The following is a 115,343-nucleotide window of genomic DNA, read 5'->3' as shown; positions in this document are numbered from 1 at the left end:
GGTTTGGATATTTCTAATATCACTCATGTCGTGAATTTTGAAATGCCAGAAATGCCAGAATTATACATGCACCGTATTGGTAGAACGGGCCGTGCTGATGCCACTGGAACGGCAATCAGTCTTATTGCTCCTCGTGAAGAAGAGTTCAAAGTAGAAGTAGAAGTGCTTATGAATATGGAATTATCGATTGAGTCTTTTCCAGAAACAGTGGAAGTTTCATCAAAACTAATCGAACCTGAAAAAGACAGACAACCTATTAAGTTTTTGATGAAAAAACAAAAACTAGAGGGAGATGGTGCTTTTCAAGAAAAAAGTAAAAAGAATAAAAAAGTCAATTTGGGTGGGCCTGGAGTTACCAAGAAAAAAACGCATGGCTCCGTAAATCGAAATATGCTTAAAACACGAGACAAAAAGAGAAAAGACAAAAATAAATAAGACTTTCAAAACTTGAAAATCTCAAATAATAAAAGGGCTAAAATGATATTCATTTTAGCCCTTTTATAGTAAATCCTGCAACAATTACTTTTTTGTAAAAACCAAACAAACAGGTGCACACAAAGCAATTTTTTTACCAGTAGCAATGAGTGCTCCGATAGTTTTATTTCTTTTAAAAATTACTACTTCATTCGTGAATTGATTTGCTATTAAAAGAAAATTTCCTGTTGGGTCAATCGCAAAATTTCTAGGTCCTTTTCCTAAAGTACTGGTTTGACCTTGCAGGTATAATTTTCCGTTATTTAGAATTTTAAAAATCGTGATGTTATTTGCCTCGCCTCTATTGGTGGCATATAAAAATTTACCGTCAGGCGAAATATGAATATCTGCAGCACTAAAAGTTCCTTTGAACTCTTTTGATAAAACAGTAGTTTCCTCTACTTTTTTCAACAATCCATTTGCATTTCTAAATACCGATAACGCTCCATCTAGTTCATGCAATAGATAAACAAATTTTCCGTCTTTGCTAAACGTTAAATGTCTGGGTCCACTCCCTGATTGTACTGAAATACTATCTTTTAATTTTAAAACTGTATTCGCTTCATCAGGAAAATAGGCATACACATACATTTTATCATTCCCTAAATCAGTAGCGAAAACAAACTTTTTATCAGGAGAAAAATGAACCAAGTGTACATGCGGACTTTCTTGTCTTTGGGTATTATTTCCTTTACCATAATGCTGCACGACTTGCTTTGCCTCAGCCAAACTTCCATCTTTGTTTTTTTCGAAAACTGAAATGCTTCCCCCAGAGTAATTTGCGACAATGACATTTTTATGGTCATTGATGATGTAACACGGATCAGCACCTTTTGAATTTTGCTTGTTTATTTGATCTAATTTTCCGGTAATTGAATTGAAACCAAAAGAACTAACGGTACTTGCTGCTCCAAACTCATTAACAGAATACACAAAAGTATTGTCTTTAGAGACCGTTAAAAAACTTGGATTCACCACATTTTCGGTAGAATTTTTAAAACTAAAATCTCCCGTTTTAGTATTAAAATCATAGGTGTAAATTCCTTTATTTTCACATTTTTGCGTGTAAGTACCAATGAGTAAATTGTAGTTACTTTTTTGTGCACAAACGTTCGAAAAAATGAAAATTAATAAAACTATTGCAAAGTGATTTTTCATGTTTATAAATAGTATTTACAGCTAAAATAGACATAATATTGATTGTACCTGTAAATTGTTCATTCCTCAGAAAAATTATAACAACATCACCTAAAACTGTCAACAAATTTGTATTTTTGACTGTCAAAATTCAATGAACTTCATTGAAAAAATAATCTAGTGAAGTAAACTCAACCTCAGAATGCATTTTAAACATCCCGAAATTTTATACTTTCTGTTCTTATTGATTGTTCCAATTTTGGTTCACTTATTTCAATTACGCCGTTTCAAAAAAGAATACTTTACCAATGTTCGTTTTTTAAAAGCGCTTTCTATTCAAACCAGAAAGAGCTCACAAATAAAGAAATGGTTGCTCCTCACCTGCCGTTTACTCCTATTATTGTTTATTATTTTAGCCTTTGCACAGCCTTTTTTTGAGTCCAAAGACAGTAAAAATGCCAATAACGAATTGTATATTGTATTGGATAATTCCTTTAGTATGCAAGCAAAAGGAAAAAAAGGCGAATTGCTAAAAAGAGCCGTTCAAGAATTATTGGAAGAAACACCAGAGAATTTAAATTTTTCATTGTTGACCAATTCAGAAAATTACTGGAACACAGATATAAAATCGGTTCGCTCTGCTTTACAAAATTTAAAATACAGCGCCACTCCTTTTCAATTAGATAATATAATCGCCAAAATAAAAGCTCATAAATCGGCTTTTAAGAAAGATATTGTTGTTATTACTGATGCGGTTGGTCTTAATCAAAAACAACTAAAAAATAGTGATGCGATTACGGCTCCTTTATTTGTTATTCCTAAAGCAGAGCAGAAGAACAATGTATCAATAGACAGTGTTTTCATTAATAAAACACTTGAGGATTTTTATGAAATTACTGTTCAAATATCTGGTTATGGTGATGATTTTAAACCGATTCCTATTTCATTATTCAATGAAAATAAACTCATTGCCAAAACAATAGCAACTTTAGACACCAAAAAGAAAAACCTCAATTTTACAATTCCGAAACAATCCTTTCATGGTTATTTTTCGATAGTTGATGCTGGTTTGAGCTATGACAATACCTTGTATTTTAGTATTTCAAAAACGAAGAAAACCAATATTATAAGTATTGGAGAACCTGCGAAAAGCAATTTCCTTTCCCGAATTTACACCAATGAAGAATTCAATTTTACTAACTATAATTTAAGTGCTTTAGATTACAATAAATTAGAAGAACAGGATGCGATTGTTGTAAATGAACTGGATGAAATTCCGCAAGCTTTGGCAACCACTTTAAAATCATTTGTAGAAAAAGGTGGGGATTTAATTATTATTCCGTCAGAAAAGAGCTCCGTTCCTAACTTGAACACTTTCTTGTTCAATTTTGGAAACATCACCTTCAATACTTTAGAAAACAGAGAAAAACTAATTACCAAAATCAACTTTAATCATCCCATATTCGATAATGTGTTTGAAAATAAAGTAACTAATTTTCAATATCCAAAAACAAATAAATCCTTTACAATATCAAGCACTAGCCCTGCTGCTTTGTCGTATCAAGACCAAAGTGTTTTTTTGACTGCAATTGTGAATTCAGTTGCTACAGTTTCCGTTTTTGCAGCGCCTATTAATAGCGAGAATTCAAATTTCCAGCAATCACCGCTTATTGTACCTACTTTTTATAAAATGGCAACAAACAATCAAAATACGGGAATAAATGCCATAACAATAGGAGACAACAGCCCGCATATAGCAGAAGCTTCATTAGATAAAGATGCCATTTTAACAATTAAAGGTGCAGACGAACAGTTTATTCCCATCCAACAAATTTTGAATAACAAAGTCAAAATGAACTTTCAAGACAACCCAATACAATCCGGAAATTTTAGGGTTTACAACAAAAAAGAATGGATTGAAAACATCAGTTTTAATTACGATAGAACCGAAAGTGATTTGGCTGCAGCCAATGAAAATGTAGTGTCAGATTACAAAACAATTGAATCAATTGCGTCACTCTTTGATACTTTACAAACTGACAGGACGGACAATCAAATTTGGAAATGGTTTGTTATCTTTGCACTGTCATTTTTACTAATCGAAATGGCAATTATACGGTTTGTCAAGTAACAATGAAGACTCAATAATTAAAAAATCAACATGAACTTAATCATCAGAAACGCCAAAATTATCGATTCGAAAAGTCCTTTTCACAATAAGACCGTAGATATTTTAATTGTTGATGGGTTAATACAAAAAATTGGCACTTCCTTACCAAGTTTAGAACATACAGACGAAATACAATTAGATAATTTACACGTATCACAAGGCTGGTTTGACAGTAGCGTTTCACTGGGAGAACCTGGTTTTGAAGATCGAGAAACTATTGCAAACGGACTTCAGGTTGCTGCTAAAAGCGGTTTTACGGCGATCGCATTGCAACCCAATTCATTCCCAGTAATTGACAATCAATCTCAAGTAAATTTTGTTTTGAATAAAGCACTTGGATTTGCAACCCAACTTTACCCTATTGGCGCATTGACGAAGGAGAGTGCTGGAAAAGATATGGCAGAGTTGTTTGATATGAAAAAAGCAGGAGCAATAGCTTTTGGAGATTATAATAAAAGTTTAGACAATGCAAATTTGCTAAAAATCGCTTTGCAATACGTTCAAGATTTTGATGGATTAATACTCGCTTTTTCACAAGATGAAAATATAAAAGGAAACGGTGTGGCAAATGAAGGAATCGTTTCAACTAGATTAGGATTGAAGGGCATACCAAATCTTGCCGAAGAATTACAAATTGCAAGAAATTTATTTCTGTTGGAATATACTGGAGGAAAATTACACTTTCCGACCATTTCAACCAAAAAATCAGTACAGCTAATCAAAGAGGCTAAAGCCAATGGTCTACGCGTTTCATGCAGTGTTGCCGTACATCATTTGGTTTTTACAGATGAAAAACTAGAAGGTTTTGACAGTCGTTATAAAATTTCGCCTCCATTAAGAGCTGAAATAGATAGAAAAGCATTGTTGAAGGGAATAGAAGATGGTACTATTGATATGATTACATCCGACCATAATCCGATAGATATTGAACACAAAAAAATGGAATTTGATGGTGCTAAAAATGGAACAATTGGCATGGAAAGCGCCTTTGGTGCTTTGATGACCGTTTTACCATTAGAAACTGTAATAGATAAATTGACTGCTGGGAAAACAACATTCGGTATTGCAATAGAACCAATTAATGAAGGCTCAAAAGCAAATATTACCTTATTTAATCCGGAACCAAAAAGTACTTTTACGAAAACATCTATTTTATCCAAATCAAAAAACTCAGCGTTCTTGGAATCAGAAATGAAAGGAAAAGTACATGGAATTATCAATCAAGGAAAATTAATTTTAGCATAAAAAATGAATAATAATCATAATAATAATTCTGAGTCGGGAAAAACTGCCGCTATTACAAGCTATATTTTAGGAATTGGCGTGTTTATAGCGATGTCCATAAACTCAGAGGACAAAAATGCGTTTGCGTCGTTTCACATTCGTCAAGGGCTTGGACTTACACTAACTTTTATATCCTTGGGATTAATTATCAGCAATTTTGACAGCTTAATGATTTCGGCTCCCATGTGGATTTTCGTTTTTGTTTTATGGTCTTATGGCATTACTAGCGCAATAAAGGGCGAAACAAAACCGGTTCCTTTATTGGGTTCCTACTACCAAAAATGGCTTTCAAACATATCCTAATTGATAGAAGATTGCTACATACCGATTTTTGATTGCAAAATTAGAAAACCAAAACTGAGACTTTTTTTTTGAATGCAGCATTTTTTAAAATAGAAAACTGCGACTAAAAACTTATTACTACGAACTGATCACACTACCTATGAATTTATCTTTAGAATACAAAATACAAGAACCTAAAATTAAATTAGATAAAAACCCGCTTTTACTTTTATTACACGGTTACGGTAGTAATGAAGCCGATTTATTTTCATTTGCAACAGAACTTCCAGAAGAATACTTCATAATCTCAGCTCGCGCGCCTTATGATATGCAATACGGAAGTTATGCTTGGTACGCCATCAACTTTGATGCAGATGAAAATAAATTTTCAGATCATGAACAAGCTAAAGTTTCTCGCGATTTAATAGCCACATTTATTGATGAGTTGATTGAAGCATATCCTATTGATGCAAATCAAGTTTCACTTATTGGCTTTAGCCAAGGCGCAATATTAAGTTACGCTGTAGCACTATCTTATCCAGAAAAGGTTCACAAAGTAGTGGCAATGAGTGGCTATTTGAATCTAGAAATCATAGCCGAAGATTACCTAAAAAACGACTTTAGTAAACTAAAAATATTTGCTTCACACGGTACGGTTGATCAAGTTATTCCTGTTGATTGGGCTAGAAGAACTCCAGCAATTGTGGAGAAATTAGGAATCAATACCACCTATAAAGAATATCCTGTAGGCCATGGAGTAGCTCCACAGAACTTTTATGACTTTAAAAATTGGCTTCAGGAAAAATAGTTTTCAGTAATCAATCGCAGTTTTCAAGATACAATTTCTGAAAACTGCGATTGTTTATTTATTTCTGATACAACAAGGATTGATTTACTTCGAATGAAATACTATCATCTGTATTGACAAAATATTTCAATAAAACTTCTCCCCAAACTTCACCATCGCTAAAATCAGCAATTATCCATCTGTGGTTTAAGATTCGTACTTTATTGATAATGAATTTATTCATTCCGATTTGGTCTTGACCAGTGTAGGGATTCCCTTTTGGATTGGAATTGTAATCCAATAATTTTTCAGTAACAACTGGGATTAATTTTTCGTATTGAATTATTTTCTCTGAACTTCCAGAATCAAAATAATTTTGTGCATTCTCATTTTTTGCCAATGAAAAATAATTGGCATCCACCAACTGATTGGATACTAAAGCGATGCTGTCTCTTAATTTTTTTGTTGTTTTTGCATACCTATTTTGCTCGAAATCAACTTGCTTACTCAAAAACATATAAGTAAAAATAGAAGAAAGAACGGCTAAAATAGTAAGGTAAAGTAAAAGAGATTGTTTCATTTTAAATAGAATTATAATGTGATTTCTAAATTATCATACGCTAGAAAAACATTTTCTGGAAGTTCTTTTTGAACCTCTTCATGGTATCCTAGAATATGACTAATGTGTGTTAAATATGTTTTTCTGGGTTTGACCAAAGTTACAAAATCTAATGCTTCTTTCAAATTGAAATGCGTATCGTGCGGTTCTTGACGTAAGGCATTTATAACCAATACGTCTAGGTTTTTAAGCTTATTTATTTCGGTTTTTTCGATAGTTTTTACATCTGTCAAATAAGCAAAATCATCAATTCTATACCCAAAAACTTGAAGATTACCGTGCATTGCATTGATAGGAATAATTATTTTACCACCAATAGAAAAGGATTCATTATTTACTACTTCATGAGTAGCTACAGAAGGTGCGCCGGGATACTTATTTACAGTTTCAAAAACGTATTCAAAGCGACTTTTCAAGTTATCAATCACTCTTTGATGGGCGTAGATAGGAATTTCCCCTTGTTTAAAGTTAAACGGTCGAATATCATCGATACCCGCAGTATGATCTGCATGTTCGTGCGTAAACAAAATAGCATCCACTTTTTGGCAATTTGAAGCAAGCATTTGCTGTCTAAAATCGGGTCCACAATCAATGATTAAAGATTGATTTTCCCATGAAATCCAAACGGAAACTCGTAATCTTTTATCTTTAGAATTACTACTCAAACAGACGGGATGGTTGCTCCCAATAACTGGAATCCCTTGTGATGTACCAGTTCCTAAAAAATATACCTTCAATGTTATCGTTTTTATTTACAAAAATAGGGTTAATTATCTTTCATTAGAAACGTATTTCACTAACTTTGCTAATTATTAGCCATATTAAAAGAAAATGGATACAGAAATAAAATTAAAAGGTGACAAAGTCATCGAACAAATCCCTTCGATTAAAGACAAAGCACTGCGTATCAATTTAAATGAAAATATTTACGGGACTTTTGCAGAAATTGGGGCTGGTCAAGAAACTGTAAGACATTTTTTTAGATCTGGTGGTTCTTCAGGGACTATTGCGAAAGCAATGTCAGCCTATGATAAAGACTTTAGTGATGCGGTTTATGGAGTTGAAGAAGACGGTCGTTATGTAACAGAAAGCCGACTCAAAAAGATGCTCTCTCATGAAGTAAATTTGATTGAGAAAAGATTGAGTCGAGAAAAACATCCCAATAAAATGTTTTTTAGTTATGCCAATACAGTTGCAACTATCGATTTTGCCAAACAATTTAAAGGTCACGGTTGGGTTGGAATTAGTTACCAAATCGAGCCTGATGAAGATTATAACGAAATTATTATTCACATCCGATTCAAAGAAACAGATGTCCGCTTGCAACAAGAAACACTTGGTATTCTTGGTGTAAATTTAATTTACGGAGCCTATTACAAATACAATGATCCCAAACGCTTGTTGCGTTATTTATACGACCATTTAGACAAAGATCAATTAGAAATAGATACTATAAATTTTTCAGGACCTCGTTTTGCTGATGTAGACAATCGTTTGATGAGTTTACAATTAGTGAAAAACGGAATGACTGATGCAGTAATGTTTAATCCCGATGGAAAAAACATTCTTCCTGCAGCTATTTTATACAAGAAAAACATCCTTGCTTTTAGAGGAAGTTTTCGTCCCGTTACAAAAGTTAACATGGACATGTACGAGAAATCTTTAAAAATGTTCTTGAACGAAAACAAAGTTGAAAAAGAAAACACGTTAGTTGTATTCGAAATTACGCTGTCTAACCTTCGTTCTGATGGAGAAATTGATGAACGCGATTTCATGGATCGAGCAGAATTATTGTGTTCTTTAGGACAAACAGTAATGATTTCAAACTTTCAAGAATATTACAAAGTAGTAGAATATTTTTCTAATTATACCAAGGCCAGAATGGGATTAGCGATGGGTGTAAATAACCTTGTCGATATTTTTGATGAGAAATATTACCGCCATTTAAGCGGTGGAATTTTAGAAGCTTTTGGTAAATTATTTTACCGTGATATGAAAGTTTTCTTGTATCCAATGATTGGAGAAAATGGCGAAATCATCAATTCTGATAATTTAAAAGTACATCCTAGAATGAAAGAATTGTATAAGTTCTTTAAATTTAACGGAAAAGTGGTTGATATAAATGATTACGATCCTTCAATTTTAGAGGTATTTTCTCGTGAAGTCCTTAATATGATCAACCACGGAAAACCAGGTTGGGAAATCATGCTTCCGTCTGGAATTGCAGAAATTATAAAGGAGCACCAACTTTTTGGCTACGATCCCAATAAGGTTTTGAAAGAAATTAACTAAATCGTTTCCTAAGTATTTGCATACTAAATCCTTGATTGAACAAACAATCAAGGATTTTTTTTATCTTTAAACATATTCAATTTTCTTAAATACAACAACTGAAAAAAAATTTTGCGTGCTAGAAAGTAACCTAGAGGACTTCCAGAATTACAATGGATTCCTTTTTCAATGATTTATTTGCACTAATATTATGAATAAATGCCGATAGTAAACATATCTTAAAGCTACATTACCAACAAGCGAAATAATTGGTACGATTGGCGTAAGTGGAAGTTCAGTAGAAAATGATCATACAGTTGAAGAAACTAAAGCGTTAGCCGTGTAAAAAATATTTCCTAATCAAAGAGCCATGTTTAAAGTAATTTAAAACATGGCTTTTTAGATTAAAGGAGAATTTTACTTTAAAATTTGCGCAGTATGCGCCTTTGTTTTAACATCTGAAATGACTTCTTCAATAATTCCGTTTTCATCAATTACAAATGTGGTTCTGTGAATGCCATCATATTCTTTTCCCATAAATTTTTTAGGTCCCCAAACGCCAAAAGCTTGAATTACAGACTTATCTTCATCTGCGAGTAGCGGAAAAGGAAATTCGTATTTATCTTTGAACTTGGCTTGAGCCTTTGCTGGATCTGCACTTACACCTAAAAGTTCATAATTATTGGCCTGAAAACGATCAAAATTATCTCTTAAATCACACGCTTCGGCAGTGCACCCCGGTGTATTCGCTTTTGGATAAAAGAAAACCACCAGTTTTTTACCGGCATAATCTGCTAATTGATGTAATTTTCCATCTTGATCTAATGCTGAAAAAGCGGGCGCTTTATCTCCTTTTTTTAATGTTGTCATAGGTTTTTATTAAAATGTTTTACAAGATATTTGTCTGTTTTTATGAAACGCTTTGCCCCAGATGGAAATGAAAAGCCCGGACTGAAAAAGCTACTTTTTTCTTGATTATAAAGAGCGACCAGCAGGAAGCTCCTTTATAAACTTAGAAAAAAAGGCATTTGAAGGAGGACTTGTAATGAACAGCTGGATTAGGCGTAAACTAAAATTTGTACTATTTTTACAAATATAAAATTACAAAAATGAATAAGCAAGAGCGTGTAACGTTTGTTATAAATACGTTAAAAGAGTTTTATCCATCAATTCCTGTTCCGCTAGATCACAAGGATCCTTATACTTTGTTGATTGCAGTTTTACTTTCGGCCCAATGTACGGATGTTCGTGTGAACCAAATTACGCCACTACTTTTTGCTAAGGCAAATAATCCTTATGACATGATAAAAATGTCTGTGGAAGAAATAAAGGAAATTATTCGCCCTTGTGGCTTATCGCCAATGAAATCTAAAGGAATTCATAGTTTGTCCCATATTTTAATTGACAAACATGATGGAAAAGTTCCTCATAGTTTTGAATTTCTGGAAGAATTACCAGCTGTAGGACACAAAACAGCTAGTGTAGTGATGTCGCAAGCATTTGGAGTTCCAGCTTTTCCAGTGGATACGCATATTCATAGATTAATGTACCGCTGGAATTTGACGAATGGAAAAAATGTGGTACAAACAGAAAAAGATGCCAAACGCATTTTTCCAGAAGAACTGTGGAATGACTTACACTTGCAAATTATTTGGTACGGAAGACAATATTCACCAGCTCGTGGTTGGGATTTAGACCAAGATATTATTACCAAAACAATTGGCCGAAAAACAGTTGTCAACAACTATTTGAAGAAAAAGATGCACAAATAAAAAACTCCCGAAAAATGGGAGTTTATTATACTAGTTAGAAATTATTTCGAAACTTTTGTTATCTATTTTTATGATGCTCAGCGCTTTGGAATAGCTTAATAAGAAAGAAATTGTTTCTTTTGTAGGTTTCCTATCTTTAGAAACCAATGTTTTTTTATAGTAAATTTTTGCCATAGAGTTATAAATTTTCTTTTTTATAACAACGCAGCAAGTTTAAACATATTGTTAATTGGTCAAAACAATTTGATGTTTGTCAATTACTTTTCTCAAATTCATTAAAGCATAACGCATTCGACCTAAAGCAGTGTTGATGCTAACTCCTGTAGATTCTGAAATTTCCTTAAAACTCATATCTTGATACATTCGCATCACCAAAACTTCTTTTTGATCTGCAGGTAGACCTTCGATTAGCTTTTTTAAATCCATTTCTACTTGTTCCGAAATTATTTTATTTTCGATTGTTTGACTGTCATCTGACATTATAGAAAAAATAGAAAACTCTTCGGTTTCCCTAAACATGGGCATTTTTTTTGTTTTTCTGAAATGATCGATAACTAGATTATGCGAAATTCGCATGACCCAAGGCAGAAACTTACCTTCTTCATTATAGGAGTTGGATTTTAAAGTTTTGATTACTTTAATAAAGGTGTCTTGGAAAATATCGTTGGTGATATCCCTATCTGGAATTTTAGAGTAAATAAAACCATAAATTTTTGATTCGTGCCTTTTGATTAATTTAGCTAAGGCATCCTCATTACCTGCAACATAATCTTTCACCAATAACGCATCTGGAAGTTGTATATTAACCATAATTATACTTTTTAGTTTTAAAATAAATAAGAGATGTCTCTAAAAAGTAGTTTTAAATTATAGGCTAATTTTTTTAGGTTTATTGAATTCCAAATTAACTAATTATTGTTTTATTACACAAGTAAAATTAGTAAAAATTAACATAAGAATACTTAAATATGTTAAAATTTTTCTACTTTGTTTACAATTACTCTCCAAATACTATGCCGATGCATACAATAGAACAATTCATTATGAATTATTCATTAAAAAACATCAAAAAGCCTGACTATTAACAATTTCAAATCAGGATTTTTGATGCTTAAAGTGCTTTTATTTGTTTTTTAATTTTTATTGATACACTCTAATGTAATCGATAATAAAGTTTTGAGGGAGTATTGTATCATCAACTTCTGGGCCTCCAAAATTTCCTCCAATTGCCATATTTACAATAATATAAAAAGGCTGATTGTATGGCCAGATTGCTACTGTTTTGTTTTCAGGCTGAAACGTGTATACTAAGGTATCATCTACAAAAAAATCAATTTTGTCCTTTGTCCATTCCATTGCGTAGACATGGAAACCTTCTTCGATGTTATCAAATCTAGTTTTCTTAGTATTAATAGTATTTCCATGACTGTCTTGGGTGTGCAAAGAGGTGAAAACCATGTTTGGTTCTTTTCCTATATATTCAAGAATATCAATTTCACCACATTTTGGCCAACCTACCTCACTTATATTGGAGCCCAACATCCAGAAAGCTGGCCATACACCTTGACCAACAGGCAGCTTTGCTCTGGCCTCAAAACGACCGTATTGAAATTCTTTTTTACCCTTGGTAGTGATCCGTGTAGACGTGTATATATCCCCTTCCTTTTTTGCAGTAATGGTCAATTGATTTTTAGAAATGTTGTGATTTTGCTTGGTGTACAATTGACGTTCATTGTTCCCCCAACCACAGTTAGGACATCCATTTCCAAGTTCAAAATTCCAACTCTTTTCATTTAATGTTGCCCCTTTGAAATTTTCCTCCCAGACCAGTTTGCGCTTGCTTTGCTGTGCATAAGAAAAATTGATTACAAGCAATACTAGTATTATTTTTTTCATTTTCGTTTAATTAGCAAATTGAAAATTACCTTCTAATTTTGTTATTGAACTTCCCCCTACAAATACTTTAAAATCTCCTGCTTCAGCTTCCCATTTTCTATTGGCGGTAAAGTATTCAATGGTTTTTTCATCAATTGTAAATACTACTTTTTTAGTTTCATTAGGTTGTATCTCCGTTATTTCAAAACCTTTCAATTCCTTCACAGGTCGCGTAACACTTCCTATTAAATCTCTGATATATAATTGCACGACCTCTTTCCCTGCAACACTTCCGGTATTTTTTATAGTAACAGAAACCTCAATTTTACCACTTTTAGCAAATGAATTCGACGATAGTTGCAAGTTTGAATATTCAAATTTAGAATAACTTAGACCGTGACCAAAAGGGTATAATGGAGTGTTTTTTTCATCGATATAATGCGACCAAAATACGCTTTCTGGTTCATTCATAATTGGTCTTCCTGTATTTTTATAATTGTAGTATAGAGGAAGTTGTCCCACATTTCTAGGGAAAGTCATTGGCAATTTCCCACTTGGATTGTAGTCACCATACAAAACTTGAGCAATTGCATTGCCACTTTGAGTCCCTAAATGCCACCCTTCGACAATTGCGGGAATATTTTCAGCAGCCCAAGGAATAGCTAATGGACGACCGTTATTTAAAACTAAAACTATATTTGGATTGACTTTGTAAATGGCCTCCAATAATTCTTGCTGAACTCCTGGTAAACCAATATCCGACCTGCTTCTCCCTTCGCCAGACTGTAAACCATGTTCTCCTAAAACCATCACCACGACATCCGCTTGTTTTGCGACCGCTATAGCTTCTGCAAATTTGCTTTTATCCGTAGTATTAATTTTTGTTTCCCAAATAAATTGGGTTCTACCCACCGCTACATCAGCACCTTTTGCATAGCTAAGCTGATTGCCCGTATACTTTTGCATCCCTTCTAGAACCGAAATTGCTGTATTATCATCTGCAGCAATTCTCCAACTTCCTAAGGGACTTGTTTTATCATTTGCCAAAGCACCTATTAATGCTATTTTTTGTCCTGTTTTTTTAAGTGGAAGCAAATCCTTGTCGTTTTTAAGGAGAACAATCGATTTTTTTGCCATGTCTAAAACTACTTCTTGAAATTCTGGTTTACCAACAGTTGTTAGTTCGCGATTTTCATCACAATATTTGTAAGGATCATCAAACAAGCCGAGTTCAAACTTTACTTTCAAAATACGTCTAGCAGCATCATCAACTAGACTCTCTTTTACTTTTCCTTCCTGTACTAAAGCCACTAAATGATCTACGTATGCACTCGATTCCATATCCATATCGCTACCCGCATTAATCGCTATTTCAGCAGCATGTTTATTGTCTTTGGCAAATCCGTGAGCCATCATTTCGCTTATAGAACCCCAATCAGAGACTACAAAACCATCAAAATTCCAATCCCGTTTTAATACTTCCCTTTGCAAATAAGCGTTTCCAGTTGCTGGAATACCATTCAACTCATTGAAAGAATTCATAAATGTTCGAACACCTGCATCAGCAGCTGCTTTGAATGGTGGGAAAATGGTATTTTGCAATTCTGATTCGCTAATATCAACCGTATTGTAATCCCTTCCAGATTCTGCAAACGCATATCCCGCAAAATGTTTAGCACACGCAAGAATAGTATTAGTTGCTGCTAAATCCTCACCTTGAAAACCTTGTACACGTGCTACAGCAATTTTACTTCCTAAAAAAGGATCCTCACCGGCGCCTTCCATGACACGACCCCAGCGTGCATCTCGAGCCACATCAACCATCGGTGCAAAAGTCCAATTCAATCCTACCGCTGCAGCTTCTTCTGCGGCTATTGCTGCCGATTTTTTTATGGCAATTAAATCCCAACTTGCTGCTTCTGCTAAAGGAATAGGACTAATGGTTTTGTATCCGTGAATTACATCAAAACCAAAAAGTAATGGGATACCCAGACGGGTTTGCTCTACCGCGATTTTCTGTAATGCTTTAACGTCTTTAACGCCTTTTACATTTAACATCGATCCTACTAAACCTTTTTTTAGGTCTTCGTATTTTTTAGCAGCTTGACCCTCTTTTGGTGTAGGTCCTGTTATATCCCAAAATCCATTATACTGATTGAGTTGGCCTACTTTTTCTTCTAAAGTCATCAATCTCAGAACAGAATCTATCCTTTTGTCTAACAAATTATTTTTTGAGAGAGAAGTAGATGGTTGAATGGTTTTTTTACTACAAGCAACTAGAATAAATAGACTGCTTAATATTACTAGAAATGATTGCTTCATTTGTATTTTTTATTAAAGCAAAAGGCAGGCCTAAAAACCTACCTTTTACTAATGATACTTTTTCAAATGTGTTTATTGATATACTCTAACATAATCAATTTCCATAGACGATTGACTAAAGGCAGGATCAATAGCTCCACCAAAAGTTCCTCCCATGGCAACATTTAAGATTAAGAAAAAATCTTTATTAAATGGTAATGTACCCGTATTAGCTACAGTATGGAAAAGCACATCGTCTACATAAATTTTTACTGAAGCAGGAGTCCAGATGGTTTTGTAAATGTGAAATTGAGAAGCAACGTTTGCCACTGTTGTAGAACCACTATTTGCATTACCACCAGAATTACCTGGATAGTGTAAAGTACCGTAAATAGTAGTAGGTTGACTTCCTTTGAATTCCATGATATCAATTTCACCGCAACTTGGCCAAGTATTAGTAGCGTAATTTTCGCCTAACATCCATATGGCAGGCCAAGTTCCTGCTCCGGTTGTTAACTTAGCTCTAACCTCTACTTTACCGTAGGTAAATTCAAATTTATTTTCAGATTTTAATCGTGCTGATGTGTAACTTGAACCTATTTTTTTTGCAGTAATTTTTAAATTACCTCCGGCAACAATTACGTTATCAGCTGCATTTGTATAGGACTGAGCTTCGGCATTACCCCAGCCTCCAGCACCTAAATCATAACCCCATTTTGCGGGATCTGGAGCGCCATCGGTATTAAATTCATCAGAAAATTTTAAGGTAGTATAATCTGTTGGAGATGTAGCAGCTCCTGGAGCTGTTGTCGTAAAAATATGATACCAAGCCAAAAATGGATTTCCTGGCTGTACCACTCTAACTTTCATACGATTATCTGTAATTGATAAAATCTCATAAGAACTTCCGCCAACGAAATACCCCATAAAGCCCCCATCAGAAAAGTTCATGACAGTTCCTCTAGTTTGGGTTGCAGCATCAGGATTTTTAGATACAAAAGAATCCGATTTACTTAAAGTTACTGTTTTTGTACCACCTGTATTTAAGTCGTAGCAAGCATCGTCTCCACCTTTGATAGCGCCATTGTAATAGGTTTGACCTTTGTTATCTAATAAAAATTTCATTGTTTGACCCTCTAAAGAAAAGGTCATCACACTGTTGTACAAACAAGTGGTCGATTTTTCATTAGGCTTAGCTCCGTAAAAAGATGGGTAATAATTTTGTTTTCCAAAAGTAGCATCTGCCCAAGCCACATTAGGACCTACACCTAAATGATCTGGTTCACTTTGTGACCAATACCATTTTTTGCTAGAACCACCTGTTAAAAATTGAACAGCTTTTTCATCTTTGAAACTACTAAATACGGTCACTTCTATAGTAGTGGTTGTAGAAACACCTCCCGGACCTGATGCAATTACTGTAACGGTATAGGTAATAGTTCCAGATGTTGCAAAACTCTTTTCTAAAATACCACTTGCTGAATTATCGGATAAACCATCACTATAAATATATTTATAGGAAATAGCGTTTTGAGCCGTACTGTTAAATTTTACTTTTCCTGAGCCATCTCCATTAGGAAAAGCAACTGATTTTCCAACTATTTCGGCGGTAACTGTTAATGCAGTTGGCGAATCCAATTCTCCAAAACCTAAATTGTCCTCTTGGCAATTGACCATTAAAAGAAGGACGAAAATGGATACTATGTTTTTTATAATTTTTTTCATTTTTTCTATTTTTTTAAGTGCAGTTGAAGCACATACATCATATCAACTTCTAAATACTTTATAATTAACAGATTATATCTACCGTATTAATTATGAAAGTATACATTATCAACATAAACAGTGTTATTACCAGATGGCGCTCCTACATAGATTAACTGTGCAATATGAGCTCGCGTCGTTAATCCTGTAAAATCACTCAAGGGGATATCTAAACTAACCCAAGATCCTTTCGCAGGAGCTGTAATTGTTACTTCATGTTCTTTGTCATCACCACCACCAAAGGCTCCATTAGCGCCAAAATCGACTAATTTTACTTTGAAAACGGTAAAATCAGCGGACCAAACATCTGTATGAAAATGTGTCATTGCTGTTGCATCGATAGGAGTTGTTGTTGCTTCAATACCAACAAAATCAAGTGCACTGTATTTTTTTGTTGCATTCCCATTAATCGATAGGTCTGTTAAAGTAGCACTTGACCATGATGTTCTCCAAGTATTAACAGGGACATTGGTATATGCATCGCTAAACATAGAAATCACTTTTGAGGCTGCTACTGTTGGAGTTGGTGCTGCTGTTACAGATGCGGCTTGATTGTAAAAGAAAACATTATCAACATAAACAGTTGTATTACCAAAAGGAGCTCCTACAAAAATTAACTGTGCAATATGACTGCGTGTCGTAAGTCCCGTGAAATCGCTTAACGGAATATCTAAACTCACCCATTTTTCTTTAGCTGGATTAGCAATAGTTATTTCATGCTCTTTGTCATCACCGCCCCCAAAAACACCATTTGCACCAAAATCGACTAGCTTAACTTTAAACTCTGTGAAATCAGCAGACCAAATATCAGTGTGAAAGAAAGTCATTGCCGAAGCATTTATTGGTGTTGTAGTAGCTTCGATACCTACAAATCCCAGTGCACTATATTTTTTTGTTTTGTTACCACTAATGTCAATATCTTCTAAAGTTGCTTGTGACCAAGAAGTTCGCCACGTGTCTACTACGACATTTGTATAGGTATCGCTAAACATAGAAATTACATTAGCAGAAGGAATTGTTGGTACTGGTGCTGCAAAAAGATTGGTCACAGTTACTGCCTCAATTTTTTGACTTGTAGCAACTCCACCGCTTAATGCGACAACTTTAACCTGATAAGTTCCAGCTCTAGCGTAGGTGTGTGTTACCACTTCGCCTTCCATAAAATTTACGGGAACTTCATTTGCAACATCACCAAAATATACTTGAAAAAAAGTCTCCAATTCCGCTTTTGCCGTTACGTTGATGGCAAGATTACTGCCAATAGTTATTGTAGTTTGTAAATTTTTAGGTGCCAAAAAAGAAACCATTACCTCTTGCATGGTCTCTGTTTTTTTACCATTGATCGTGGTACCTACAATTTTTGCTTGAAATTTACCTTCTTTGTATTTATGAGATACTTTCCCTCCCGGATTTACAAACCCCGGCGCAACAGTTCCATCACCGTAATAAATTTCAAATTGCGTAACTCCCTCTCCTTTTGGCAAAAAAGTAACATTCCCTGAATTATCTTGTGTAATAGTGGTAAGAGCAGATATATTTGATGGTGCATCTATTCCATCTAAATCCACATCATTATTCTCTTCTGAACAGCCAAAAAATAGGACTATTAAAGAAATGCTTAGTATTAATTTTAACTTTTTCATATATAAATAATATTAGTTTTTAATATCCAGGATTTTGTGTCCAATTACCGCCTGCAAATTGCATTTCCTCAATAGGAAGAGGAAATAATTCATTCTTTGCTGCTTTAAAACCAGTAATTTCTTGTGCCGCCTTCCCAGTACGAACTAGGTCAAAGAAACGATGTCCTTCGCCTGCTAATTCTACTCTACGTTCGGCTAAAATAAAATCAGTTAAAGCAGCACCAGAAACTGAAATATCATGATTCAAATCTCCAAAAGCTCGTCGACGCACTTGATTTAAGTAGCCTCTTGCTTTTGCATCGTCAATTCCGCCGCGATTATTTGCTTCGGCAGCCATCAATAGTACATCAGCGTAGCGAATCGCTCGATAGTTATTGGGATTGGTCAAGTTTAAATCTCCTTGCGCTTCGGTACGCCTTTTTCTCGGAATGTACTTTCGATTAAAATAACCTGTATGTTCGTATCCCTTGCCAAAAGTTGCTCCAGATGAAGTAGCCCATGCCTCTATGTCTAAAATCGCTACTGCTTTTCTTCGATCTCCTGCTTCAAAAGCATTAACAATTTTTAGAGTTGGTACGTTAAAACTAAAACCCGAGGTAAAAAGATCTCCAGAATAGTTCCTTGGTCCGCTAAAACCAACAGCTACATTACCTTCACTACATTGAAGACAAGTAAAACCTGCTCCTTCTACATCAGTATATTGCACTTCAAACACTGATTCTACTCCATTTTCACCTTCATTTTCAAAAATAGAATTGTAATCTGTTACTAAAGAGTAAGGAGATGCCGCAAATAAACGGTCAAAAGTTGTTGCCGCTGGTGCAAATTTATTTTGGTATAAATAAGCCTTTCCAAGTAAGGCTAGCGCAGCGCCTTTTGTAGCTCTACCTTTTTGTGCAGCTGTAGCTGCTAAATTGTCTGCAGCAAAAATTAAGTCTGCTTCAATAGAAGCGTATACTCCTGCAACCGAGGATCGTGGAATTTTTTTCTCATCACCAGGACTAAACCTTGCATCGCCTTTCATAGGAATGCCACCAAACCATTTCACTAATTCAAAATGATAATATGCTCTAAGAAAACGCGCCTCCGCTATAACCTGATTTTTTCCTTGAAAGTCAGTCTTATCTTTAAATTCTAGTATGTAATTTGCTCTTTGAACACCAGCAAACATCCAGTCCCATAAATTTTTTAAATTACTGTTTACAGGAGTATGAATCATTTTATCAACTTGTTGAAAACCGGGCACATCTGATTGGCTTTCACCACCTGCCAAAGTATTATCTGAGGCAATTTCTCCTAATAATGAATTAAGATATGTAGTTTGTAATAAATCATACGCTGCAATTAAAGCATTGTCATAATCTGATTTTGAATTAAAATAATTCTCAGAGTCAATAGAATATTCTATTGGTCGATCAACAAAATCATCACTGCATGAAACTGCTACTGTAGAGAAAATTGTTGTTACTATCAGGATAATAAATATATATTTTTTCATTTTAAATCGAATTAAAAATTAATGTTTAAACCCAATAAGTAGGTTCTAGGAATTGGATAAAAACCATAATCTATTCCACCTCCAATTGGGGCTCCGTTAGAGACACCTGGATCGAAACCTTTGTATTTTGTGAACGTGTATAAGTTGTTTACACCCGCATATAAACGTATTTTGGTAATACCAACCTTTTCTGAATATTTAGGATTAAGTGCATAGCCTAATTGCATGTTTTGAATGCGTAAATAAGAAGCATCTTCAACAAAATAACCGGAGAAAGTAGAATTTCCTGAAGCACTTGTTGTAACTCTTGGGGTACTATTCGTGCTGCCTTCACCCGTCCATCGATCTAACACATAATTTAGTCGGTTAACGTCAGTAAGGTTTCGTTCATAATTTCGAACCATATCATTGCCTACAGAAGCAAATGTGTAAATTGCAAAATCAAAGTTTTTATAATTCATTTGTAAATTGAAACCCATTGTAGCTTCAGGGATTGGATCTCCGATGTTAGTTCTATCACTTGAATTAATAAGACCATCTCCATTTACGTCTACAAAACGAAGATCACCAGGATTTGCCTCTGCACCCAAAGACAACTGTGAAGGATGTGCTGCCACTTCAGCTTGATTTTGGAAAATTCCATTAGTTTTTAAACCGTAAAAATATCCCATTGGATGTCCTACTTCCATCCTTGCAGGAGCTTGCTGGCCAACACTAAATGCACCACCTTCAATGTATCCAGTTCCGTTATTAACTTCTAAAACTTCATTTTTAAGAAAAGTAACATTGTACCCTACGCTCAGGGAAAAATTATCTGAAAATTTATTTTTATAATCGATTGCAAATTCCAGTCCTGAATTTCTGACAGTTCCTGCATTGATTGTTGGAGCACCAGCGCCAGGAGCTGCAGTCCCATTGATACCTGAAACAGGTATATTGGAGATTAATAAGTCCGCACGTGTATCGATGAAATAATCGGCTACTATCGAAACTTTATTTTGACATAATTTCAAATCCAATCCTACATCAAACTTACGAGCTTCTTCCCATTTTAAATTAGCATTAGGAATTTGCCCCGTTGCTAATCCGTTGACTAAAGCCCCATCAAACACATAAGTAGCTTCGCCATTAAGCTGCGAACGGAAACCATTAGGTGGAATTTGATCATTCCCTAGCGTTCCATAACTACCTCTTAATTTCATAAAGTTTATCACTTTATCTGAGCCAAAAAATCCTTCATCTGACACAACCCAACCCGCGGTGAAGGATGGAAAATAACCCACTTTGTTACCGGGTCCAAATCTTGTCGAAGCATCACGGCGAATCATGGCAGAAAAAAGATACTTCCCTTTATAATCATATTGACCTCTTGCGAAGTAGGACAATCTTCGATCATCATAATTGTAAGAACCTGTTGGTGCCGTTTCAGAAATACCTCGTGTTAATGCAATATCTGCAAATTCCCAAGAATTATAGGGAACATCAAATCCAGTTGCAAATAATCCATTTCCGAATGTTTTAAATATCGTATTACCAATTGTAGCTACAACATTATGATTTTCAGCAATCTTCTTAGTATATGTTCCAAACAAATCAAAAGAGTAGTCATTATCATTGATAGCGCTTTGGGAAACTGAACTTCTCAAGACATCAAATACTTTATCGGAAGGATTTATCCAATACAAAATTTGCTTGGCAAACGATTTCGACTCGCTGTTTGAAGTATTAAAACCAATAGAACTTGAAATCGTAAAATCTTTGAAAACTTTGTAATCTAATCCAAAATTACCATTGATTTTCTTAAAGTTATAGTCATTATAAGTATTAGCGATTTGTGCCAATGGATTTATAATTTCAATTCCTAAACCAGTATTTGTAGGCACTTTTGTAAAATCACCATTCGCATCATAAGGAGTTAATGTTGCAGGCGTATTCAAAGCATTGAACAAAACAGAACCTAAACCACTTTCGTTTAATGATTTTCTATTAAAATACGTATAAATTACGTTTGTTTTTAATTTAAGTCTTTCAGTAACATCAGCACCAAGTGAAACCCTTGCCGTATTTCTCAAAAATCCAGATTTATCACGTCCAATAATTCCTTCTTGATCTAAATGCGAACCACTTACCGCGTAGGTAATTTTATCAGATCCACCAGAAAAAGAAATGTCATGATTGATAATAGGAACACTGGTACTAAAAACTTCATTTTGCCAATTTGTTCCTTTACCTAAACCAGAAACATTAGGAAATGGTATAGCATTGCCACCATTTGCATAACTTTCATTTAACAATAAGGCGTATTCAGTAGCATTAAGCATTGGTAAAGTTCTTGACGTTTCCTGAAAACCGGAATATGTATTGTAACTTATTTTTGATTTGGAGTTTTTCTTTCCTGATTTAGTTGTGATAAGGATAATTCCGTTTGCACCAATTGTACCATATATAGCAGCTTGTGCATCTTTCAAAACAGTGATGGACTCAACATCATTTGGATTCAGTAATCCAAGTTCTCCAATATAGCCATCAATAATCGTTGTAGGTCTGTTTTCACCGTTAGTTGCAATACCTCTGATGCGAATATCCAAAGCGGCACCCGGAGCACCTGAAGTAGTTGTAACATTTACTCCGGAAACCGTTCCTTGAAGTGCCTGTTCAATTCTTACCGGTTTTAAAGCTTCAATTGTTTTGCTATCTACTACGGACACAGCACCAGTTACTTCCCGTTTTCTTTGAGTTCCGTAACCAATAACAACTACTTCGTCCAATACTTTCGAATCTTCAACTAACATAATAGAAAGTGCACTATTACTGGAGATTACTTTATACTCTAAATTTTTATATCCTAGGTACGTAAATACTAATGTTGCGCCAGAGGAAACCCCTTTAAGAGAAAAACGACCATCGTAATCGGTTGCGGTTCCATTAGTTGTATTTTTAACTTGAATATTTACTCCAGGTATTGGTAAACCTGAACCCGTTTCTTTGACAACTCCTCCTACATCAAATCCTTGGGCAAAACCAAAAGAGGATAGAAATAGAAAAAGGATTAGTAGATAGTTTGACTTCATAATTTATTTTTTTTGTGAATTATAAAATTAAACGGAACAACTAACAATAAATCAAAAAGAACCTCAACAAAAAACATACAATGCAAAAAATTAAGCATTTAATTTACAATAGTTAAAAAAGTATTGTATAATAAGACTAAAACAAACATTCCTAATCTTTACAAAAAATAAAAAAACCACAACAATAACGTTAATGTTGTGGCAATGTATAGTTAATTAGTGTAAAAACAGGAATACCTATACAGCTAAAATGTACTCAACAAGTCCTTGTTCGTGTGATAATTCCATTTTTTTACGCAAACGATATCTTTTTATTTCAACGCTTCTAACAGAGATATTGAGCAAAGGTGCTACTTCCTTCGACGAAAGGTTCAGTCTAAGGTAGGCGCATAATCTCAAATCATTTGGTGTTAAAGAAGGATGCGCTGCTTTAATTTTTTTAAGAAAATCTTTATCGGCATTGTCAAAAGCTTCTTTGAAAACGCTCCAACTGTCTCCTTCAGTTATGTTTTTGTTAATGGTCGAAATTACAGATTTGATACTTCTATTACCATCATCCGGATTTTTCTTTAAATCAGCTTTGATGAATGCCAGTAGCTCATTTTTACTATTTAAACTCATTGTAGAAACAGCTAATTCTCTATTTTTGGTATCCACATCAAGTGAAAGTTGTTCGTTTCGAATACGCATTAATTCTTGCTCGTTTTCAAGCTCCTTAATTTCTAATAAAAGGTTATTCTCTTCAATCAATTTTTCTTCTTGCTTTTGGTAATACCGCTTGTAGGCCTTGTGAATGAATCGAGCCATTATTACTAATAAAATAAGATAAATAAGCAATGCAAAATAAGTTAGATACCATGGTTTTTCTACAGTAAAGAAATACACTGCTGTATCCTCCAATGTTGAATTTGCAAATTTAGCTCTTACTTTAAACGTGTAGTTTCCAGGCGGTAAATTCTTGAAGCTTACTGAATTTTTAGCGTTCCATTCACTCCAATCGTCCTGAAATCCCTCTAGCAGATATTGAAATTCAGCATTGATATATTTATTAAATTCTGGAACTGTATACGTAATAGTAATATTATTTTCATCGTATTCAAAACTTCCTTCTTCCGTCATGGAACGGTTTTTTAAACTTTCATTTAGTTTATTTGTAGTAATCCCCGTAATAGAAATATTTTGATTTTTAAAACTCAGTTCGTTAAGATTTAAAATATAATATCCATCAGTAGTACCTATTAGATAATTGGAATTTGAAATTTGTGTTATATTTTCGTACCCTAACATCGAGTTGGTCAAGGACGCTGGAATAGGAATAACATTTTGCTTTAATTGATTACTCAATTTACTTAAGGAAAAGTAATGAATGTAATTTTTTGAAAACAACCATATTTTATTCGAATTATCGACAATTAACTTCCCTGATGTATATTCATCTTTTTCAAATACAGCACTTAAAATGACATCTTTACTGAATTGTTTTGATTTTTCATTTAGCTTAAAAATACCTTCTTTATTCGCGTAATAAATGGTATTATTAAATTTTGTTAAACTCGCATTTTTACCTTTTTTTGGAATATTGTATGTAATAAAAGGCTTTGTCTTAGTTAATTTATTGTCTAACTCAAGTCTATAAACCCCTTTGTATTCATGACTTACAAAAACATTTAAATTATTCATGATTTCAAAATATTTTGAAGAATAATCAAATCCAGCAATTTTGTTTCTAAAAGTCCATTGATTATTTATTTTTGAAAGCACTGAAAGTCCATAATAATTCCCCTGAAGTAGTAATCCTCTTTGATTGGGAACGGTCTCAAATTTCCAAGTTCCTGAAGCAGAAAATATATTTTTTGCAACGGCGTTTTCAATTACAAAAGTCCCCGAATCATGACCGCAAAAAAGCGTTCCTTCCTGTTCAAACAAAGACCAAACCTGACCTTTGGTTCCACTTATAAACTTAAATTCATCAGAAGTTTGGTGTTTCTTATAAAATAAACCTTGATTAGTTCCTACGTACAAATTGCCGTTGTAGAGTTTTGAGGTGTAAACAGTCCCCAAAATTCCCGTATCGTCAACAAAATTTTGAATGGGAGATTGTAAATTGATGCAGTTTATGCCATTGTCTAATCCTACCCATAAGTTTTTATCAACATCTTCGTATAAGGAGAGCGCTGTATTATTGCTCAATCCTTTGTTTTGTGTAATATGATATTTAATTTTTCCACTATTGCTCAAAATAAAAATCCCATCAGAAACTGTTCCTAATGCAAAACTACCATCTAAAAGTAATTGACTGCTATACACACTACTTGACGCTAATTCAGTGTCAATTTCGGTACTGAATTTAGTCAAAACAGTTCCAATCAATTTGTAAAAACCATTTAGTTGCGTTTGAATTAAAAGTCCTTCATCGATACTAAAAATATTTACAATCCTATTGTTTTGTAAAACAGGGTTGTTGGATACCAATCGTCCTTTGCCACTTTCAATTTCAAAAAGTCCTTCATTAATACTCTGAAAATAAATTGAATTTTTAGTTCGGAATGACTTTGTAATATTATTTTTAGAAGTAATAATTTGAAAACCTCCCGTTTTAGTGTCATAAATATAAATGCGACTCAAGGATTGAAAAACAACCCATTGATCGTAATTCAATATGTTCCAAAATTGCTCATCATCAAGAATTTTATTTTTAATAGTCTGACTCAGTGATGTATACTTTAATTTACCATTTGACTGTCGGATCCAAAAACCAAATTCCATATAGCAACCTGTAAAAATTTTATTTCCTATAACTTTAACAGAGCGAACAATGGTTTCATTAGGGGACGGATACAATTCCCAATTAGACCCATTAAACTCTAATAATCCTTCATTATTGGCAAAGAAAACATACTGATTTGCATCTTGGGAAATCATCCAGTTCTGGTTGCCTGCTCCATAAGTTGTAGAAGCATATTTGACAATGGGCGGTAACTCTTGAGAAAAAGCACAGTAGGAAAATAAAAATAGTAAAAGATGTAGTTTTGCTTTCAAAGGAATCTTGATGTTAATTATTTCAAAAATAAACTTAAAAATAGCATTTATTTATGGGATAGAAAACATAAAAACTATACATATCCCAAAATCACTATTATTTGCAGTATTTAAAGATTATTTGTGACTTGTTGAATTCTTTTAGTCGGTTGAAAATTGATTACTTTTGTGAAAATTATTGTTTTATGCAAGTTGACCTTTCTACATTAGATCCTAAGAAAAATATCATCATAAAAGGCGCACAAGTACATAACCTAAAAAATGTAGATGTTGCTATACCCAGAAATAAATTAGTAGTGATTACAGGACTATCAGGTTCTGGAAAATCTAGTTTAGCTTTTGATACTTTGTATGCCGAAGGGCAACGCCGATATGTAGAAAGCTTGTCCTCCTATGCCCGACAATTTTTAGGACGTTTAGACAAACCGAAAGTAGAATACATTAAAGGAATTGCTCCAGCAATTGCTATTGAACAAAAAGTAAATACAACAAACGCGCGTTCTACAGTAGGAACATCGACCGAAATCTACGATTATATAAAGTTGCTTTTTGCTAGAATTGGACGTACCTATTCTCCCATATCAGATCGTGAAGTCAAAAAAAATACGGTTACAGATGTCATCAATGATGTAAAAAAGTTTGAACCAGAAAGCAAATGGTTACTACTCGCTCCTATTCATCTAGAAGAAGGACGAAAACTGGAAGACAAACTAAAAGTGCTTTTGCAACAAGGTTTTGCTCGAATATTAGTCAATAATGAAATGGTTCGTCTTGATGATTTACCGGATTCATTAGATACTAAAAATATTTATTTAATCGTAGACCGAATCGTTGTTAATCCATCAACTTCAGGAGAAGATGAATTTTATAATCGGTTGGCCGATGCCGTACAAACTGCATTTTTTGAAGGTAAAGGCATTTGTCATTTGCAAGAACTAAACTCCGACAAAAAGTATTCGTATTCTAATAATTTCGAGTTAGATGGAATTGCATTTTTGGAACCCAACGTGCATTTATTCAGCTTTAATAATCCGTACGGTGCCTGCCCTGTTTGCGAGGGCTATGGAAATATAATAGGAATTGATGCAGAATTAGTAGTCCCAAATACCACTTTATCCGTTTTTGAAAATGCTATTTTCCCTTGGAGAGGTGAGAGTATGAGCTGGTTTAGAGATGAGTTGGTCAACAAGGCGTACAAATTTGATTTCCCAATTCACAAGCCTTATTTTCAATTATCTGAGGATCAAAAAGAACTAATTTGGACTGGAAACAGTTATTTTCAAGGATTGAATGATTTCTTTAAAGAGCTAGAAGAAAAGAATTATAAAATACAAAACAGAGTAATGCTTTCTCGCTACAGAGGGAAAACTAAATGTTATTCTTGTAAAGGCAAACGCCTAAGAATTGAAGCCTCGTATGTAAAAATCAATGCTAAGACGGTTTCTGATTTAGTTGATTTACCAATTAAACATTTGGTTACTTTTTTCGAAAATATTGAACTAGATGTTTATGAAAAACAAATAGCAAAACGATTGTTAGTCGAAATTAACAACCGCCTATCCTTTTTAACCGAAGTAGGGCTCGATTATTTGACCTTAAACAGAAATTCGGCAACACTTTCTGGAGGGGAATCACAGCGTATCAATTTAGCGACTTCGCTAGGCAGTAGTTTGGTGGGATCTATGTATATTTTAGATGAACCTAGCATTGGTTTACACCCAAAAGATACAGAACGATTGATCAAAGTATTGCTCTCCCTGCGAGATTTAGGAAATACCGTTATTGTGGTCGAACATGATGAAGATATCATGAAAGCAGCCGATATGATTATTGATATTGGTCCTGAGGCAGGTACTCTAGGAGGGAATTTAGTCGCGCAAGGAACTTATGACCAAATACTGAAATCTACTTCCCTTACGGCTAAATATCTCAACGGAGATTTAGAAATTTCTGTACCAAAAAAACGAAGAGCTTTCAAGAATTTCATCGAAATAAAAGGCGCTAGGGAAAATAATCTACAAAATATAGATGTAACCTTTCCTTTGGAAGTATTAACAGTAATCACGGGAGTTTCCGGAAGCGGAAAAAGTACGCTCGTTAAAAAGATACTTTTTCCAGCGATGCAAAAAAAGCTGGAGAATGTAGGAGAAAAAGCAGGGCAATTTAGCGAACTATCTGGTTCTTTTTTGCAAATAAAACATATTGAATACGTTGATCAAAATCCAATAGGAAGAAGTTCGCGTTCCAATCCGGTTACGTATATCAAAGCATACGATGACATTCGAGAATTGTATGCTAAAGAAAAACTATCAAAAATAAGAGGCTATCAAGCCAAGCATTTTTCTTTTAATGTTGATGGTGGACGATGTGAAACTTGTAAAGGAGAGGGCTCCATAAATGTAGAAATGGTTTTTATGGCCGATGTACAATTGCCGTGTGAAACCTGTAGTGGAAAACGATTTAAGAAAGAAGTACTGGAAGTCGCTTTTGAAGGCAAGAACATTCACGATATACTCACGATGACTATAGATGATGCAATTGCATTTTTTATAGCTCATAAACAAGCTAAAATCACTCAAAAACTACAACCATTACAAGATGTAGGTTTGGGATATGTGCAATTAGGACAATCCTCCTCTACACTTTCAGGTGGAGAAGCGCAACGTATAAAACTCGCTTCATTCCTAGTAAAAGGCGCAACAAAGGACAAGGCTTTATTTGTTTTTGATGAGCCTACAACAGGATTGCATTTTCATGATATCAAGAAATTATTAGCCTCATTTGACGCGTTGATAGAAAAAGGACATTCAATTTTAGTTATTGAACATAACCTTGATTTGATCAAATGTGCAGACTGGGTAATTGACTTAGGCCCAGAAGGTGGCGAAAACGGTGGTAAATTATTGGCAGTAGGAACGCCTGAACAAATTGTAAAAATAAAAGATTCGGTAACCGGGAAATATTTAAAAGATAAATTATGAGATTTCTAATCGGTATAGCATTTTTCTTCAAACGTATTACCATCTTCATCAATGGCAATTACAATGTTTTTTTCTTTGGAAGAAACGTAAGTTACATAAATCCAGCCAACTGACCACACTCCTAAAGTCATGCAACAAAGTAAAAAATTTAATCCATGATCGACCTCTTTCCTGCTTTTAGATAAAACTGCAAAAGGTAACGAATCATTTTTTTCTATAATTGTAAATCCATGATGAATTTTACTTGCAAGAATTGAGGTAAATTGTTGCAGACTTTCTTCGTTAACATAGGTATTGCTTGTCATAATTATTAGAATAAATTACCTTAGCTATTATTTTTCTAAAAAATAGTTTGATAAAATTATATAATGCAAAAGTAAACGCTATATATAATTTTCACAATACCCACTTTTAGTGATTTTTAATCTATTTAAAAAATTAAACAGCTAATCAGTATTACTATTAAAGTTCCATACAAATTTATTTTAAAGGACCTATTTACAGTTATACAATAATTAATTAAACTTACATTATTCACAGATAAGCAAGGCTAGTATCAAACTTTTTAGAATAGAAAACAGTATTTTTTTCAAATAAATTCTTCAAATCCCTCTTTGATATAGACGGGAAAAAGTTCCTTTTAAAAATTAGATTTAAGAAGTACTTAAAGTAAAGATCAAAAATTATAGTTTGAGCTTCAATTTTTTCAAAACAACATCTAAAACTTGATTGATTTCGATTGAGATTACAAATTTGTAATTGATGTAAACATATAAAAGTGTAACCAAAATTGATTTGAAACTAATACTGATTATTGGGGTAAAAGGAAATTCCCAAAAATAAAAAGCAATAAATAATATAAAAGTAACCACAAGAGAAGTTACCGTTTGTTTTGTAAATGGATACAAGTGCAAACGCTTTACCACAAAAAGTAATTTAGCCAAACTGTATATTGTAATCGATAATAGAGTAGCAAAAGCAGAACCAATTATACCATAAATAGGAATAAATATTGCATTCAGGACAACAGCTATGACAACTAAAAGTACTCCAAGAAACAAAACTGTTTTATAATATTTAGTATTAAAAATGATAGCATTATTATTGCCTAATATCAATTCAAAATATTTAGATAACCCAATCATGAATACAACCATTATTCCTTCTTTATAGTCATGCAATTGAGGCATATCGTACAATTTATTAATATTGACAAAAATACCCAACATAACCAAACCGCCCACAACTTGAAGATTAATGGATGTTTTTTTGTACAAATCATTTAGCTCTTGCTGCTTATTTTCGTGCATTAATCGAGCTGTTATTGGATAAACGATTTGGTGCATGGCGCGACTGGGAACTGAAATTACCAATGCGATGAATGTTGCTATCGAATAAAAAGCAATATTATCAATAACCATATATTGGTTAAGCATAATTTTATCTCCATCCAATAGTAAATTGGCAACACTACCAGACAGAATAATATAAAAAGTATACGTTAATATTTCTTTTGTATTTGCTGGTATGACAAACTGAAAAGCTGGTTTTTGTATGCTAAATGCGTAGAACATTGTCACTAGTAATGCCAAGAAATACAAACCGGCTGTTGCGTAAACAAACCCTTCAACGGTGAGTATATCATAATAAACAGCAATTAATAATAACAATGAAAATAACCGCAACCCAACTTCTTTTACAAAATTACCAAAAACAGAGTGCATGTGAACCCGCAACCAAGCATAAAAAATTTCAAAATATGCCATGCACAAACCAATAAATGGTATAAGCCAGATAAAGCTTTTTACAATTGGATTCTTTTTTGACAAGAAGAATAATATTTCATCGTAAAAGAAAAGTCCAATGATCAACATCGGAATTATTAATAACAAAGGGAATAAAACTGTAAAGGATAAAAAACGAGACTTTTCTTCCTCTGTCTGGTATTGAGAATAAAATTTAACTAGTGTATTTTGCATCCCAATTGCAAATAATGGCATAATCACATTTGCGCAAGAGGTAATGTAATTCGTTAATCCGTAAAAAGTAGCCCCAAGAAAAACAGGATACAAATAAATAGTATTTACACCACCAATTCCAAATCCAATATAGGTAATTACGGTATTCTTTAAGGACTGATTTAATACTATTCCCATTTTATTTTATTGCGAGGCACGAAGCTAACTCACTTTTATATTATATTTTGTTTATTACTTCGACCAATTCTCTGGTAAGATTTTTTCTGGAATATTTTTGTAATCCAACCCCATTTGAATGCAATTTACCTTCCAAAAACTGCTTGTAAAAGTCCAAAATTACACTTTTAAGTTTCATTTTTTCTGAATAATCAAAAAATATACCCGTATTGGTCTCGGCTATGATTTCGGCAAAATCAGAACCATTAGGACCAATCGCAATTATCGGCCGGTTTGACACCATATATTCGAATAATTTTCCAGGGATAATGCTTTTGGTTTCAGGAGAATCAATTTCGATAAGCAACAAAACCTGCGATTTCCTTTGGTGCGCAATCGCCTCTGCATGCGAAACATAACCCATATTATTCAAATAGGAATGTAACCCAACTTGAGTAATCGTTTGCAAAACTTCCTGACTTACAGCACCAATTAATTTTATTTCTAAATGGGATTTAAAATCTGGAATTTCAGCAGTCAATTCAGCTAAGCTTTCCCATAAAATTAAAGGATTTCTCTCTGAAAGAAAAGAACCAATATGCGCCAATGTAAATTTAGAATCTAACGGTTGTTTCGCCACTTCTTCCATATCGTAGCCATTAGTTATTACCGCAATTGGTTTATTTGTAATCGCTTGAAATTCTGCTTTCGTTGTTTTACTCGTCACGATAATGGTATCCGCTGTATTCAAAACCTGATGCTCCAGTACTTTGTGCTTTTTATCCGCATAATGAGACAATCGTAAGGATTTATGATAGCCAATAGTCGTCCACGGATCTCTAAAATCGGCAAACCATTTCAAATCTAATTTTTGCTTTAATTCTAGTCCAATGAGGTGCAAACTGTGAGGAGGTCCCGAGGTAACGATAGTGTCAATATTATTTTCAACAATGTATTTCTCCAAAAAAGCCACCGATGGTTTTACCCAAAAAACACGAGCATCCGGAATAAATAGATTGCCTCGAATCCAGAGTAACGTTTTATCAAGAAAGCTTTGCTTTTTCTGATTGGGAATAATCCCGGAATTCATCTTTTTAGTTTTATTCTTCGAAAGAAATGAAGCTATTTGATACGGTTCAAAAATCTTTTGTTTTAAAATAATGGCTTGCTCAGAAACGTCCTGAACTAAATTTTGATCCACAATAGGATACGTAGGATTCTCTGGAATATAAACGATCGGCTGAACGCCAAATTCAGGCAAGTACTTAACGAATTTTAACCAACGCTGCACACCCGGTCCGCCAGCGGGTGGCCAATAATAAGTAATAATAAGGATTTTTTTTGGGGCCAATGTTAGGATTTTGCTGTCATTAATTTTAAATCCATAAAAAACAACTTACTGTTTTTATGTAATCCTCTTGAAATAAAAAATAAAGCTGGTAATGAAGGTATTAATAATAAAAATCTAAATTTATCCGGATTAATGAAGTACAGAGTTACTAAAACTCCAATTATAACTCCTAAAAAAAAGAGCAAAAATAAAATATGCTGAAACGATTTTAAACCGAATAATTCTTTCATAATTTTAATAATTTTTTGTTATTTAGTTTTTCCAACTCTTTAATATTTATTTGATATTAAGTCTGTTGTTCGCCTTTTTTGCCAATTTTAATACGTGAGAAAGTTCAATTATTGCAATGAGTTTTTCAAAACGTTGTTGATAGCTCAATTGTTTTACTTCTTCAATATATCTTTCATCCTTAACTGCTGGATGTTCGTGATTTAATTTTACTTTACCCATTTCATTTCAAATTTAGAATCTATTAAAAAATTTATTGGATTAAATTTACAAATAAATATTAGACAGCTAACGCGTTTTTCTTCCTTTCAAAATAAATTCCAGCCACTAATACTAATACTATTAGAATCGAACTAATCAGTGTAATAACACCACCCGTTTTTATTACTTGCGGCTCAAATTTGAATTCTATGTTGTGTTTTCCCGCAGGAATTTGCAAGCCTCTTAACACATAATCCGCTCTGATATGCGCTGCGCTTTTACCGTCAATGTAAGCATTCCAACCTTTTCCATAATACATTTCAGAAAATATGGCTAATCCTTCTTTTGTATTTTCCGATGTATATTTCAAATAATTAGGCTTGTATGTCGCTAAAGTTATAGTTGCTAAACTGTCTTTGGCGAAAGCCGTATTTTTTATTTTAAACTCTTTTTGATTTATTATTGCAACGTTTTTAGAATCTAAACTATCCAAGGCTTTCATCTCTTCATCAGCAGAATTTACTACTTTTACTTTGCTCACGAACCATGCGTTTCCATTCACATCTGGATTAGCAACTGGAAATTCTCTACCTTCTTTGTCTTTTTGAATTAGATATTTTACATTCAGTAAATTAAGAATCTCAACATTGTTTTTACTGATTTGGTAATCAATTAATTGCTGTACTCTTCGTGGTCGTACCGCACTATAACCACCAATAGATTTATGAAAATAAGAAGCTCTCGCTCCCATGATATCGCCAACTTCAAAAACACGGTAATTTGAAGTATCTTTTAGTATTTCAGTATCTGCTGGCGACTCTTGAAAAGGAACCTCAACCTGACTACGACTTACAAAATCCTTTCCCGAAACATATTTTTTATCTACAAAAAACAAATCGGAAACCATCAAAAGTCCCACAATTAGTATCGCTGTGTTTTGAGCGAATCTTTCTTTTATTGACAACCATAATACCAATGCCGTTGTAAGGATAAAAAATCCTGAACGCAATAAATCAGCACTAAACAAACTCATTCGATCCAGTTTTAAGGCATTGACAAAATCAGGACCATACATTTCCTGGTAACTCGCATCATTCCCACCAGTAAAACTGAACATGCTTTTGCACAAAAACAAAATCACAATAATACCTAAGCTTAAAATTACCGACTCATACAACGCTTTCCACTGTAATTTTTTGTCTAATTGAAAGTATGACTGCAATCCCATAATAGCCAAAACTGGAAAACATAATTCAAGCACCACCTGAATCGAAGAAACGGCTCTGAATTTATCATACATGGGAACGTAATCGATAAAGAAGTTCGTTAAAATAGGGAAATTTTTACCCCAAGATAACATTAAGGCTACAATCGAACCGGCAAGAAATACATATTTAATCTTTCGTTTATCAATAAACAAAGCTATAATCGCCAGGAAGAAAACTACAATTCCAATGTATGCAGGAGCAGCGACAATAGGTTGATCTCCCCAATAGGTTGGCATTCCAGACACAAAATCAGTTGCCTGATCCTCAGGAACTCCCTGCCCTATCATGAATTCATACATATTACTGTCTTTGCCAACTGCTTCATTATTTGAACCCCCAAAAAGTCGAGGTGCAATAAGATTGAAGCTTTCCATAACGCCATAACTGTACTCCGTAATGTAGTCTTTAGACATAGATGAACTTGTCTCGTTTTTTGAACCGTTTGGATTGAATGTAAGTTCACTTTTGCCACGAATACTAAAATCAGCATATTCAGTGGTAGCCATTAAATTGGTAGCATTGGCACCAATAGCTAAAATTCCAGCAGCTGCTAATATCCCAAAAGATAACAACAGGGACTTATATTCCTTTTCTTTTATAAAATTATAACAAAAATAAATAGAAAGAATCAATAGAAAAATCAGTAGGTAATACGTCATTTGGAAGTGATTCGCATTAATTTCTAATGCAGCCGCAAAAAGCGTAACTAATCCTCCCAAAATGTATTTTTTTTGAAATACCAGAATAAAACCAGCAATAACCAGTGGCATATACGCAATAGCATGTGCCTTTGCATTATGACCCACACCAAGAATAATTATTAAATAGGTAGATAAACCAAAGGCTATTGCCCCAAAAAATGCTTTTAATGGATCTATTTTTAACACCAACATCAATCCATAAAACCCAATAAAATACAAGAATAAATAATCAGCAGGACGCGGTAAAAAACGTAACATATCATCTATTGCACCAATATAATCGTGTGGGTATTTCGCTCCCAATTGATAAGTAGGCATTCCTCCAAATGCTGAGTTTGTCCAGTAGGGTTCAAGATCATTAGTAGCTCTAAAATCATTTTGTTCTTTGGCCATCCCAGTGTACTGAACAATATCCGATTGGAAAATTTGCTTTCCTTGCAATACAGGATAAAAATAAAGAATAGAAATTAGTACAAAACCCAATATGGCTGCCGCGTGTGGATAAAATTTATTTAATATTTTCAATGTAAAATGGTTTGAATTAGAGTAAATACAATGCTAAAAACGACAAACTTAATCTATTTCTTCGTAATCAACATAATCACCCACTTTTTTGGTTTCGCGAGGATTTTTGGCATTAGCCGTATTATAAAGCACCTCATCCTTTGTTTGTGTCTTTTTCCAGGAAGCATCTTGCGCCTGTTGTTGTTGCTTTTGCATATTTTCACCTGCTTTTTCAACTACTTTTTTTACCAATAATGGCAGAAACAGTTTTGCTAAAAATCTGAAAATATAATAGAAAGCAATCATATAAAAAAGTGCTTTTATAAAACCCGTAAATGATGCTATTTGCATATTAATATATTTTTTTTCAAAATTAATAAATCCATATTGAAACTTCGAGACAAAATTAAAATATCATTCTTAAATAAATGATAAAATATAGTACATTTGAAATGCGTTATTACTTTTCAATCCAAAAAAAATTACTATGTTTAAAATAAAAATCTTGCTTATCGCCTTTATTTTATTACAACCAAGTATGCATTATGGTCAACATACAGACGAAATAAACTCTAATAGACCTGGAGAAACCATGTCAGCTTACTCTGTAGGTAAATCAGTAATCCAAATAGAAACAGGCGTTTATGGCATCAAACAGAAACATAGTTTATTGAATTATAATTCAAATGGCTTTGGTATCGATGCCACTTTACGATGGGGTTTATTCCTAGAAAATCTAGAATTGATCGCTGATATTCAATACCAAAACGAGACCTACAATGAGTTGTTCAGCAGTACCAAAATTGCAGACTTCAAACAAACCGTTTTTGGAGCAAAATATTTAATCTATGATCCTTTTAAGAATTATGAAAAAAAAATAAATATTCATAGTTGGAAAGCTAATAGAAAATTCAGTTGGCGCCAATTAGTACCAGCGGTTTCTTTGTTTGCAGGAGCTAATTTTACGATGGCGGAAAACCCGTATTCTTTTTCTCCAGAATCCAGCATATCACCAAAAATTATCTTGATAACTCAAAACCATTTGGGTGATGGAAAATGGGTTTTTGTAACAAATATCATTGCCGATTATGTTGGAACCGATTTTCCTAGTTATGGCTACGTACTAACATTAACTCGTGGGTTTAATGACAAATGGTCTGGATTTGTAGAAAATCAAGGGTTTAAAAGTGATTTTTATAGTGATGCAATTGTTCGTGGTGGTGCCGCGTATTTATTAAACAAAGACATGCAAATTGACGCTTCAATTAGTACAAGTTTGAAAACGACGCCTTCTATAGTGTATGGAGGCATTGGTTTTTCCTGGCGTTATGATGCTAAGTACAAAGAAGTGAGAATAAACATTGACAATAACGATAAAAATACGGGGTCTAAAGCAGAAAAAAGAGCCAAAAAGACAAAAAAAGGATAATGATTACAATAAAAGAAGCCGTTACCAAAAGTGAATTAACAGATTATATTAAGTTTCCATTCACACTATATAAAAATAATAAGTATTGGGTACCACCCATTATTGCAGATGAGCTGGAAACCTTTGATAAAACCAAAAATCCGGCTTTTGAAAATGCCGAAGCCTATTTTTACATCGCATACAAAAACAATGAAATTGTTGGTCGGATTGCAGCGATTATTAATTGGGGTGAGGTAAATGATCAAAAAAAACGCAAAACTCGTTTTGGTTGGTTTGATGTAATTGACGATATTGAAGTAACAAAAGCACTACTGGAAAAAGTATACGAACTAGGACGAAAAAACAATTTAGACCATGTTGAAGGACCTATGGGTTTTTCAAATTTAGATAAAGTAGGAGTCCTAACAGAAGGTTTTGAGGAAATTGGAACCATGATTACGTGGTACAATCATCCGTATTATGCCCGCCATTTTGAGCAATTGGGATTTAATGTTGAAAAAGAATATTTAGAGAGTAAATTCCCTTTTGAAAACGTAAAACTGGAGTTTTTTGAAAAAGCAAACGACTTGGTAAAAAGAAGGTATCAATTAAATCCGCTCAATTTTAAAACTACCAAAGAAGTAATGCCCCACGTTGATAAAATGTTTGATTTATTTAACAAATCATATGCCTCATTATCCTCGTTTGTAGCGATCACCGATACTCAAAAAGAATATTTTAAGAAAAAATACATCAGCTTTATCAATCCTGAATTCATAAAGTTTGTTGAAGATAAAGACCATAACATTGTAGCGTTTAGTATTGTAATGCCTGATTTTGCTCAAGCTTTACAAAAATCTAAAGGTAAATTGTTTCCTTTCGGATTTTTACATTTGCTAAAAGCAAAAAGACAAAGTAAAAATGTACTTTTTTACCTTATTGGTGTATTGCCCGAATACCAGAACAAAGCTGTAACCGCAGTCCTTTTTAAAGAGTGTTACGAAACATTTAAAGATAAAGGCATACTCAACTGTTATAGAACACCAGAATTAGCAAACAACTTGGCTATTCAAAATTTATGGAAACATTTTGATCCTGTTGTTCATAAACGAAGATGTACTTTCATCAAGAGTTTATAAAAAATACGGTTTAAGAAATTCTTGACTCAGATGATTGTAAATTTATTATAAATCAGACTTATTAGGTTTTTCTATTTAAAACTTATAAAAAATCGTTACTAATAAATTTTGAGGCCTTATGAAAAAAGTTGTCTCACTCGAAATAAATTCTGTATTGTTTTGAATACTATATTTGTCTCTATTTAAGATATTAGACCACTTTAATTCATATGTAAATTTAGACTTTGGATTTTTATAGTTTAAAAAGGCATCTAGATAATGGTTTCTATTCTTGTTAAGATTTCTAAACTGTATAAACTCGTTTGAAAGTCTAAGCGATAATTTTTCTGTAAAATTAACGTCAAAGTTGTATTTACTAGAATAAAAAAACACTTGGTTTTTAAACCCTGTGTTTTTATTTTTATTGGTGTTTTTTTGAAAAGAATATTCGGAAGTAAAACCAATAGTTTTAAAAAATTTAGGGTTAAAGTTTAATCGAATTTCTTGATTTTTGTTTTCAAAAGGAATTAAAATATTATTATTAAGCTGATTTTGAGCAACTACATTGTAGTTAATATTTATTTTGAAATTTGATTTTAATCTAAAAAAGTACTTCGAAATGCCAAGAGCAACTTTTGTTTTTTTGCTATAGTTTTCAAATAAAATATATTCAAATCTATTTGATGACGAAGAAAAAATATTAGATCCTATAAAATTTGCTCGGTTAAAAGTTTTTTCAAAATCTAAATTTATAAAAAGAAGTTTAGATGTGCGCTGCAAAACAAGTCTTGAAGCTATTTTATGACTATCCGTTTGAAAATAATCTAATTGATTTCTGTAAAAACTTCGAAAATTTTGTAAATAATAATTATCATAATTATCAAGAACATTTCTCGGAACATTATTAAAAGAATATTCGATATTGAACATGTTTTCTCTACCAAATTTTTGTTCCACTTCGGTTTGAAATACCTTTGAGAATACATTTTTGTTACTTAACGAAATGAAGTTATAAAAAGTTGGTGCAAAAGACGATTCCCATTTAAGTTGTTCTTTTTTTAAAGTTATTCTTGCTAAAACAGATGTTTTACTAAATATGGTTTTGTTTTGATTGAAATATTCTGGCAATACAGACTTATCACCACTGTTTTGAGTAAGTGATAAGTCTGTATTGTTGTCTCTATTCGAGAATATATTTGAAAATTCTGATTGGAATTTCCATAAATTTTTAGTGTAACTAAAATTTGCCGCATTTTTAAAAAAGAAAATTCTATTATTAATAATTTGATTTGTAGCAAGATAGTCTACATTGTTGTTTAAGAAATTTGGGAAAATACCTTTTTTTATGATTAATTCGTCTTTAAGACTTCCAACATATAAATATGAATTTAAATTAAAAAGCGTATTTACTATTGTTTTTAAAACATTAAATTTATTTGTAAACTGGAACAAATGGTTCTTAAGATCTTGCGTGTTACTTGCATTGTTTAGTTCAGAATAACTTTTCTCCTTGTATAATTCTGCTTTAAAATCGTTAGTCCAATAAATAGTATTTGTGTTTTTTCTAACAGTACTATTTTGAATAAAGTAACTGCCTTTTTTTGAAAAACTATTATTTTCAACAAAACCAATTGCTGTATCAACATTATTGAAAGTTGTAGAATTATTTACTTGATATGGGTTAAAATCATTATAAAAAATAGAATTAGTTTTAAAATCCACATCATTATTCAATTTAAAGGATGTATTTGTACTAGCTGCAAATATTCTATTTTCAAATCTATTTTTACTCAACGGAGGCAATGAGGTATTCGATGCTGAGAGTATATTTTCTCTAAAATTTAAATCAAACTTAGTAAAAAGATCACTAAATTCTGTACTAGCAAACATAGTATTAAGATCTTGTCCGACATTATTAAATTTCAATATATTAACGACCTTTATTTTTTTGGAAATAAGTGTATTGAAGTAATTCATTTTGTAAAGATTCGGAATACCTAGTCCTAAATCTAAATTATGAATCCACGTATTTTTATAGTCTGATTTTAATGTTATGTTGAGCGCTGCATTTTTTGGAATTACCTTTCCTTGTAATAATTTAATAGGTTGATTATTTTCGAGTATTTGTATTTCGTCAATAATCTCCGTGTTAAAATTTTGTGTTGCAATTTTATAATTTTTAGATAAAATATCATCACCCTCGATATAAAAATTAGACAATGACATACCTTGGTACTTGATGGTTCCACTACCATCAATTTCTAATCCGGGTATATTTCTTAAAGCATCTTCTAATTTACGATCGTTAAGATTAGCAAAATCTTTCAATTTATACTTAATGGAATCACCTTGTTTACGAACAAGAAGATCTCTTTTTACAACAACTTCATCTAAAATTCTTGGCTTTTCGGAGAGTTTGAATTCATAAAAAAGTTGATTATGAAGTAGTTGCAAAGTAATAGTTTCGTAACGTAAGCTTTTTACAAGAATTTCATGATTTGTAAAAAAGTTTTTTTGAATTTCAAAACTAAAAACACCTTTTTCATTAGTTTTTGTAAACTTTTTTATAGTGCTATTATCTTTTTGAACAATGTATAAAAAAACATCGTTCGCTGGTATGTCTAAGTAACTAACTTTACCAGTTATCGTAACATTTTGTGCAAAAGTTACACTAAAAAAAAATAAAAAAAAGATAAAGAATAAACTATAAAACAATTTCATTATCAACTGATTATTGTAATTCAATTGGATTATTTATTTTCTTCTTAATTTTTGGAACTGGTGCATATTGTTCTCCATTTTTGGTCACCGTAAAATTAGTATTAATTTGACTCGTATAGTTATCATTAATTTCAGCAAATTTTTCTTTGGTAACCTCTTCATAACATAATGGTTCTTCAATTATATTGTCAACTTGTGCAGTACTGATTTTTATAGCGCTAAATTCTACATCTCCCGTTTTATCAACAACAGACAAAATGGCTCCAGGTAAACCATTAAATTTCCATGGACCAAATGATACAGGAATATCAGAGGTAAACCAAGCTTCGTAATCTCTACCTCTAAAAGTAGTGATTGCTTTTTGACAACTATAGTTTAAAATTTGTTTTTTATCTTCTAGAATAGTCCAATCTTGTAGTATAGTATCTTTTACTAAATAGCTACTATTTTTATACTCAAATGAGTTATAAATTTGTTTTTGTAAATCTATAATTATAAAATCATTGGGTTTAATTTGATTTTTTTCATTTTTAAATTCAGAATTTTGATCACCCAATTGCTCCGCAATTTGAAGACTTCTATTATACTTGTTAAGATCATAAGCGAAAGTTTTGCTTGGTGTAAAAAACATTCTAAATTGTGCTTTTCTAATTTTAGCTTTATCAACTAAATCTACTTTATGAATGTATTGATAATCAATATAACCATCCGCTTTCTGAGAAAAAATAAGGTTTGAAAATAAAAAAATGAAAAAATATTTCATAAAAATAAAATTAAAAAGGCTGCCTTGAATTGTATGACAGCCTTCTGTTTAAAATTAATATTAAATTGAATTTTATAAACTTGAATTTAGCAACTACTAAATTTCATCAGCCTACACAATTCTATCAATTTCAATTATTGCTCACAATCTACTTTTGCTAGTACGACACCATCACCAAATTTTAACTTTTTTAGGTCTTTATAAGTTACTTTTCCATTGGGATCAGTAATTATGTCTCCGAAACCTTCTACATACGTATTCCCTTTTTTTATAAAAACAACTTGGCGTAAAGAGGAAACTCCCTCCGACATAAAAGTGTAATCGGCAATAAGAGTATCACCTTGCAGTTTTCCTATCACAGTACCTTCATTTTTATCTTTCTCGAAAAATCGATAACACAAGTTGCCAACAACAGTTGAATCTTTATCGATTTTCAAATCCATCGACACCGTATCTTTACTCTTAATTGAAGAATAGCATTCTGATGTTGCTTCTGAAACTACTTCTTTTACTACCACTGGACTCGCATCTTTTTCTTTTTTACAGGAAATAAAAAAACTCACAAAAACGACTGCTACTATTACTTTTCTCATAATTTTAAAATTTAAGTTATTGAAATATACTATTAATTTTTGAATCAATACAAAAAAAATCCATCAACTTAAGCTGATGGAAATATTTTAAACTAATAAAATCTGTCAAAACTAGGCGTCTAAATCAACCGTTGTTCTGCTTGCTATTTCTTTGTAAGTACCATTTTCTAATTTTTCACGAATTGCTTCAAAAGCAGTAAGTGTTTCATTTACATCTGATAAAGTATGTGATGTAGTAGGAATCATTCTCAATAAAATAATACCTTTTGGAATTACTGGATAGATTACTATCGACAAGAAAATACCATAATTTTCTCTTAAATCATTCACCATAATCATTGCCTCTGGCACACTGCCTTCTAGATAAACTGGTGTAACACAAGTATTGGTATCCCCAATATTAAAGTTACGCTCTCTTAATCCGTTTTGTAGTGCATTTACATTTTCCCACAATTTATCTTTTAATTCTGGGTGATTACGCAACAACTCCAAACGTTTCAACGAACCAATGGTTTGAATCATGGGTAAAGCTTTGGCAAACATTTGAGAACGTAAATTGTATTTTAAATAATCAATAATATCTTTATCAGCAGCCACAAAAGCGCCAATGTTAGCCATCGACTTTGCAAAAGTAGAAAAGTAAACATCAATACCATCTTGACAATCTTGCTCCTCACCTGCTCCAGCTCCTGTTTTTCCTAAGGTTCCAAAACCGTGTGCATCATCAACTAATAAACGAAAATTGTATTTTTCTTTTAAAGCTACAACTTCCTTCAATTTTCCTTGTTGCCCGCGCATTCCAAAAACCCCTTCTGTGATGAATAATATTCCACCGCCTGTTTCAGTAGCCATTTTTGTAGCACGCTGCAGATTTTTTTCCATACTTTCAAGATCATTGTGCTTGTAGGTATATCTTTTTCCACTGTGTAAACGCACTCCATCAATTATGCAAGCATGGGCATCAACATCATAAACAATTATATCATTACGGGTTACTAATGCATCAATAGTAGACATAATTCCTTGGTATCCAAAATTCAATAAATACGCTGATTCTTTCATTACGAAAGCAGCCAATTCATTCTCTAATTGCTCATGATATTTAGTATGTCCGCTCATCATTCGCGCTCCCATTGGGTAAGCAGCTCCATATTGAATAGCAGCATCAGTATCTGCTTGACGCACTTCTGGATGATTAGCTAGACCTAAATAGTCATTCAAACTCCAATTCAAAATATCTTTTCCACCAAACTGCATTCTTGGTCCCAACTCACCTTCTAATTTTGGAAAAACAAAATACCCTTCAGCTTGTGAAGCCCATTTCCCCAAAGGACCTTTATTGTTTTGAATTCTTTCGAATAAATCTTTTACCATAATATGTAGAGTAATAATTTTAATTTTAAGAAGTTGCAAAAATAATTATTTAAATTTTATAAAGGACTTGAAAATAAATTTATTTTTCAAGCAATCTAATCAAACGAAAATTCAAAAATTTCAAACCCAAAAATTTAAACAAAGTACTACTAAAAGTCTAAGATTTCATTTTTTATAGTGCAGTTTTGAACAAATCAAATGCTAAACATGCCAAGCATAATACAATAAACTTTGTATATTTGACTTACTAAAATAAATTTTAAATTTATGTCTAACAATACAAAGGAATTAAAATTAGCCGTCCTTATTGATGCCGACAACGTTCCCTATAGCAATGTAAAAGGAATGATGGAAGAGATTGCTAAGTTTGGCACTCCCACAACCAAACGTATTTATGCAGACTGGACCAAACCAAATGCAGGAGGCTGGAAAAGCGTATTACTCGAGCACGCCATTACACCCATACAGCAATACAGTTATACGGTAGGCAAAAATTCATCCGATTCCGCCATGATTATTGACGCTATGGATTTATTATACTCAGATAAAGTAGATGGCTTTTGTATTGTTTCTAGTGATTCTGATTTTACTCGTTTAGCAATCAGACTTCGTGAATCTGGAATGAAAGTAATTGGAATTGGCGAACAAAAAACACCAAATTCGTTCATTGTTGCCTGTGACCGATTTGTTTATATCGAAGTTTTAGATGGAGCAATAAAAAAGAAAGAACCAAAAAGAACAGCAACTGATGCTAAAAAGGCCACACCAAAAAGCCTTAATAAAATAGATTTACAAACGATAGAACTCATAGAATCTACAATTGAAGATATTGGTGATGATAGTGGCTGGGCTTTTCTTGGAGATGTAGGAAATCTAATTGTTAAGAAAAAACCAGAATTTGATCCACGAAACTATGGATTTTCGAAATTGACACCCATGTTAAAATCGTTAACTGACATTCTAGAAATAGACGAGAGAGATTCTGATAAAAAAGGAATAAAACACGTTTACGTGAGATTGCGATTTAGTTAGACAATGCCAGTTATCTCAATCAGCAGCTGTTGCTGACTGATCGTATCAAATTCAACAACCAGTGTTAAATGAAAATTACAAGTCATACCATTTCAATCCAATAAACAAATAAAACCATGCAACTCGTTTTCGCTTCAAATAACAAAGATAAGATCATTGAATTACAAAGTATGCTTCCTGCGAACATAACCATTAGAAGTCTTGAAAGTATTGGTTTTTTTGAAGATATCCCCGAAACTTCTGATACTATTGAAGGGAATGCGATTCTAAAAGCAAATTATGTAACTGAAAAATATGGTTATGACTGTTTTGCCGATGATACTGGACTTGAAATCGATGCTCTAAAAGGCGAACCAGGAGTATACTCTGCGAGGTATGCAGGAGAACGACGCAATGCCGACGATAACATGAATAAAGTATTAGAGAACTTAACTGATATAAACAATAGGAAAGCACAATTCAAAACCGTAATAGCACTAAACATAGACGGGAAACAGCATCTTTTTACAGGAATTGCTCCTGGAGAAATAACTTTAGAAAAAATAGGGAATCAGGGCTTTGGTTATGATCCCATTTTTAGACCTCTACAATACCAAGAGACTTTTGCACAATTATCGTTAGACATTAAAAATAAAATCAGCCACAGGGGAAAAGCTACGCAACAGTTAATTGATTTTTTAAAATTAAATAGATAAACAACAATCAATACAAAATTTTGATAACAAAAAAACAACTTTAGTAACACTATTTTAGACTAAAATTTTAAATCAAAATAAACAATTCTTAAATAAAAAATATAACTTTCTGACAATCAAATGATAATAAATTATTAAATCTTAAAATAGCATTAGTTTATATCGATTATTAACAGTAATTTTGCACCCTATTTTAAAAATACATATGAATAAATTTGAACAATTAGGATTGAGTGAATCGTTACTGAAGGCGATTTTAGATCTAGGATTTGAAAATCCGACCGAAGTACAGGAGAAAGCGATTCCCCTATTATTGGAAAAAGACACAGATATGGTTGCGTTGGCTCAGACAGGGACAGGGAAAACGGCAGCATTTGGTTTTCCAGTTATTCAGAAAATTGATGCCAACAACAGGAATACACAAGCATTAATTTTATCTCCAACACGCGAACTTTGTTTGCAGATTACCAACGAAATTAAAAACTACTCCAAATACGAAAAAGGTATTAATGTGGTTGCAGTTTACGGTGGTGCTAGCATTACAGAACAAGCGAGAGACATAAAGAGAGGCGCGCAAATTATTGTGGCAACTCCAGGAAGAATGCAAGACATGATTAATAGAGGATTAGTAAACATCTCTCAAATCAGCTTTTGCATCCTTGACGAAGCTGACGAAATGTTGAACATGGGTTTTTACGAAGATATCGTAAACATCCTATCGACTACGCCAGACGAAAAAAACACATGGTTATTCTCTGCAACAATGCCTGCTGAAGTAGCACGTATTGGGAAACAATTCATGAAAGATCCAATTGAAATTACAGTTGGAACTAAAAATTCAGGTTCAGCTACCGTATCTCACGAATTTTACTTAGTAAATGCTCGTGACCGTTATGAAGCTTTGAAACGTCTAGCCGATTCGAATCCAGACATTTTCTCAGTAGTTTTTTGTAGAACTAAACGTGATACACAAGCTGTTGCCGAAAAATTAATTGAAGATGGATACAGCGCTGCTGCCTTGCATGGAGATTTATCTCAGGCGCAACGTGATGGTGTAATGAAATCTTTTAGAGGTAGACAAATCCAAATGCTTGTTGCAACTGATGTAGCGGCTCGTGGAATTGATGTTGACAATATTACTCACGTAGTAAATTACCAACTTCCTGACGAAATTGAAACGTACAATCACCGTTCTGGTCGTACGGGACGAGCAGGAAAATTGGGGACATCAATAGTAATTGTAACAAAAAGTGAATTGCGTAAGATTTCTTCAATAGAAAGAATTATCAAACAAAAATTCGAAGAAAAAACAATCCCATCTGGAATTGAAATCTGTGAAATCCAATTGTTGCACTTAGCAACTAAAATTAAAGACACAGAGGTTGATCACGAAATTGACACATACCTTCCTGCAATTAACAGTGTACTTGAAGATTTATCGAAAGAAGAATTAATCAAGAAAATGGTATCGGTTGAATTTAATCGTTTTATCAATTACTATAAGAAAAACAGAGATATCTCTAATCAAACTTCAGGTTCTGAAAGACGTGAACGTGATGACAGAGATGGTGCTCCAAGAGAAAACAACAATGGTGGTGCGACGAGATATTTTGTAAACATAGGTTCAAGAGATAACTTTGATTGGATGTCATTGAAAGATTACTTGAAAGAAACATTAGACTTAGGTCGTGATGACGTTTTCAAAGTAGATGTAAAAGAAGGTTTCTCTTTCTTTAACACTGATCCAGAACATACCGATAAAGTAATGGAAATATTGAACAACGTACAATTAGAAGGACGTAGAATCAATGTTGAAATTTCTAAAAATGACGGTGGTGGAAGACGTGACCATAATGGAAGAAGCTCAGGTGGAAGTTTTGGAGGCGGAAGAAGTGCAACTCCAAGAAGAGAAGGAAGCTTTGCTCCAAGACGTGAAGGTTCTGGTGGAGGATTTAGAAGCGACAGAAGTTCATCAGCACCAAGAGAAGGTGGTTTTGGACCAAGAAGCTCATCAGCTCCAAGAAGAGAAGGTGGTTTTACATCAGACAGACCAAGAACAGAAGGTTCATCTGATAGAGCACCAAGACGTTCAGAAAACTTTGGTGACACACCAAGACCAAGAAGACCAAGAAGAGACTAACGTTTAGTTAATTTTCTTATAATTATACTGGAACTACAAAATATTTAATCTTGATTTATTACTTTTAAAGTCTTAAATTAATGTATGAAATATTTTGTAGTTTTTTTATTTTTACTGTTGTCCATAACAGTACATGCCCAAATTCAAGAAGCGTCCCATAAAGTTGACGGTTTGATTTTAAGCAATACAACAAAGCAACCGTTATCTAGTGTTAATATCATAAATGTGAATAAGGTACGCGGTGCTACTACCAATTCTAATGGGTATTTTGAAATCGATGTACAAGTAAATGACACCCTGCACATTACCAGCCTTGGTTTTCAATCTTTGCGGGTACGCGTGACAAACGACTGGATAAAAAACAAAAGCACCAAAATTCAACTTACTGAAAAAGCTATTGCGCTGGAAGAAGTAGTAATTAGACCTTTTAATCTTACCGGTTATCTTGAAGTAGACACTAAAATAATCCCTGTGAAAGAAAACTATCGCTACAGTATTTCTGGTTTGACGCAAGGGTATGAAGCGGGTGCATATTCGCCCAATGCCTTTGGAAAAGTTCTTGGCTCCATCTTTAATCCGGCAGATATGTTGTATAATTTTTTTGGTAACAAGCCAAAAGAACTAAAGAAACTTAAAGAAATGAAGAAGGATGACACAGTCCGTAATCTTCTGGAATCAAAATTTGACAGGGAAACGATTGCCGTACTTTTAGGTATTGACAAAAATGAAATACCTGAAATTTTGCAACGTTGCAACTACTCTGAATCGTTCATAAAAACAGCAAATGATCTTCAAATCATGGACGCAATAAGCGGATGTTATGAAGAATACAAAGTACTGAAAAAGAAATAAATACAAAAAATTGTATGTTACGAAACCCTCAATTCCGAAAGCAGTTGGGGATTTTTTAAGATAATATTTAAAAACAAATCAAAAATATTATTTATATTTACTTAGATCAAAAGTTAAACAAAACTAAAAACCAATATCATGGCAAAAAGTCAAGACGCTAAAAAAACAGCAAAAAAAGAACCGTTAAAAACGGCTAAAGAAAAAAAAGAAGAAAAAAGAGATAAAAAGAACAGTCCTAAAAGAGACTAAAAATTAGTGTTCAGTATTCAAATTATAGTGTTCAGTTTCGCTTGTTACTGAACACTATTTTTTTTTGATACTGAACACTGAATACTATTTCACTGGAATATTAGCTAAAATCTCTAATACAAATTTCCAGAATTTCTGAGAAGAAGAAATACTTGCTCTTTCATCAGGGGAATGTGCACCGTGAATCGTTGGTCCAAAAGAAATCATGTCCATTTCTGGATAATTCGTTCCTAGAATTCCACATTCTAATCCTGCGTGACACGCCACTACTTTTGGTTTTTCGCCGTTTTGTTTTTCATAAATTGGCACTAAAACATCTAAAATCTCTGAATTAGAATTTGGTGTCCAACCCGGATAGGAACCCGAAAATTCCACTTCGCAGCCCATTAATTCAAAAGCAGAACGCAACCCATTAGCCAAATCAAATTTTGAAGTTTCAACCGAAGAACGTGTTAAACATTGTACTGAAAGTTGTCCTTCGCCAACAATTACTTTTGCAATATTGTTTGATGTTTCCACCAAATTATCAAAATCAGCACTCATTCTATAAACGCCATTATGAGCTGTGTACATTGCTCTTACAAAGTAAAACTGCGCAATTGAAGGCATTACTTTAGCAGGAGTTGCATCCATTTTTTCAAAAACTACCTCTAAAGATGGTTCTGTTGTTTTTAACTCCGTTTTGATTTCGTTTACAATTTGCTGCATGTCAAAAACAAAAGCTTCATCATACACTTCGGCAATAATTACTTTTGCCTGACTTTCTCTCGGAATAGCATTGCGTAAACTCCCACCTTTTATTTCCGAAATTTGCAAACCAAAATTATCAAAACCATCAAATAACAAGCGGTTCATAATTTTACTGGCATTACCCAAGCCTTTGTGAATATCCATTCCGGAATGGCCGCCTTTCAAGCCTTTTACAGTAATCGTATATCCTACAGATCCTTCTGGCGTTTCCTCTTCATCATACTCTGCAGTTGCTGTCACATCAATTCCTCCAGCACAACCAATATCGATTTCATCATCTTCTTCCGTATCCATATTCAAAAGAATTTGACCTTGCAGGATTCCTCCTTTTAAGTTCAATGCACCCGTCATTCCGGTCTCTTCATCAATAGTAAACAAAGCTTCTATCGCAGGATGCGGAATATTAGTACTTTCTAAAATGGCCATGATAGCCGCAACTCCAAGACCGTTATCAGCACCAAGCGTAGTTCCACGAGCACGAACCCAATCTCCATCTACGTACATCTCGATTCCTTGTGTTTCAAAATCAAATACAGTATCAGAATTTTTTTGATGCACCATATCTAAATGTCCTTGAAGCACAATTGCTTTTCGGTTTTCCATCCCAGCCGTTGCAGGTTTACGGATAATTACATTGCGAATTTCATCTTCAAAAGTTTCTAATCCAAGGCTTTCGCCAAAGTTTTTCATAAACGCAATTACTCGATCTTCTTTTTTAGAAGGTCGCGGTACAGCATTTAAATCGGCAAACTTATTCCAAAGCGCTTTTGGTTCCAGATTTCTTATTTCTTGACTCATTTATTAATATTTGAGGTTTTATAGTTACAAAGCTCAAAGTTACAAAGTTTAAATTCTTTATTGATACTAATTGATATTGTAATTATATTTACAAGACTAAAATTCAACTTGTGCGAACAAAATATATTCTTTCTACCCTACTTTTTGTCCAGATACTACTCCTACAAGTTCTCCCTTATTTTCCGTTACAAGTGGAACAATTTTATAGCAACGGTTTCTATCCAATAGTTTCACGATTTTCCAGATTAATAATAGGTCGTATTCCATTTTCTCTAGGCGATTTAATTTATGTTGTTGTCATCGCCTTCATTTTGAAATGGTTTTGGAAACAACGAAAATCATGGAAATTAGAATGGAAAAGCAATATATTATCGCTGTTAAGTTTTGTTTCGGTATTCTATTTTTTGTTTCATTCGCTGTGGGCTTTGAATTATTACCGCCAACCGCTTTTTGAAAAAATGGAAATTAAAAAAGACTATTCAGATGCTGATTTATTGGCTTTTACCAAAAAGTTAATCACTAAAACAAACGCCATTCAAAAACAACTTGCAAAAAATGATAATTTGAAAGTAGTATTTCCTTACTCCCAAAATCAAGTTTTTAAGATGAATTTAAATGGATACAAAAAACTAGCTAAAGAACATTCGTATTTCACCTACACCCATTTAAGCGTTAAAAAATCACTGATCAGTTTGCCCTTGACCTATATGGGTTTTGGCGGCTATTTGAATCCGTTTACTAATGAAGCACAGGTTAATTATTTGGGCCCAATGTACAGTTTCCCAATGACTGCTAATCATGAAATGGCGCATCAAATGGGTTATGCTAGTGAAAGTGAATGCAATTTTATTGGCTTTCTGGCTTCTGTAAAAAACGATAATTTACACATCCAATATTCAGGTTACAGCATGGCTTTACGGTATTGTTTAAGCAGTTGGCAAGCCAAAGACGAGGCTATTTTTAAACAATTATTAAAAACAGTTCATCCCGGAATTTTAAAAAACTACAAGGAAAGCGAGCAGTTCTGGAAGCAATACGACACGATTATCGATAAAGGTTTCCATGCTTTTTACGACCAATTCCTGAAAGTAAACCAACAAAAAGACGGTATGGAAGGCTACAGCAAATTTGTTAATTTAATGGTGAACTATTATAAGTATAAGGAATTATGAGTACGAGTTTTGGATGTTAGGTTTAAAGTAAAATGACAACCCTTTTACTACTAATTTTTGAGAATGATTTAAAAATTCACAAAGAGATAAAGAGAATTTAGAGCGCTATTTGAATGAGTTAATTTGGTTTTTATCGCATGATAATGCACGTAAAAAGTAAAAGTCGAATGACAAACTACTCAAAAACACTTTCGACATTTGACTTTAAGACTTTCGACAATTACATTTCATCACTTGTAAAAGTTGTAAAACTTTTCTTTTTGTAGGGCCTAATGATTAATCTTCCTTCGCGATCAAAACGAATGTAATTATAGACCCAATTCAGGAATACGACAGCTTTATTTTTGAATCCAATAAGTGAAAATAAATGCACAAACATCCAGACAAACCATGCAAAAACACCACTAAAATGGTATTTTGGCAAATCGACAACCGCTTTATTTCTTCCTATGGTTGCCATAGAACCTTTGTCATTGTATTCAAAAGCTTGCATGGATTTATTTTCAATTAATTTCACTACGTTTTCACCCAATAATTCGCCTTGTTGCATAGCGGGTTGCGCCATCATGGGATGTCCCTGCGGATAAGTTTCAGATTCCATGGAAGCAATGTCTCCTAATGCAAAAATGTTTTTATAGCCTACTACTTGATTGAATTCATTGACACGTATGCGTTCTACTTTTTCAACTAAAGAGTTACCATCCAATCCTGCAACAAGAGCCCCTTGAACGCCTGCTGTCCAGATTACCGTGGCGGTTTCAAAAGTCAAATCGGAATTTGTGGTAATCGTGCGGCCATCATAATTTGTTACACGGACGTTTTTCCACATTTTCACACCCAAACTGGTTAGGAATTCTTCGGCGGCTTGAGAGGATTTCTCGCTCATGGTATTCAGGATTCTGTCGCCACTTTGAATCAAATTTATTTGCATTGTGGCAATATCAAGATCGGGATAATCTTTTTGCAGAATGGCTTTTTTCATTTCAGCCAAAGCTCCTGCAAGCTCAACTCCTGTTGGTCCGCCACCTACGAGAACAAAATTGATGAGACTGTTTTGTTCGGCTACATCGGTAGTTAAAACAGCTTGTTCAAAATTTTCAAGAATCAGACTCCTAATATTGAGCGACTGCGGTATGGTTTTCATGGCCATGCAATTACGCTCAATTTCCTTATTGCCGAAATAATTAGTTTTAGAACCGGTAGCAATAACGAGGTAATCGTAACTTAATTCGCCAATCTCGGCGATTATTTTTTGGTTTTTAGTGTCTATTTCCTGGACATTAGTAAGCCGGAAATAAAATTCATCATATTCTTGAATCACTTTACGGATTGGGTACGCTATGGAACCGGCTTCGAGTCCGCCTGTGGCTACTTGATATAAAAGAGGCTGAAAAGTATGGTAATTGTGTTTGTCTAAAAGCACTACTTGTACTTTTTTATTTTTTAATTTTTTGGCTAATGCAATTCCTGCAAACCCGCCTCCGATAATAACTATTCTAGGTAAAGTTGAATTTGGGATGTTCATTTTTTAAATAATATAATTAATTACAAAGTTAGGGAAGATTAAAGGAATTAGCATACAATCAATTTTGTGTAAGCCAAAGTAAATGAATTGATTACTAAAAAGGCAATAAAAAAAACAAGAAAATATTTGCATTCGATATATTATTACTACTAATTTAGCTATATAATTAATTCTAACTTAAAAAATATTTTCACTTATGAAAAAAAGAATTTCAACTATTGTTGTTTCATTATCAATACTAGTTATGTTAAATAGCTGCGGTGTAATGTTTGGAGGAAGCAAATATGAAGGTACAATTGTTGCTAAAGATTGTCCTAATGCAGAAATTTATGTTGATGGACAAAAAATGGGTAATGGGCAAGTAACCGCATTATTTCCAAGAAGCAAATCATTAAATGTTGAATTGAAAGAAGATGGTTGCGAAACTAAAAAACAAACATTTAATAACGCTTTTAGAACAGGGAATTTTATTCTTAGCGTTTTCTCATTTGGAATATTGGGTATGGGAGTAGATTTAGGAACTGGAGCAGCATACAAACCAGACCACAGAAACAATCCTGCAGTTCAAAAAGTTACTGATAAAAAATACACTTTTAATGTAGATTATTCTGATTGCAAAAAATAACCAATAATCCTTACGATAAAGTCCTTTATGAAATTTTCATAAAGGACTTTTTTTTATAAAACAAAATTTGATACATTCCATTTAAAGAAAAAGTCTTCAGAAAAATACTCGTGTAAAATAGCCACGATGGCAATGGAAATCCTTTATTTTTTTGATTTAAAAAAAAATAAAGATTGTAATGTACAGCGGGACTGGTTTGAATGAAGAAAAAAAAGTTTGTGCTCCTGATGGCTTCGCACCAAGTAAAGATGAATATGAAAATAATCAATTTAGCGTTTACTTTGTAACAAAATCTACTATTGAAATACTAACGTATATATGAGTACGGATCTAGAACAAACTTTTGTTAAGCAGTTGCAAGAAAATCAGAATATAATCCACAAGATTTGTAGGTTATATACTAATGGTGACGATGCACATAAGGATTTGTTTCAGGAAATTACGATTCAATTATGGAAAGCTTTCCCAAAATTTAGAGGCGAAAGTAAATTTTCGACTTGGGCCTATCGAGTCGCGCTGAATACGGCGATTACTTTGTACCGAAAAACCAAACGATCCATAAATACAGTTGAATTTGAAGGTCGACAACATTTCCTGAATGATGTAGAATACGATTATGAAGAGGAAGAACAATTAAAATTAATGTACAAAGCTGTTTACCAGCTGAATGACATTGAAAAGGCGTTAATATTTATGTACCTTGAAGATAAGGATTATCAAGAAATATCAGAAACTTTAGGAATTAGCGAAGTAAATGCAAGAGTGAAAATGAATAGAATAAAAGGGAAATTAAAGAAAATTTTAAATCCAATGGGAATATGAAAGAGCTGGATTTATTAAAAAAAGATTGGCAAAAGAGTGATAATTCTTTTAATCAAATATCGGAAACCGAGATTTATAAAATGATTCATAAAAAATCGTCTTCGATTGTGAAGTGGATTTTGATTATTAGCATTTTGGAAGTTTTATTGTGGACCTGTTTGAGTTTTTGTTTTGACTCAGACGGATATTTAAAAAAGATAGAACAAGCAGAAATTATAACTTTGTTAACTGTTTTGAACTATTTTAATTATGGTGTTGTCCTTGCTTTTATTTACGTATTCTACAAAAATTATATAGCTATAAGTACAACCGTTTCTACAAAACAATTGATGCACGATATCTTAAAGACCCGAAAAACAGTTCAGTATTATGTGTGGTATAATTTAGGAATGATAGTAGTGTATTGTGTCATCGCGTTTACAATTGCTTTTGTTTATAATCCCGAGATGATCGTACTGAAAGATAAAATCGCCACAAATGGAAAAGTCATGGCAATAACAATCGTTGTTTTAGTTATGACAATTCTAATGTTTTTGGGTGTATTCTGGCTGTTTTATAGAATACTGTATGGCATTCTAATGCGCAGATTATACAGTAATTACAAAGAATTAAAGAAAATCGATCTTTAGTATAAAAAAAAGTCTTAAAATTCAAAATGATTGAATTTTAAGACTTTTTTTTAGAATTATATTTTTAATACTCCCATTTTCTTAATTTATTCAATTCCTCTTGTTCTTTAATTTCTTCAGCTGGAATAACTTTTAGAAATGAAGCATGTTGCTCTATTGCATATTCTACTTTTTCTACAATTTCTTCAATGGTATCGTTATCGTAATCAATGTCCAGCGGTTCTTTAATGATAAAAGATTGTAGAATTCCTTTCTTCTTCATGCGTAGTCCTTTTTTATCAAACGAACGGCGAAAACCATCGATAACAATTGGGACAACAATAGGACGATGCTGTTTTATAATATGCGCTGTTCCCTTACGAACCGGCTTAAAAGACTTAGTCGTTCCTTGCGGAAATGTAATAACCCATCCATCTGCCAACGCAATTTTGATATTCTCCGTATCGTTTGGATTGATATCTTTTTTCTCCTTGACATCAACACCTTTGGCGCGCCAAGTCCGTTCTACTGAAATCGCGCCTGCGTATGCCAAAATACGTGGCAAAAATCCAGCTTGCATCGTTTCCTTAGCGGCTACATAATAAATATTCATTTTAGGTTGCCACAAATAGCAAACATTCTTGATAGTATCATCGCGACCACTTAAGCTTGCATTAAAAACATGAAACATCGCAACAACATCAGCAAAATAAGTTTGATGATTGGAAATAAAAAGTACATTAGTTTCTGGTAAATTTCTAATTATCTCCGAACCCTCGATTTGCAATTCATTAAATCCTCTATACCGTCTGTGCGTTACAACTCCGAAGATTCGGATGAGCCATTTTTTTATAAATAATAGGTGTCCGAAAGGATTTCTCTTCAACAATCCCATAAAATTGTGTGTTTTTTTGTGAATTTGGTCTACAAATCTACGAAAATTATATTTGAAGTTTAGGACTCAATCATAACGTTATTTTAATAAAACCATAGACCTAATTGCTTTTTTTACTCAAGTATTCCTATTTTCGGATTAGCACCTCGTTTACAACCTCTTTTAACTCACTCAGCATCATTGCCGTAGCACCCCAAACAATATGTTCTTCGATTTTGAAAGCAGGTATAGTGATATTATTAGCGTATGATGTGGACAAATTTGTTTCTACAACAAGCGCATCATCTAAAAAAACCGACAAAGGCAATTCAATAATATGTGCCACTTCAGAAGGTTGTGGAATGAAAACCAATTCTTCTTGACTAATACCCAAAAAAGGATACACCATGAAGTTGCTAGGCGGAATGTATAATTCTGTAAATGGTTTTAGAATTTCAATTCTATCTGGATGAATTCCCACCTCTTCATGTGTTTCCCGTAATGCTGTCGCTGCAAAGTTTTCATCATCTAGTTCGTATTTTCCACCTGGAAATGCTATTTGAGCAGAATGAACCCCTTCATAGGAATTCCGGACTATTAATACCAAATGTGTTATTTCCTTTTTCGGATAAAAAAGCATCATTACTGCGGCTGTTCGCGGTTTCTTATCTACTATGTTACTACTTCCCAAACTATCTAATCGCTCTAGTGGAGCCATTTTTACATGTGCGTCAAAAGCTGGAAGCTTTGCTTGAATTAATTTAGGAACATACTGTAAAAATTCTTGAAAATCCATAATCAAAGTCTATTTTTGCATTTTAAATAGCATATAAATATAGTTTAGAAAATACATTTTCGCAAGTTTTTCTAAAACCAAAAAGTTATCACAAATGTACAGTAAAGAAGAAACACAGCGATTAAAAAGAGAATTCTGGATAGAATTTGCAGAAAAATATCCCAGAAAATGGGTTCTATACGACACTAAAGTAAAAGATTTTTCTTTTAAATTTTATGTTGACAATAAAAAAGCGCAAGTGTTAATCGATATTGAGCATCGCAATGACGAAAAAAGAATTGCTTATTTTGAAAAACTCGAAGCGTTAAAAAACATTTTGGAAGAAGAATTTATCAAAGATTTAGTTTTCGAAAAAGAACATACACTAGAAAGCGGCAAAACAATTAGCAGAATTTGGGTTGAAAAACTAGGAGTCGGAGTTAGTAATCGCAATTACTGGGATGAAATATTTGCCTTTTATTATGAAAAAATGAATGCTCTGGAATTGTTTTATTTAGAGTATGATGATTTTATAAAAGATATTGAAAAGCTTTAAATTACAAACTCTATAGAAATTAATATTTAATAAAAATGCTTCAATTTGAACGATTTTACTAATCAAATTGAAGCGTTTTTCATCCAAATCACTACACATTAAAAATATTATATACAATAATCCGATCTTCATAATTGATATACAATTGCTTCCTATTTTCTTGTTTTTTTCTAGTAATGATAGAAACGGTACAATCTAGGCCTTCATTGTCTTTGCAAGTAAACGAATACACAATGTCGGTATCATTCTCTTCTATAGGCTGATAATCTATGATTTCAAATAATTGAATAATCTGAGAATAGACTACAATTCTATTTTTATTAGTATCCAAAGAGACTAAAATGTTAACCAAATCTAAATCAGTCCATTTACCCCATTTCCCTTTTTCTGTTTTTTCTAAAACACTAAAGCCGGTGGTTTTAAACTTATAATTTTGCCCATAAGATTGCTGTAATCCCATTAGTAAAAACAAAAATCCGATATATATTTTAGCTTTCGTCATTTATTAAAAATCAAAATTATTCACCTCTCTCTTAGCTGATTCAAAATCAGTTATCATTTCCTCTATAATTGAAGCGGCTGATTTAATATCATGAATTAATCCTGCTACTTGACCAATCTCTAACTCTCCTTCGATTAAATCACCCTCAAACATACCGCGTTTTGCTCTTGCTCTTCCTAATAATTCTAGTAATTCCTCTTTACTCGGCCCTTTTTCATACAATTGCTGCACATCCTGATAAAATTTATTTTTAATTAAGCGAACTGGAGCAAGCTCTTTTAAAGTCAATTGAGTATCGCCCTCTTTAACATTAAGAATTGTTTCCTTGAAATTATCATGTGCCGAAGATTCAATCGATGCTGCAAATCTACTCCCTACCTGAACTCCATCAGCTCCTAAAATCATAGTGGCCAGCATTGCGCGTCCAGTCGCAATACCTCCTGCGGCTATTAAGGGAATTGTAATTTTTTCTTTCACTATCGGAATTAAAGCAAGGGTAGTAGTTTCCTCTCTTCCATTATGGCCTCCAGCTTCAAAACCCTCAGCAACAATTGCGTCGACTCCTGCATCTTGAGCTTTTAATGCAAAAACAGAGCTACTAACTACATGAACAACAGTTATGCCATTTTCTTTCAAGTAAGCTGTCCATGTTTTTGGGTTTCCTGCCGATGTGAAAACAATCTTTACACCTTCATCAACGATAATTTTCATGATTTCTTCGATATTGGGATACAACATCGGAACGTTTACACCAAAAGGTTTTGAGGTGGCCTTTTTACATTTTTGAATGTGTTCGCGCAATACTTCGGGATACATAGAACCTGCACCAATCAAGCCTAAACCTCCAGCATTACTTACTGCACTGGCTAGTTTATAACCACTATTCCAAATCATTCCGCCTTGGACAATTGGATATTTAATCTTAAAAAGTGTTGTGATTTTATTCATGAACAAATTGAACTATGATTTTTTAATTATTTTTCCTTTTTTTGAAAAACCATCCGTTTCCAAAATATAAAAATACAACCCTTCTTGTAACGATTTCAAAGAAATAGTTGCTGTTCCTGGAGTGATATTTTGCTCCAATACTTTTTGTCCTAAAATAGAGTAAATACCAAGTATTCCGTTTGTAAATTTTGCAGGTAATGCAAACGAAATAGTATCACTAGCTGGATTAGGATACACTACAAAATCATCATCATTATTTGATTCGATTGCTAATTGATTACGAACAGCCAAAGCAAAATCAGGTATACCATAGCCATATTGATTATTGGGCGCAGAAAATCTATCTGATGCCTTCACAATTAACTCTCTAATTTCTTTATTTGTTTTTTGAGGAAAGGCCTGCCACAAACAAGCAACCATTCCCGCCATGATTGGACTAGAAAAAGAAGTTCCATCGGCCGTTACAATATTTCCAGCCGGATCTGAGACTACAGCTGCTTGTCCTTGAGCCATGATATCGGGTTTAATTCTTCCATCAAAAGAAGGACCTCTCGAACTAAATGAAGTTAAAACTTCTATAGAATTCACAGCACCTATGGCTAATACTGAAATACCATCTGCAGGAACTCCAATATAAGGATTAGAAGAGTTACCTGAATTTCCAGCAGAAGTGACTAACAACATACCTCTACTGAATGCAACTTCTGATCCACGGGTCATAAAAGCAGTGCTTCCATTCATTTCGTTATACGTGTGATTGTACGCTTTATTATCAAATTCAAAATACCCCAAAGAGGTATTGATAATATCGACTCCTAAACTATCTGCTCTTTCTGCTGCTTCAACCCAAAGTGATTCTTCGACAGGATTTTCTGAGGCAACATCTTCTGTAATAAATAAATAATAAGAAGCATCTGGCGCAGTACCCACTAATGAATTTTCCTTGTAGCCTCCCATTGTAGAAAGCACTAAAGTTCCATGTGAATCTGCAGTATACACATTTGGATTTCGTGCTACATAATTATAACCACCCAAAATCTGATTATTGATTCGTAATCTCTGAAAAGGCTGTGCTGTATTTACACCGGGAAAACCACCATCCATTACTGCGATAATTTTACCCGAGCCTGTATAGTTTTGTTGGTGCAAAGCTTGTCCGTTGAGCATCTGAATTTGATTCGATGAAGAACCGTAGGCGTAGTCAATCTTTATTTTCTGTACTTTATTTACCTTTTGAGTTTTTGAATTCTTTGCTATTCTTGCAGTTTGGTTTAATGATTTATCCGCAAAATCAACTTTACTAACAAAAGGTAACGAAGCTAAGGCATTAATATTAGCTTGAGATCCTCGAATATGGAGCGCATTCAGCCACCTCGATTTTGCCATAACTGTTATCCCCGAAGCATTTTTTACCTGACTAATATATGTTAACTCTACAGGAACATCTTTTAAATCTAATGGTATATTTTGGTTGGTTCTTCGATCCAACGCTCTTTGAGATAGCATTTTTAATGGATCAGAAGTAAACGTTTGAGAATTAGGTTTGCCGTTAAAATAAACCCAAGCATCTTGTTGCGAAAAACCAGTTGCACTCAATAGTAAAAAAAGATAAAGGTAAAATTTTTTCATATTTAAATTTGTTAAGTGGATTCAGCTGATAAATGCGAATACCTGATTATTTTTAAACCTCATTTAATTTACTAAATTTCAAAAAAATCTATTCTTAGATCTTATCTTTAATGAAACACTACATTAAGAAATTACTCCTGATCCAACTAATTCTTCCCCTAAATACCAAGCTACAAATTGCCCTTTGGTTATTGCAGATTGTGGTTCATCAAAAGCTACGTACATCCCATTTTCAAATTGATGCAAAGTAGCACGCTGCAATGGCTGCCTGTAGCGAATCCTTGCAATTACCTGCATTGTTGCTCCATTGAGTAAAGATAAATCTTTTCGAATCCAATGCACCTCTGCTTTATCAATAAATAAGGCTTTTTTGAAAAGTCCAGGATGCTGGCTCGTTAATCCCGTATAAATTGTATTGGTATCAACATCGGTAGCGATAATAAACAAGGGGTCAGTTGTTCCACCCACATTTAAGCCTTTGCGTTGTCCAGTCGTAAAATAATGCGCTCCTTGATGTTTTCCAACTACTTTACCCATTTGCGGAGTATAAAGTATTGGAGCAGCAACCACTTTTAGCTCTTCTTCAATTGATAAATCTGTGGGTATTTCAGTATTGTAAACCGAATCATTTTTATCGATTTGAATGATTAAGCCTTCTTTGGGTTGCAGTTTTTGCTGTAAAAACTCTGGCAAACGTACTTTTCCAATAAAACACAAACCTTGCGAATCTTTCTTTTCTGCAGTGATTAGCTCCATTTCAGTTGCTATTTCTCGAACCTCAGGCTTGGTTAATGCCCCAATAGGAAACAGAGATTTCGCTAATTGCTCTTGTGACAATTGACATAGAAAATAAGATTGATCTTTATTAGAATCTGCACCTGCTTTAAGTTGATAAACCGTTTCTCCATTAACTTCTATTTCACTTTTTTGACAATAATGCCCTGTAGCTACAAAATCAGCTCCAAGACTTAATGCAATTTTCATAAAAACTTCAAATTTTATTTCACGGTTACAAAGAACGTCAGGATTTGGAGTACGCCCTTTTTCATATTCGCTAAACATATAGTCAACGATTTTCTCTTGGTATTCTTCACTTAAATCAACCGTTTGGAAAGGAATTCCTAATTTTTCGGCCACCAATAAGGCATCGTTACTGTCCTCGAGCCATGGGCATTCATTTGAAATCGTTACCGAATCATCATGCCAATTTTTCATAAAAAGTCCAATAACTTCATACCCTTGTTGCTGCAATAAGTACGCTGCAACACTTGAATCTACACCTCCAGAAAGTCCTACAACTACACGCTTCATCTTTAAAAAATTACAATTTTATAAGGAGGCAAAGTTACAAAACATTTACAACAGAACTTGTTAAGAATATCGTTATTTATTTTCGGATTTTGTTGCATTTTCAGGAAAACTCATATTCGTTTCTTTGACTAATTTTCCTTTTTCAAAAAACTGCCAAACACCTGATTTTTTGCCATTTACAAATTGTCCTTTTGAAACAATATTGCCATTTCCATCGCTGAAAATAGCTAAACCATTGTAAATATTATTCTTAAAAATCGACTCTTCTAGAACAACCCCTTTTTCAGTATATTTTTTGTAAAAACCATTTTTCAAATTATTTTTATAATTTATTTCTTCAGCAACCTTACCGCTAATATAAAAAACGGTACGCAATCCATCGAGCTTACCCTTACTATAATTCTCCGTAGTCATTATATTTTTTGAAGCCTCGTGGTAGTATTTCCACAGTCCTTCAAATAATTTATTAACTACTTTACCCTCACTAACTTTATTTTTATTTTGATCATAAAAAATTGTGTAGGCTGAATTGTCTTTTGCATTAAATTCCCTGGTAGCTATGATAGATCTGGCTTTTGTATCATCATAAAAACTAAAAATCCCTATTTCCTTACCATGATCAAACGCCCCTTCGTATCGAGGTCTTTTTGATTCCTCAAAAACGCCTTTCCAGAGTCCATGCTTTTTTCCGTTTATATCCAACTTGTTGAATTCGGTTTGGGCTAAAATATTTTGGCTAAAAAACATTACAGCTAAAAGGACAATAAAATTAATGTGGTGTTTTTTCATTATTACTTAGTGTTTGAACATACTTATGAAACTGATAATTTACATTTTTATTTTAGCAAATTTACAAATTATTTACAAAGAGTACGGATACAACTATAAAGGACACTGTAACACTGTTGTATTCCTGATACAAATCTCAATTCACTACATATATAAATTTACTTATTTAAAAGTAGAGTTCAAATCCTTAGCAGCGATACATACGAAGACTATAACTGTTAATTTGAATTATGTAAACAAAAAAAAAGCTCTCATTTCTGAGAGCTTGTATAGGAATTACTTTTTCTTTTGCTGTGCTTTTTGAGCTTCAGCTTGTTCCATCACTTCTTGTAGTTTTTTCTGGAATTTACCTTGTTTTTTCGGCTCTTTCAACTTATTTTCTTGAATTTGAGCGTGAATCTTATCACTGTCGATAAAGTACCTTTTGATGACAATCATAATTCCGATAGTAATCAAATTTGAAATGAAGTTATACAAACTCAATCCAGCACCGTAACTATTAAAGAAAAACAACATCATTATGGGTGAAACATAAATCATTATTTTCATCATTTTTGCCATATCTGGCATTCCCTCTTGTTGTGGAGCAGCCATTTGTTGATCTCCAGATGTCATTTTCATATAAAAGAAAATAGCGATTGCAGCCAGAATAGGAAACAAACTGATATGATTTCCATAAAAAGGAATGTAAAAAGGCAATTTTACAATTTCATCAAAAGAGGAAAGGTCATCTGCCCAAAGAAAACTTTTATGTCTCAACTCAAATGCGGATGGAAAAAACTGAAACGAAGCCATCAAAAAAGGCATTTGAATCAATGCAGGTATACAACCAGCCATAGGATTAACTCCTGCTTTGTTGTATAATTTCATTGTTTCTTGTTGCTTTTTCATGGGATCTTTCTTGAATTTTTCACCCAATTCTGCAATTTCTGGACGCAATAACTTCATTTTTGCTTGAGACAAGAATGATTTGAAAGTTATTGGTGACATGGCCAATTTTATCAGTATTGTAAAAATAATAATTGCAATACCATAAGCAATATACGATCCTAAGAAACCAAATAATGGTACAAATATAAAACGGTTGATCCACCCGATTATTCCCCAACCTAAAGTTACAATTTTCTCTAAATTTAAATCATAACTAGCCAATGTTTTAAAATCAGATGGCCCCATGTACCAACTTAATTTATGATCAATTTCACCATTAGTAAAAGCTAAAGGAATATTTGCTTTAAATGATTTAGTAAATGTTGTATCTACTTTTTCATCATTCATCAAGTTAGTTGATGTTACTTGCGCGTTTTCAAATGGAGTTTTGGAAACTAATATAGTAGAGAAAAAATGCTGTTTGAAAGCTATAAATGTTGGTTTTTCAAGTAACTCATTCTCAGAAGCTCCAAGTCCGGCATAGTCTACTTTACCGTCTTTGTGCTCAAAATATATTTCAGTATATTTATTTTCGTATGAAATACTTTTTTCATTTCTATTTGCTTTTAGGTTCCATTCTAGATCTAATGGTTTAGCCGTATTCAGTACTTTATTCAATCCTTGTGAACGAATATCAAAACCAATCATGTAATCATTTGGTTTCAAAATATATTTGTACTCTAAGAACTCATTGGCTCCAGCCTTTAATTTCATAGACAAAACTTGGTCTGAACCAATTTTTGTTAATGATGGCTCAAAATACAAATCTTTAGTATTTAAAGTACGATTATCTGAAGTGAGTAATTGTACGTTTAAGTTCGCATTATTATCTTTTATCAGTTGAACTAACTGACCCGAACCCTTTTTGAATTTTTCGAATTTTTTTAAAGTAGCTTCAACAATATAACCTCCTTTGTTGGCTATTGTTAATTTTATCAATTCATTTTCGATAGTAGTCATTCCGGCTTTTGCAGAAGGCAGGGTAGCAGAATAAGCAAAATTTCCTAATGTTTTTTGCAATTGGGCTAATTGGGTAGAATCTCCAGTTGCTGCTACAGCAATAGCTGCTTTTTCAACAATTTTTGCTTCTATAGCCTTGGCTTTTGCTGTTTTAATCTGTAACTCTTTTTGAGCTTTTTCAGCTGCAACCACTTTTGGATCCGGTTGGTTTTGGTACATGATAAAAACTAAAATACCAAAAATTAAGGCAAAACCGATAATCGAATTGAGGTCAAATTTTTTTTGTTCCATTATAATATTTAAAAGTGTTTAATCTATTAGTACCAAATTTCGGTAAATGTTTCACTACATCCCTATTATTTCTTCTTAGCTTGTACAGCCGCTGCAACAAAATTAACAAAAATAGGGTGCGGATTGGCAACGGTACTTTTGTATTCTGGATGGTATTGCACTCCTATAAAAAACGGATGATCTTTAATTTCTACAATCTCAACCAATCCGGTATCTGGATTTACCCCAGTGGCCTGTAATCCTGCTTTTTGCAATTGTTCTACATAACTGCTGTTGTACTCATAACGGTGACGGTGACGCTCTGAAATAGTCTCTTTCCCATATATTTTATAGGCCAATGATTCTTTCTTGATGTCACATTTCCATGCTCCAAGACGCATAGTTCCACCTTTATCAGTAACTGTTTTTTGCTCCTCCATAAGGTTTACAACCGGATGAGCTGTATGTTCGTTCATTTCTGTTGAATTGGCATCTACAAACCCCAATACATTTCTAGCGTGCTCTATAATGGCCATTTGCATACCCAAACAAATCCCGAAAAACGGAACTTTATTTTCTCTAGCGTATTGTACAGCAGCTATTTTACCTTCTATTCCTCTTTCCCCAAAACCTGGAGCTACAAGAATCGCGTCTAAATTAGAGAACTTTTCTTTGATGTTGTTGGCATCAATATGTTCTGAATGGATCGAAATTACATTTACTTTGGTTTCATTGGCAGCTCCTGCATGAATAAACGCCTCCAAAATTGATTTATAACAATCTTGCATTTCTACGTATTTCCCAACCAAACCAATATTTACAGTATGCTTGGGGTTTTTCAATCGCTTCAAGAAAATATTCCAATTCTTTAAATCTGGAGCTGCTTTTTTAGGCAAATCTAATTTTTTTAAAGCCACTACATCTAGTCCTTCTTCCAACATTAAATTTGGAACCTCATATATTGTAGACGCATCAATAGATTGAATAACAGCTTCCCTTTTCACATTGCAAAATAAAGCCAATTTGTTGCGTAATTCCTCTGAAATTTCATGCTCAGTTCTACAAACTAAAATGTCTGCTTTGATACCGCTTTCCATCAAGGTTTTTACGGAATGCTGTGTTGGCTTTGTTTTCAACTCACCTGCAGCAGCTAAATAGGGCACTAAAGTTAGGTGAATAACAATTCCGTTATGCTCTCCTAACTCCCAAACCAGTTGACGAACCGATTCAATATAAGGAAGGGATTCTATATCGCCTACTGTTCCACCTATCTCTGTAATCACAATATCATAATCGCCAGAATTACCTAGCAATTGCATTCTATCTTTGATTTCGTTGGTAATATGAGGGACAACTTGAACCGTTTTACCAAGAAATTCTCCTCTTCTTTCTTTTTCAATAACCGAAAGATATATCCTTCCAGTTGTAACATTATTCGCTTGGGAAGTTGGAACATTTAAAAAACGCTCATAATGTCCTAAATCTAAATCGGTTTCTGCGCCATCATCAGTTACATAACATTCTCCGTGCTCATAAGGATTTAATGTTCCTGGATCTACATTAATATAGGGGTCAAACTTTTGGATGGTTGTACGGTATCCTCTTGCTTGTAACAATTTTGCCAATGATGCTGCTATGATTCCTTTCCCTAGGGAAGAAGTCACACCGCCAGTGACAAAAATATATTTCGTTTGATTCATTCTGTTGTTGTTTGTGTTGTAGTTGTGTAAAAAACTTGGCAAAAATACAATTATAAATTGAGATAAAGCTAATTTGAAAATGAGATAATTTGGAAATTTAAGTTTCCAATCAGACACTAATTTTAACTTCAGAATAGTATAGATTTCCTAATTTATAGTGGTTTTGGGTATCTTTTTTTAATATTTCGAATCAATTCCTCTAATCCATTTAGTTTCAGTTCGTAAATGAGTTGCAGTTGTTGTCCTAACTCTCCTTTTGGGAATCCTTTATTACTATACCATACTACGTAGTATTCTGGCAAGTCAATGAGGTACCTTCCTTCATATTTACCAAAAGGCATTTTGGTATGCGCTAATTTGATAAGTTGTTTTTGATTTTGTTCCATTATTTATGAAAAAAATCAAGAGACAAGAAACAAGAACTACCGCTGAATCTTGTTTCTTATCTCTTGAAATACAAATCTGTTTATTTCCAGTTAAAACTAATGCGTTTTTCTATTTCAGGGTGCAAACTTAAAAATACTGGACAAGTCATGGCAACTCTTTCTAGAATTATTTTATTCTTTTCAGTAATAACTCCGTTCATTTCAAATGAAATATCAATCGCTCCAATACGCCTTGGATCTGCATTCATGATTTTAGTAACTGCAGCAGTAGAACCCTGTAAATCGACTTCTAAATCACGAGCTTTTATACCCATAACGGTCATCATACAACTTGCCAAAGCATTCGCAACTGTATCTGTTGGTGAGAAAGCAGCTCCTTTTCCGTTATTGTCTAATGGAGCATCCGATAGTATTTCAGTTCCTGATTGTAGGTGAATAGATGAAGTTCTTAAATCCCCCAAGTACGTTACTTTTGATGTCATTAGTTGGCTTGTTTTATGGTTAAATCGGTATCGTAGTATAAAATATACACGCCTTTATTAATATAGCCACCGTCTTCTTTTTTATAAAATTCGAACTTATTATCGACTTGTTCGGTTGCTGTACTTTCTATAGTTTCTTGGTATTTTTTATCTTGCGACAATCGCATCATCGTGTCAAAAGTGATATCAAATCCGCGTGTTGCAAAAGTGCTCGGATATATTTTATTTTTCCTTTTAAATTCTTTTTCAAAAATCATGGCTTCAGTCGATTGGTTCTCACGAGTAACAGACGGATACATTAATTTCAATTTGGCCAAGCTCTGAAAATTAATCTCATCAGTGTCTAATGTTTCGTTGGGTTCTAAAATAACCAATTGTACCTTAAATGCTGCCATCGCATTCAACAAAACAGACATCGTAGCTTTGATCATCCCTGTATTTTCTGTTTCCATTACTACATAATTGATACGATCTTTAACAAATAAACTTTTAAGATTTTCAGCAGATACACCAACATTTGCCGTAAGCGTTGAAAACTTAACGTCCTTATGATTTTCTTGAATAAATTGTATCACTGAACCTTTTTTCTTATCAACGACCGCTATTATATTACCATTTTTAGCTCTCATGAAATCGAATACCGCATTTTTAACTACAGTGGTTGTTGGAATCGTTTGCAACACATTACTAAAGGAAGCGCCTGTATCCTTTGATAATGGCGAAATCACCGGCACTTCGTAACTGTTGAGTAATTCGGCTGTTTTCTCTACGTTACTTTGATAAAAAGGCCCAATTATAGCAGCGGCATTTTCTAAATTATTAGCTTTTATAAGAGCTGCAACATTAGAGCTATTTTTAGTTTCTTGAGAATCAAAAATACTCACATCAATGGCTAGTCCTAATTGTTTAGCCGAATCAATTGCGATCAAAGCGCCAGCATAAAAATCCAATGTCATGTTTAAAAACTTGTCTTTTTTTAGACGCATTGCAGTCGAATTAATCGAATCGCCTTCAATTTTTGAAAGGTTGAAAGGCAAAAGCAAAACCAGTTTTTTTCTGTCATTCAAACCGTTTTGTTTTGACAATGAAATATAAGCCTTTTTAGTTTCTGGTTCTTGCGGAATAGCCGCTGATGAAGGAACTCTTAAAACCATACCTACTTCTACACCTTTGGCTAAATCAGGATTTAATGCAATCATTTCTTCTTGCGATAATCCAGCCATTTTAGACAACCTGAACAAGGTTTCTTTTGGCTTAACGGTATACTCTATATATTTAATTTTTGGACTTGGTTCTGGAGTAAGTACTTGTACCATTTCTTTGGCAGGATCCCTAACTGTACTTTTCTCTACTTTTGGTAGCGAAGTTGAAGGATTCCCTTTAATAATCAATTTGAAACCAACTGGTAAATTGGCAACTATCTCAGGATTTTTTTTCTCTAATTCATCAATGCTAATATCGTATTTTTTAGCAATTGAATACTTAGTTTCTTTTGGTAAAACGTCATGAAAAACAACTTGATTTTGTACTGAATTTGAAGTTTTCAGACCAATTTGCGTCGGAATAACAAGTGTTTGCCCAATTTGCAATCCTTCTTTTTCCAAAAATGGATTTGCTTTTTTTAATGCTTCGTCTGAAACATCATATTTTTTTTCAATACCATATAAAGTCTCTTTTGGAGCGACATTATGAGTAATCATTTTTGCAACTGGCTTCTTTTGAACCACAACTTTTTGTTGGCTTTTGTTTTTTGGAATCAACAAAACGCTGTTGGGTTTTAATCCACTTTGTGCATCGGGATTTAATTGAAAGATGTCATACGGAGTAACATTATACTTTTGCGCAATCTGACTGATTGTCTCCCCTTTCTCCACTTTATGAGTCGTCGTTTTTTCTTGTGAAAAAACACTAGAATTAAAAAACAAAGTCATTATACAAGTCGCAAAAAAATATTTCATCCTTTTTATTTATAAATTATTCAATTCTTAATAACGAACGGTACCAAATTTTATTCCAAAAATCTGATACCGTTTTATAGCCAACAGTAAAAAAAGTGTTGACCTAAAGATTGTATTTTAATCTAAAGTCTTATTCCCACTCAATAGTTGCTGGCGGTTTTGAACTAATATCATACACCACTCTATTCACTCCTTTTACCTTATTGATAATGTCGTTTGACACTTTCATCAAGAAATCGTACGGTAAATGTACCCAGTCAGCGGTCATACCGTCTGTAGATTCAACGGCACGAAGCGCAATCACTTTCTCATAAGTTCGCTCGTCACCCATAACACCTACACTATTCACAGGAAGTAAAATTGCTCCTGCTTGCCACACTTTATCATACAATCCCCAAGATTTTAATCCATCAATAAAAACAGCATCTACATCTTGCAAAATTTGCACTTTTTCAGGTGTAATATCGCCTAGAATTCTAATTGATAATCCTGGCCCAGGAAAAGGATGCCTTCCTAATAGCTCAGGATCAATTCCTAATGAAGCTCCTACTCTTCGTACTTCATCCTTAAAAAGCATGCGCAAAGGCTCTACTATTTTAAGTTTCATATAATCTGGCAATCCGCCTACGTTGTGATGCGATTTTATAGTAGCTGAAGGTCCTTTTACAGAAACAGATTCAATAACATCTGGATAAATTGTTCCTTGTGCCAACCATTTTACGTCTTCAATAAGATGCGATTCATCATCAAAAACTTCGATAAAAACGCGTCCTATAATTTTGCGTTTGGTTTCTGGATCACTTACTCCCGCCAATTCAGACAAGAAACGATCACCAGCGTCTACTCCTTTTACATTCAAACCCATTCCTTTGTATTGGTCTAATACATTCTGGAATTCGTTTTTGCGAAGTAAACCATTATTTACAAAAATGCAGTATAGATTTTTTCCAATTGCCTGATGCAACAAAACTGCCGCAACAGTAGAATCTACACCACCAGAAAGACCAAGAACTACTTTATCGTCTTGTAACTTCTCCTTTAATTCTGCTACCATTTCCTCGACGAAAGCACCAGGTGTGAAATTTTGAGGAACTTCTGCGATTTTTACTAAAAAGTTTTCCAGCATTTTTGATCCATCCGTAGAATGGAAAACTTCTGGGTGGTATTGAATTGCATAAGTGGCCTCACCTTCAATTTTGTAAGCTGCAAATTCTACATCATACGTACTCGCCAATTTTACTCCATTGGCTGGTAGCGCTTTGATGCTATCACTATGACTCATCCAAACTTGGCTATTTTCTGAAACCCCTTCAAAGAAAACTTCATTTTCTTTAATGAAATTTAAATTAGCTCTACCATACTCTCTGGTATTTGAGGCTGCTACTTCGCCACCACTAAAATGAGCTAAGTATTGTGCTCCGTAACATACGGCTAGTAATGGTAGTTTCCCTCTAATTTGAGATAAGTCTGGATGTGGCGCATCTTCTGACCGAACAGAAAAAGGGCTTCCACCTAGTATTACTGCTTTGTAAGAGGATAAATCACTCGGAAAATGATTGTAAGGAAATATTTCGCAGAATATATTTAATTCGCGAACTCTACGCGCAATAAGCTGTGTGTATTGCGATCCGAAATCTAAAATAAGGACGTTGTGTTGCATGCGCAAAAATACTTTTTATATTTTGATTTGAAAATTGAATTCTGAAAAAAATTCTTTTTCTTTGTAAAGATTGAATTCTCAATCAAAGAAATTATAGTATGCTAAAAAACCTAATTCAAAATATTTACGTACTTTAAAGCACAACCATTTTAAAAATTCATCGCAAATTAAACCCCATTTCTATGAGAACAAAAATTTATTTATCAGTTGTTACCTTAATGCTTTTAATAACTTCCTGTAATGCTATTGATGATTTATTGACTTTTACAATCGATAATCAAACTACTTTTAAAATTAGCAGTGGATTCCCTATTGGAACAGCTTTCAGCGTAATTACCCCAGATATACCTACCAATTCTAGTTCTACTTTTGAAAACAACAATACTAAGGCAGACTTGGTAAAAAATGTAAAAATTAGCGAATTAAAATTGACGATTACAAATCCAACTGACAAGTCTTTTAGCTTTTTGAAATCGGTTCGTTTGTTTATCTCAACAGATGCAAATGATGAAATAGAACTGGCTTATTTAGAAAATATTAATTCAACAACCAACACTTTAAATTTGATCTGCACAGATCAAAGTTTAGACAAATATATAAAAGCATCTTCTTATAAAATAAGAACCGAAGCAGTTCTAAAAGAAAGTATAGCTCAAGATATTACGGTTAAAGCTGATATGAAATTCAGAGTTACCGCTGATCCATTTTAGGCTTTTATTCATTATTCTTTTGTAACTACAATTGTAGCTTTAAAACCTGTTCCAAGATTCCATTGACTTGCCGAAATCAGACCGCCGTTATCATCGTAGATCTGAAATTCGGCAGTATTGGGTCCAGAACTTCCTTGATTCAATGCTTCAAAATCGATCTTGTTAAAACCTTTCTCAAGTACTATTTCAAAACCTTGAAAATTATTATCTAAAATTACTTGATATTCAATCACTTTATCATTCAAGTATACGCGAATCTTATCTCCATCTACGTAAGCAGCGTCTCTGTATCTCACTTTTGCGGTGAGCGAACTCGTACTGAAATTTCCTAAGTTTTGATTTTTTCGATACACAAGACCTTCAGATTTATCCTCTTTTTTATTTAATTTATCACGATAGACATCGCCCGGATTCATAAATTCATTTTTGGGAGTCATTGAAAAATTACTCTCAGGAGTTATTGAAAGTGAAGGACTCGGATTTGGATTCAAAAGCTCTGGGTTTTTAAATACATTTGGAGTCTTAATGGGAGGAATATCAGCCGTAGGTGGAATTGCTTTCTTAATTTTAGGAGTATTGTTTTTTGGTGCAATAGGCTTAAATTTTGAACTAAATTCATTTTGAGCAGATCCACTCAAAGTAATACCTACCAATAACATTAAATATAAAATCCTTTTCATAACTTCTTAAAATTTGATGATCCTTGCTGGTAAAAATTTAAAAATAGAAAACCAATTGTATTTATTCAAAAATCAAGTAACAATTTAACTTTCATTTATAACTCTCAAATGCCCAAAATATTACATTTTATTGAACTAATCAGCTAAATAATCCTCACGATTATATTTTATTTTAATCTAAAATTAATGTTTTTATTTTACTTTTTTTCTAACTTGCAAATAGTATGCCACAGCCAAAATATATTTTTTGCTGAACACTTTTTAAAACCAAAAATAATGAAAAGAGAAAATATATTGACCGGCTCACCATGGGAAGATAAAATGGGATACTGTCGTGCCGTTCGCATTAATAATATAATAGAGGTGTCAGGTACAGTTGCTATTGTAGACGGTGAAAAAGTGAAAGCTGATGATGCTTATGCCCAAACACTAAATATTTTAGAACGCGTCGAAAAAGTTTTGGAAGATCTTGATGCAAGTATAAAAGATGTTATTCGAACGCGAATATTCACAACAAATATCAATACATTTGAGGCTGTTGCTGCAGCTCATTCACAATTTTTCAAAGACATAAAACCAACTACAGGTTTCTACGGTATCAATCAACTTGTAGGGCCTGAATATCTGGTTGAAATTGAATTTACAGCAGTCATTTCTGAAAAATAATTTATCTACAAAGGATTTTTATACTTTTGCATAAACTCCCTTTTCATTAAAGTAATGAACATAGAAAACGTTACAAAAATACTGCTGGGGTCGCTCAAATGGATTCTCATTAGTGTTTTAATAGGCATAACAACTGGTTCCGCATCCGCCTTTTTTCTAATTGCACTGGATTGGGTTACAAACTGCAGAGAACATAATAATTGGCTGATTTGGCTTTTACCAATAGGTGGCTTACTCATTGGTTACGGTTATTATTTCGGGGGCAAAGATGTAGCAAAAGGCAACAATTTGTTGCTGGAAGAATACGAAAATCCGCAAAAAAAGATTCCTTTAACAATGGCTCCTTTGGTACTTTTTGGTACGTTAATCACACATCTTTTTGGAGGTTCGGCGGGACGAGAAGGAACAGCTGTGCAAATGGGTGGCACCATTGCCGATCAATTTACAAATGTTTTCAAACTGGATGCTTCGGAAAGGAAAACAATTCTCCTTCTTGGCATCAGTGCTGGTTTCGCTTCCGTTTTTGGTACTCCATTAGCGGGCGCTTTGTTCGCATTAGAAATACTTTTTTTTAGCAAAATCAGCTTCAAGAGTATTCCTTTATCTTTTTTGACCGCTTATATTGCTTATTTGACAGTTGAATTTTGGAACGTAAAACATATCGCATACAGCATTCCCATACTCCCAGATATTAGTTTTACCACTTTATTTTGGATACTAACCGCCAGTATTCTTTTTGGCCTAACCGCCATGTTATTTTCTAGGAGTACTCATTTTTGGAGTCAGCTATTTTCAAAAAACATTTCCTATCCTCCGCTTCGACCTTTTGTTGGCGGAATTTTATTGGCAATAACCATCTATTTTATTGGTACAACAAAGTACATTGGTTTAGGAATTCCCGTGATTGTGGATTCTTTTTCTAACCCAAATACGGCGTATGATTTTCTTCTAAAAATACTATTTACAGGATTCACACTCGGAGCAGGATTTAAAGGTGGCGAAGTAACGCCATTGTTTTTTATAGGCGCTACAGTGGGAAGCGCGCTATCACTCGTAGTTCCGTTACCCATAGCACTTTTGGCTGGAATGGGATTTGTCGCTGTTTTTGCAGGAGCAACGCACACTCCAATTGCTTGTACCGTAATGGGAATAGAGCTTTTTGGGATCGAAAGTGGTATTTTTGTTGGTATTGCTTGCTGCATCGCGTATTTTACCTCTGGATCAGTCGGGATTTACAATGCTCAAATAGTAAAAGGTGCAAAATTTCATTTGTATCAAAAAATAAAAAAAGGAGATACTGATTATTTGTAATCCGTGAAATTCCTGTTAATGATTTCAACATTACATTAAAAAAATGTAATTTCGCAATCTATGAAAATACAAGACATTCAAGCGATTCAGCAGTTATTAGCAACGCCAAAAAAAATTGCTATAATCCCACACCGAGGTCCAGACGGAGACGCCATGGGTTCTACTTTAGGATTATACCATTTTTTAATAAAAAACAACCATCATCCTGTGGTAGTTTCTCCGAACGAATTCCCTGATTTCCTAGCGTGGATGCCAGGATCAGAGAACGTTAAAATATACGAAAAAGACAAAGAAAATTGTACTAAAATACTAGAAGAGGCCGAGATCATTTTTACTTTAGATTTTAATGCATTGCACCGAACTGGTGAAATGGAACAACTGTTAGCGACCCTAAAAGCGCCATTCATCATGATCGATCATCATCAAAAACCAGATGATTATGCTACGTTCACTTATTCTGACACTTCCTTTGGTTCAACTTGCGAAATGATTTACAATTTCATTTCTCTTCTTGGAAAAAAAGGTGATATCGACAAAACTATTGGAACCTGTATTTACACCGGAATTCTTACCGATTCAGGTTCTTTTCGTTTTCCAAAAACCACTGGAACAACGCACAGAATTATTGCTGAATTAATAGATTTAGGTGTCGAAAATACTGAGATTCCGACTTTATTATTTGACAATAGTTCCTACAGTAGATTACAATTATTGGGAAGAGCACTCCAGAATATTAAAGTTTTTACAGCCCATCACACGGCATACACGACTCTTACTCAGGAAGAATTAAATTCATTTGATTATGTAAAAGGCGACACCGAAGGAATAGTAAATTACGGATTAAGCATAAAAGGAATCATTTTTACTGCTATATTTATCGAAAATAAAGAAGAAAAAATCATCAAGATTTCGTTTCGTTCCCAAGGTGATTTTGATGTCAATCAATTTGCAAGAGATCATTTCAATGGTGGCGGCCATCGCAATGCAGCAGGCGGAAAATCAGAAGTATCGATGGAAGAAACTATACGTAAATTTGAAGATTTAGTAACAAAACTAACACTATAAAACATGTCAAAATGCAGTAGGTTGATCGTGTTTGGATGCTTTTTATCCATTTTTATCATAAGTTGCAAGCAACATCAAGATGCTAGAAAGCCGCTGTCTCACACTTCGGGCAGTTTTATGAAAAAATCTATCGAACGCAACAAAAAGCTGGTAGCCAGTGAAGAAACGAATATTGAGGCCCTGATCAAAGGAGATCCAAAAGTAACATACATCGCCTCCAAAAAAGGATATTGGTACACGTATGAGACGAAAAACACATTAGACTCTCTAACTCCAAAAAAAGGAGATGTTGCCTTTTTTGATTACGAAATCAAAGATTTAAAAGGAAATGTAATCTATTCTGAATTAGAATTAAGACCTCAAATCTATTATGTCGACAAGCAAAATATCATGATGGGATTGCGTGATGGTATTAAATTAATGCGTAAAAATGAAAAAGTACGTTTCCTTTTTCCATCAAATATGGGATATGGTTATCATGGTGACGATAAAAAAATTGGCACAAACCAACCCTTAATTTGTATTGTCACCTTACGCGATTTCAAATCGGAAATTTTGTATAAAAAAGAAAGTGAATTAAAACTGAAAGCACCTGTAGCAAAACCAGCCATTAAGACTGAAACACCTGCTGCTGTTGCGCCTAAAGACACCATAACTCAATAAAATTAAAGTAAGAAATGAAAAAAAACATCCTATTCGCATTCCTCGTTATTGCTTCCTTTTACTCTTGTAAAGAAGAACACAACAATCTTCCTGATGGTTTGTACGCAAAAATAGAAACCAACAAAGGGGAAATTATTGTACAATTAGATTTCGAAAAAGCACCAATCACAGTTGCCAATTATGTGGCATTAGCCGAAGGAAAAAATCAATTTGTGACGAATGAAAACCTAAAAGGGAAACCCTTTTTTGACGGATTAAAATTTCATAGAGTGATTCCAGAATTTATGATTCAGACTGGGGATCCTCTTGGAACAGGTTCTGGCGACACTGGTTATAAGTTTAAAGATGAATTCTCTGATTTGAAATTTGATAAAGGCGGAGTTTTGGCTATGGCCAATAACGGACCGACAACCAACAGCAGCCAATTTTTTATTACACACGTTGCAACGCCATGGTTAGAAGGAAAGCATACCATTTTTGGTCGTGTAGTAGAGAAAGGAATGGATGTAGTAAATACTATTGTTCAAAATGATTACATCAATAAAGTGACAATTATCCGAAATGGAGAAGCTGCCAAAAAATTCAATGCAGTAAAAACCTTCACGGATTATTTTGCAGTAGAATCAGAAAACCAAAAGAAAAAGGCAGCTATTGATGCTGAAAACAAAAAAATGTACGACGCAAAATATAAAGAAGTTCGCGAAAATAAAATCGCCTATTTTGCCACTCTAAAAGCCAAAGCTACTAAAACACCAACTGGATTGCAATACACAATCATTAAGAAAAGTGGTGGCAAGAAGCCCGCAAATGGCGCAAACGTTTTCATACACTACGCTGGTTTTCTTGAAGACGGAGAGTTATTTGATGCTAGTATCGAAAGTGTTGCTAAAACATTTGGAAAATACGACGAAAACAGAGCGGCTCAAAACGGATATCAACCTATTCCATTTCAAGCTGGAAGAAAAGATGGCATGATTCCTGGTTTCATAGAAGGACTAGAGCAATTGTCTTTTGGCGATAAAGCCGTAATTTTTATTCCTTCTAATTTAGGATATGGTGCTGCTGGAGCTGGAGGAGTGATTCCGCCTAACGCTAACATCATTTTCGAAATCGAATTATTGGAAACAATGCCACAACAATAGCAGTTTAAAAAGTGATATCTAAATACAACTCAAAATGAAATCTAAAATTCTGTTTTTATTATTTCTGGGAATGTTCAACTTGCATTCTCAAACTACAAAAAAAGGGACGCCTGTAAAAAAAACGGCTACAACCGTAAAATCGACTTCTAAACCAACGGTTAAAAAACCTGCAGTAATAGAAGGAATTTTTGCTACCATTGCCACCAACAAAGGGAATATTGTATTAGAATTAGAATACACAAAAACACCTGTAACAGTAGCAAATTTTATCGCTTTAGCAGAAGGTAAAAATACTTTTGTAACTCCAGAAAATCTTAAAGGAAAACCATTTTTTGATGGTTTAAAATTTCACCGCGTCATCAAAGATTTCATGATTCAAGGTGGAGATCCCTCTGGAAACGGTTCTGGAGGTCCGGGATATGCGTTTAAAGATGAATTTACAGATTTAAAACACAACAAAGCCGGAATTTTGTCTATGGCTAATTCTGGACCAGGTACTAATGGAAGTCAGTTTTTTATCACGCACAAAGAAACTTCTTGGCTAGACGGAAAACATACTGTATTTGGTCATGTTACAAAAGGTATGAATGTGTTGAACGCTATTGCTGCCAATGATGTTATTACCAAAGTAACTATAGATAGAAAAGGCGCTTTAGCCAAAAAATTTGATGCCCCAAAAGTGTTCACGGACTATTTCAATTATAAATCCGAGGACCAAAAGAAGCAAGACATCATCAATGCAGAAAACAAAGCTAAACAAGCGGCTCTAATGGCAGAAGCTAAAAGAGTATATACGGAAACATACGGACCAGTGATTGCGGCAAAAAAAACATATTTGGCAACTGTAAAAGCAACAGCTACGACAACAGCATCTGGATTAGCGTATAAAATTGTTGAGAAAGGAACTGGTATAAAACCAGCCAACGGAACCACTTTTTATTTCAACTACGCGGGGTATTTTGAGGACGGGACTTTATTTGATAGCAATTACGAAGATGTAAACAAAGCCTATGGGAAATTTGATGCCAATCGTGGTGCACAAAACGGATACCAATCCTTCCCATTTGAAGCGGGTAAAAAAGACGGAATGATTCCTGGATTTATTGAAGGATTGGACAATATGGGATTTGGTGATAAAGCAATCGTTTTCATTCCATCCAATCTGGCATATGGAGAAAGAGGCGCAGGTGGCGTAATACCGCCAAATACAATGCTTATTTTTGAATTGGAAATGCTAGAAAAGCAACCTGCCCCGAAACAATAAAGTTTAAAAAGTAGATTATAAAAAACCCGATAGATTTTGAAATCTGTCGGGTTTTTTGTTTGACAAACAAAATATTTTCTCGTTGATTCAACATCAAGTTGTAATTGACCTACACCACACTGAAATTTAATGCTAGACTATGTCCAAATTTGTCATTCTGACGAAGGAAGAATCTCGACAACTTGAATACTCCACTTGTGGCCATTCCTCCTTCGCAGGAATAACAAATAAACTTGTGAATTTAATTGAGATAATAAATTATTTCTTCCCGAATTTCCAGTCGAATTCGTCTTTTTGATTGATAATAGCACCAATTTCAAATTTCACCACCTCATCAAATTCCGTTTGAAAAATTATCCAATTTTCTTCATTGAAATAATTCTCAAACGTATCAAATTCTTCCTGAGTGAATTTAGTTATAGCTTTTGCTGCCAAATCCTTCTTTACCTCACTGATTTTTCTATTGATTATTTTGTGGCCAAATAACTCCAACTCTTGACTTGAAGCAACGATGTACCCCAGTTTAAACTCTTCCTCTACATAGAAAGTCAAGCGCATTTTTAGTTTGTTGTACGCAAAAATAACGTTATCATCCTCGTCTTTGTAATTGCGATCCGGCTTGCCATACAGCGCCGCTACATCATTTTGTTTCATTCCGAAAATGAGTTTCTCAATTCCGTTTTTTGGATTTATTTTCATTGTAGTTTTTTATGTTTTAAATAGTATTGCTACCAATTAGGTGTTGCATTGCGATTCCGCTAAATGTGGAATCGCATACAGTACTCATCTTGGCTTGCAAAGTTCGGAAAGATTTTTACAAAGTCGGCTACTTTTCGATAGTAAAAATTAATCCAAACTAGAACTGCACTCCCAAAACTAATTTGTTACGGACTAAACCACAATAAAAGCTTCACCTGCAATGAAATTCTATAATTGAATTTTAAATCATAGTACCACTAAAAATCTGGTGACTTTGTAAGAAAATTTTAATACATTTGAAATAATTAAAACAACGTAAAAATTCGCATATTAACTCTTATTGGGTGTATTGGCGAAAGTTTATTTCGTTTATATACAAGTTACCTGAAAGCCTAAAAAAAAATCTGCGGTCATAAGAAATCAACTATAATAATCGTACTTTGGTAATCAATTAAAGATTGAAAATGAAATTTGAAGATAATAAACATATTAGTGGAGATGGCGTCTACTACGAAGGAGTAATTAGGGATATAAAACGTTCAAAAACGTCTTTACAGCCAGTTTATGAAGCATTTACAAATTCTCTTGAAGCAGTTAAAATAAAAGAAAATCTAAAAAAGGACTTCAAAGGTAAAATTGAAATAAAAATATTTTCAATACAGAATACAGACCAAAGTTTTACTTTTTCAAAACTTCAAATAAGTGATAATGGTATTGGCTTTGATAACAAAGAATTTAAACGATTCAATACTTATAAAGATTTTACAAAAGGATTCAAAAATCTTGGTTCGGGAAGGATACAATACGCACACTATTTTGATACGACTAAAATAAAAAGTAAATATCGAGATAATGGAAGTTATAGAGAAAGAGAATTTTTCGTCTCAAAAAAAGATAATTATCTGAAAAATAATTCAATAATATTTCACAAAAGCGATATCAAAATTGATGCTGATTCATCTGGAACTGTATTGACTTTTGAAGGTCTTTTAGACCCAACAAGAAACATATACCACACATTAAATGACGTTAATTTAAAAGATGCATTTATAAAAAGATATATTCAATATTTTTGCTTAAACAAAAACAGCTTACCTGAAATTACTATAGAGCATTATGTATTTAACGATTTAGAAAATAAATCAACAATTTCAGAATCCGATATTCCAGAAATTGATAATACTGCTAATGTAAAAGTTAATTATTCCAAGATCTCTGATGACGCGGAAACCATCATTGAAACTGAAAATTTTGAAATTTTCACAATAAATTCTTATAAATTAGATAAGTCATTTTTAAAACAAAATGATTTGAAGCTAACAAGTAAGCACGAAGTAATTGAAAATTTCGAAATTAACTTACTTTCTCTTACTAAAGACGAAGTAATTGATAATAGCCATTTTCTTTTTTTAGTATCTAGTGATTATCTAGATGATAAGGACACTAACGAAAGAGGCGAATTTGATATCCCTACAAATGAAATTTTTTCAAACGACGGAAATATTTTTAATGACGAAGTAATAATTCTTGACCTTCTTGAAAACGAGTTAAACAGTTCAATTTATCATTTGTATCCACAAATAGAAAAAATACAAGAAAAACATCAATTAGATTTAAAGAACCTTAAAGAAATGTTTTTATTCCCGAAGATTTAGAAATTGAAATTTCTATAAATGATAGTGATAAAAAAATATTGGAAAAATTCTACACTGCAGAAGCGAGAAAAAAAGCTGAACTAGATTCAAATTTAAAAAATAGTATAGAAAGATTAAATCATTTGGATACAACTTCTGACGATTATTCGAATATACTTGATGAAGAAATTGAAAGAATAGTTAAAGTAATTCCACAACAGAATAAAGTTGAATTAACTCACTACGTTGCTCGAAGAAAACTTGTTCTTGAATTATTTTCATTAATTTTAAATAGTAAATTATCAGTTCAAAATGATGGTTCAAGAAATAATGATGAAGCATTATTACATAATTTAATTTTTCAACAAAATACAACTTCACCAGATAAAAGTGACTTATGGATTATAAATGAAGATTTTATCTATTTTCAAGGAATTTCTGAATCCAAATTATCAGAAATAAAATTTAAAGGAGAAAATATTATTCGAGAAGACCTATCTGAAGAAGAAAATAAATTTATAACATCTATTGGTGAAAATAGACTTCATAAAAGACCTGACATATTATTATTTCCTCAAGAGGAGAAATGTATAATTATTGAGTTTAAAAACCCTAGTGTTAGTGTATCTGACCACTTGAATCAAATCAATAATTACGCAACTTTACTAAGAAATTTTTCAATTCCAGAAATGAAATTAACTACATTTTACGGATATCTAATCGGGGAAAAAATTGAACCAAATGACGTTAGAGCTTATGATGCTGATTTCAAAAATGCATATAATTTTGATTATTTGTTTAGGCCATCAAAAACTATAGCTGGAATGTTCAACAATGAAGGTAAAGACGGTTCACTTTATACTGAAGTTGTAAAATATTCTACACTCCTTGAACGAGCAAAAAATCGAAATAATATATTTATCAAAAAACTAACAAAAGAAAATATTGATTGATTATTGTAAACCCTAAGAAAAGGCCTTCAGGTAACAGCCATTTTGAGCTAGCTAGAATTTACTGGAATTAGCGTTTCGCATCACGTTTTCGTTAAGCCGAAAATTGAGCAGTTACGAACTTCCAGCTATCTCAAAGCAGTAAAACATTCTGCCTATGTCTGAGGAAAATTCGTTAATTAAAAAACAATGTGAAATAAAGAAACTATTCAAAAAAAAAACTAAATTTTGTAAAATGTCAGAAAGTAAAATTATAGTAAGAATGTCTAAAAGTACTGGGATTTATAATAAAAGTAATAAGTACGAAATACTCATTAATAATGAATCTAAAGCTGAACTTGATTATGTAAATAACAGACAAATATTTATTGCAGAAAGCGGGAAAAATATTATTCAGATTAAAAATGAAAATACAAGTATTGTAAAAGAGATAAATATAAAATATGCCCAAGACATAACTATAACTATTAATGCAAGTGTTACTTATAAATTAGGTTTGGGAATTATTATAGGAATTGCAATTACAGGTTTAATTATTCAATTAATTATTGCGAAAAAAGTAATATTGCCTTTAATTTTTATTCCATTTATTTCATTACTTTTCGTAAAAAAAGAAAATTTTCCAAATAGTTTTGAAATAACAATTAGTAAGTAAGACATACGCAATCCGCCGTTTGGCAATATGGCGGGATTTGGCTTAATTTGAAGTTGGTTTTGTATTTTGGAAATTTGCTTCGCCTATTAGCTATCGCTCGGGTGACAAATCCGAAAATAGGGCTTAATTTAGTTCCAAGCCAGCTGTAGTAGCTGGACCTTGTGTGTAGGTTTCGAGCGACAGAAAACCGAAAGAAATGAAGAGTAAAATTGAAAAATTATCTAACGATATTTTAATCCAAATTGAATTCCAATTTGACGAAAATTATAAAACAGTATTAGAAATTTTAGAAACTGAATTATCTAAAAATGATTTTTTAAACTCAAATCGAATAATTCGTTGTATAATATTTTTGTCTAAAAATAGTGTTGAAAAATTGAAAGAGAATATAAGTTTAGCAATAATTGATTGGCGTGATATTATTCTTTTTGCCGAATACGAAAATAATGAAAGAAATGAGCCAATATTGAAAAGAGATTTCAATAAACCATTTGAAAACTAAAATATCATATTTGTTTAATGATAGAAAAACAAAAAATATTATTTGAGGAATTAACTAGTTTATGCAATAAAAAGGAAGTACATGAATTTGAGTTCTCTGTTGAAATGTGGGGAATTATGTGGATGCCTTGTTTTATATATATTAATAAAGAAGTGGTAGATATTTCTTTAAAAGATATTGAAAATAATGACTTAAAGGAATTAATAAATATTGGAGTAATTGAAAAAATTAAAGAATATGAAGATTCCGAATTAAATTTTCCTTTAGAAATTTCAAGAACAAAATATAGAATAAAACCGAACGCAAAAAGCTAGGGTTTCGTTCCGGCTGCAAGCCTAACAATAAAACCCGTATTAAACGAAACCGATTATATGTCATCACTACTAGTGGAGATAACGTAAACTTTTTTTAAAAACAACAAAAACGAAAAGAATTAAATTCGATAACATACAAGCTAACTGTTTTTTTATTTCGCTGATCGTATTATCTTTAATTTGTCTTGTGATTGGTAGTTTTGAGCTTATTCCATTTCAAAACCCCATCATAAATAAAAGAATTCGTGCTATAGGCTTCGCATCACAAGCCTTATTTTTCTCTAGAACTTTCTGGTATAAAAATTATTTACAATGGAATAAAAAAGGAATGTTCCTTCGCATAAACTCCTTCTCAGGGAAATCAATTGCGTTCAAAACCATTGAAAGTACCAAATTAGAAAACAATCTTTTGACCATTTATAAAAATGATGGCAACAGCTTTGCTTTTGACCTTAGTGCTATTGACGAAAATGATTCGAAAAAAGTATATGATATAATCCATCAGTATTGCTGCTAATCTACAAAGATTCAATGTGAAAACTGTTAAATCCCTTTGACTAAAAATTTTTCAATACAATCGCATTTTCAAATTTGCTTTTACGGCATCAAACCATTCTGATCTTAAAATACTTAGAATAATGCTGTCGCGACGTTCGTCACTATCTGCTGTGGGCATATTACTGCGCAAGACACCTTCTACTTTGCAGCCAATACTTTTCATCGCCGCAATACTTCGTGCATTGTTATTGTCTGCACGAAATTCTACACGTTCTACTTCTAAAGTTTCAAAAGTATATTGCAAAAGCAAAAATTTGCAATGCTTGTTTAATCCCGTTCCTCTAAAAGCACTGCCGTACCACGTGTAACCCAATTGTACTGTTTTGAAATCTAAATTCATATCATAAAAACGAGTACATCCCGCATACTTCCCCGATTTTTTGTCGAATACAATGAAGGGAAATTCGGTTTTATTATTACGTGCTGCTACAGCAATGTGAATGTAATTTTCCAAGTTTTCTCTGCCATTTGCCCGCACTAAAGAATAGTGCCACGTCTCCGGCTCGTTCATCGAAATGTCGATCAGGTTTTCTACATCTGCTTCTTGTAGCGGTCTTAGTAACACCAATTCATCCTCTAAAACAAGGGATTGAGAAAAATCAAAATTTGCATTCATAACAGTTCGTTTTCAGTAATCAAATGAGTTCAAATATAATTTTTAATTCGATCGCAACAGCAATAAACTGTGCAGTATTGATCATTTTAAAATGCCTATCATCTGTTTTTTGAATTCAAAGCTAAAACTATCGCAGTTCAAACGATTAAAACCCAAAACGATCAAACTCTTAAAATCTTATTATTTGTTCATCCCTTTATGGTTTAAAATAAATGCTCTACCAGTTTTCTTAAAACAATTACCTTAATGTTGCTTTTACTATTCCCATATTTTCAAAATTTTCCTTACTTTCACAGTCCAAAGTAGAACACATCCGATGATACAAACTACTCTGAATAAAAACGTAAAATATGAAACCAGTACAGTTATTTCTTTGCTATTTATTGCTCATTACCATTGTTCCCTCCTATTCTCAAAATCAAAAAGCACCCGAATTTAAAGTAGCTTTCGAGAAATTTACTTTAGATAACGGTTTGCAAGTCATCTTGCACATCGACCGATCTGATCCCGTTGTTGCCGTTGCATTGACGAGTCACGTAGGCTCAGCTAGAGAAAAAGCGGGACGAACTGGTTTTGCACATTTGTTTGAGCATTTACTCTTTTTAGAATCCGAAAATTTAGGAAAAGGTGGTTTAGATAAAATGAGTGCGCGCATCGGTGGCGAAGGAGCTAATGGTTCTACAAGCCGAGATCGAACGAATTATTTTCAGACCGTTCCCAAAGATGCTTTGGAAAAAATGATTTGGGCCGAAGCAGACAAGTTAGGATATTTCATCAATACAGTGACGGAACCTGTTTTGGCTAAAGAAAAACAAGTCGTTAAAAACGAAAAAAGACAGAGTTACGATAACAGACCCTACGGTCACAATTTTTCGGTAATTTCAAAAAATTTATACCCTGAAACGCATCCGTACAATTGGGATGTAATTGGTTCGTTAGAGGATTTACAAAATGCTACGCTAGACGATGTTAAAAGTTTTTACAACCGCTGGTATGTTCCTAATAATGTTACATTGACTATTGCCGGAGATTTTGATGTGAAACAAACCAAAGCGTGGGTCGAAAAATACTTTGGAGAAATAAAACGTGGCGAAGCGATTCCTAAAATGGAAAAACAACCCGTACTATTAACCGAAACAAAAAAACTATATTATGAGGATAATTTTGCCAAGTTGCCTCAGCTCACCCTAACTTGGCCTTCGGTTTACGAATACCATCCAGACAGTTATGCGCTAGAAGTGCTGGCTAATTATCTTTCGAAAGGTAAAAAAGCGCCTTTGTATAAAACCTTAGTGGAAGAGAAGAAAGTGACTGATGCCGCTGATTTGTTTCAATACAATTCAGAAATAGCGGGTCAGTATATGCTTAGCGTAACGGCATTCCAGAAAACAAATTTAAATGATGTCATGAACGGCATCAATGAAGCTTTCAAAAACTTTGAAGCCGAAGGGATTTCACAACAAGATTTAGACCGAATCAAAGCCGGACAAGAAACTGCTTTTTACACTAATTTATCGAGTGTTTTAGGAAAAGGTTTTCAACTGGCACAGTACGAGATTTTTGCAGGAACACCCGAATACATCAACCAAGATGTAAAGAATATTCTTGCTGTAACTATCCAAGATGTTATGCGGGTCTATGAAAAATACATTAAAGGTAAAAATTATGTAGCCACTAGTTTTGTTCCAAAAGGACAAGCCAATTTAATTTTAGAGGGTTCGACAGTTGCTGCCGTAGTCGAAGAAAAAATAATCGAAGGAAAAGAAGATACTTTTGATGCCAGCATCGCAGCTACCTACAAAAAAACGCCTTCTACATTTGATCGTAGCGTTGAACCTGAGTATGGCCAGAGTCCAGATGTAAAATTACCAGTGGTATGGAAAAATAAGTTATCCTCTGGAATAAGCGTATTGGGTATTGACAATCGTGAAGTGCCACTAGTGCAGTTTCAAGTGCAAATAAAAGGCGCAATGTTGCTTGAAAACCCAACTAAAATAGGAGTTTCGAATATGCTAGCCGATTTGATGACGAAAGGAACCAAGAATAAAACTCCGGAGCAATTAGAAAATGCCATTGAAAGTCTAGGTGCTACCATCCGAGCATATGCTACTGATGAATCGATCTTCATTTCGGTTAATACATTGGCTAAAAATTACAATGCTACGATGGGACTTGTTCAAGAAATACTGCTACAACCGCGCTGGGACGCAAAAGAATTTGATTTGATCAAACAAAGTACGCTAAGCCAAATTCTTCAACAAAAAGCAGATCCCAATAGCATTGCTCGAAACGAATACAAGAAATTAATTTACGGAACGGGTTCCATTTTAGCCAACAACCGCATTGGTACTGAAAGCACAGTAAACAGCATCACATTGGATGATTTGAAAAAATACTACACTCAAAACATGGCTCCTTCCATTACTAATTTTCAAATTGTTGGAGCCATTAGCAAAACCGATGTTAGTAATTCATTGGCTACTCTAAATAAAAATTGGGAAGCAAAAAAAGTGACTATTCCAGCAGTTGTTTCTGCAAACTCCGTTACAGCATCTAAAATTTATTTTTATGATGTTCCTGGTGCCAAGCAATCTGTAATTCGTATTGGTTACCCTGCTCTTGCGGCAATAGATCCCGATTTTTATCCAGCGCAAATCTTGAATTACCGTTTAGGAGGTGGTAGTTTTGCATCCCAATTGACGCAACAATTGCGCGAAGGAAAAGGCTACACCTATGGCATTAGCTCGTCGTTTAGTGGTTCTAGAAATAAAGGTCCGTTTACGATTGCAAGTGGTGTCCGATCTAACGTAACCTTTGAATCAGTGAATTTAATCAAAGATATTTTAATGCAATACGGTAAAAATTTCAATGATACCGATCTGGAAGTAACAAAAGGCTATTTGATAAAAAGTAATGCAAGAGCTTTTGAAACACTATCTTCTAAACTGGAAATGTTGTACGATATTAATAATTACAAGTACTCGAATGATTATGCGAAGCAGCAAGAAAACATCGTCAAGAAAATTACAATTGACGAACTAAAAAAGTTTTCCGAAATGTATTTGAATGCCAATAAAATGATTTATTTGATTGTAGGCGATGCAGAAACTCAGTTGAAAAAACTGGAGCAAGTAGGTTTTGGAACGCCGATTCTTTTGAACACACCTGCAGTGAAATAATTAGATTTTAAACTTATTTGGGTAAAGCAACGCTGCTTGTTTTAGCCCAGATCGAAGTGAAAATCCTTACTGCAAAAAAGATAATTTTTCTTGTCCTGAAAGAGCGACCAACGGAAGCTCCTTTCAGGATTTAGAAAAATATTTTTTTTTAAGGAAGAATTGAAACGTAGAGCTGGATAAGCTCCTAGAAATTTTACTCACTCATTTCGTCATAGCGCTGCGGTACTTGTGGGTCATATGCCGGACATTTGAATTCCTCCATAGTATCTGCAAGGAGATTCATGGTTTTCCCATCGGTTCCATAGCAATCTATTTGAATGCTTTGTGGCGTTGTATTGATGTGAAATGCACCTACTCCGTTAGTGTTTTTCCAACTGCTTTCGTCTACTTTTTCCCATTTTGAAAATACCGATGCGATTCTGTTTAAGATAACCTGAACAGGAAGTTCTTCTAGTCCTTCGACCGTTTCTTGCTCCACAAGGGCCTCGTATACCAAGTGATGATTCAGATAAATTCCGTCCTGATATTTCCAAAAAACCAATTCGTACATAAATAAAAAATTAAAAGATTAAAAGATTGAAAAATTAAAAGATTGAAAAATGAACTCCGATTGAAGCTTTTTAATATTCGAAAGTTCCGTATTCGCTGGTAATTGTCAGTTTTTTTGAAGTGGCAGCTTCTACTCTACCAACTATTTGTGCATCGACATTAAATGATTTTGAAATCTCGATAATGTCTTGTGCAATAGCTTCGGGAACGTAAATTTCCATTCGGTGACCACAATTGAATACTTGATACATTTCTTTCCAATCGGTTTTTGATTGCTCTTGGATTAACTGAAACAAAGGCGGAACTGGAAATAAATTGTCTTTTATAATGTGTAAATTTTCTACGAAATGCAAAATTTTAGTTTGCGCTCCTCCACTGCAATGCACCATTCCGTGAATTTCATTAGAAGAATATTGGTCTAAAATTTTCTTGATGATTGGAGCGTACGTTCTAGTTGGCGACAATACTAATTGTCCAGCATCAATTGGTGAATTTTCAACAGCATCCGTCAAGTTAACTTGTCCGGAATAGATTAATTCTTCGGGAACGGCAGCATCAAAACTCTCTGGATATTTGGTTGCCAAATACTTCCCGAAAACATCATGACGTGCAGATGTAAGTCCGTTGCTTCCCATTCCGCCATTATAGCTTTTTTCATATGTTGCTTGACCAAAAGAAGCCAGTCCTACGATTACATCGCCTGCTTGAATGTTGGCATTATCAATTACTTTGCTACGTTTCATACGAGCTGTAACTGTAGAATCTACAATTATAGTTCGAACAATATCACCTACATCAGCGGTTTCTCCACCTGTAGAATGAATGGTCACACCAAAAGTATCAAGTTCTTTGATTAGTTCTTCCGTTCCGTTGATGATAGCCGAAATCACTTCCGCAGGGATGAGATTTTTATTTCTTCCGATGGTGGAAGAAAGTAAAATGTTATCTGTTGCGCCTACGCACAATAAATCGTCAATATTCATAATCAACGCATCTTGTGCAATGCCTTTCCATACCGAGATGTCTCCTGTTTCCTTCCAATACATATAGGCCAAGGAAGACTTTGTACCCGCTCCATCAGCGTGCATAATCAAACAATACTCTTCATCTTGTGTTAAATAATCAGGGACAATTTTGCAGAAAGCTTGTGGAAATAATCCTTTATCAATGTTTTTTATAGCATTATGAACATCTTCTTTGGATGCCGAAACACCGCGAAGCGCATATCTTTTTGAAGTATCTGAACTCATGTAGTATAGTTGTGAAGCCTGCTTTTAGGCAAGTAGTTGTGGCGCAAAGATACTAATTTGATTTAGGAATTAGGAACAAGGTTTTAGGATTTTTGCACTATTTTTGAAGGATCAAAATCTCGACTCTGCGGTTGGCCGCTCGTTCTTTTTCGTTTTTTTAGAGTGGTTCAAAAATAAGTCTATTTCTATAAAAAACTTTGTATCTAGATTAAAATGTGATTTGAGTACTCAACTTATAATTGCATTTATTAAATTAATAATCAAAAAAAAACAGGCCTGAAGATTTTCAAATTTTAATTAAAAATCCTATTCCCAATCTGGCATACTTGCATTTGAAAAAAGTATTAAACGCGATGCGCCAAGATTGTTCCCTGCAGGAGTGTACTTGATAATATTTTTAATAGACAAGCCATCGTTTGAGGTATTCATCAAAATAAATTCAGCTTCATTTGGCGAAAATCTTACGTCAATATCTATGGTCCCGATAAGTTTTTCGGCACTTATTTCTGTAGTTACGCCAGTGCTCAATATGGCTTGAAAAACTCGGCTATCTAATTGCCTGTAATTTGCATCTTCAAAGCCAGATACGTCTCTTGTAAAAATTAATCGTTGTCCGTTTATAGAAAAATTAAGCCCTCCTATCGCTCCATTAATACCTGACACAATCTGATTTTGCACTGTTCCTGCTGTATTGATTACATAAATTTCAGCGTTGTAACCATTAGGATCATTTACTTTTATAGCAATTTTTGAACCGTCATTGCTCCAATCGCACTCAGAAATGAACTTACCATTTGGTGTTTGATAAATCTTGGTTAAACCGCTTCCGTCATTATTGATGCGATACAACTTATCAAAAGATGCATATATAATTTGGCTACCAGAGGCATTCCAAGAAAAATTGAGATAATCCGAATTAAAGCCTGAAATAGGTGCCGCGTTGGTGATTTTTAATACGTTGGTTCCATCTGGATTCATCGTATAAATATGATTTTGACCACCATTTGATCTTATGAATGCTATTTTATTTACTTGATTATTTTTTCGAGGGCGCCAACTATTTACGCTAGTACTGGTCAGTTGTAACTGATTACCACTTTCATCTCCGGAATAAATTACATAGTTATTAACCTCCTTTTTAACAAATAGAAACCGAGCATCACGGAAGTCTATTGTGGTAAAAGCGCGCACTGGACTCAAAACAGCAGGATTAATAGCATCAGAAACTGCTACTTGCCAATAGTATTTAGTGCTATAGGACAAGCCTTTAATGGTTAATGTGTTTTTAGAAATGTTAGGAAAAGTTACGACCTCTGTACTGTTCTCTTTTCGTAATGTAATTACATATTTTAAACTGTCTTTCTCTATATCGGTGGCTGTCCATGCTAAATTGATTTCGAGAGCCTGATTGATTGCATTATCTGCCGGTGTCACTAACACGGGCGTTGTAGGAGATTTGTTATTTGTAGTTGACAACTTCAACTCAAAAACTAAACTAGAGGTTTTATTTGCATTAACGGTTGCTGCTTCAAATTTAGCAATATATCCTTCCTTTTGAGCCTCAAAAGAATAATCCCCTACTTTTACATTATTGACTACAAACTTACCCTGTTCGTCAGTAAACACAATGCTAGTATTGGGATTTGAGAACACTTTAACATTGGCCATAGGTTTAAAATCTACAGCACTAACTACTTTACCTTCTATAGTACCAAATTCTTCTCCTGCAAACTTTTCCTCTGCACAAGAAAGAAAAATGAAAAAGAGCAAGACTATACATCTTACTTTTAAAACACTTTGAATTAATGGTAAGACATTGCGATTCATATTAGGATCCTTTATCATCATTTTTTAGAATTTGTAATAATAGTTGTTTTTTGAGCTGTCTTTTTAATTTGAAAATAATAAGTAAGTCCTACGCCAAATCGGAAATAATAATCATCACGTACGCCACGCTCTAAATAATCTATGGTATCACTAAAATTGATATTTTGTTCAGCGAAAGCCTTAATTCCTATTTTTGAACTGACAAGATATTCCAGTCCAGCACCGTATTGAATTTTAGAATGTCTATTCTCGAATATCTTATTCGTTCCAAAACCAAAACCTGCAAATATGAATGGACTCAATTTATCTTTTGGCAATACCAATAGTTCCGCATTCACATCTACCGTAGCATAGCCTACATCTAAAAGTCCTTTATTAGCTAGTTTAAATACGTTGAGCGAACTACTAATGCTAAAACTTGGAGTGAAAAAATATTTTAAAGCCGTTCGTCCTAATGGTCTTAACGTAGGATTGCTATAATCGCCATCTATAAGTGTTGCTCCAGCTCCAATTTCAACTGCAAACTTTGAGCGTCGCTCTTGCAAATTTCTTCCAAATAAAGAGTTAGTCAGTGCTTGCTCATTTTCTTTTTCATAGTTGACTAAAGCTTCATCAATAGCTTCTGGACTTGCATCAGCCTCCCAAATGCCACCTTTTATCCCTTCAAGAACTAGTGTGCACACAGCTTTTTCAATCGCTTCGGTCACTGCCATTTGAACGGGTTCATTTGTAGTATACCCTGTTTCTACCTCCAATAATCTTTTGAAGTTAACATACTTAAAAAGGCTTTGATCGATGGCTTGCGATAATATTGTTTTTGAAATATAAACAGATTTTAAAATCTTTCCGTTAGCTGTTGATACCATCCTCAAATAAATAGTAACTCGATCTTGCCTGTATTTTACAGAGCCACCCGTACCAAAATATCGAGCACCAAAACCGCCAGTAATAATATTGGTGTCATACGATATAATGCCACCCTCTAATAAAACTCCCGCATAGAATAAAGGTGTTATTTGTGGCACATTAAGATCTACATCTTTTGTGTATTCTTGTCTAGTAGATCGAATAAGGTTTCGTTCTTGTAACAAATTGCCAATATTTTCTCTTTCAATAGGGATAAACCATTTGGAGTCTTCAAGCGCTTTAATTAAAATTGAAGTAGCACCCTGCGTTACAGCAGTACTAAAATTGCTACCGTTTTCTGAAGCTTTGTATTGTCCGGTTTGATCGCGAAATTTGTAAAGCCCAACTACAATTTGTTCTTTTGCTTTTGGCAATTGTTTAAGGGCTGTTGTCGCTTTCGTATTTTCACCAATAATTGCTTTTTCAACTCCAGTGGGTTGATTGTAATAGGCACCACAGCTAAATAGTGTCAAAAAAAGCAATAAATAACAATGGTTTTTACATTTCATATTATCGATTTGGTATAATTACTTGCGTTTGTTCACCTGTTTTTGTGTCTAAAATATCTACTGTTAATCCACCTGCTGAAGGATACACTTCTACTGACAAACTTCCAAATGTATACGAACCTATTTTGATGCCATCGGTGCCAAATTGCTGGCGGAACAGTGAACTTGAGATTTGACTGAGTAAAAGAGAATTTAAACTTGAAGTAAACCGTTCTAACTCTGTTTGTGATTTTTCTTTGATGGTTTTATCTGTAAATTTATTTTGAGACTCAGCAGAGCTAGCCAGCCATTGGTAATTAAAGGTGTCTCCACCAAAAGCGGGATTTTTAGGTTTATATACTAAATCTTGGGCAAGCAATGATTGTATGCCAAGAACAATAAAGGCTACTGTTACTAGTTGCTTCATGGGTACATTTTATAAATTAATATTGAGTAAAATATTTACTTTGTTTTTCAAGATTTTTTAAATGCAGGTAAGTGGCATAAATAGCTTGTTCTGCCATCTGCGATAGATATTCCTCATCTGGCCTTGTTAAAAATTCGAATATAATTTCATTTTCAATGCCGACAATTATTTTAGTATTTCTGGCAAAACTAAATTCCTCTGTAAGAACCACTATTTTTTTTGCGCTTATCTGGTAATCATGGTACAAATAATAGTACAAGTCATAGAAATCTTTACCAACTTTAGTCTTAGTCTCATCAGATATAATACCTGTCAATTCAAACCCTTCAGTTAAAAGTCGTCGAGGCTGTTCTTTTTTTTTTGTTCTCCTAGCACTACTCTGTCTTTTCCTATTAGTTGTTTATTTTCATTGTAAAAAAGTAGCAGAACAATCACTTCATCTCCAGTTGTTAAGTTTATCTGAGAAGTAGATAAATTTTTATTTTCGTTCGCATTCAATGTAAAAAAACCTTCTTGTTCATTCGTAGATTGATTGTCTGAAGTACTATTTTTTTTTATGACAGATAACTTATAAGAAAAACTTTGAACAAGTTCAGACAAATTCTCTGCTGTACCAGTCAAGGTTACAACAGACTGATTTTTCTCTATAATAATTTTTGCTTTTACCACGGTATTAGTGGTTTGTGCAAAAAAATGTAACGGACATACAAAAAATACAAGTATGCAAAGATTTTTGTAGTTGACCTTCATTTTTCTATTTATTGATAATTATAATTGCAGTTCCGCTCCCTGTCTGTCTAATTTGCATATCTCTTGATAATGAATTAGTTCCAAAACTTGTAAAACTTTGATTATTCCCTTTTTGAATTACTACGTTGTTACTTGCATAATTAGAAAAAGAAGCAAAATCATTGATCCTATTATTATTACCTTCTTGCCAAATAATATGATTGATTTCTTTGGCTTGTTTATTCAAATATATTTGGTTCTTGTCTCCCTTTTGAGTAATATCTAATTCAATATTGTTTGCTGCCAAATTAGCCTGAACGTTATTATAGTTCCCTATTTGCCGTATTTGAACAATATTCCCAAAATTTTGACTCACTAGTACCGTACTTATAGTACTCAATTGAATGGGATTGCGTATAGGTCTGTTTTGAAACAAATCTATCGGCCTTAGCACCGCTGGATCAATTGCATTTGTTACAAAAATTTGAGCAAATGCCACCTGAAAATAGGAGAAACAAAAAATGCTACATAATAGGAATGTTTTCATGATTCTAATTTTAAATTAAAAAAGATAGGACAGCTTTTATACCAGCTGTCCTTATCTAAAAAAACCTTAATTAGTTACTTTGAATCACATTTGACATGTTACTGTTTCCTTGTTGAGAAACTGCGTTTATGTTTCCTGAGCTCGTACCTATTTGATTTGTAAATGATTTATTAAACAAACCTTCTTGCAAAACATTATCTAAATTTTTGAAACCTTTTTGAGTTGTTTCAGCTAGATTGTCTTTACCATATTGATAGTGATTTGCAACGTTTCTTGCTGCTAATGTTGCAGCTTGTGTAGTGCTGTTTTGAGAAATTTTAGAATCATTGCGTTCTCCTCCTTGACTTGTGTAAGCCAAATTGAAGTTTCCATCTTGCGTTTGAATGGCTTTGTTTTTTCCGTGTGGCGAAGTTGGCACTGCTGAACTAAGAGGCACCATCATAAAGAAAGTTGATACAACAGGAAGAGGATTGTTTCCAGACGTACCTTGATCAATTGTCGCTTTGTTGTCATTACCCGTTTGTTTCTGCATTGCTTCATCGGCTCCAAACAATTGTGCAGTAGCTACTACAACTTCGTCCTGCCAAATGGTAGCGGCGTTACGATCACCAACTTGTTTTTGCGTCGCTTTATTGTCCCAGTTGTTTTGAGAGATGTACGCATTGTTGTCATTCCCTTTTTGATCTACGTCTGCCATGTTTTTAGCCGAAATATTGTTACCTGATACGATAATTTGCCCCGGATTTACACCTTGATACACAAACGCATCATTGTTGTTGATCATTTGTTTGATCTTTGAACTCTGTGCGGTTCCAATTTGATGAACTTGTGCATTTTGTGAAGTTCCTGTTTGACCTACCAAACTTGAATTTGCTCCAGCTACTGGGCCCGGTTGCGCATAAGATGCTGCTCCTACAAATAGCATCGCTGAGATGCTCAAAATTACTTTTTTCATAATACATATATTTAATTGGTTGTTAATACAAGTTGTTATGTAGGTTTAAAAAAGTGATTTGGGGAATCTTTTTTTCTAATAATCAAACAACGACTTTTTTATAAATCTTGTTTCAGTATTACAGTTCAAAGATAGAAAAGACAAAATAAAAAAAACACGTATAAATACCTGTTTTTCAAGTTAATAGATAAATTTTCGATAAAAAGTAATTGTATATCGACAAACTACATTTTTACAAAAAAAATATAATACAACTTTACTTACATTAATATAAAAGCCATAATAAATTAACTTTTAACTAAATAATTACAATAAAATACAATAGATATTTATTAATACATGCTTAAACATTTCTTAATACAAATTAAAATTATTCAACTTTTCTCGAACACAAATACTATTTCTAAAACGAATAGATATGAAAAAAGCCTCTCTTTACAGAAAGGCTTTGACTCTATAATTTGAAAACATTTTACTTTGTAAACAATAATTCTCTGTATTTAGTTAGTGTCCAAAGCTCGTTATCGACTAATAATTCTAATTTATCACAATGGTTTCTGATGATTTCAAAGTATGGTTTCACAGTATTGCAGTACGCCTCAGCCATTTCTTGCGCATCTGTCAAGGTATTGGCTTTTCTTCTTTCGTCAGTCATTGCCTCTACTTTAGAATTGATTCCTTCTATATGTCCTGAAATTTCTCTAATTAAAATAATTTGTTCCTTGGCGATCGATTCAAATTCGGCTCCAAAAATATCTTTTAAACCTTTTACGTTTTCTATCAAAGTATTTTGGTAACGAATAGCTGTTGGAATTACGTGATTTTTTGAAATATCACCTAAAACTCGACCTTCAATTTGAATTTTCTTGGTGTATTCCTCCAATTCGATTTCGTAACGGGCCTCAACTTCAATGTGATTCATGATCCCCATTTCAGAAAACAAATCCAAGGCTTGTTTAGAAGCTCTAGCTTTTAAGGCTTCGGGAGTTGTTTTAAAATTGCTCAATCCTCGTTTTGCTGCTTCTACTTCCCACGCTTCGCTGTAACCATCTCCTTCAAAAAGTATATTTTTAGAAACTTTGATGTACTCACGCAACACATTGAAGATGGCATCATCTTTCTTCATGTCTTTGGATTCGATCAAAGCATCCACTTCAATTTTGAAATCTTTCAATTGTTTGGCTACTATGGTATTCAAAGTAGTCATCGCATTAGAACAATTTGCAGAAGAACCTACGGCTCTAAATTCAAATTTATTTCCTGTAAACGCAAAAGGCGAAGTCCTGTTTCTATCCGTGTTGTCTAAAAGGACATCTGGAATTTTACCCACAACGTTCAATTTTAAGTCGGTTTTTTCCTCTGGAGATAGTTTTCCAGCCGTAACGCCTTCCAACTCTGCTAAAACTTTAGTCAATTGCTCTCCAATAAATACTGAAATAATAGCTGGTGGAGCTTCATTGGCACCTAATCTATGATCGTTACTTGCTGTTGCAATTGCACCTCTCAATAGCGCTTCATAATCATTAACTGCTTTAATGGTATTAATAAAAAACGTTAAGAACTGTAAATTGCTCATTGGAGTTTTACTTGGGCTTAACAAATTCACACCAGTATCTGTAGCCAATGACCAGTTGTTGTGCTTTCCTGAACCATTTACACCTTTAAAAGGTTTTTCATGAAATAATACTTTCAAATCATGACGTTCAGCTACTTTTTGCATCACATCCATCAACAAGCAGTTGTGGTCTACAGCTAAATTTGTTTCTTCAAAAATAGGAGCCAATTCAAATTGATTGGGCGCTACTTCATTGTGACGTGTTTTTACGGGGATTCCCAGCAACATACATTCTTGCTCTAAATCTCTCATGTAGGTTAATGCACGGGTCGGAATCGATCCAAAATAATGATCGTCTAATTGCTGTCCTTTTGCAGAAGTATGTCCAAGCAGCGTTCTTCCAGTCATAATTAGATCCGGACGAGAATCTGCTAGTGATTTGTCAATCAAAAAATATTCTTGTTCCCAACCTAAAGTTGCTGTAACCTTTTTAACATTTTTGTCAAAATACTTACACACTTCTGTTGCAGCAGTATCCATAGCAGATAGTGCTCGTAATAGTGGAATTTTATTGTCTAATGCTTCGCCGGTGTAAGAGATGAAAACGGTAGGAATACATAAAGTGGTTCCATATATAAAAGCTGGAGAAGTAGGATCCCAAGCAGTATATCCTCTGGCTTCAAATGTATTTCTGATACCGCCATTAGGAAAGCTAGAGGCATCCGGTTCTTGTTGTACCAATTGCGCACCACCAAATTTTTCTACTGGATCACTGCCATCATAAGACGTTTCAAAAAAAGCATCATGTTTTTCTGCAGTAGTTCCTGTAAGCGGCTGAAACCAGTGTGTATAATGTGTCACTCCTTTTGCTAGCGCCCACTCTTTCATACCCATGGCTATATAATCTGCTAATTTTCGATCTATTTTAGTTCCATGCTGAACGGCACCTTGCACGCCTTTAAATGCATCGGAAGTTAAATACTGCTTCATGGCCTTATCGTTAAACACATTCGAACCAAAAATGGTTGATTTTCTATCGGTTTCTTCAAATTGAACAGGCTTTCTGTTTGATGCTTCTCTCAAAGCTTGGAAACGTAATGTTGGCATAGCGTGATTTTTTAATTAGTAGTTATGTATTGGATAAAGTTCAAATATAATCAATAAAAAGCAAAAAAACATTCGGCTGACTTTATCAAATTATATTTTTTAACCCAAAATAATCTATTTTAAAAAATTTACCCCCATTGAAAATACACTTCTGTAAAAAATAATGAACTAATTAATAAAAAATACCCCCTAATTTCTATTGATTGAAAAAATGTTTTACTTTTGCGCAAGAAAATAATCACCCAGTTAATTTACATAGTTATGGCAAAAATAAAATTAGAGTACATTTGGTTAGATGGTTATGAACCAACTCAAAACCTGAGAAGCAAAACTAAAGTTGAGGAGCACGAAAACTTTAAGGGAACACTTGAAGAAATTGGAAATTGGTCTTTTGATGGATCCTCTACAAAACAAGCCGAAGGCGGTTCCTCTGATTGTTTATTGGTACCCGTGGCAATCTACCCTGATCCTACTCGCATCAATGGTTATTTAGTAATGACTGAAGTGATGAATGCTGATGGTACACCACATTCTTCAAACGGCAGAGCTACTATTGATGATGATGGTGATTTCTGGTTTGGATTTGAACAAGAGTATTTCATTATGGATACTAAAACATTGTTGCCATTAGGATTTCCTATTGGAGGTTATCCTGCTCCACAAGGTATGTACTACTGCTCTGTTGGCGGAAAAAACACACACGGAAGAGCATTAGTAGAAGAGCATGCCGACTTATGTATTGCAGCTGGGATTAACTTTGAGGGAATCAATCAAGAAGTTGCTTGTGGCCAATGGGAATTTCAATTGTTTGCACAAGGAGCAAAAAAAGCAGGGGACGAAATTTGGGTAGCGCGCTATTTATTAGATCGATTAACCGAAAAGTATGGATATTATATTGAGTACCACCCAAAACCATTAGGCGATACCGATTGGAATGGGTCAGGAATGCATGCTAATTTCTCAAATGAAGTTTTAAGAACTTGTGGTTCTCAAGAAGTGTATGAAAAAATATGTGAAGCATTTAGACCTGTAACTGCAGAACATATTGCTGTTTATGGCGCTTACAACGATCTTCGTTTGACTGGAAAACACGAAACTGCTTCTATCCACGACTTCTCTTATGGCGTTTCTGATAGAGGTTGCTCTATTCGTATTCCATTAATGACTGTTCAAAAAGGATGGAAAGGATGGCTAGAAGATAGAAGACCTGCATCAAATGGCGATCCTTATAAAATTGCTGCCCGAATAATAAAAACGGTAAATTCTGCTTTGGTGTAACCTTCTACTACTAAAACTTAATTTCGTATTTCATAAAGTGCCTTCATAAAAGTTGGCACTTTTATTTTGTCTGTATCTTTGCAAAAAAACTATTATCTTAGAATATCTTTCGATTTTGGCCAACCAAAAAGTATCTTTGTACTACTTAAAATAATTTGTATATGATTGTCTGGATTTGTTTTTTAGCTGCTGTAATACTTTTTCTAGCGCTTGACCTAGGAGTTTTTAACAAAACACCTCACATTATCAGCTCTAAAGAAGCGGGAAAATGGACCGCGATATGGGTCGCTTTATCCTTTATGTTCTCTGGCGTGATCTATTGGCTTTATGGGACAAATTACATTGCTAATCCCGATTTATTGAAGCCTAGCACAGCATCTATTAAATTTATTACAGGTTATTTGATCGAATTATCGCTGAGCGTAGACAACATATTTGTTATAGCGATTATATTCTCAGCTTTTAAAATTCCACAAAAATACCAACATCGTGTTTTATTTTGGGGCATTTTAGGGGCGATCGTTTTTAGAGGATTAATGATCTTTTTTGGAGTGCTACTTATCAATAAATTTTCATGGACCACGTATATCTTTGGTGCTTTCCTAGTGTATACCGCGATGAAAATGTTGTTCAGTGGCGATGATGAACAATTTCAACCTAAAAAATCTTTCGTATATAGAAGTCTTAAAAAAATAATGCCGATCTCCAATCACATTGACGAGGAGCATTTTTTTGTAAAAAGACGACATATTACTGCAGCTACACCATTATTTGTTGCACTTGTGGTTATTGAAGTAATGGATGTTGTTTTTGCTATAGACAGTGTTCCTGCAATATTAGCCATAACAAATGATCCCTTTTTAGTGTTTAGTTCTAATATTTTTGCCATTTTAGGATTGCGATCTATGTATTTCTTTTTGGCTAACATGCTGGCAAAATTCAGTTATTTAGAATACAGCCTAATCGCTATTTTAAGCTTTGTTGGGTTAAAAATGCTATTACATGACTTTATAGAAATGCCAGAATGGGTTTCTCTTGCTTTTATAGCGTTATCTCTTATTACTGGGATTGTAGTTTCTCTTAGAAAAGCCAGTAAAGAAGTACTATAAAATTCAAAAAATAAATAAAATAAAAAAGGGAAATCAAGAGATTTCCCTTTTTTATTGAAGTGACAACCTAAAATTATAATTTAATCTCTTTTACCTGACTTTCATTGAGCTTTAAAGCGTTCATAACTTCAAAATAATTATTCTTGTTCACAGATGATGATAAATTTGAAGAGATAATAACCACCCTAAAAGTTTGTTGATTGATAAATTCAGGAGTATTCAACAAATTATATGTCCCTCTTGCAGAAATTACAAAATCTACTTTACTAAAATCATAATCATAATCAAGCTCGGCTCCACTATCAAAATATATTGTTCTGGGAATTAATTGCCAAACTGGCGTATTCGAATTAACAAGACCTGATAATCTATAAACTAAAACCGTTTCGTCATCAAACAAATTACCCCCAATTTCAAACTGAAAAGTGCTCCTAAAATTATATTCATTACTAGCTACTCTACTTAAATTAACATTTTTAATTTCGAAAGCTTCTGCTGATAGACCATCTTCTCCGGGGATACCCTCTGGCCCTTCACAACTAGTAAAAAAAATTAATCCGACAACTGACAAAAGTGTAATTATTTTTTTCATTTTATTTTTTTTTATGGTTAGTATTAAAAAGTACTATTCATTAACTGTGCCAAACTTAAATTTTTAAAAAATAATGTACTTTTGATAAATGGAAAAAGAACTTAAATTATACATGCTAATGCTAGGCTGTACGCCGGCAGGACGACTTACGGAGCAACATGATATTTTTTTCGGAATTGGAAAATCCTTAAAAGATTTAATCCCACAGATTAAAAATTTTTGGCCTGAAGCCAAAGGAAAACTTCATATTGATGCTTGGCGCGAAGTATCTGTTGTGGACGACTTTACTATTGAAGTTGTTTCTAAAAATACGCCAACAACTCCTTCATTAGCACAATTGTTTTTTATCAATTTAGGTGGCTATAAAGAAAATGAATTTGAAGAATACCATTATAAAATGCTGGCTGTAGCCAATAAACTTGCCTTGGCAACCAAAAAATCTAAAGCAACTGCTTTTTACAAACATTGCGGTTTTAAAGGAGCCGAATCGCACCTTGACGAGAAATACGGAATCGATATAGACGATAGCTATAAAGTTGTCGATATACTACCTGAGGAATTTAAATCGTTATATACTTTAAAAATTACAAAATCAGAAGTCCCACTAAAAGAAAACCCTTTACATATTGGTTATTTCCAACTTAAAAAATTATAAAATAAGCGAAACCAATATTTTGAAAAAACCATAAAAAAACCTTTCATTGCTGAAAGGTTTTTTAAATTCATAAGATCCCGCCCAAAAGCGGGATAAGCGATTCACTCATATTCTTTTTTAAAGAAAATGGCTCTCTACTTACATGTTTCTTCGATACTGTCCGCCTACTTCAAATAAAGCAGATGTAATTTGTCCCAAAGAGCACACTTTTGTAGCTTCCATCAAGTATTCGAATAAGTTTTCGTTCTTAATCGCTGCTTCTTGAATCGCATTTAGTTGTTGATTCACTTTATCCTGATTAGATTGATGCAAATTATTCAACATATCTATTTGGTATTGTTTTTCTTCCTCGGTAGCACGAATTACTTCGGCTGGAATTACTGTTGGAGAACCTTTGGAACTTAAGAATGTATTTACACCAATAATTGGGAATTCACCGGTATGTTTCAGTGTTTCATAATACAAACTTTCTTCCTGAATTTTACTTCTTTGGTACATCGTTTCCATAGCGCCTAAAACACCACCACGCTCTGTAATTCTGTCAAATTCTAGTAAAACGGCTGCTTCTACCAAATCAGTTAATTCTTCGATGATAAAAGCACCTTGAATTGGGTTTTCATTTTTGGCCAAACCTAATTCTTTATTAATAATCAATTGAATCGCCATTGCACGACGCACTGATTCTTCGGTAGGAGTCGTAATTGCTTCATCATACGCATTGGTATGCAACGAATTACAGTTGTCATAAATCGCATACAACGCCTGCAAAGTCGTACGAATGTCATTGAAATCAATTTCTTGTGCGTGAAGTGAACGACCTGATGTTTGAATATGGTATTTCAACATTTGAGCACGTTCGTTAGCACCGTACTTATTTTTCATGGCTTTCGCCCAAATTTTACGCGCTACACGTCCAATTACTGCATATTCTGGATCGACACCATTCGAAAAGAAGAACGATAAATTTGGTCCAAAATCATTGATGTTCATACCACGACTCAAATAGTATTCTACATAAGTAAAACCATTTGAAAGTGTAAATGCCAATTGCGTTATTGGATTTGCTCCCGCTTCGGCAATATGGTATCCTGAAATAGAAACCGAATAAAAGTTTCTAACATTTTTAGTTATGAAATATTCTTGAACATCACCCATTAATCGTAGGGCAAATTCAGTTGAGAAAATACAAGTATTTTGCGCCTGATCTTCTTTTAAAATATCAGCTTGAACAGTTCCACGTACTTGTGATAAAGTTCTTGTCTTGATGTCATTGTATACATCAGCTGGCAAAACTTGATCTCCAGTTACACCTAAAAGCATTAGACCTAAACCATTGTTTCCCGCTGGCAAATCGCCTTGATAGTGCGGTCTGTCTATTCCCTTTTCGATATAAATTTGTTTGATTTTTTCGGCGACATCTGCTTCTAGCTCATTATTAGCTATGTACAATTCACATTGTTGATCAATTGCAGCATTCATGAAAAACCCAAGCAACATTGGCGCTGGACCGTTAATAGTCATACTCACTGAAGTCATGGCATGCACCAAATCGAAACCAGAATATAATTTTTTAGCATCATCCAAACAACAAATTGAAACTCCTGCATTCCCGATTTTTCCATAAATATCCGGACGTACATGTGGATCGTTTCCGTATAAAGTCACGCTATCAAAAGCTGTTGACAATCGTTTTGCAGGCAATCCCGCACTCACATAATGAAAGCGTTTGTTGGTTCGTTCCGGTCCGCCTTCTCCAGCAAACATTCGAGAAGGATCTTCACCTTCACGCTTGAACGGATATAAACCGGCAGTAAACGGAAATTCTCCTGGAACATTTTCCTGCAAACACCAACGTAAAATATCGCCCCAAGCTTTGTACTTTGGCAACGCAATTTTCGGAATTTGAGAATGCGAAAGCGACTCGGTGTGTGTCGCCATTTTTATTTCTCGATCACGAACTTTGAACGTGTACACTGGATTTTTGTACTTATTTACTTTTTCGTTCCAAGTTAAAATGATTTCCCAATTGTAGGGATCCAAATCCATTTTTACTTTTTCAAACTGGTTGAGTAGTAGGTTTAAGAATATTTTATCTTCGGCTGCGCCCGATTTTTCTAATTCTAAAGCAGTTGGTAAAACCGAATCCTCATTTATTCCCGTTTTGTTAATTTCGGGAACTTTACCAGAAACCGTTTCTAACGTTTTGAAAATTCCGTATAATTTTTGCGCCACTTGTTCTTGGCTAACTGCTGAAACATCATATTTACGGTTACTTTCAGCAATTTCAGATAAGTAACGCGTTCTATGTGGCGGAATAACGAAAATTTTCTCGCTCATTTCACGCGTGATTTGGAACGTTGATTTCAAATCAGAATTCGTTTTTTCATGGACTTTATCCATAATCGCTTTGTAGAGCGTATTCATTCCCGGATCATTAAACTGTGACGCAATGGTCCCAAAAACCGGAAGTGTATCTAAATGAGCATCCCACAAATTATGGTTGCGTTGGTATTGTTTTTTTACATCTCTCAAAGCATCTAGAGAACCGCGTTTGTCGAATTTGTTTATTGCTACCAAGTCAGCAAAATCAAGCATGTCGATTTTTTCTAATTGGGTTGCAGCACCAAATTCAGGTGTCATTACGTATAAAGAAACATCCGAATGGTCCATAATCTCCGTATCAGATTGCCCAATTCCAGAAGTCTCCAAGATGATGATATCATAATTTGCCGCTTTAATCACTTGGATTGCATCAGCAACATATTTAGATAAAGCTAGATTGGATTGACGAGTAGCCAACGAACGCATGTAAACGCGAGGATTATTGATGGCATTCATTCGGATTCTATCACCTAATAATGCACCACCTGTTTTACGTTTGGAAGGATCTACAGATATTAATCCGATGGTTTTTTCTGGGAAATCAATTAAAAAACGACGTACTAATTCATCTACAAGAGATGATTTTCCTGAGCCACCAGTTCCCGTAATTCCCAATACTGGAATTGTGCTGTTTTTATTCTTTTTTTGGATAGCCTCCAAAGTTTTTGCAGTAACATCTGGAAAATTTTCAGCTGCTGATATGATTCTGGCGAGAGCCGTTGGATTTTTCAACTCTAATTGGTCCAACTCATTTGTTAATTTATCTCCAGTAGGGAAATCTGATTGTTGCACCAAGTCATTAATCATACCTTGTAATCCCATGGCACGTCCGTCATCTGGAGCATAAATTCTGGTGATTCCGTACGCTTGTAATTCGGCTATTTCTGAAGGCAGAATTACACCACCACCACCACCAAAAATTTTGATTTGGCCTGCTCCTTTTTCTTGAAGCAAGTCATACATGTACTTAAAATATTCGTTATGTCCACCTTGATAGGAAGTAATTGCAATGGCATTTGCATCTTCTTGAATTGCTGTATTGACAACTTCTTCTACGCTGCGGTCGTGACCAAGGTGAATCACCTCAACTCCTGTAGATTGAATAATTCTACGCATGATGTTGATAGCGGCATCATGACCGTCAAAAAGCGCTGCAGCGGTAACAATTCTTACTTTATTGTTAGGGATATATGGTATTTGTTGTTCCATTTTATGAATATGATAATTTAAGCCTGCAATTTACAATTTTATTTTAAAAATCATTTGTTGTTGCTGCTTGTTGTTCGTAAATAAGGGAAGATTTTGTTGTCTAGCCCCGATTGTAGCGGCATCCCCCGCATTTTTCTTGCGGGGATATAGCGTAAAGCGGGACAGATTATGATTAAAACACCAAAATTAGTGCTCCAAAATATTAGTTGGCTTTATTTTTGAATAAGTTGTATTTTTACAAATGCCATTTGGCGAATTAATGAATACCTAATTTACGATGAAAAAAATTATTATTGTACTAGTAGCGGTTTCGCTCTCCAGTTGCGCCGAAATGCAACAAGTAATGAATCAGTTTCCGCAAACGCAAGGGATAGGAGGTCTTGATATTGCTGGAGGATTAAAGGAAGCACTAAACAACGGGATTTCGAAACAAGTATCAAAATTGACAGCTACCGATGGTTTTTTTCGAAATGAGGCTGTAAAAATTTTATTGCCAGAAGAACTAAGAAAAGTGGATGCTGGTTTGCGCAGAATTGGTTTAAGCTCATTAGCTGACGAAGGTTTGAAAGTATTAAATCGCGCTGCTGAAGATGCTGTGAAGGAAGCGACTCCCATATTTGTTGACGCCGTAAGAAATATGACATTTAATGATGCCAGAACTATTTTGATGGGAAATCAAAGTTCAGCAACAACGTACTTACAAAATAGTACTACTTCTGCTTTATACGGAAAATTTAATCCGGTAATTAAAAATTCTTTTACTAAAGTAGGTGCAGATAAGGTTTGGAGTAATATTATTACCAAATACAATAGCATTCCGCTAGTCAATAAAGTGAATCCTGATTTGACTGATTATGTAACTAATCAAGCGTTAAATGGCGTTTTTAAAATGGTTGCTGTCGAGGAAAAAAATATCAGAACAAATTTGAGTGCTAGAACTTCGGTGCTGTTGCAAAAGGTATTTGCTATGCAGGATGCAAAATAAAGTATAGTGATTTATTTTTTTGGTTGTTTTATCAAGTTGCTACGTAGTATTAAAACTAAAAAATAGAGGGTAATTTCATACGATTTTAATTCTCTAAAAAAAATACAACAACTGCAATGTGCTAAACCTTAACGTATATCCAACAAAGTAATAACAAAATCTTAACAACAAAACCTGATCCTCTAAACTACCTTTGTAGGGTAATAAACTGGTTATTTATTATTTTGGTTTTGGTTAGTTAAAGAATTGCCTGCATTTTTAATGCAGGCAATTTTTATTTAGCTGTGTTTATAAAAGAAAGAACCGCATCATTGAAAGCATTTGGTTGCTCCACATTGACTACATGTCCACAATTTGATATGACAAATAACTTTGATGATTTATAATGATTCTCTACAACCTTACGCACAGATGGCAAAAACATATAGTCCTCTTCGCCCATTACATACAAGGTAGGAATATTCAATTCTACTTGGCGGAACCATTTTAATACGGGATTTATTTCGGCTGTCAATTTAAACCACTTGATAAACTCTTTTTGGTATAATTTTTTTGCCTCGTTGATAAAAAGAACACGCGATTGTTTGTGACTTTTTTTGGGCATGATTACAAACGCAAAAAATTTATATAACACCAAATATGGTAAGACATATTTAAACATGTTTCCCAGGCGCATTAATACTTGAGAACGGAAATTCATTTTCAGTATGGCTCCGCCCAAAATCATGCTTTGTACTCGTTCAGGGTACATTTCTGCCAATTGCCTTATGAGGATTGTACCTAATGAGATCCCAACAAAATGTGATTTTTTTATTTCTAGAAAATCTAAGACTTCAAGAATATCATTGGCTAATGCCGAAAAAGTATATTTCTGTTTGAAGGCAGTTTTTAAAGTGGTTTTAGAATCTCCGTGACCCCGTAAATCCAATAACAATACATTGTATTGTTTCTTGAAATCACGTATTTGTTTAAACCAAATAGAAGAGCTTCCACCGGCTCCATGGACAAAAGTGACCCATTGATCGCTGTTTTTATTTTCGTAAATGGTGTAATTAATCACTTAATTTTTTTTGTAAAAATAGGACTTTAATTTTAAATCGCAATCGGAACAAAAAATATTGCACTTTTAAAAGTTGTAAGCTGTTCATTTGCAAAAAAATCACACCAAAGTAAGGATTAATGCAAGATAAAAATGAAATAGAGAAGCTTAAACCACAATATCAGATGCACACGGAGGTGATTTTAATACCGTAAAAAACACCGCCAGAGTGCAATGTTTAAGTAAAATTGATTTAAAAGAATGTGAATTATAATTTTTGATGCATTTTTTTAAAGTAGTCAAACGCTTTTAAAAGCCTGCTACCATGCCACGAAAACATTTCTCCATCTACAAAAATAGTTTTAGCATGATGGGTATGACTGCCAATTTCGAAAGCATCTCCTTCTTTAAATGGAAACGGTTCCGATGACAGGAAAACCAGATCAGGATCACCCTCTAAACGTATTTTTTTGAGTTCGATTTCTGGATAACGTCCCTTGGTCTCATAAATATTCTGAAAGTGGTTCAGTTTAAGCAATTCATTGATAAAAGTATCCGATCCAGCAACCATGAAAGGGTTTTTCCAGATAAAATACGCTACTTTTTTTACCGGCATGTCTTTGATAAAGTTTTTAAAATCACTCCAGGCAAAATCTATTTTATCATTCCATTTCTGCGATTCGGTTCTACAATTAAAGAGTTGACCAAAGTCGGTTATCATCTTGAAGTTATCTTCGATCGTGATGATATTGGTCACCCAAACAGGACAAATTTTCTGCAATTCGGCTACTATTTCAAGTGTGTTTTCTTCCTTGTTACAAATAATGATATCCGGTTGCAACAATCTAATTTTCTCGAAATGCACTTTCTTGGTACCGCCAACAATTTTCTTAACCGATTTAAAATGATACGGATGCACACAAAACTTGGTTATCCCAATAATACGATCTTCTAAACCTAAATCGTACAATAATTCCGTTTGCGAGGGAACTAATGAAATAATGCGCTTGGGCGAAGTTTCAAATGAATGGGAAGTTCCTATTTGATCGATTAGAGTTTTTTGTTTCAAGTTTAAAGTTTAAAGTTCATATTATTAAAACATAAATTAGCGGCTTTTTAACCATTACGAAATTAAGACAATTAAGCTATAAGAGAATTTCTTAATGGTTGTGAGAAACAAGTTTTAAAGTATTTCTTAGTGAAACTTAATTTCTTAATGGATTAAAAAAGTCCCAGTTTACCATTCTTCCCATTTAAAACTTAGACTTTAAACTTAACACTAATAATCGCTTCCATTTCTTGTTGCATTTTCAAGGCTTCTGCTCTTGCTTTTTCTGCAAAATCTATTCCATTTGAAGCGTAAATAATGCCTCTTGAAGAGTTGATTAATAATCCTATAGTGTCGTTCATCCCATATTTACAAACTTCAGACAAGCTGCCTCCTTGCGCTCCAACACCAGGAACGAGCAAAAAACTATCGGGAACAATTTTCCTAATTTCAGTAAAATATTCGGCTTTAGTCGCACCAACCACATACATTAGGTTTTGGGCATTCTTCCATGATTTAGAAGTTTCTAAAACCTGTTTGTATAATTCCTGACCTACAGCGACTTCTGAAGTTGTGGATAAAGTCTGGAAATCGAATGCACCTTCGTTAGACGTTAAAGCCAACATAATTGTGTGTTTATTTTCGAATGCTAAAAAAGGTTCCACCGAATCTTTCCCCATGTAAGGAGCCACAGTTATGCTATTAAAATTCAAATCTTCGAAGAAAGCTTTGGCATACATAGATGAAGTATTGCCAATATCACCACGTTTAGCATCCGCAATCGTGAAGATTTCAGGGTAATTTTCGTTGATGTACTGAATCGTTTTTTGCAAAGACATCCATCCTTTTATTCCATAAGCTTCATAAAACGCAGTATTAGGTTTATATGAAACCGCAAGGTCATGGGTGGCGTCAATTATGGCTTTATTGAATTCAAAAATGGGATCTTCCAGCTGCAGTAAATGTGGTGGGATTTTATTTAAATCAACATCTAATCCTATACAGAGAAATGATTTTTTGGTTTTGATTTGATCAATGAGTTGTAGTGTAGTCATGATTTTAGTTGTGTGCGACAAATTTATGAAAAAAACTACGAAAGGATTGGCCATTTCCCAACATAAAAACTTTAGAAAATTAGAAAAAAAACACAGACGGAGCATGTGAAAAAAATTCCTCACTGCAAAAAAAGTCTTCCTCAAAATTCTGTTCTAATTTCGAAATAAATTGATTATCAATATAATAAATGTGAATTATACAAGGAAAATAAAGTATTATGTAACAAAAAAAATCTAGTGCTGAACCACCTTTGCAAAGTTAATAAAACAATATAAAATCATAAAATGAAAAACTTTACACTAGCAGCCTTTATCTTGGCAACCACAATTTCTTTTGCAAACGAAAACGAAAAAATCACTCCAGTTGCAATTTCAAAAAAACAAAAACTTGAAATCAGTAAATCGACTGATAAAACAGTTTATTTCTGGGAAGTAAACACAACTACTGGTTCAGCAAGTGGCTATGCAATGTCAGAAGCACAAGCTTTAAAAACAATCAAATTAATGGGAACAAACGACTTGGTTACCTATAGAATCATTGAAGCCTACAAATAGTATTTAAAACTAAATGTAGGCTTCATTGCTTATTTTTTTATAAAAATTCTCTTTCAGATCGCGAGTATTGCAAAAAAAAGTGAAACGAATTTCACTTTTTTTTATTTAAAATACTTCGCTAGCTTCTTTCAATTTTTCCATGTTATTGACTAATGCCAGCTCATCTACAATTTTCTGAATATCACCATTCATGATATTTCCTAAATCGTACAATGTCAAACCTACACGGTGATCGGTAACGCGACCTTGTGCATAATTGTAGGTACGAATTTTAGCTGAACGGTCACCAGAACTTACCTGAGAGGTACGTTTGGTAGCATCTTCAGCTTGTTTTTTAGCTAATTCCTGTTCGTACAAACGGGAACGCAATACGCCAAAAGCTTTATCTTTATTCTTGTGTTGTGATTTCTGATCTTGACATTGCGCCACTAATCCTGTTGGAATGTGTGTCAAACGAACCGCTGATTTCGTTGTATTTACCGATTGTCCTCCAGGTCCTGATGAACAAAAGAAATCGACACGCACATCATTCATATCAATTTGAACATCAAATTCTTCTGCTTCCGGCAATACCATAACGGTTGCTGCTGAAGTGTGCACACGACCTTGAGTTTCTGTTTGTGGTACTCGTTGCACACGATGTACACCCGCTTCAAACTTCAAAGTTCCATAAACATCTTCGCCAGTTACTTCAAAAATAACCTCTTTAAATCCACCTGAAGTTCCTTCATTCATGTCTACCACAGAAGTTCTCCAACCTTGATTTTCGCAATATTTGGTATACATACGGAACAAATCCCCTGCAAAAATACTCGCTTCATCTCCACCTGTTCCAGCACGAATTTCTACCATAACATTCTTGGCATCTTCTGGATCTTTTGGAATCAACATAAATTTGATTTCATCCTCTAATTCTGGCAATCTTTCCTTTGCTTCTTCGAGTTGCATTTTGGCCATTTCGGTCATATCTGCATCACTGTTATCGGCTATAATTTCGTTGGCTTCCTCAATATTTGCTATAATAAGCACGTACTCATCACGCTTCTCGGCCAATGCTTTTAAATTTTTGTACTCTTGATTCAATTGCACATAACGCTTTTGATCGGAAATCACATCCGGCTGTATAATCAAATCCGAAATCTCATCGAAACGTTGTTTTACTATTTGAAGTCTATCTAACATTTTGTTATCCCTTTTATTTGGAGTGCAAATTTACGAAATTTTTGTTTAAAGTAATCTGTTTCAAGTTGAGATTGTAGTATGAGTTTTTTATAGGTTTTTTTCTAAATATTTTTATACTTCAAATGTGCTGTAAACCTTTTTATTTATCAAATTAAACATAATACTTTCAATAAATGATGGGAAATTATTAGACTTTGAATAAAATAAGTGCTGATTTATATAACTATGAACTTATCTAATATGTCATTTGCATTTATTAGTTGAACTCAGCAAAAACTTGAATTAAACAATAAGGTAATTAATTCTAAAGGCAACAGCCATTACGCTATTAAAATCTCAATAAAAAAATCATTAGGAGTAAGCAATGAAACGTGATTACCCAAAACATGAATTATTACTTATTTTGTTCCATAAAAGTAAGAATCTCATCAAATCTATCGCTCCAAGGGTAAAAATATTGCAGTACCATCGGGACATGCTTTTTATTCAAGCGTATAGGCATGACATCTGGTTGAAAAGGTTTTAAAGCATTTACAAATCTACTGTTGGCAATTTTTATGGAATTATAGGTTTTGTCGCCTACGTAAATTAAAAACGGAGGTGTGTTTTTATCTATAAAATATATTGGAGATGCCGCTTTCCATTGCTCTGGATTGGTGGTCCATGTTGTTAAATAATCATCTTCGGCTGTGGGTGGATTCCCTTCTAAATAATTTTTCATATCCAATCCCGCAGCATCATTCAATATAATTCCAGCAATGCTTTTTGGATCTGTCCCATATTTAGGATTCATTACTGCCAAAGCACCAAGATGTCCTCCTGCTGAATGTCCAGTGATAAAAATTTGATTTGGATTTCCGTTGTATTGGCTAATATTCTTTTTAGTCCACTGAATTACGGCTGCAATTTGCTTTGCCATGGCATCATAATTCGCTTCTGGACTTAGTATGTAATCCGGGATTACGGTGATTACGCCTTTTCTGGCAAAATTGCGGCCCAATAAATCATAAGTTCCTTTTCGTCCGCTATTCCAGTTTCCTCCATGTACAAAAATCAATACTTGTGATTGCTCTACTTTCGATTTTCGCGGAACAAAAATGTTTAATTGTGGTGTACTGTTATTGTTTTCAACAGTAGTTGATTGATAGGAAATATTAGTATTTTTTTTCGAACTGCAATTAACCAGCAGCAAAGCATTCAATAAAACGATGATGACCAAGGAAAAACGCATAACTATTTTTTTTTACGAAGGTACTATTAAATAAAATATCGTTTAGTTTCATCGCTACAAGAACTAAATAAATAAGTGAATCAAACAATATATTAATGTTGTAACACCAAAAAAAAGCTGTCTTTTCAGGCAGCTTTTTAAAAATTATTAAAAATCTATTAGTTGAATTGTGCCGTCACAAAGTCAATTAAACTTTCATCACTCATTTTATTAGAGGTACTTTCTTTGGCTTCTACATTTTTATATTGAGGTGTTTCGCTCAAATAATTGATAAATTGCTCTTGCGCCGTGCCGGTTCCCGTTACATGCAATTCATCTACGTTTTGCATGTGAGCCGTAATGCTTTTAAATAATTTACGTAGCAGATCTCTCTCGGCATTGTTAGCGGCATTTTCACTGGTGTTGTAGCCTTGTCCGTCTACGGTTTCATGACCTAAAACTACGAAATCTCCGGAATCTACATTTTCTCTTCCTACAATGGTAGCATGATGCGAATCCATCCAAACTCCAAATTGTTTTTTACTTTTTTCTGACATCTTTCTATATGTATTTGTTACTAATCAAGTGTTAACTGTTTAAAAAAAATGCCACAGTAAACTTTATTTTATCTTATAAAGTTATCCATAATTAATCTAAAACGCAGCGTAATTAACAAACTCTTATGTTTCAGTAGCTTTTGATTTTACGGTTTAAAAACTAGAAGATCTTTTGCAACTTGGTAGATCAAAATCCTAAAATGGCTAAATCATGACATTAATAAAGTTTTTTCAGTTTCAATTTTCGAAAGCAATCTAGTTTTCAAGCCAAAACTTAAACTAAAACAGTATATTAAAGTTAAAAATTCCCATTTTGGCGCAAGCCGGTAAAAATATTTTTACAAAAAAATTACATATCAGTTAAATCGTATATATTTACCCGGAATTTGATAAAAAAGATGCATTTGCCAATCTAAAAAGCAAGTAAATTTGTTTTGTCATTGCACCTAAAGTTCTAAACAAACACAATTCAAACACTTATGAAAAAGAAAATTTTAATTACACTTTTATTTAGCTTCGTTTTTGGGCTTGGATATTCCCAAAAAATGAATGTTGCAAAATTGGATAGTTTGTTTCAAATTCTTGAAGCAAAAGATAAATTCATGGGAAGCATCGTTGTTTCGCAGAATGGAGCACTCGTTTATTCTAAATCAGTTGGAAAAGCTGATGTTGAAACCAATACAAAAGCATCTCCTTTAACTAAATACCGCATTGGTTCGATTTCAAAGATGTTCACATCCGTATTAATTTTTAAGGCAATTGAAGAAAAGAAACTATCCTTAAATCAAACATTGGCAAGCTATTACCCAACAATTGAGAATGCTTCAAAAATAACAATTAGTAACTTATTAAATCACAGAAGCGGAATTCACAACTTTACTAGTGATGCGGAATACCTTCAATACAATACCACCCCACAATCAGAATCTCAAATGCTTGCTATTATGGCAAAAGCTAAAAGTGATTTTGAACCCAACAGTAAAGCTAACTATAGCAATTCCAATTATGTTTTACTCAGTTATATTCTTCAAAAAATATATAATAAACCCTATGGTACTATTCTAAAAGATAAAATCACAAAACCATTAGGTCTAAAAAATACTTACGTAGGCAGTAAAATAAACGTTCAAAATAACGAAGCCAACTCCTATAAATTATTTGGTCAATGGATAAAAGGGACCGAAACAGATATGTCAATCCCAATGGGCGCTGGAGCTGTTGTTTCAAATCCATCGGATTTAGTACTATTTATCGAAAACTTGTTTGCCAAAAAAATAATTAATGAAAGTAGTTTGAATCAAATGACGACGATACAAGACAACTACGGAATGGGTGTTTTCCAAATTCCGTTTCAAGACAAAAAGGGATTTGGTCACAAAGGAGGAATCGATGAATTTAGTTCCGTTTTATATTATTCCCCAACGGATAAAGTGGCTGTAGCGCTAACCTCAAACGGAAAAAGCTACGATAACAGTGATATTATAGTAGCCGCTTTGAGTAGTTATTTTAACAAACCATTCGTGATTCCTACTTTTACTGCCATTACCCTTACCTCCCAAGAACTCGACCCCTATTTAGGCGAGTACTCCACTGCTGGATTTCCAATAAAAATTATGATCACAAAGGACAACGCTTCACTTTTTGCGCAAGCTACAGGGCAATCAGCATTTCCGCTAGAGTCTATTAAGAAAGATACATTTCAATTTTTAGCGGCAGGTATAACAATAGAATTCAATCCCAATGAAAAGCAATTGATTATAAAACAAGGTGGTAGCGAAACAATACTGCATAAAAACTAGAAAGTAACATGGAAAAAATGCGCCCAAACGGCCAGAGAGCAAAAATTGCAATGATGCTCATATGGACGGTACTCACTATCGAAATAATTTCAATACTTTCTGATTACTTGCAGTATGATTTGTTACAAACTGTGGCCAATGGTGGCCAAATTTCTACTGAAACTGCCACTGGCAATGACTTACGCCAAAAAATTATAGCCATTATTTATTTGGTTACCTATATCATTTCTGGGATAACTTTTATTCGATGGTTTCGCAGAGCGTATTTTAACCTTCACCTAAAAGCGGAAACGCTATCCTTCACCGAAGGCTGGGCTGCTGGTAGCTGGTTTGTTCCTTTTATTTCGTTGTACAGACCTAAACAAATAATGAATGAATTGTATGTAGAAACTCAAAATTTACTAACTACAAAACAAGAGAATAGCATGGTAAATCTAAATACCCAATTCATTCGTTGGTGGTGGGCCTTATGGTTGATCGCTTCTTTTTTAGGTCAATTTGTATTCCGATATTCTCAGAAAGCAGAGACGCTGGAAGAGTTAACAACAGTAACTATTGTGAGTATTATTGCCTCTATAATTGGTATTCCGCTAGCCCTTATCACTGTCAAAATCATTAAAGACTATGCCGAAATTGAACCACTATTTTGTAATTTGGATGTTGAAATAGAGCAAGAACAAATCATTTTAGACACTGATTTTCAGTCAATAGAAAATTAGTCATGCATTAAGAAACAGTACAAATAAATCACAACATGATTCCCAAAAACCTAATAGAGACTACAGAACTTGTATTTGATATCTGTGGATTTCAACTTAGCAATCTCAAATTAGAAAAAGAAAGCCTTGCTTACAGCGCTTGTCAATTTGAGCTTGATGGAACTGCTGTACTTTTTAGACTGGCGAAAATAACACCAACCAAAATTGGACAGTTTGTGACTTTTTGGAAAAGAAGTAACAAAGGTACTATCGCCCCATACGAGGTAGCTGACGCAATTGATTTTTTTATTATTAATACAAAAAGCAAGAACGAATTTGGTCAATTCATTTTCCCACGATTAGTTCTAGCCGACCAAGGAATTATAAGTACCCATCTAAAGGAAGGAAAACGAGGTATGCGTGTATATCCTCCTTGGGACTTACCATCAAGCAAACAAGCACAAAAAACACAACAATGGCAGTTGCCTTACTTTTTAGAAATTCCGATAAAGCAACCTTTAGATTTAGAAAAAGCAAAAAATCTCTACCGTTTAAAACAACACTAATCTATTAATTAAAAAAATAATGGAAGTAGCCACAAGCTGTGTTCAACTCATAAGTGCAACAAACTTATTATTTAGAGTTTCAATAGGACTAAGGTAATTGAATTTTCTAATGGGTCTGTTATTAATTGATAATTCTACTTGTTTA

The 115,343-nt window shown here is 33.7% G+C and carries 101 protein-coding genes (1 of these 101 running past the window's edge); 42 read left to right on the top strand and 59 right to left on the bottom strand.

Annotation, left to right across the window (positions count from 1 at the left end; translation table 11 throughout):
* A protein-coding gene (locus ACNQGB_RS08700) for a DEAD/DEAH box helicase (RefSeq protein ID WP_417943437.1) crosses the window boundary here: on the top strand, positions 1 to 435 show its end. The gene continues 918 nt to the left of window position 1, outside the view; the window shows 435 of its 1,353 coding nt (coding positions 919–1,353); the start codon falls outside the window, past its left edge; its stop codon occupies positions 433 to 435.
* 84 nt (positions 436 to 519) lie between these two features.
* Here ACNQGB_RS08700 and ACNQGB_RS08695 read toward each other — a convergent pair whose 3' ends face one another.
* Positions 520 to 1,632, bottom strand: a complete 1,113-nt coding sequence (locus ACNQGB_RS08695) for a lactonase family protein (RefSeq protein WP_417943438.1) — start codon at positions 1,630 to 1,632, stop codon at positions 520 to 522.
* Between the two features lie 181 nt (positions 1,633 to 1,813).
* On the opposite strand from ACNQGB_RS08695, the gene ACNQGB_RS08690 reads away from it, so the two are divergent.
* The 4 genes from ACNQGB_RS08690 (at position 1,814) to ACNQGB_RS08675 (ending at position 6,155) form a co-directional block, all read left to right on the top strand.
* Positions 1,814 to 3,742, top strand: a complete 1,929-nt coding sequence (locus tag ACNQGB_RS08690; protein ID WP_417943439.1) for a BatA domain-containing protein — start codon at positions 1,814 to 1,816, stop codon at positions 3,740 to 3,742.
* Positions 3,743 to 3,772: 30 nt separating this feature from the next.
* The gene (locus ACNQGB_RS08685; protein ID WP_417943440.1) at positions 3,773 to 5,026 is read left to right on the top strand and encodes a dihydroorotase; all 1,254 of its coding nucleotides are present in this window, start codon (positions 3,773 to 3,775) and stop codon (positions 5,024 to 5,026) included.
* A gap of 3 nt (positions 5,027 to 5,029) precedes the next feature.
* Positions 5,030 to 5,368, top strand: coding sequence for a hypothetical protein (locus ACNQGB_RS08680; RefSeq protein ID WP_417943441.1), 339 nt, complete (start codon positions 5,030 to 5,032; stop codon positions 5,366 to 5,368).
* A 139-nt stretch (positions 5,369 to 5,507) separates the two neighbouring features.
* Positions 5,508 to 6,155, top strand: a complete 648-nt coding sequence (locus ACNQGB_RS08675; protein ID WP_417943442.1) for an alpha/beta hydrolase — start codon at positions 5,508 to 5,510, stop codon at positions 6,153 to 6,155.
* A 58-nt stretch (positions 6,156 to 6,213) separates the two neighbouring features.
* Here the strand turns inward: ACNQGB_RS08675 and ACNQGB_RS08670 are convergent, their stop codons facing one another.
* Together ACNQGB_RS08670 and ACNQGB_RS08665 are read right to left on the bottom strand one after the other, a co-directional pair.
* The gene (locus ACNQGB_RS08670) at positions 6,214 to 6,714 is read right to left on the bottom strand and encodes a hypothetical protein (protein WP_417943443.1); all 501 of its coding nucleotides are present in this window, start codon (positions 6,712 to 6,714) and stop codon (positions 6,214 to 6,216) included.
* Between the two features lie 11 nt (positions 6,715 to 6,725).
* Positions 6,726 to 7,490: an MBL fold metallo-hydrolase gene (locus ACNQGB_RS08665; RefSeq protein WP_417943444.1), complete on the bottom strand. Its 765-nt coding sequence runs from the start codon at positions 7,488 to 7,490 to the stop codon at positions 6,726 to 6,728.
* A gap of 94 nt (positions 7,491 to 7,584) precedes the next feature.
* Between ACNQGB_RS08665 and ACNQGB_RS08660 the strand changes: the two genes are divergently transcribed.
* Positions 7,585 to 9,045, top strand: a complete 1,461-nt coding sequence (locus ACNQGB_RS08660) for a TonB-dependent receptor (protein ID WP_417943445.1) — start codon at positions 7,585 to 7,587, stop codon at positions 9,043 to 9,045.
* A 396-nt stretch (positions 9,046 to 9,441) separates the two neighbouring features.
* Here ACNQGB_RS08660 and bcp read toward each other — a convergent pair whose 3' ends face one another.
* A complete protein-coding gene (gene bcp / locus ACNQGB_RS08655) occupies positions 9,442 to 9,894 on the bottom strand; it encodes a thioredoxin-dependent thiol peroxidase (protein WP_417943446.1) in 453 nt (150 codons plus the stop codon).
* Between the two features lie 239 nt (positions 9,895 to 10,133).
* On the opposite strand from bcp, the gene ACNQGB_RS08650 reads away from it, so the two are divergent.
* A complete protein-coding gene (locus tag ACNQGB_RS08650) occupies positions 10,134 to 10,796 on the top strand; it encodes an endonuclease III domain-containing protein (protein ID WP_417943447.1) in 663 nt (220 codons plus the stop codon).
* 225 nt (positions 10,797 to 11,021) lie between these two features.
* Here the strand turns inward: ACNQGB_RS08650 and ACNQGB_RS08645 are convergent, their stop codons facing one another.
* The 8 genes from ACNQGB_RS08645 to ACNQGB_RS08610 all read right to left on the bottom strand — a co-directional run bounded on the left by ACNQGB_RS08645 (position 11,022) and on the right by ACNQGB_RS08610 (position 25,987).
* Positions 11,022 to 11,606: an RNA polymerase sigma factor gene (locus ACNQGB_RS08645; protein WP_417943448.1), complete on the bottom strand. Its 585-nt coding sequence runs from the start codon at positions 11,604 to 11,606 to the stop codon at positions 11,022 to 11,024.
* 330 nt (positions 11,607 to 11,936) lie between these two features.
* Positions 11,937 to 12,692 carry a glycoside hydrolase family 16 protein gene (locus ACNQGB_RS08640; protein WP_417943449.1) on the bottom strand — a complete coding sequence of 252 codons (756 nt, stop codon included), beginning with the start codon at positions 12,690 to 12,692 and terminating at the stop codon, positions 11,937 to 11,939.
* Between the two features lie 6 nt (positions 12,693 to 12,698).
* Positions 12,699 to 14,993, bottom strand: coding sequence for a beta-glucosidase BglX (bglX, locus tag ACNQGB_RS08635; RefSeq protein WP_417943450.1), 2,295 nt, complete (start codon positions 14,991 to 14,993; stop codon positions 12,699 to 12,701).
* 72 nt (positions 14,994 to 15,065) lie between these two features.
* On the bottom strand, positions 15,066 to 16,697 hold the full coding sequence (locus tag ACNQGB_RS08630; protein ID WP_417943451.1) for a glycoside hydrolase family 16 protein: 1,632 nt from the start codon (positions 16,695 to 16,697) through the stop codon (positions 15,066 to 15,068).
* An 86-nt stretch (positions 16,698 to 16,783) separates the two neighbouring features.
* Positions 16,784 to 18,379, bottom strand: a complete 1,596-nt coding sequence (locus tag ACNQGB_RS08625; protein ID WP_417943452.1) for a hypothetical protein — start codon at positions 18,377 to 18,379, stop codon at positions 16,784 to 16,786.
* A 19-nt stretch (positions 18,380 to 18,398) separates the two neighbouring features.
* Entirely contained in the window at positions 18,399 to 19,877 is a 1,479-nt protein-coding gene (locus ACNQGB_RS08620; protein ID WP_417943453.1) for a RagB/SusD family nutrient uptake outer membrane protein, read from the bottom strand.
* Between the two features lie 11 nt (positions 19,878 to 19,888).
* The gene (locus tag ACNQGB_RS08615; protein ID WP_417943454.1) at positions 19,889 to 22,948 is read right to left on the bottom strand and encodes a SusC/RagA family TonB-linked outer membrane protein; all 3,060 of its coding nucleotides are present in this window, start codon (positions 22,946 to 22,948) and stop codon (positions 19,889 to 19,891) included.
* Between the two features lie 237 nt (positions 22,949 to 23,185).
* Positions 23,186 to 25,987 carry a helix-turn-helix and ligand-binding sensor domain-containing protein gene (locus ACNQGB_RS08610; protein WP_417943455.1) on the bottom strand — a complete coding sequence of 934 codons (2,802 nt, stop codon included), beginning with the start codon at positions 25,985 to 25,987 and terminating at the stop codon, positions 23,186 to 23,188.
* A 185-nt stretch (positions 25,988 to 26,172) separates the two neighbouring features.
* On the opposite strand from ACNQGB_RS08610, the gene uvrA reads away from it, so the two are divergent.
* Entirely contained in the window at positions 26,173 to 28,968 is a 2,796-nt protein-coding gene (gene uvrA, locus ACNQGB_RS08605; protein WP_417943456.1) for an excinuclease ABC subunit UvrA, read from the top strand.
* Positions 28,969 to 28,973: 5 nt separating this feature from the next.
* Here uvrA and ACNQGB_RS08600 read toward each other — a convergent pair whose 3' ends face one another.
* From ACNQGB_RS08600 to ACNQGB_RS08570, 7 genes are all read right to left on the bottom strand, one after another.
* Complete coding sequence (locus tag ACNQGB_RS08600) at positions 28,974 to 29,273, bottom strand: hypothetical protein (protein ID WP_417943457.1); 300 nt, start codon at positions 29,271 to 29,273, stop codon at positions 28,974 to 28,976.
* Positions 29,274 to 29,651: 378 nt separating this feature from the next.
* Positions 29,652 to 31,124, bottom strand: coding sequence for an oligosaccharide flippase family protein (locus tag ACNQGB_RS08595; RefSeq protein ID WP_417943458.1), 1,473 nt, complete (start codon positions 31,122 to 31,124; stop codon positions 29,652 to 29,654).
* A 40-nt stretch (positions 31,125 to 31,164) separates the two neighbouring features.
* Positions 31,165 to 32,454 carry a glycosyltransferase family 4 protein gene (locus ACNQGB_RS08590; protein WP_417943459.1) on the bottom strand — a complete coding sequence of 430 codons (1,290 nt, stop codon included), beginning with the start codon at positions 32,452 to 32,454 and terminating at the stop codon, positions 31,165 to 31,167.
* A 2-nt stretch (positions 32,455 to 32,456) separates the two neighbouring features.
* On the bottom strand, positions 32,457 to 32,684 hold the full coding sequence (locus ACNQGB_RS08585) for a hypothetical protein (RefSeq protein ID WP_417943460.1): 228 nt from the start codon (positions 32,682 to 32,684) through the stop codon (positions 32,457 to 32,459).
* A gap of 46 nt (positions 32,685 to 32,730) precedes the next feature.
* Positions 32,731 to 32,904: a hypothetical protein gene (locus ACNQGB_RS08580; RefSeq protein ID WP_417943461.1), complete on the bottom strand. Its 174-nt coding sequence runs from the start codon at positions 32,902 to 32,904 to the stop codon at positions 32,731 to 32,733.
* A gap of 58 nt (positions 32,905 to 32,962) precedes the next feature.
* Complete coding sequence (locus ACNQGB_RS08575; protein WP_417943462.1) at positions 32,963 to 35,377, bottom strand: YfhO family protein; 2,415 nt, start codon at positions 35,375 to 35,377, stop codon at positions 32,963 to 32,965.
* A gap of 48 nt (positions 35,378 to 35,425) precedes the next feature.
* Complete coding sequence (locus ACNQGB_RS08570) at positions 35,426 to 35,707, bottom strand: DUF4834 family protein (RefSeq protein WP_417943463.1); 282 nt, start codon at positions 35,705 to 35,707, stop codon at positions 35,426 to 35,428.
* Positions 35,708 to 35,843: 136 nt separating this feature from the next.
* Between ACNQGB_RS08570 and ACNQGB_RS08565 the strand changes: the two genes are divergently transcribed.
* Both ACNQGB_RS08565 and ACNQGB_RS08560 read left to right on the top strand, forming a co-directional pair.
* Positions 35,844 to 36,785 carry a transporter gene (locus ACNQGB_RS08565; RefSeq protein ID WP_417943464.1) on the top strand — a complete coding sequence of 314 codons (942 nt, stop codon included), beginning with the start codon at positions 35,844 to 35,846 and terminating at the stop codon, positions 36,783 to 36,785.
* Entirely contained in the window at positions 36,785 to 37,903 is a 1,119-nt protein-coding gene (locus ACNQGB_RS08560; RefSeq protein ID WP_417943465.1) for a GTP cyclohydrolase, read from the top strand. Before ACNQGB_RS08565 ends, ACNQGB_RS08560 begins: the two co-directional genes overlap by 1 nt.
* Before the next feature lie 75 nt (positions 37,904 to 37,978).
* Here ACNQGB_RS08560 and ACNQGB_RS08555 read toward each other — a convergent pair whose 3' ends face one another.
* The 4 genes from ACNQGB_RS08555 to ACNQGB_RS08540 all read right to left on the bottom strand — a co-directional run bounded on the left by ACNQGB_RS08555 (position 37,979) and on the right by ACNQGB_RS08540 (position 43,333).
* A complete protein-coding gene (locus ACNQGB_RS08555) occupies positions 37,979 to 40,603 on the bottom strand; it encodes a hypothetical protein (RefSeq protein WP_417943466.1) in 2,625 nt (874 codons plus the stop codon).
* 10 nt (positions 40,604 to 40,613) lie between these two features.
* Positions 40,614 to 41,366, bottom strand: a complete 753-nt coding sequence (locus ACNQGB_RS08550; RefSeq protein WP_417943467.1) for a GLPGLI family protein — start codon at positions 41,364 to 41,366, stop codon at positions 40,614 to 40,616.
* A 134-nt stretch (positions 41,367 to 41,500) separates the two neighbouring features.
* The gene (locus ACNQGB_RS08545; protein WP_417943468.1) at positions 41,501 to 41,959 is read right to left on the bottom strand and encodes a hypothetical protein; all 459 of its coding nucleotides are present in this window, start codon (positions 41,957 to 41,959) and stop codon (positions 41,501 to 41,503) included.
* 111 nt (positions 41,960 to 42,070) lie between these two features.
* On the bottom strand, positions 42,071 to 43,333 hold the full coding sequence (locus ACNQGB_RS08540; protein WP_472777099.1) for an aminotransferase class I/II-fold pyridoxal phosphate-dependent enzyme: 1,263 nt from the start codon (positions 43,331 to 43,333) through the stop codon (positions 42,071 to 42,073).
* A gap of 267 nt (positions 43,334 to 43,600) precedes the next feature.
* Here ACNQGB_RS08540 and ACNQGB_RS08535 point away from each other — a divergent pair, with 267 nt between their 5' ends.
* The 4 genes from ACNQGB_RS08535 to ACNQGB_RS08520 all read left to right on the top strand — a co-directional run bounded on the left by ACNQGB_RS08535 (position 43,601) and on the right by ACNQGB_RS08520 (position 48,052).
* A complete protein-coding gene (locus tag ACNQGB_RS08535) occupies positions 43,601 to 44,365 on the top strand; it encodes an NYN domain-containing protein (protein ID WP_309755000.1) in 765 nt (254 codons plus the stop codon).
* A 116-nt stretch (positions 44,366 to 44,481) separates the two neighbouring features.
* A complete protein-coding gene (locus tag ACNQGB_RS08530) occupies positions 44,482 to 45,060 on the top strand; it encodes a non-canonical purine NTP diphosphatase (RefSeq protein WP_417946075.1) in 579 nt (192 codons plus the stop codon).
* 205 nt (positions 45,061 to 45,265) lie between these two features.
* Positions 45,266 to 47,200, top strand: coding sequence for a DEAD/DEAH box helicase (locus tag ACNQGB_RS08525; RefSeq protein WP_417946077.1), 1,935 nt, complete (start codon positions 45,266 to 45,268; stop codon positions 47,198 to 47,200).
* 84 nt (positions 47,201 to 47,284) lie between these two features.
* Positions 47,285 to 48,052, top strand: a complete 768-nt coding sequence (locus ACNQGB_RS08520; protein ID WP_309755009.1) for a carboxypeptidase-like regulatory domain-containing protein — start codon at positions 47,285 to 47,287, stop codon at positions 48,050 to 48,052.
* Positions 48,053 to 48,385: 333 nt separating this feature from the next.
* On the opposite strand, the gene ACNQGB_RS08515 is transcribed toward ACNQGB_RS08520, so the two are convergent.
* Complete coding sequence (locus tag ACNQGB_RS08515) at positions 48,386 to 49,849, bottom strand: aminoacyl-histidine dipeptidase (RefSeq protein ID WP_417946078.1); 1,464 nt, start codon at positions 49,847 to 49,849, stop codon at positions 48,386 to 48,388.
* A gap of 110 nt (positions 49,850 to 49,959) precedes the next feature.
* On the opposite strand from ACNQGB_RS08515, the gene ACNQGB_RS08510 reads away from it, so the two are divergent.
* Positions 49,960 to 51,021, top strand: coding sequence for a DUF3810 domain-containing protein (locus tag ACNQGB_RS08510; RefSeq protein ID WP_417946080.1), 1,062 nt, complete (start codon positions 49,960 to 49,962; stop codon positions 51,019 to 51,021).
* A 220-nt stretch (positions 51,022 to 51,241) separates the two neighbouring features.
* Here the strand turns inward: ACNQGB_RS08510 and ACNQGB_RS08505 are convergent, their stop codons facing one another.
* The gene (locus tag ACNQGB_RS08505) at positions 51,242 to 52,546 is read right to left on the bottom strand and encodes an NAD(P)/FAD-dependent oxidoreductase (protein ID WP_417946082.1); all 1,305 of its coding nucleotides are present in this window, start codon (positions 52,544 to 52,546) and stop codon (positions 51,242 to 51,244) included.
* Positions 52,547 to 52,742: 196 nt separating this feature from the next.
* Here ACNQGB_RS08505 and ACNQGB_RS08500 point away from each other — a divergent pair, with 196 nt between their 5' ends.
* The 4 genes from ACNQGB_RS08500 to ACNQGB_RS08485 all read left to right on the top strand — a co-directional run bounded on the left by ACNQGB_RS08500 (position 52,743) and on the right by ACNQGB_RS08485 (position 54,622).
* Positions 52,743 to 53,171: a hypothetical protein gene (locus ACNQGB_RS08500; protein WP_417946083.1), complete on the top strand. Its 429-nt coding sequence runs from the start codon at positions 52,743 to 52,745 to the stop codon at positions 53,169 to 53,171.
* Between the two features lie 178 nt (positions 53,172 to 53,349).
* A complete protein-coding gene (locus ACNQGB_RS08495) occupies positions 53,350 to 53,493 on the top strand; it encodes a hypothetical protein (RefSeq protein WP_417946084.1) in 144 nt (47 codons plus the stop codon).
* Positions 53,490 to 53,993 (top strand): RNA polymerase sigma factor, encoded by a 504-nt coding sequence (locus ACNQGB_RS08490; protein WP_309758835.1) that lies wholly within the window; start codon positions 53,490 to 53,492, stop codon positions 53,991 to 53,993. Before ACNQGB_RS08495 ends, ACNQGB_RS08490 begins: the two co-directional genes overlap by 4 nt.
* Complete coding sequence (locus ACNQGB_RS08485) at positions 53,990 to 54,622, top strand: hypothetical protein (RefSeq protein ID WP_417946087.1); 633 nt, start codon at positions 53,990 to 53,992, stop codon at positions 54,620 to 54,622. Before ACNQGB_RS08490 ends, ACNQGB_RS08485 begins: the two co-directional genes overlap by 4 nt.
* A gap of 64 nt (positions 54,623 to 54,686) precedes the next feature.
* On the opposite strand, the gene ACNQGB_RS08480 is transcribed toward ACNQGB_RS08485, so the two are convergent.
* The gene (locus ACNQGB_RS08480; RefSeq protein ID WP_417946089.1) at positions 54,687 to 55,496 is read right to left on the bottom strand and encodes a lysophospholipid acyltransferase family protein; all 810 of its coding nucleotides are present in this window, start codon (positions 55,494 to 55,496) and stop codon (positions 54,687 to 54,689) included.
* 127 nt (positions 55,497 to 55,623) lie between these two features.
* Positions 55,624 to 56,271 (bottom strand): NUDIX hydrolase, encoded by a 648-nt coding sequence (locus tag ACNQGB_RS08475; protein WP_417946091.1) that lies wholly within the window; start codon positions 56,269 to 56,271, stop codon positions 55,624 to 55,626.
* A 94-nt stretch (positions 56,272 to 56,365) separates the two neighbouring features.
* On the opposite strand from ACNQGB_RS08475, the gene ACNQGB_RS08470 reads away from it, so the two are divergent.
* Positions 56,366 to 56,806, top strand: a complete 441-nt coding sequence (locus ACNQGB_RS08470) for a DUF4268 domain-containing protein (protein WP_417946093.1) — start codon at positions 56,366 to 56,368, stop codon at positions 56,804 to 56,806.
* Positions 56,807 to 56,897: 91 nt separating this feature from the next.
* Here the strand turns inward: ACNQGB_RS08470 and ACNQGB_RS08465 are convergent, their stop codons facing one another.
* From ACNQGB_RS08465 to guaA, 11 genes are all read right to left on the bottom strand, one after another.
* Positions 56,898 to 57,308 (bottom strand): hypothetical protein, encoded by a 411-nt coding sequence (locus ACNQGB_RS08465; RefSeq protein ID WP_417946095.1) that lies wholly within the window; start codon positions 57,306 to 57,308, stop codon positions 56,898 to 56,900.
* Positions 57,309 to 57,311: 3 nt separating this feature from the next.
* The gene (locus ACNQGB_RS08460; RefSeq protein ID WP_417946097.1) at positions 57,312 to 58,256 is read right to left on the bottom strand and encodes an NAD(P)H-dependent flavin oxidoreductase; all 945 of its coding nucleotides are present in this window, start codon (positions 58,254 to 58,256) and stop codon (positions 57,312 to 57,314) included.
* Positions 58,257 to 58,268: 12 nt separating this feature from the next.
* On the bottom strand, positions 58,269 to 59,885 hold the full coding sequence (locus tag ACNQGB_RS08455; RefSeq protein WP_417946099.1) for a S8 family peptidase: 1,617 nt from the start codon (positions 59,883 to 59,885) through the stop codon (positions 58,269 to 58,271).
* Between the two features lie 123 nt (positions 59,886 to 60,008).
* Entirely contained in the window at positions 60,009 to 61,196 is a 1,188-nt protein-coding gene (mnmA, locus tag ACNQGB_RS08450) for a tRNA 2-thiouridine(34) synthase MnmA (RefSeq protein WP_417946101.1), read from the bottom strand.
* 72 nt (positions 61,197 to 61,268) lie between these two features.
* Positions 61,269 to 61,985 carry a toxin-antitoxin system YwqK family antitoxin gene (locus tag ACNQGB_RS08445; protein WP_417946102.1) on the bottom strand — a complete coding sequence of 239 codons (717 nt, stop codon included), beginning with the start codon at positions 61,983 to 61,985 and terminating at the stop codon, positions 61,269 to 61,271.
* Between the two features lie 276 nt (positions 61,986 to 62,261).
* Entirely contained in the window at positions 62,262 to 64,166 is a 1,905-nt protein-coding gene (gene yidC / locus ACNQGB_RS08440) for a membrane protein insertase YidC (protein ID WP_417946104.1), read from the bottom strand.
* 65 nt (positions 64,167 to 64,231) lie between these two features.
* Entirely contained in the window at positions 64,232 to 65,845 is a 1,614-nt protein-coding gene (locus ACNQGB_RS08435) for a CTP synthase (RefSeq protein WP_417946106.1), read from the bottom strand.
* Positions 65,846 to 65,997: 152 nt separating this feature from the next.
* On the bottom strand, positions 65,998 to 66,231 hold the full coding sequence (locus tag ACNQGB_RS08430; RefSeq protein ID WP_309757516.1) for a DUF3820 family protein: 234 nt from the start codon (positions 66,229 to 66,231) through the stop codon (positions 65,998 to 66,000).
* A gap of 80 nt (positions 66,232 to 66,311) precedes the next feature.
* The gene (locus ACNQGB_RS08425; RefSeq protein WP_417946108.1) at positions 66,312 to 66,713 is read right to left on the bottom strand and encodes an OsmC family protein; all 402 of its coding nucleotides are present in this window, start codon (positions 66,711 to 66,713) and stop codon (positions 66,312 to 66,314) included.
* Positions 66,713 to 68,671: an amino acid ABC transporter substrate-binding protein gene (locus tag ACNQGB_RS08420; RefSeq protein ID WP_417946110.1), complete on the bottom strand. Its 1,959-nt coding sequence runs from the start codon at positions 68,669 to 68,671 to the stop codon at positions 66,713 to 66,715. Before ACNQGB_RS08420 ends, ACNQGB_RS08425 begins: the two co-directional genes overlap by 1 nt.
* A gap of 130 nt (positions 68,672 to 68,801) precedes the next feature.
* Complete coding sequence (gene guaA / locus ACNQGB_RS08415; protein WP_417946112.1) at positions 68,802 to 70,331, bottom strand: glutamine-hydrolyzing GMP synthase; 1,530 nt, start codon at positions 70,329 to 70,331, stop codon at positions 68,802 to 68,804.
* A gap of 182 nt (positions 70,332 to 70,513) precedes the next feature.
* On the opposite strand from guaA, the gene ACNQGB_RS08410 reads away from it, so the two are divergent.
* Positions 70,514 to 71,041 carry a hypothetical protein gene (locus ACNQGB_RS08410; RefSeq protein WP_417946114.1) on the top strand — a complete coding sequence of 176 codons (528 nt, stop codon included), beginning with the start codon at positions 70,514 to 70,516 and terminating at the stop codon, positions 71,039 to 71,041.
* Positions 71,042 to 71,052: 11 nt separating this feature from the next.
* Here the strand turns inward: ACNQGB_RS08410 and ACNQGB_RS08405 are convergent, their stop codons facing one another.
* Complete coding sequence (locus ACNQGB_RS08405) at positions 71,053 to 71,721, bottom strand: hypothetical protein (RefSeq protein WP_417946857.1); 669 nt, start codon at positions 71,719 to 71,721, stop codon at positions 71,053 to 71,055.
* A 276-nt stretch (positions 71,722 to 71,997) separates the two neighbouring features.
* Between ACNQGB_RS08405 and ACNQGB_RS08400 the strand changes: the two genes are divergently transcribed.
* Genes ACNQGB_RS08400 through ACNQGB_RS08375 form a run of 6 tightly spaced genes read left to right on the top strand, consistent with a single transcriptional unit; the run spans position 71,998 to position 77,832 of the window.
* A complete protein-coding gene (locus ACNQGB_RS08400) occupies positions 71,998 to 72,387 on the top strand; it encodes a RidA family protein (RefSeq protein WP_417946855.1) in 390 nt (129 codons plus the stop codon).
* Positions 72,388 to 72,441: 54 nt separating this feature from the next.
* On the top strand, positions 72,442 to 73,698 hold the full coding sequence (locus ACNQGB_RS08395; protein WP_417946853.1) for a voltage-gated chloride channel family protein: 1,257 nt from the start codon (positions 72,442 to 72,444) through the stop codon (positions 73,696 to 73,698).
* Positions 73,699 to 73,758: 60 nt separating this feature from the next.
* Positions 73,759 to 74,763, top strand: a complete 1,005-nt coding sequence (locus ACNQGB_RS08390; protein WP_417946851.1) for a DHH family phosphoesterase — start codon at positions 73,759 to 73,761, stop codon at positions 74,761 to 74,763.
* A 3-nt stretch (positions 74,764 to 74,766) separates the two neighbouring features.
* Positions 74,767 to 75,426, top strand: coding sequence for a gliding motility-associated peptidyl-prolyl isomerase GldI (gene gldI / locus ACNQGB_RS08385; RefSeq protein WP_417946850.1), 660 nt, complete (start codon positions 74,767 to 74,769; stop codon positions 75,424 to 75,426).
* A gap of 14 nt (positions 75,427 to 75,440) precedes the next feature.
* Positions 75,441 to 76,568 (top strand): peptidylprolyl isomerase, encoded by a 1,128-nt coding sequence (locus ACNQGB_RS08380; RefSeq protein ID WP_417946848.1) that lies wholly within the window; start codon positions 75,441 to 75,443, stop codon positions 76,566 to 76,568.
* A 34-nt stretch (positions 76,569 to 76,602) separates the two neighbouring features.
* Positions 76,603 to 77,832 (top strand): peptidylprolyl isomerase, encoded by a 1,230-nt coding sequence (locus ACNQGB_RS08375; protein ID WP_417946846.1) that lies wholly within the window; start codon positions 76,603 to 76,605, stop codon positions 77,830 to 77,832.
* 258 nt (positions 77,833 to 78,090) lie between these two features.
* On the opposite strand, the gene ACNQGB_RS08370 is transcribed toward ACNQGB_RS08375, so the two are convergent.
* A complete protein-coding gene (locus ACNQGB_RS08370) occupies positions 78,091 to 78,531 on the bottom strand; it encodes a hypothetical protein (protein WP_417946845.1) in 441 nt (146 codons plus the stop codon).
* Positions 78,532 to 78,995: 464 nt separating this feature from the next.
* Between ACNQGB_RS08370 and ACNQGB_RS08365 the strand changes: the two genes are divergently transcribed.
* From ACNQGB_RS08365 to ACNQGB_RS08340, 6 genes are all read left to right on the top strand, one after another.
* Positions 78,996 to 80,186 carry a hypothetical protein gene (locus ACNQGB_RS08365; RefSeq protein ID WP_417946843.1) on the top strand — a complete coding sequence of 397 codons (1,191 nt, stop codon included), beginning with the start codon at positions 78,996 to 78,998 and terminating at the stop codon, positions 80,184 to 80,186.
* 38 nt (positions 80,187 to 80,224) lie between these two features.
* Positions 80,225 to 81,118, top strand: a complete 894-nt coding sequence (locus tag ACNQGB_RS08360) for a PDDEXK family nuclease (protein ID WP_417946841.1) — start codon at positions 80,225 to 80,227, stop codon at positions 81,116 to 81,118.
* Between the two features lie 232 nt (positions 81,119 to 81,350).
* Positions 81,351 to 81,770 (top strand): hypothetical protein, encoded by a 420-nt coding sequence (locus tag ACNQGB_RS08355; RefSeq protein ID WP_417946839.1) that lies wholly within the window; start codon positions 81,351 to 81,353, stop codon positions 81,768 to 81,770.
* A gap of 196 nt (positions 81,771 to 81,966) precedes the next feature.
* Positions 81,967 to 82,272, top strand: coding sequence for a hypothetical protein (locus tag ACNQGB_RS08350; protein WP_417946837.1), 306 nt, complete (start codon positions 81,967 to 81,969; stop codon positions 82,270 to 82,272).
* A gap of 17 nt (positions 82,273 to 82,289) precedes the next feature.
* On the top strand, positions 82,290 to 82,586 hold the full coding sequence (locus tag ACNQGB_RS08345; protein WP_417946835.1) for a hypothetical protein: 297 nt from the start codon (positions 82,290 to 82,292) through the stop codon (positions 82,584 to 82,586).
* A 187-nt stretch (positions 82,587 to 82,773) separates the two neighbouring features.
* Positions 82,774 to 83,103, top strand: a complete 330-nt coding sequence (locus ACNQGB_RS08340) for a hypothetical protein (RefSeq protein WP_417946834.1) — start codon at positions 82,774 to 82,776, stop codon at positions 83,101 to 83,103.
* 51 nt (positions 83,104 to 83,154) lie between these two features.
* Here the strand turns inward: ACNQGB_RS08340 and ACNQGB_RS08335 are convergent, their stop codons facing one another.
* A complete protein-coding gene (locus ACNQGB_RS08335) occupies positions 83,155 to 83,760 on the bottom strand; it encodes a GNAT family N-acetyltransferase (RefSeq protein WP_417946833.1) in 606 nt (201 codons plus the stop codon).
* A gap of 350 nt (positions 83,761 to 84,110) precedes the next feature.
* On the opposite strand from ACNQGB_RS08335, the gene ACNQGB_RS08330 reads away from it, so the two are divergent.
* Positions 84,111 to 86,939 carry a M16 family metallopeptidase gene (locus ACNQGB_RS08330; protein WP_472777098.1) on the top strand — a complete coding sequence of 943 codons (2,829 nt, stop codon included), beginning with the start codon at positions 84,111 to 84,113 and terminating at the stop codon, positions 86,937 to 86,939.
* Positions 86,940 to 87,132: 193 nt separating this feature from the next.
* Here the strand turns inward: ACNQGB_RS08330 and ACNQGB_RS08325 are convergent, their stop codons facing one another.
* From ACNQGB_RS08325 to ACNQGB_RS08280, 10 genes are all read right to left on the bottom strand, one after another.
* On the bottom strand, positions 87,133 to 87,489 hold the full coding sequence (locus tag ACNQGB_RS08325) for a hypothetical protein (RefSeq protein ID WP_417947762.1): 357 nt from the start codon (positions 87,487 to 87,489) through the stop codon (positions 87,133 to 87,135).
* 70 nt (positions 87,490 to 87,559) lie between these two features.
* Positions 87,560 to 88,738: an AIR synthase related protein gene (locus ACNQGB_RS08320; RefSeq protein ID WP_417947761.1), complete on the bottom strand. Its 1,179-nt coding sequence runs from the start codon at positions 88,736 to 88,738 to the stop codon at positions 87,560 to 87,562.
* 306 nt (positions 88,739 to 89,044) lie between these two features.
* Positions 89,045 to 90,586: a carboxypeptidase regulatory-like domain-containing protein gene (locus tag ACNQGB_RS08315; protein WP_417946302.1), complete on the bottom strand. Its 1,542-nt coding sequence runs from the start codon at positions 90,584 to 90,586 to the stop codon at positions 89,045 to 89,047.
* Positions 90,583 to 91,980: a CsgG/HfaB family protein gene (locus tag ACNQGB_RS08310; protein ID WP_417946301.1), complete on the bottom strand. Its 1,398-nt coding sequence runs from the start codon at positions 91,978 to 91,980 to the stop codon at positions 90,583 to 90,585. Before ACNQGB_RS08310 ends, ACNQGB_RS08315 begins: the two co-directional genes overlap by 4 nt.
* Before the next feature lies 1 nt (position 91,981).
* The gene (locus tag ACNQGB_RS08305) at positions 91,982 to 92,386 is read right to left on the bottom strand and encodes a curli assembly protein CsgF (protein WP_309760053.1); all 405 of its coding nucleotides are present in this window, start codon (positions 92,384 to 92,386) and stop codon (positions 91,982 to 91,984) included.
* A gap of 16 nt (positions 92,387 to 92,402) precedes the next feature.
* Positions 92,403 to 92,702 (bottom strand): CsgE family curli-type amyloid fiber assembly protein, encoded by a 300-nt coding sequence (locus ACNQGB_RS08300; protein ID WP_309760055.1) that lies wholly within the window; start codon positions 92,700 to 92,702, stop codon positions 92,403 to 92,405.
* Between the two features lie 14 nt (positions 92,703 to 92,716).
* The gene (locus ACNQGB_RS08295) at positions 92,717 to 93,136 is read right to left on the bottom strand and encodes a hypothetical protein (RefSeq protein WP_417946299.1); all 420 of its coding nucleotides are present in this window, start codon (positions 93,134 to 93,136) and stop codon (positions 92,717 to 92,719) included.
* 4 nt (positions 93,137 to 93,140) lie between these two features.
* Positions 93,141 to 93,662: a hypothetical protein gene (locus tag ACNQGB_RS08290; RefSeq protein ID WP_417946297.1), complete on the bottom strand. Its 522-nt coding sequence runs from the start codon at positions 93,660 to 93,662 to the stop codon at positions 93,141 to 93,143.
* Between the two features lie 70 nt (positions 93,663 to 93,732).
* Complete coding sequence (locus ACNQGB_RS08285) at positions 93,733 to 94,617, bottom strand: hypothetical protein (RefSeq protein WP_417946295.1); 885 nt, start codon at positions 94,615 to 94,617, stop codon at positions 93,733 to 93,735.
* Positions 94,618 to 95,089: 472 nt separating this feature from the next.
* A complete protein-coding gene (locus ACNQGB_RS08280) occupies positions 95,090 to 97,279 on the bottom strand; it encodes a glutamine synthetase III family protein (RefSeq protein ID WP_417946293.1) in 2,190 nt (729 codons plus the stop codon).
* Positions 97,280 to 97,540: 261 nt separating this feature from the next.
* Between ACNQGB_RS08280 and ACNQGB_RS08275 the strand changes: the two genes are divergently transcribed.
* The gene (locus ACNQGB_RS08275; RefSeq protein ID WP_417946292.1) at positions 97,541 to 98,557 is read left to right on the top strand and encodes a glutamine synthetase beta-grasp domain-containing protein; all 1,017 of its coding nucleotides are present in this window, start codon (positions 97,541 to 97,543) and stop codon (positions 98,555 to 98,557) included.
* 161 nt (positions 98,558 to 98,718) lie between these two features.
* Positions 98,719 to 99,666, top strand: a complete 948-nt coding sequence (locus ACNQGB_RS08270; RefSeq protein WP_417946291.1) for a TerC family protein — start codon at positions 98,719 to 98,721, stop codon at positions 99,664 to 99,666.
* A gap of 73 nt (positions 99,667 to 99,739) precedes the next feature.
* On the opposite strand, the gene ACNQGB_RS08265 is transcribed toward ACNQGB_RS08270, so the two are convergent.
* Positions 99,740 to 100,258 (bottom strand): hypothetical protein, encoded by a 519-nt coding sequence (locus tag ACNQGB_RS08265; protein WP_417946289.1) that lies wholly within the window; start codon positions 100,256 to 100,258, stop codon positions 99,740 to 99,742.
* Between the two features lie 88 nt (positions 100,259 to 100,346).
* Between ACNQGB_RS08265 and ACNQGB_RS08260 the strand changes: the two genes are divergently transcribed.
* On the top strand, positions 100,347 to 100,913 hold the full coding sequence (locus tag ACNQGB_RS08260; RefSeq protein ID WP_417946287.1) for a DUF1543 domain-containing protein: 567 nt from the start codon (positions 100,347 to 100,349) through the stop codon (positions 100,911 to 100,913).
* Between the two features lie 138 nt (positions 100,914 to 101,051).
* On the opposite strand, the gene ACNQGB_RS08255 is transcribed toward ACNQGB_RS08260, so the two are convergent.
* Positions 101,052 to 104,504, bottom strand: a complete 3,453-nt coding sequence (locus ACNQGB_RS08255) for a methylmalonyl-CoA mutase family protein (protein WP_417946286.1) — start codon at positions 104,502 to 104,504, stop codon at positions 101,052 to 101,054.
* A gap of 277 nt (positions 104,505 to 104,781) precedes the next feature.
* On the opposite strand from ACNQGB_RS08255, the gene ACNQGB_RS08250 reads away from it, so the two are divergent.
* On the top strand, positions 104,782 to 105,489 hold the full coding sequence (locus ACNQGB_RS08250; protein ID WP_417946285.1) for a DUF4197 domain-containing protein: 708 nt from the start codon (positions 104,782 to 104,784) through the stop codon (positions 105,487 to 105,489).
* A 274-nt stretch (positions 105,490 to 105,763) separates the two neighbouring features.
* Here the strand turns inward: ACNQGB_RS08250 and ACNQGB_RS08245 are convergent, their stop codons facing one another.
* The 3 genes from ACNQGB_RS08245 to pyrF form a co-directional block, all read right to left on the bottom strand.
* Positions 105,764 to 106,549 carry an alpha/beta fold hydrolase gene (locus tag ACNQGB_RS08245; protein ID WP_417946283.1) on the bottom strand — a complete coding sequence of 262 codons (786 nt, stop codon included), beginning with the start codon at positions 106,547 to 106,549 and terminating at the stop codon, positions 105,764 to 105,766.
* Between the two features lie 247 nt (positions 106,550 to 106,796).
* Positions 106,797 to 107,597, bottom strand: coding sequence for an ABC transporter substrate-binding protein (locus tag ACNQGB_RS08240; protein WP_417946282.1), 801 nt, complete (start codon positions 107,595 to 107,597; stop codon positions 106,797 to 106,799).
* Between the two features lie 191 nt (positions 107,598 to 107,788).
* Entirely contained in the window at positions 107,789 to 108,631 is an 843-nt protein-coding gene (gene pyrF, locus ACNQGB_RS08235) for an orotidine-5'-phosphate decarboxylase (RefSeq protein WP_417946280.1), read from the bottom strand.
* 285 nt (positions 108,632 to 108,916) lie between these two features.
* Between pyrF and ACNQGB_RS08230 the strand changes: the two genes are divergently transcribed.
* Positions 108,917 to 109,186: a hypothetical protein gene (locus ACNQGB_RS08230; protein ID WP_417946278.1), complete on the top strand. Its 270-nt coding sequence runs from the start codon at positions 108,917 to 108,919 to the stop codon at positions 109,184 to 109,186.
* A 105-nt stretch (positions 109,187 to 109,291) separates the two neighbouring features.
* On the opposite strand, the gene prfA is transcribed toward ACNQGB_RS08230, so the two are convergent.
* From prfA to ACNQGB_RS08215, 3 genes are all read right to left on the bottom strand, one after another.
* Complete coding sequence (gene prfA, locus ACNQGB_RS08225) at positions 109,292 to 110,368, bottom strand: peptide chain release factor 1 (protein ID WP_417946276.1); 1,077 nt, start codon at positions 110,366 to 110,368, stop codon at positions 109,292 to 109,294.
* Between the two features lie 394 nt (positions 110,369 to 110,762).
* Positions 110,763 to 111,599 (bottom strand): alpha/beta hydrolase, encoded by an 837-nt coding sequence (locus ACNQGB_RS08220; RefSeq protein WP_417946274.1) that lies wholly within the window; start codon positions 111,597 to 111,599, stop codon positions 110,763 to 110,765.
* A gap of 158 nt (positions 111,600 to 111,757) precedes the next feature.
* A complete protein-coding gene (locus ACNQGB_RS08215; RefSeq protein ID WP_417946273.1) occupies positions 111,758 to 112,135 on the bottom strand; it encodes a hypothetical protein in 378 nt (125 codons plus the stop codon).
* 479 nt (positions 112,136 to 112,614) lie between these two features.
* Between ACNQGB_RS08215 and ACNQGB_RS08210 the strand changes: the two genes are divergently transcribed.
* The 3 genes from ACNQGB_RS08210 to ACNQGB_RS08200 are packed head-to-tail and all read left to right on the top strand — an operon-like array spanning position 112,615 to position 115,198.
* Complete coding sequence (locus ACNQGB_RS08210) at positions 112,615 to 113,934, top strand: serine hydrolase domain-containing protein (RefSeq protein WP_417946271.1); 1,320 nt, start codon at positions 112,615 to 112,617, stop codon at positions 113,932 to 113,934.
* 8 nt (positions 113,935 to 113,942) lie between these two features.
* Entirely contained in the window at positions 113,943 to 114,653 is a 711-nt protein-coding gene (locus ACNQGB_RS08205; protein WP_417946270.1) for a DUF4328 domain-containing protein, read from the top strand.
* A gap of 35 nt (positions 114,654 to 114,688) precedes the next feature.
* Positions 114,689 to 115,198: a MepB family protein gene (locus tag ACNQGB_RS08200; RefSeq protein ID WP_417946269.1), complete on the top strand. Its 510-nt coding sequence runs from the start codon at positions 114,689 to 114,691 to the stop codon at positions 115,196 to 115,198.
* Positions 115,199 to 115,343 lie beyond the last annotated feature (145 nt).

The sequence above is a fragment of the Flavobacterium frigidum genome (assembly GCF_048286795.2).
This window is presented reverse-complemented; position numbering and strand designations above follow the sequence as displayed.

Excerpts from the sequence above, each read along its gene's own strand:
- ACNQGB_RS08445 (WP_417946102.1), bottom strand. The coding sequence starts at position 61,985 with ATGAAAAAACACCACATTAATTTTATTGTCCTTTTAGCTGTAATGTTT.
- ACNQGB_RS08585 (WP_417943460.1), bottom strand. The coding sequence starts at position 32,684 with ATGAAAGAATTATTCGGTTTAAAATCGTTTCAGCATATTTTATTTTTG.
- ACNQGB_RS08515 (WP_417946078.1), bottom strand. The coding sequence starts at position 49,849 with ATGAGTCAAGAAATAAGAAATCTGGAACCAAAAGCGCTTTGGAATAAG.
- ACNQGB_RS08380 (WP_417946848.1), top strand. The coding sequence starts at position 75,441 with ATGAAAAAAAACATCCTATTCGCATTCCTCGTTATTGCTTCCTTTTAC.
- ACNQGB_RS08310 (WP_417946301.1), bottom strand. The coding sequence starts at position 91,980 with ATGAAATGTAAAAACCATTGTTATTTATTGCTTTTTTTGACACTATTT.
- ACNQGB_RS08670 (WP_417943443.1), bottom strand. The coding sequence starts at position 6,714 with ATGAAACAATCTCTTTTACTTTACCTTACTATTTTAGCCGTTCTTTCT.
- ACNQGB_RS08540 (WP_472777099.1), bottom strand. The coding sequence starts at position 43,333 with ATGGTAAAAGATTTATTCGAAAGAATTCAAAACAATAAAGGTCCTTTG.
- ACNQGB_RS08215 (WP_417946273.1), bottom strand. The coding sequence starts at position 112,135 with ATGTCAGAAAAAAGTAAAAAACAATTTGGAGTTTGGATGGATTCGCAT.
- ACNQGB_RS08565 (WP_417943464.1), top strand. The coding sequence starts at position 35,844 with ATGTTTAAAATAAAAATCTTGCTTATCGCCTTTATTTTATTACAACCA.
- ACNQGB_RS08290 (WP_417946297.1), bottom strand. The coding sequence starts at position 93,662 with ATGAAAACATTCCTATTATGTAGCATTTTTTGTTTCTCCTATTTTCAG.
- ACNQGB_RS08570 (WP_417943463.1), bottom strand. The coding sequence starts at position 35,707 with ATGCAAATAGCATCATTTACGGGTTTTATAAAAGCACTTTTTTATATG.
- ACNQGB_RS08640 (WP_417943449.1), bottom strand. The coding sequence starts at position 12,692 with ATGAAAAAAATAATACTAGTATTGCTTGTAATCAATTTTTCTTATGCA.
- ACNQGB_RS08255 (WP_417946286.1), bottom strand. The coding sequence starts at position 104,504 with ATGGAACAACAAATACCATATATCCCTAACAATAAAGTAAGAATTGTT.
- ACNQGB_RS08260 (WP_417946287.1), top strand. The coding sequence starts at position 100,347 with ATGGAAAAAGAACTTAAATTATACATGCTAATGCTAGGCTGTACGCCG.
- uvrA (WP_417943456.1), top strand. The coding sequence starts at position 26,173 with ATGCAAGTTGACCTTTCTACATTAGATCCTAAGAAAAATATCATCATA.
- ACNQGB_RS08250 (WP_417946285.1), top strand. The coding sequence starts at position 104,782 with ATGAAAAAAATTATTATTGTACTAGTAGCGGTTTCGCTCTCCAGTTGC.
- bglX (WP_417943450.1), bottom strand. The coding sequence starts at position 14,993 with ATGAAGCAATCATTTCTAGTAATATTAAGCAGTCTATTTATTCTAGTT.
- ACNQGB_RS08325 (WP_417947762.1), bottom strand. The coding sequence starts at position 87,489 with ATGTACGAATTGGTTTTTTGGAAATATCAGGACGGAATTTATCTGAAT.
- ACNQGB_RS08265 (WP_417946289.1), bottom strand. The coding sequence starts at position 100,258 with ATGAAAAAAATAATTACACTTTTGTCAGTTGTCGGATTAATTTTTTTT.
- ACNQGB_RS08525 (WP_417946077.1), top strand. The coding sequence starts at position 45,266 with ATGAATAAATTTGAACAATTAGGATTGAGTGAATCGTTACTGAAGGCG.
- ACNQGB_RS08650 (WP_417943447.1), top strand. The coding sequence starts at position 10,134 with ATGAATAAGCAAGAGCGTGTAACGTTTGTTATAAATACGTTAAAAGAG.
- ACNQGB_RS08595 (WP_417943458.1), bottom strand. The coding sequence starts at position 31,124 with ATGGGAATAGTATTAAATCAGTCCTTAAAGAATACCGTAATTACCTAT.
- ACNQGB_RS08435 (WP_417946106.1), bottom strand. The coding sequence starts at position 65,845 with ATGAATCAAACGAAATATATTTTTGTCACTGGCGGTGTGACTTCTTCC.
- ACNQGB_RS08475 (WP_417946091.1), bottom strand. The coding sequence starts at position 56,271 with ATGGATTTTCAAGAATTTTTACAGTATGTTCCTAAATTAATTCAAGCA.
- ACNQGB_RS08645 (WP_417943448.1), bottom strand. The coding sequence starts at position 11,606 with ATGGTTAATATACAACTTCCAGATGCGTTATTGGTGAAAGATTATGTT.
- ACNQGB_RS08210 (WP_417946271.1), top strand. The coding sequence starts at position 112,615 with ATGAAAAAGAAAATTTTAATTACACTTTTATTTAGCTTCGTTTTTGGG.
- ACNQGB_RS08390 (WP_417946851.1), top strand. The coding sequence starts at position 73,759 with ATGAAAATACAAGACATTCAAGCGATTCAGCAGTTATTAGCAACGCCA.
- ACNQGB_RS08535 (WP_309755000.1), top strand. The coding sequence starts at position 43,601 with ATGTCTAACAATACAAAGGAATTAAAATTAGCCGTCCTTATTGATGCC.
- ACNQGB_RS08335 (WP_417946833.1), bottom strand. The coding sequence starts at position 83,760 with ATGAATGCAAATTTTGATTTTTCTCAATCCCTTGTTTTAGAGGATGAA.
- ACNQGB_RS08545 (WP_417943468.1), bottom strand. The coding sequence starts at position 41,959 with ATGAGAAAAGTAATAGTAGCAGTCGTTTTTGTGAGTTTTTTTATTTCC.
- ACNQGB_RS08420 (WP_417946110.1), bottom strand. The coding sequence starts at position 68,671 with ATGAAATATTTTTTTGCGACTTGTATAATGACTTTGTTTTTTAATTCT.
- ACNQGB_RS08555 (WP_417943466.1), bottom strand. The coding sequence starts at position 40,603 with ATGAAATTGTTTTATAGTTTATTCTTTATCTTTTTTTTATTTTTTTTT.
- ACNQGB_RS08530 (WP_417946075.1), top strand. The coding sequence starts at position 44,482 with ATGCAACTCGTTTTCGCTTCAAATAACAAAGATAAGATCATTGAATTA.
- ACNQGB_RS08505 (WP_417946082.1), bottom strand. The coding sequence starts at position 52,546 with ATGAACATCCCAAATTCAACTTTACCTAGAATAGTTATTATCGGAGGC.
- ACNQGB_RS08295 (WP_417946299.1), bottom strand. The coding sequence starts at position 93,136 with ATGAAGGTCAACTACAAAAATCTTTGCATACTTGTATTTTTTGTATGT.
- ACNQGB_RS08480 (WP_417946089.1), bottom strand. The coding sequence starts at position 55,496 with ATGGGATTGTTGAAGAGAAATCCTTTCGGACACCTATTATTTATAAAA.
- ACNQGB_RS08660 (WP_417943445.1), top strand. The coding sequence starts at position 7,585 with ATGGATACAGAAATAAAATTAAAAGGTGACAAAGTCATCGAACAAATC.
- ACNQGB_RS08675 (WP_417943442.1), top strand. The coding sequence starts at position 5,508 with ATGAATTTATCTTTAGAATACAAAATACAAGAACCTAAAATTAAATTA.
- pyrF (WP_417946280.1), bottom strand. The coding sequence starts at position 108,631 with ATGACTACACTACAACTCATTGATCAAATCAAAACCAAAAAATCATTT.
- ACNQGB_RS08625 (WP_417943452.1), bottom strand. The coding sequence starts at position 18,379 with ATGAAAAAGTTAAAATTAATACTAAGCATTTCTTTAATAGTCCTATTT.
- ACNQGB_RS08520 (WP_309755009.1), top strand. The coding sequence starts at position 47,285 with ATGAAATATTTTGTAGTTTTTTTATTTTTACTGTTGTCCATAACAGTA.
- ACNQGB_RS08370 (WP_417946845.1), bottom strand. The coding sequence starts at position 78,531 with ATGAAAATAAATCCAAAAAACGGAATTGAGAAACTCATTTTCGGAATG.
- ACNQGB_RS08345 (WP_417946835.1), top strand. The coding sequence starts at position 82,290 with ATGATAGAAAAACAAAAAATATTATTTGAGGAATTAACTAGTTTATGC.
- ACNQGB_RS08220 (WP_417946274.1), bottom strand. The coding sequence starts at position 111,599 with ATGCGTTTTTCCTTGGTCATCATCGTTTTATTGAATGCTTTGCTGCTG.
- ACNQGB_RS08615 (WP_417943454.1), bottom strand. The coding sequence starts at position 22,948 with ATGAAGTCAAACTATCTACTAATCCTTTTTCTATTTCTATCCTCTTTT.
- mnmA (WP_417946101.1), bottom strand. The coding sequence starts at position 61,196 with ATGAAGCGTGTAGTTGTAGGACTTTCTGGAGGTGTAGATTCAAGTGTT.
- ACNQGB_RS08395 (WP_417946853.1), top strand. The coding sequence starts at position 72,442 with ATGAACATAGAAAACGTTACAAAAATACTGCTGGGGTCGCTCAAATGG.
- ACNQGB_RS08200 (WP_417946269.1), top strand. The coding sequence starts at position 114,689 with ATGATTCCCAAAAACCTAATAGAGACTACAGAACTTGTATTTGATATC.
- ACNQGB_RS08470 (WP_417946093.1), top strand. The coding sequence starts at position 56,366 with ATGTACAGTAAAGAAGAAACACAGCGATTAAAAAGAGAATTCTGGATA.
- ACNQGB_RS08460 (WP_417946097.1), bottom strand. The coding sequence starts at position 58,256 with ATGAATAAAATCACAACACTTTTTAAGATTAAATATCCAATTGTCCAA.
- ACNQGB_RS08490 (WP_309758835.1), top strand. The coding sequence starts at position 53,490 with ATGAGTACGGATCTAGAACAAACTTTTGTTAAGCAGTTGCAAGAAAAT.
- guaA (WP_417946112.1), bottom strand. The coding sequence starts at position 70,331 with ATGCAACACAACGTCCTTATTTTAGATTTCGGATCGCAATACACACAG.
- ACNQGB_RS08630 (WP_417943451.1), bottom strand. The coding sequence starts at position 16,697 with ATGAAAAAAATTATAAAAAACATAGTATCCATTTTCGTCCTTCTTTTA.
- ACNQGB_RS08485 (WP_417946087.1), top strand. The coding sequence starts at position 53,990 with ATGAAAGAGCTGGATTTATTAAAAAAAGATTGGCAAAAGAGTGATAAT.
- ACNQGB_RS08560 (WP_417943465.1), top strand. The coding sequence starts at position 36,785 with ATGATTACAATAAAAGAAGCCGTTACCAAAAGTGAATTAACAGATTAT.
- ACNQGB_RS08405 (WP_417946857.1), bottom strand. The coding sequence starts at position 71,721 with ATGAAAAGGATTTTATATTTAATGTTATTGGTAGGTATTACTTTGAGT.
- ACNQGB_RS08400 (WP_417946855.1), top strand. The coding sequence starts at position 71,998 with ATGAAAAGAGAAAATATATTGACCGGCTCACCATGGGAAGATAAAATG.
- ACNQGB_RS08455 (WP_417946099.1), bottom strand. The coding sequence starts at position 59,885 with ATGAAAAAATTTTACCTTTATCTTTTTTTACTATTGAGTGCAACTGGT.
- ACNQGB_RS08600 (WP_417943457.1), bottom strand. The coding sequence starts at position 29,273 with ATGACAAGCAATACCTATGTTAACGAAGAAAGTCTGCAACAATTTACC.
- ACNQGB_RS08205 (WP_417946270.1), top strand. The coding sequence starts at position 113,943 with ATGGAAAAAATGCGCCCAAACGGCCAGAGAGCAAAAATTGCAATGATG.
- ACNQGB_RS08465 (WP_417946095.1), bottom strand. The coding sequence starts at position 57,308 with ATGACGAAAGCTAAAATATATATCGGATTTTTGTTTTTACTAATGGGA.
- ACNQGB_RS08330 (WP_472777098.1), top strand. The coding sequence starts at position 84,111 with ATGAAACCAGTACAGTTATTTCTTTGCTATTTATTGCTCATTACCATT.
- ACNQGB_RS08425 (WP_417946108.1), bottom strand. The coding sequence starts at position 66,713 with ATGACATCAAAAGTAACGTACTTGGGGGATTTAAGAACTTCATCTATT.
- ACNQGB_RS08690 (WP_417943439.1), top strand. The coding sequence starts at position 1,814 with ATGCATTTTAAACATCCCGAAATTTTATACTTTCTGTTCTTATTGATT.
- ACNQGB_RS08350 (WP_417946837.1), top strand. The coding sequence starts at position 81,967 with ATGAAGAGTAAAATTGAAAAATTATCTAACGATATTTTAATCCAAATT.
- ACNQGB_RS08680 (WP_417943441.1), top strand. The coding sequence starts at position 5,030 with ATGAATAATAATCATAATAATAATTCTGAGTCGGGAAAAACTGCCGCT.
- ACNQGB_RS08495 (WP_417946084.1), top strand. The coding sequence starts at position 53,350 with ATGTACAGCGGGACTGGTTTGAATGAAGAAAAAAAAGTTTGTGCTCCT.
- ACNQGB_RS08620 (WP_417943453.1), bottom strand. The coding sequence starts at position 19,877 with ATGAAAAAATATATATTTATTATCCTGATAGTAACAACAATTTTCTCT.
- ACNQGB_RS08410 (WP_417946114.1), top strand. The coding sequence starts at position 70,514 with ATGAGAACAAAAATTTATTTATCAGTTGTTACCTTAATGCTTTTAATA.
- ACNQGB_RS08550 (WP_417943467.1), bottom strand. The coding sequence starts at position 41,366 with ATGAAATATTTTTTCATTTTTTTATTTTCAAACCTTATTTTTTCTCAG.
- ACNQGB_RS08280 (WP_417946293.1), bottom strand. The coding sequence starts at position 97,279 with ATGCCAACATTACGTTTCCAAGCTTTGAGAGAAGCATCAAACAGAAAG.
- ACNQGB_RS08365 (WP_417946843.1), top strand. The coding sequence starts at position 78,996 with ATGAAATTTGAAGATAATAAACATATTAGTGGAGATGGCGTCTACTAC.
- gldI (WP_417946850.1), top strand. The coding sequence starts at position 74,767 with ATGTCAAAATGCAGTAGGTTGATCGTGTTTGGATGCTTTTTATCCATT.
- ACNQGB_RS08375 (WP_417946846.1), top strand. The coding sequence starts at position 76,603 with ATGAAATCTAAAATTCTGTTTTTATTATTTCTGGGAATGTTCAACTTG.
- bcp (WP_417943446.1), bottom strand. The coding sequence starts at position 9,894 with ATGACAACATTAAAAAAAGGAGATAAAGCGCCCGCTTTTTCAGCATTA.
- ACNQGB_RS08320 (WP_417947761.1), bottom strand. The coding sequence starts at position 88,738 with ATGAGTTCAGATACTTCAAAAAGATATGCGCTTCGCGGTGTTTCGGCA.
- ACNQGB_RS08275 (WP_417946292.1), top strand. The coding sequence starts at position 97,541 with ATGGCAAAAATAAAATTAGAGTACATTTGGTTAGATGGTTATGAACCA.
- ACNQGB_RS08500 (WP_417946083.1), top strand. The coding sequence starts at position 52,743 with ATGAAAAAAAGAATTTCAACTATTGTTGTTTCATTATCAATACTAGTT.
- ACNQGB_RS08355 (WP_417946839.1), top strand. The coding sequence starts at position 81,351 with ATGTCAGAAAGTAAAATTATAGTAAGAATGTCTAAAAGTACTGGGATT.
- ACNQGB_RS08685 (WP_417943440.1), top strand. The coding sequence starts at position 3,773 with ATGAACTTAATCATCAGAAACGCCAAAATTATCGATTCGAAAAGTCCT.
- ACNQGB_RS08430 (WP_309757516.1), bottom strand. The coding sequence starts at position 66,231 with ATGGAACAAAATCAAAAACAACTTATCAAATTAGCGCATACCAAAATG.
- ACNQGB_RS08305 (WP_309760053.1), bottom strand. The coding sequence starts at position 92,386 with ATGAAGCAACTAGTAACAGTAGCCTTTATTGTTCTTGGCATACAATCA.
- prfA (WP_417946276.1), bottom strand. The coding sequence starts at position 110,368 with ATGTTAGATAGACTTCAAATAGTAAAACAACGTTTCGATGAGATTTCG.
- ACNQGB_RS08285 (WP_417946295.1), bottom strand. The coding sequence starts at position 94,617 with ATGAAAAAAGTAATTTTGAGCATCTCAGCGATGCTATTTGTAGGAGCA.
- yidC (WP_417946104.1), bottom strand. The coding sequence starts at position 64,166 with ATGGAACAAAAAAAATTTGACCTCAATTCGATTATCGGTTTTGCCTTA.
- ACNQGB_RS08580 (WP_417943461.1), bottom strand. The coding sequence starts at position 32,904 with ATGGGTAAAGTAAAATTAAATCACGAACATCCAGCAGTTAAGGATGAA.
- ACNQGB_RS08270 (WP_417946291.1), top strand. The coding sequence starts at position 98,719 with ATGATTGTCTGGATTTGTTTTTTAGCTGCTGTAATACTTTTTCTAGCG.
- ACNQGB_RS08315 (WP_417946302.1), bottom strand. The coding sequence starts at position 90,586 with ATGATGATAAAGGATCCTAATATGAATCGCAATGTCTTACCATTAATT.
- ACNQGB_RS08230 (WP_417946278.1), top strand. The coding sequence starts at position 108,917 with ATGAAAAACTTTACACTAGCAGCCTTTATCTTGGCAACCACAATTTCT.
- ACNQGB_RS08695 (WP_417943438.1), bottom strand. The coding sequence starts at position 1,632 with ATGAAAAATCACTTTGCAATAGTTTTATTAATTTTCATTTTTTCGAAC.